Genomic DNA, 112,648 nt, shown 5'->3' on the forward strand with positions numbered 1-112,648 from the left:
AACGCGATCGCGCCACCCACGACGGCGTGCGCTCCGGCGATGCTCAGCACGACGCCGCGCGCCTGGAGTGGTTCGTAAAGACCGAGCCGGTCGGCGGTGCCCGCGGCGGTGCGCCCGACGAGCAACATCAGCAACGCGGTGGGCAGCAGCGGCAACACCCCGAGCTGTCCCGCGTCGAAGCGCAGCGGCACGTGGTGCGCGGCCAGCCACGCGGGCGCGGCGGCGCTGAGCACCCCGGACGTGGAGAAGTCGGCGTACGTGGCCGTCGCGGAGACCAGTGCGAGCACCGCGGCCACCGCCGCGTACCCGACCACCACCGACCCGGCCGCCGCGGCGACGAGCACGCGCATGCGTTCGGACCGCGAGAACTCCGGCGGACGCACGGTGGTGACCTCGCGGGTCACATCGCGTTGCAGCACGGGCACTTCTCCACTGTGTCAGGCCGGCTGAGCCGTTCGAGTGAGGCACGCCGCACACGAGAAGGGCGTCCGCAAGTACTACCAACGGCGAGTTGGCGGTACTTGCAGACGCCCTGACTACGACTTACTGCTGCGGTCCGCCGAAACCACCGGGCGGCGTGCCCGGCGCGCCGAACTGACCCGGCTGCGGCATGAAGCTGGTCTGCTGCGGCGGCTGACCCGGCTGCGCGGGCTGCTGCGGCTGCTGACCGAACTGCTGCTGGCCGAACGACGGCTGCTGCTGCGCCTGCTGCTGGGGTGCCTGCTGCGGGGGCGACTGCTGCGGGAACGCGCCGGACTGCGGGTGCTGCCCCTGCTGCGGGAACGCACCGGACTGCGGGTTCCAGCCACCGGGCTGCCCTTGACCTGGATGTCCCGCGTACGGGTTCGCCGGCTTCGGCTCGAACTTCACGATGCCCTCGGCGAGCAGGAACGCGAGCACGATCGCCGCGGTCTCCAGCAGCGCGACGATGAGCAGGACGATGTCGAGCCCCTGCACCGCCGGCGACTTGATGATGACCTGCAGCTGCAGCAGCGTCTGCACGGCCGCCAGGATCGCGGCGACCGGCACGAAGCCCCTCGGGATGCTCGGCAGCACCGAAAGCCCCGCGAGCGCGCCCGCGGCGAGCAGGTACGTGACGTTGCCGCTGCTGACGTCGTCCGCGAACGCGATGAGGTACGCGATGAGCCCGAGACCTGCCGCGACCAGCGGAAGGATCAGGCCGAGGTTGATGTTGTTGGCGCCGGGGGCGCCAGGGGCCTGATGAGGTGCCTGGTGCTGTGCCGGACCCGGCGGCTGCTGTTGGGGTGCGCCGTAAGGCACGGACATGTCAGGTCTCCTCCAACCGAGTGATGCTTCAAAAAGCTACTTGACGCACTTGCTCAGACGATGACCGGATCATGCCGGTTCCGCCACACGAGCGAGTAGCCGGACTCCGAAACTACTCCGATGCCGGAACGCACGCGGGGACCTTTCGTACTCTCAGACAGTACGAAAGGTCCCCGCGTGCCGTTCAAGCTCAGAGAGCCTGCATGATCTCGCGCATCAGAGCGGCCGTCTCGGACGGCGTCTTGCCGACCTTGACGCCGGCGGCCTCGAGGGCCTCCTTCTTCGCTGCCGCGGTACCCGCCGAGCCCGAGACGATGGCGCCGGCGTGGCCCATGGTCTTGCCCTCGGGGGCGGTGAAGCCCGCGACGTAGCCGACAACCGGCTTGGTCACGTTCTCCTTGATGTACGCGGCCGCGCGCTCCTCGGCGTCGCCGCCGATCTCACCGATCATCACGATCGCGACGGTCTCCTCGTCGGCCTCGAAGGCCTCCAGGGCGTCGATGTGCGTGGTGCCGATGATCGGGTCGCCACCGATGCCGATCGCGGTGGAGAAACCGAAGTCCCGCAGCTCGTGCATCATCTGGTAGGTCAGCGTGCCGGACTTCGACACCAGACCGATCTTGCCGCTGCCCGCGATGTTCGCGGGGATGATGCCGGCGTTCGACTTGCCGGGGCTGATGATGCCGGGGCAGTTCGGGCCGATGATGCGGGTCTTGTTGCCGGTCGCGACGGCGTGCGCCCAGAAGTAGGCGGTGTCGTGCACCGGGATGCCCTCGGTGATGACCACGGCCAGCTCGATCTCGGCGTCGATCGCCTCGACGACCGCGGCCTTGGAGAAGGCCGGGGGCACGAAGATCACGGTCACGTTCGCGCCGGTGGCCTCCATGGCCTCCTTGACGGTGCCGAAGACCGGGAGCACGGTGCCGTCGAAGTCGACCTTCTCGCCCGCCTTGCGCGGGTTCACGCCACCGACGATGTTCGTGCCGGACGCGAGCATGCGCTTGGTGTGCTTGGTGCCCTCGGCACCGGTCATGCCCTGGACGATGACCTTGCTGTTCTCGTTGAGGAAGATAGCCATCTGACTCAGACCCCCGCAGCCGCGAGCTCGGCGGCCTTGGCGGCCGCGTTGTCCATCGTGTCGACAACGGTCACCAGCGGGTGGTTGGCCTCGGCGAGAATCGCGCGGCCCTCCTCCACGTTGTTGCCGTCCAGGCGGACGACGAGCGGCTTGGTGGCCGAGTCGCCGAGGATCTCCAGCGCCTTCACGATGCCGTTGGCGACGGCGTCGCACGCGGTGATGCCACCGAAGACGTTGACGAACACCGAACGCACGGCCTCGTCGCCGAGGATGACGTCCAGGCCGTTCGCCATGACCTCGGCGGACGCGCCGCCGCCGATGTCGAGGAAGTTCGCGGGCTTCACGCCGTACTGCTCACCGGCGTACGCCACGACGTCCAGAGTGGACATCACGAGACCGGCGCCGTTGCCGATGATGCCGACCTCGCCGTCGAGCTTGACGTAGTTGAGGCCCTTCTCCTTGGCCTTCGCCTCGAGAGGGTTCTCCGCCGCCTTGTCGACCAGCTCGGCGTGCGCCGGGTGGCGGAAGTCGGCGTTCTCGTCCAGCGTGACCTTGCCGTCGAGCGCGACGATCTTGTCCTGCGGGTCGCGGACCAGCGGGTTGACCTCGACGAGCGTGGCGTCCTCCGCGACGAAGGTCTCCCACAGCTTGACGATGACGTCGACGACCTGGTCCTTGACCTCGGCCGGGAAGTTCGCCGCGTCGGCGATCTCCTTGGCCTTGGCCGCGTCGACACCCTTGATGGCGTCGATGTGGATCTTCGCGAGGGCCTCGGGCTTGGTGGCCGCGACCTCCTCGATGTCCATGCCACCCTCAACGCTCGCCATGGCGAGGAAGGTGCGGTTGGCACGGTCGAGGAGGAAGGAGAAGTAGTACTCCTCCGCGATGTCGGAGGCAGGCGTCACCAGCACGCGGTGAACGATGTGCCCCTTGATGTCCAGGCCGAGGATGGCGGTCGCCTTCTCCTCGGTCTCCTCGGCGGTGGAAGCGAGCTTCACACCACCGGCCTTGCCGCGGCCGCCGGTCTTGACCTGGGCCTTGACGACGACCGGCTGGCCGAACTTCGCGGCGATGGCCTTGGCGTCGGCGGGGTTGGTGGCCACATCGCCCGGCAGTACCGGGACGCCGTGGGCGGCGAAAAGGTCTTTCGCCTGGTACTCGTACAGGTCCACTCGGGTCTCCTGCGACGTCGGTGTCGGAACACCGCGCCTGGGTGGTCCTCAAGGGGCCAAGCGAACCCACTTGACGCGGCTGGGCCCAGACACTATCGAGCTGCGGCTACCGCTCGCACGCCACACCTGGTGAGGTCGGTCTCAACGGCGGTGAGGTCGATCACGAGTGCGCGCGTATAGAGGAGAAGGCGTGTGCACGGCCACTTTCACCGCGTTGCGCGAGCTCCCATCAAGCCGGCCGCGACCGCCAACGCCGCCACCGACGCCAGCGCGAGCCACGTGCCGGGCCCGGCCGCCGCGTTCACGACCTTGTCTCCGGTCAGCGGCAACTCCAGCGCGCGCACGCCGAGCAACAACACAGCGCCCGCGAGCACCGCGGCACCGCGTGCGGGCCGCGAGCGAACCGCGATCACCAGGCCGATGATCAGGAAGAGGAGTGAGCTGAGCAACGCCCACGAGACCGCGGGGTCGGCGTCCGGCAGCAGCGTCGGCGCCGTGTAGTTGTCGCCGCGCACGGCCGGCAACGCGAAGGCGCCCGCCGCGAACAGCCCGGCCAGCAGCACCGCGCCCAGTTCGGCGACCGGCATCTCCTGCTTCTTGCCGGCGTCGGTGTTCTCCCGCTCGACGGCACCGGCGAGACCCGCGCAGATCAACGCGAGCAGGCCGAGGGGGAACTCGACGATCATCAGCCAGAAGCCCGCGCCCGGCTGCGCGATGCCAGCCTGGCTCGCGGCCACGACCGGCTGGGTCGCCCCCGCCGCGGCGAGCTGCATCGCGAGGTAGCCGAACAGCAGCGCCGGGCGCACCGCCCCGGCGATCGACGGCACCAGCAACGCGAGTCCGAGCAGGCCGAACGCGATTCCGGCCGGCCAGAGGAGGTTCGCGGACGCCAGGTCCGGCGCCTTGCCACCGGTGGTCAGGACGAGCTGCGGAACGGACGCGCCGATGACCATGAAGGCGGCCGCGAGCACGCTGAGGACGCCTGCCGTCACGTGCATGCGGCGGATCGACGGCAGCGCGAGGTCGTGCTTCTCGTCGCGCTTGCCGCGCAGCAGCCGCCACAACCGGGCCAGCGGAGGCACGGTGGGCAGCGCGAGCGCGGCGAGCAACGCGAGGACCGGGCCCACCGAGATGGTCAGTCCCGTGACGACGGTCCCGGCCACCAGCGGCGGCAGCACCACGGCGAGCAGCGCGAGCGAGACACCGAGGACGCCGCCCTCACGGGTGTCCGGGTCGGGAGAACTGGCCGCGAGCGCCGTGGCGAGCGGCGCGGCGAGGGCGACCAGCAGACCACCGGTCAGCCCGATCACCGGCAGGTCCCACGGGCCGCGGTCGAGCTGGAACGGGTCCGACGAGCTGAACGGCTTGCCGAGCAGGCCGATCGTCGCCCACGCGGCGATGATCACGTGCAGGGCCACCAGGCCGGGAGGCTCCGACGCGTCCGCGGGCATGCCGGCGCGACCGGCGGCGAGCAGACCACCCGCGATCACCAGCACGTGCCCGGCGAGCAGCAGCCACACGCCGGCCGACGGCGTGACCGCGATCAGCGTGGACGGCCGGAACAGCTCCGGGCGCGCCACCGCCATCGCGTTGATCACGATCTGCAGGTCGCTCAGCAACCGCCCGAAGGCGAACACGCCCACCGCGGCGATCAGTCCCGCCGCCACGAACGGCCTGCCGCGCATCAGCAGCACACCCGCGACGGCCGGCGGCAGCAGAGCGAGCAGGGCGAGCAACGGCCACGACGTGAACGCGGGTTCCGCCCCGTCGACCACGCCGACCAGCGGGCCCGCGGCGAGGAGGAGGGAGCCCGCGGCGGCGAGCGCCCACGAGGTGCGCAGCCGTGCGGCGGCCGGGGTCTGGTTCTCGAGCTCGGTTCGAGTCATCGCGGGCGAACCTAGCAAGAGAGGCGTTGAGTTCCGTGTGACCGGTTGCGACCAAGTGAGACGAAATTCGTTCGCATGTGGAAAACAGGCGCCGGGTACTCCTAGCCGGTGACTTCATCACTTACCGTCGCTCATATGAGCGACAACGGCCGGTCGTGGATGACGCGTCTGACTGACGCCGTCCTCGATCGCGCCGGCTGGGGGGTGCACACCGCGCGGGACGTCGCCGAAGAGGTCAAGGTCGCGTTGCGCGCCATGGCCACGCCCGGCGGGATGCGTGGTGTCGCGATGGAAGCCGCCTGGTTGACGGCCCACGCGGTGCTCTATCCGTGGGGCGCGATCACCGAACAGCTGCGTCCGGAGAGCCAGTTCCGGCACTACCGGACGGACGGCCTGCCGCCCCGCCAGCGCGGGCTGATGGTTTCGGCTATGGACGCCGTGGGCACCCCGATCGTGTTGGTGCACGGCATCGGGGACAACCGCTCCGCCTTCGCGGTGCTGTCGGGGGCGCTGCGAAGGCGGGGCTTCGGGGTGGTGCACGCCATCAACTACAGCGTGCTGACGGCGTTGACCGGTGACGTCCGCCGCTCGGCCGCCCTGCTCGGAGCGCACATCGAGCGCATCTGCGAGCAGACCGGCGCGGACCAGGTACACGTCGTCGGCCATTCGCTCGGCGGTCTCATCGCCCGGTATTACGTGCAACGGCTGCACGGCGACTCACGCGTTCGCACGCTCGTAACCCTGGGAACGCCGCACAAGGGCACGCTCGCGGCCTATCTGCTGCCGACTCCGCTGACCAAGCAGCTCCGCCCCGGCTCCGAACTCCTGCAGGAGCTCGCCGAGCCCGGCCGGCCGTGCCGCACGCGGTTCGTCGTCGTGTGGTCGGAGATGGATCAGATCATCGTTCCTCAGCGCAACGCCCGACTGGAGCACTCGTCGTTGCTCGTCGAAGAGCACCAGATACGTGATTCAGGTCACCTTTCCCTCCCGGTTGACACGAGGACTCTTCACGTAGTTGTGACGGCCATCACCCGATCGGACGACTCCCTGGGTCACCCCATCGCCGCTGGCGGTGAGGCGTGTCGCCCGCCCGAAGTGACCGACGGTCACAGTTGACAGTTGAAACCTCCTGGTCGCCGCCCGTTAGGACGACATAACGAACTGGGGTTTGCCCTCCGAGGCTTCCCGCCGTTACTGTCCCCCGGTCCGTTGTCACGGTCTGATCACAGAAGGACACCGAGTCAGAACCCCGAATCCTGACTCACCGGGAATCCCCCGCCCGGCAGGTCCACCGATCAGGCTCCCCGAAGGCGGAAGGGCAAGCTTTGAGTCACCACCGCTCCCCCGGCGGCCATGAACGCAGTGCTGCGCTTGACGAGGCAGTCGACCGCGCCTCCACGCGCATGATCAGCTCCCACCGGCTCCCCCCGCCCCCGTCGGCGCTTCGCGGACGCATCGTCGTCGCCGCCGTCGCAGTGGGCGCGTTCGCCGCAGCAGGCGCAGGTCAGGCCATGCAGGCCGCCGCGGGCGACAGCAAGGACGTGCAGCTCGCGAACCACGCCGGTGGCGCCGCCACGTTCGACGGCATGGGTGGCGACACCGCCTCCGCCCCGCAGATCCTCGCGGTCTCGAAGACCACGTCAGAAGGCTCCGCCGAGGCCGCCAAGCTCCTGCGCAGCCAGCAGCTCACCACCCAGCGCGACGCCGCAGAGGCCGAGAAGAAGCGCCCCAAGTTCGTCCGCCCCGCCGCCGGTGAGTTCACCTCCGGCTACGGCGGCCGTTGGGGCACCATGCACCTGGGCATCGACATCGCCGGCCCGATCGGCACCCCGATCCTCGCCGCCTCCGACGGCCGCGTGATCGAGGCCGGTCCCGCTTCCGGCTTCGGCCTCTGGGTCCGTATCGAGCACGCGGACGGCACGATCACCGTGTACGGCCACATGGACTCGTTCAACGTCCGCGAAGGCCAGGTCGTCAAGGCCGGCGAGCAGATCGCCCGCATGGGCAACCGCGGCTTCTCGACCGGCTCGCACCTGCACTTCGAGGTGTGGAACCCCGGTGGCCAGAAGATCAACCCGCTCACTTGGTTGAACGCTCGCGGTGTGACCGTCTGATTCGGCTCTGATTCGGTTCTGGCTGAACTACGGCTCAGTAGCTTTCTCGCGGGTTTGTGGCGATGTACCCACCGTCCGGTGTGGGGTTGGGGCCGTTCGGCGCCTCAGGGGCCTCACAAGCCTCCAACTGCGCTCGTGTCGCGGCTATTCCGCGCTCGTGGCTGACTTGAAGGCCTCACTCGTGGCCGACTTGAGCCGCGACCGTGCCGGGTCCAGGCCGCGCTCATCGCGGCGGACGAAGTAGGCCGTGGCCACTCGCCAGACCGAGCACATGTGCTTGCGCCATCTCGGGCCGCAGGCTTTGCAGGCCCCGCTCTCGGTTGGCTCGTGCAGGCCGAGCAGGGTGCGCCAGGCTTCTGCGAGCCTCGTGGTCTCGGGGGCCGCTGTTGGGGATTCCAGCTGGTTGAGGATTGCGAACACGCGTTCGTGCAGCAGCTGGGCCAGTACGTGATCCATGCCGAGTTCTCCCGCTGGGTTGAGGACCTCATGCGGTTGATGATGCTCGGTGGGTCTGACAATTTTTGAACGTGCGGCTGCTGAGCTGGGTGAACACACCGATGCGGTGGGCGAGCACGCCGATGAACAGCCAAGACTGGGCGATTGCAGTGCGGCCGGACTGCTCTCCCGTTCAGTCCGGCCGCACCTTCGCCGCGAAGTTCTGGCCCCCGCCTTCCCTTCGCATCCCCTTCGTCTGCAGGCTGCTCCCCTTGCCGTTGGACCGCCCCGAACGTTCCGTTGGCTGTGCTGCTTGCGACACCCACATAGACGTACGTAGTTGGGTCTCGTTGCGCTGGATTTGGGACTTTTTTCGAAGTTTGTCGGGGGTGGGGGAAGTTGCAGGTCAGGAGGGGTGGGGGTGTCCGGTTCGTGTCTGGTCGTACCGGGTTGTGTACGGGTCGCTCGGGTTCCGTAAGTCTGGTCCGCACGGGCGCGAGTTTGCGGGTGGTCACCTTGCGAGGACGAGCTGCGTTTTAGGCACGCCTGTTGCTCAGGGCGGCTGCGCCTTTGCGTCGGCTGGCCTTCGGCCTCGCCTTGAAGGGCCGCTTCGCGGCGATGGTGGTGGCTTAGAGCTTGGTCATGGGGACGCTGCCGATCAGCATCAGGCGGACTGTGCCGGAGCCGCCGAAGTCGATCGTTGCGGTGGCTCGTAGGCCCGCGCCGTCCACTGCTACTACTCGGCCCAGGCCGTACTTGTCGTGGGTTACTCGGTCGCCCACGTCCAGCTTCATGGCTGGGGCGTCTTTCCAGCCTGCTTTGCCGGGGGCTGGGCGGGCTAGGCCTCGGGAGGCTATGCCGCCGCTCGAGGAGGCTGAGCGGCCCCACGTTGTGGCGGCGGCTGGGGCTGAGCGGGAGGGTTCAACTCGGCGCCAGTCCAGCAGGTCTGGGGGGATTTCGCCCAGGAAGCGGGACGCCGGGTTTGCTGAGGGCTGGCCCCAGGCTGAGCGCACCAGGGCTCGGGAGAGGTAGAGGCGGCGTTGGGCTCGGGTGATGCCCACGTAGGCCAGGCGGCGTTCTTCTGCCAGTTCGGCTGGGTCGCCCAGGGCTCGCATGTGGGGGAAGACGCCGTCTTCCCAGCCCGTGCTGAAGACGACCGGGTATTCGAGGCCCTTGGCCGTGTGGATGGTCATCAGGGTTACCACGCCGTCGGACTCGGCGTCTGGGATCGAGTCGGCGTCGGCCACCAGGGAGACCCGTTCCAGGAAGGCTGGGAGGGAGGGGACCGGGTCGGCGCCTTCTGGGAGTTCCAGTTCGGTGAACTCGCGGGCCACGGTGACCAGTTCGTTGAGGTTTTCGATCCTCGTGTGGTCCTGGGGGTCTTCGCTGGCTTCCAGTTCGGTGCGGTAGCCGGTTTTTTCCAGGACTGCTTCCAGGATGTCGGCCACGTCGTCTTCGCGCTCGACCATTTCGCCCAGTTGGTCCATCAGTTCTACGAAACCGGCGATTGCGTTGCGGGAGCGCGGGTTCAGCATGGGGACGCGGTCGTGCACGGCTTCGCGGAGGGCTGCGGCGAAGCTGATTCGCTCGCGTTCCGCGTAGGCGGACACGCAGGCTTCCGCTCGGTCGCCGATTCCTCGCTTGGGGACGTTGAGGATTCGGCGCAGCGAGACCGTGTCGTCCGGGTTGGCCAGAGTTCGCAGGTAGGCGAGGGCGTCGCGGACTTCTCGGCGCTCGTAGAAGCGGACGCCGCCGACCACTCGGTACGGGAGGCCCAGGCGGATGAAGATTTCTTCGAAGACGCGCGACTGGTTGTTGGTGCGGTAGAAGACGGCGATTTCGCTGTTGTTGACCTCGCCACCGTCTACCAGGCGGTCGATTTCGTTTGCCACGAAGGCGGCTTCGTCGTGTTCGTTGTCGGCTACGTAGCCGACGATCTTCTCGCCTTCGCCGAGGTCGCTCCAGAGCGATTTGTCGCGGCGGTTCGGGTTGCGGGAGATCACGGCGTTGGCGGCCGTCAGGATGTTCTGGGTGGAGCGGTAGTTCTGCTCCAGCAAGATCGTGGTGGCGTCCGGGTAGTCGCGCTCGAACTCCACGATGTTGCGGATGGTGGCGCCGCGGAAGGCGTAGATGGACTGGTCGGCGTCGCCCACCACGCACAGTTCTGCCGGCGGGAGTTCGCCGCCTGCTTTGCCCACCAGTTCGCGCACGAGGGTGTATTGCGCGTGGTTGGTGTCCTGGTACTCGTCGACCAGTACGTGGCGGAAGCGGCGGCGGTAGTGCTCGGCCACGTCCGGGAAGGTCTGGAGGAGTTCGACGGTCTTCATGATGAGGTCGTCGAAGTCGAGCGAGTTGGACTCACCCAGGCGCCGTTGGTAGACGGTGTAGACCTCGGCCACTCGGCGTTCCAGGTCGTTCGTGGCCTGGGCGGCGGCGGTCTCGGGGTCGATGAGCTCGTTCTTGAGGTTCGAGATGTGCACGGCGAGGGTGCGGGCCGCGTACTTCTTCGGGTCGAGGTCGAGGTCTCGGGCGACGAGGGTGATGAGGCGGCGGGAGTCGTCGCTGTCGTAGATCGAGAAGTTCGACGACATGCCCAGGGTCTTGGCGTCGCGGCGCATCACGCGGACGCACATGGAGTGGAACGTCGACACCCACATGGAACGGGCGCGGGCGCCCACCATGTCGGCCACGCGCTCCTTCATCTCCGCGGCCGCCTTGTTCGTGAACGTGATGGCCATGATCTGGCCGGGGTGCACGTCACGTTCCGCGAGCAGGTACGCGATCCGCCTGGTGAGGACGCGCGTCTTGCCGGAGCCGGCGCCCGCCACCACGAGCAGGGGCGAGCCGGCGTGCTCGACGGCACGGCGCTGCGCGGGGTTCAGGTCGTCGAGCAGGTGGCCCGCGCGGGAAACGGGGGGACTTGAGGGCAAGTCGAACAAGGCGCTCATCGTTCATCCACGGTACCGGGCGGCACCGACAAAACCCGTACCGCCCGACCACGTGTTCGAAGAGTCCGCCGGAAGACGGACCTCCAGCGTGACGTCCCACCTGGTGAGCCCTCTCACGGCGCGGACTTGGCGGCGCCGGGAGGTTCTGTGCAACACTGGATCCGTGCGCGCGACGTTCTTCGAGTTTTTCTACGGGATCCGGACTCCGGCTCCCGTGGTCGTCTAGCGCTCAACAAGCCACCACGAAGCCCCGGAGTCCTCGGACCCCGGGGCTTCGCTGCTTCCGGGGCAAGGACTCAGCAGAGTCGAGAGGTCGTCGAAACCATGGACACCACCACCGAGCCGGACATCAACGAGCTGCGCCAGGAGATCGACAACCTGGACGCGGAAATACTGCGCCTCGTGCAACGCCGCGTCGAGGTATCCAAGATCATCGGCGCGGCCCGGATGGCGGCCGGGGGTACGAAGATCGTGCACAACCGCGAGATCGACGTGCTCAACCGCTACAAGCCGCTCGGGTCCGAGGGCAAGGACCTCGCGATGATCCTGCTGAAGATGGGCCGCGGTCCGCTCGGCAGGTAGACAGGCCCTGGCCCGGCGTCACAGCACGCCGGGCCAAAAAGGCTTCAGGGCCCGCCTGACGTGCTCGAAGTCCGCGTCCACCAGCTGGGTGTCGTCCGGCACGTAGGCCAGCGGGTCCTCGAGCAACGGTTCCGGCAGCCTCAGCAGCCCCTCGACCAGCGAGTGCAGGCAGAGCGCGGAGTATCCGCGCAGGTAGCCGCCCTCCTGGGTGAGCACGACGCGCGTCCCGAACGACGCCACCCGCCGCCCGATCTCGCGGTACCCGTGAGCCGTGAGGTTGTGCCGGCCGTTGGGGTCGAACGCCGACCCGTCGAAACCGGACGCGCACACCAGCAGATCCGGTGCGAACTCGCGCAGCAGCGGGAACGCGATCTCGTCGAGCGCGCGCATGTACGCCGTGTCGCCCGCACCCAGCGACAGTTCGATGTTCACGTTCCGGCCGTTGGCGCCCACCTCCGACGGTGCGCCCGTCTGCGGGTGGTTCGTGCCCCACGAGCCGTGCCGCATGTGCATTGAAATGGTCAGCACGTCCGGACGGTCGTAGAAGACCTCCTGCGTGCCGTTGCCGTGGTGCACGTCCCAGTCCAGCACGGCGACCCGCATCCCTTGGCGCCGCGCGGTTTCCGCCACCAGCGCCGCGTTGTTCACGAAGCAGTAGCCGTCCGCCAGGTCGGGCTGTGCGTGGTGGCCCGGCGGACGCACGAGCGCGTACGCGAGCGGTGCGCCGGACTGCAGTGCGGCCAACGACGTTCCCGCCGCCGCGCACACCGCACGCCACGTTTCGGGCCCCACGACTGTGTTCACTTCCAGCGCCACACGCGTGGACACACGCAACGACTCCAAGTACTCCGCCGTGTGCACGCGCAGTAGCTCGTCAACGGACGCGTGTCGCCCCTCGTGCCACTTCAAGTGCGAAGCCACCGGGCCGTGCATCAGCGCGTGCCGGAACGTGCGCAGCCGCGCCGCGGTCTCCGGGTGCGGTTCGGCGACGTCCAGCCACGGCCAGGAACCCGGCAGCTCCCACAGGCCCTCGCCGGCGTCGTGCTCGAGGCAGTCGTCGTGCCAGAACATGTCCACCCGAATCGGATATCAGGGCGATCACGGATGGTCCATCGAAAATATCTGGAGGCACACTGGAGACATGGGCCTCATCGCCGCACTGATCGCCATCGCCGGCCTGCTCGCCGCCTTGGCGCACGACGCATACCTGGGCTTGCTCGGCTCGGCCGCGAACAAGAAGGGCCTCGCCGGAGCACCCGTCTCGCAGTTCGTCCGCAGCCGCTGGAAGACCGCGATCATCACGACCGCGGGCGCCGTGATCGGTCTGCTGATCACCAACGGCGACAGCCTGGGCGCCGACGTGATCGGCTCGCTGATCGCGGGTGGCAGCGGACTGGCCGCCCTCAACGGCGTGCAGACCACGCGCAAGCAGCTGAACAGCGGTCAAGCACAACTTCCACCCCGGTAGAAATTTCACACAAACGAGTGTCACTCGTCCTGAAACCCCCCTTTTGGTTGGTTCGACGCCTCCGAACGGCCCTACGCTGATTGCGTCGCAGAGGGGTGTCGGGATGGACGAACTGCCGGGCAAACATCGCCTCGACGACGGAGTCGCGCCGGAAGAGCCGCGCCCCGTCGTCGGTGGCGACCGCATCCCGCTGCCCCGCCGCCGCCAGATCGACCCGCTGCAGGACACCGACGGGCTGCGGAAGTTCAACATCGGCCTCGTGCCCGCCTCGGTCACGCCGCCGCGCACCTGGAAGCGCGCGGCCTGGTTCGCCGTCGTCTCGTCGGTGCTCGTGCTGGTCGGACTGAGCGTCGCCGCCGCCAAACTGGTCGGCGGAGGCGGTGGCGTCGAGAAAGTCGGGCTGCCCGGCTACCCCTCGGACGTGCCGATCATCTCCGCGCTGCCCACCGGCACCAGCCCGTCGGTCACCGGCACCAAGCCCCCGGCCGCGAACAGCCGCAGGGGTGCTCCGGTGCCCGGCACCGGCTCCAGCGGCGAGCCCGGCAGGAGCGGAACGGGTTCCGCCACGATCACCACGCCGTCCGGGACCGCGCCGCCCGTGATCACGACGGTGCCGGTCACGCAGGCACCGATCGTCGACGGTGCCGAGATCGCCCAGCGGACCGAGAACTTCTACCGGGAGATGGCGACGAACGCGGACACCGCGCTCGCCATGACCACGGACACCGTGCGCTCGAACGCCGGCGCGCTGCTGGAGGGCCGGATCGCCGACATCTCGCTGATCGAGGTGAAGGAGATCGTGGTCGACCCGAGCAAGGGCCTCACCGTCAGCCTGCTGCAGGTGACGAAGAAGGACGGCTCGGTCAGCACGGAGAAGCGCGAGCTCACCTTCACGATCGGCAACCTCCCGCTGATCAACGGTGAACGGTTGAAGCCAGTGCCGTGAAGTGGCTAAAGGTCACGACCCGAGTTACCGACCGTAGTAAGTAGCACCATCGAGCGAATCCCGAGCGCCGCTGACCGCCACGGACGGATGAAGTCCAGCAAGAAACTGGCGTCGTCACGCAAGGCCACGGTACGTCTTCTGGTGACCACGGACAGTACGGAGGACGAGACCAGTGCAGCGTCCCGCGACGACCGGGCGGAGACACACCCGTGCCGGCTCGATCAGCGTGGCTGAGCTGATCAAGCAGCAGCCGGTCCCGATGCGCATCCTGTCGAACGAGGAAGCCGCCACCGACGCTCTCGTCACATCCCTGCTCGGTCCGACCGAGAACATGATCGCGACCACGGCCGTGATCCCGGTCGCCCCCGGTCGTCGCCGCCGCACCAGGACGAGCCGTGCCGCCAGGATCGCGGGCCTGTTGACCGGCGCGATCGTGCTGGTCGCGTCCGTCGCGGGCGCGGCGACCCTCGCGGGCAAGCGGCCGCCGAACAGCGGCATCCCGGTCTCCGAACGTCCCGTCGCGCTGTCCGGCGCGAGCGCGCTGCGCCCGGACGTCCTGTCCGCCCAGCTGCCGAACGAGCACACGCCGCTGCAGACCACCGCCGACGTCCCGCTGCCGCAGCCGTCCGCGTTGCTGCTGGAGACGCCAGAACCGACCACGCCGGAGGTCTCGGTCGGCCCTCAGCCGCAGGTGGACGTGGTGAAGCGGTTCTACGAGCTGCTCACGACCAAGCCGAACTCGGCGGCCAAGCTGCTGTCACCGGAGCTCGTCGGCGCGAGCCCGAAGGAGTTCGTCGAGGCCTGGGGCATGATCAAGTCGGTGAACGTCGACCAGACGTCCGTCCGGCCGGACGGATCGGTGCTCGCGGTGGTGTCGATGCAGGAGCTCAACGGCAGCTGGCTGCGCATCGAACAGCTCTTCTGGCTCACCGACACGACCCAGCCGCGCATCGTCGGCACCGAGGTCCTTTCGGCGCAACGGAGTTAGGCCGCACCCAACCGGGATCGCCGTTCGCAGTCGAACGGTGACCGCTCGTCGCGAAAACCTAGTTCAGATCGTGAAAATTCCCCCGAAGGGGTTACATCTCGGGTCACGATTCGGTATCCATGTTCCCGCCAGTGCGCACAAGCGAACTTGGAAGGGTGAACGAGCGGTGTCGATTGAGGACCATCGTCGGCGGTTGACCGGATCGGCTGAGTCGACCGGCCAGCTGTCCGTCGCCGAGTTGATCGCCCGCCGCGAGGCGGAAACCGTGGAGATCCCGGTGATCACCGACGACATCACCCCCGAGGCGTTCGAGCCGACGATCAAGTTCAAGTCGGTCCAGGCACCCGGCGGCAAGCCGAAGAAGCAGCCCATGAAGGAGCTGCACATCACCGAGCTGCTGCGCCGTGAGGGCCGCGCCGACGACACGCAGAGTGGCGGGTTCACCGTCGGCAAGCTGGCCGTCGCCGCCAGCGGTGGCGTGATCCTCTGCGGTTCCGTGGCCTTCGCCGCCTCCTCGTGGCTGTCCTCGCCGAACGAGCGCCCCCTCGCCGAGGTGCGGTTCGACGAGCGCGCCCAGGCCCGTGGCGCGAGCGCCGGCACCGAGGGCGTCGTGAAGCTCCCCTCGAACAAGACCCCGCAGGCCGACGCGACCGAGACCAAGCAGGACCCCACCACGGAACCGGCCCCGGCACCGCGCGTCGCCCCGTACACCCAGCAGCAGCGTCCTCAGACGCAGCAGCCCCAGCAGCCGCAGACGCAGACGCCGACTCAGCAACCCACCTCCGAGACGCAGCAGCCGACCACCCCGTCGACCTCCACGGAGACCAAGCCGAGTACGCCGCCGTCGAGCGAGACGCCTCCGCCGCCGAGCTCGTCCGCCGCGGTCACCCCGCCGAGCAGCAACACCCCTCCCGCTTCGAACCCGCTGCCCACGCCGTCCAACCCGGTCGACGTGAGCGTGGACCTCGGCCTTCTCGACCCCGTGCTGAACACCGTGGGCGACACCGTCGGTGGCTTCGACTTCTTCGCCCCCGTGAACTGATGCTGTGAACTGACGTACGACAGGTAGCTCAACGGCCGCTCTCGGCAGGTACCCTGTGCGGGCATTCGGGACGGACCGCTGACTACCGCACGAGGAGCACGAGCGTGGGACCTGCTGCCGCAGCCGCAGTTCCGTCTTCGCGCGCGCTCGAGGTGGTGTCGTGACCACGTCCGACACCTCGGACGGCCGTCTGATCGCAGACCGCTACCGCTTCCTCGACCGCATCGGCTCCGGCGCGATGGGCATCGTCTGGCGTGCCCACGACGAACGCCTCGGCCGCGAGGTGGCGATCAAGCAGTTGCTGCTGGCGCCGGGCCTCGACGAGGCCGAACAGGACGAGGCCATCCAGCGCGCCATGCGCGAGGGCCGCATCGCCGCCAAGCTGCACCACCCGAACGCCATCGCCGTGTACGACGTCGTCGAGGAAGACGGCGTCCCGTGCCTGGTCATGGAGTACCTGCCGTCCTACAGCCTCGCGGACGCGCTGGCCGAGGGCGGGCCGATGGACCCGATCGAGGTCGCCAGCATCGGCACCCAGTGCGCGGCGGCGCTGGCCGCGGCCCACGCGGCGGGGATCGTGCACCGCGACGTGAAGCCCGGCAACGTGCTGATCGCCGAGAACGGCGTCGTCAAGATCACCGACTTCGGCATCTCGCGCGCCTCCGACGACATCACGGTCACCAAGACCGGCCTGATCGCCGGCACGCCCGCGTACCTCGCGCCGGAGATCGCGCGGGGCCAGGACCCCACGCCGGCCTCCGACGTCTACTCGCTCGGCTCCACGCTGTTTGCCGCGATGGAGGGCGAACCGCCCTACGGAGTGAGCGAGAACACTCTCGGTGTTCTGCACGCCGTCGCGGCCGGGCGGATCAACCCGCCGACCGTCGACCACCCGCTCGCCGACACGCTGCTCTACCTGTTGAACTTCGAGGCCGACGACCGGCCGACGATGGCCCAGGCGCGCGACATCCTCAACGCCGTAGCGCACGGCCGTTCGCCGTCGTTCAGCGGCCTGCCGGTGCCTGCCGGGCCCGAGCAGACGACTATCGTGGAACCCGACCGGACCCGCGTGGTCCGTCCGGTGGCTCGCCCCACCGCGCCGCCTCGCACGGCAGTGCCGGTGGCGCCCGCGAACAGGCAGCAGGACAACCGGCCGTTGATCATCGCCGCGGTGGTGCTGGCGTTGTTGCTGGTCATCGGTGGCCTGATGGTGGCGCTGGGCGTGTTCAACAAGGAGAAGGAGAACCCGGTGGTGCCACCGGTGTCGAACTCTTCGACCGTGCCTCCGACCACGGAGACCACGACGCCAGAGGTGACCACCACCACGCCCGAGGCAACCACAACGCAGCAAACGACGTCTGCACCAAGGACGACTACAACTACGACACCCCCGCCTACGACGACTACGGTGCCGTCCGTGCCGTCAAGCTCGCAGAAGCCATCGTCATCGGCAGCCGCGAGTTCGAGCGCTCAGCCGCCACCGGGCGGACAGGGCTAAGCGTCATTACGCCGTAGAAATCTCGTAAGGTGGGTACCCGCACCGATGGGTGATCTGAACCCAAAGGTGTGATGAGCCGTTGAACAGAGAGCAAGTGACCGCACAGCGGGGAGCAACTGTGACCGACGATGGCCGATTGGTCGCTGGTCGCTACCGATTGAGCCAGCGGATCGGCAGCGGCGCCATGGGCGTCGTCTGGACGGCACACGACGAACGCCTGCACCGCACTGTCGCGGTCAAGCAACTGCTCTTGCAGCCCGGACTCGCCGAAGCCGACACGGACGAGGCGAAGAGACGAGCCATGCGGGAGGGCCGCATCGCCGCGCGCCTGCAGCATCCGCACGCCGTCGCCGTCTACGACGTGGCCGAGGACGACAGCCAGCCGTGGCTGATCATGGAGTACCTGCCGTCCAAGAGCCTGTCGGCGGTCCTGTCCGAACGCGGCACGCTCCCGCCGCGGGACGTGGCCTCCATCGGCATGCAGGTCGCCTCCGCGCTGGCCGCCGCGCACAACGCCGGCATCGTGCACCGCGACATCAAGCCCGGCAACGTGCTGCTCGGCGACGACGGCACGGTCAAGATCACCGACTTCGGCATCTCCCGCGCGACCGGTGACGTCACGGTCACCGCGACGGGCATGCTCGCCGGCACCCCCGCCTACCTCGCACCCGAGGTGGCCAAGGGCTACGACCCGGGCTCGCCGTCCGACGTGTTCTCCTTGGGTTCCACGCTGTACGCCGCGATCGAGGGCGAGCCCCCGTTCGGCCTGAGCGAGAACACCATCGCGCTGCTGCACAAGGTCGCCTCCGGCAAGGTCAACCCGCCGCGCAACGCCGGCCCGCTGACCGCGCTGCTGATGCGCCTGCTGCGCGCGGAGCCGGAAGACCGCCCGACCATGGCCGAGGCCCGCGATGCGCTCGCCGCTGTCGCGAACGGCCAGGCCGCCCCCGCCTTCACCCCCGCCGTGGTCACCCCGACGCACCCGCCGTCGTGGCGCGGTGCCCCCGTGCAGCAGCAGCCGCAGCAACAGGCCGCCACGCGCGCCCTGGCGCCCACGCCTCCTCCGCCGCCGAACGCCACGCGCGTGGACCTGCACACGCCCCCGCGCGCCGTGCCGACCCAGCAGCACCAGCCGCCGTCGAACCACCGCCCGGCCGCCGCGCCGCAGTACTCGCAGCGCCCGAAGCCGGCGTCGTCGCTGGCCGCGTCGGCGAAGAGCAAGAAGTCGACGATCTTCACCGCACTCGCCATCGTGGCGGCGGCGGTGGTCGGCATCATGTTCGCGAGCATGCTCTCGGACAAGGGTGGCGGCGGCACGGACAACAACGCGGGTCCGAACACGTCGACCCAGCAGACGCAGGGCGGCGACCAGACCAAGCCGTCGACGCCGGCCAAGTCGTCGGCCAAGGCCGGTCAGTGGACCCAGGCACCACAGCCGCCCGACCAGGAAGCTCTGCTGCGCGACTACTTCGCCACGGCCCCCAAGTCGCCGGCGGACGCCTGGCAGATGACGAATGCGAGCTTCCAGGGCAAGCAGCCCGGTGGCTACGGCGGTTACGAGCAGTTCTGGAAGAGCATCCAGAAGGCCGAGCTGGTCAGCGCGGAGTACGACGGCAACTTCTACTGGAAGACCCAGGTCAAGTACACCAAGAAGGACGGTTCGACCTCGACCGAGTCGAAGGGCTTCTCCATCCAGTGGCAGAGCCCGAACATGCTCATCGAGACCGAGTCGTCGCTCGGCGGCTGACGCGCTGGTCAGCTGGCCCGCGCGGCCTTCTCCAGCGCTTCCGCCAACGCCAGCACAGCGGGATTCCACGCGGCATCCTCGCGGTACACGACGTGAATGTGCCGGACGGGCTCAGGATTGCGCACCTTGCGCAGAACAACGCCCGGATGCGCATATCCCAGGCCGAGCCGGGGAATGATCGTGACGCCCAGTCCGGCGGCCACGAATCCCTGCGCGGTCGCGTAGTCGTCGCTTTCCACGGCGACCTTCGGTGTGAATCCCGCGCCGGCACATGCGTTTCGCACGCGGTCCGCGCACGCGCCGGTGGAGCCGCAGTCCGCGTCGATCCACGGTTCGTCGGCCAGTTCGCCGAGGTCCAGCACGCGCTTGCGGGACAGGGCGTGACCGCGTGGCAGAACGGCGAAGAACGGGTCGGCGAGCAGGTGCCGCGCGATCACGCCTTCGGGGGCGGGCTGGTCGGGTTCCAGGACGGTGATGGCGACGTCGGCACGGCCCGCGGCGAGCTCCTCGAACGGGTCGGTGGGCTCGGTGAGCTTCAGGTCGAGCTCGACGCCCGAGCGTTCGGCGCGGAACTGTGCGACGGCGGGCGGCACCAGGGCGGCGCCGGCCGTGGCGAAGTAGCGGACGCGCAGGGTGCCGGCACAGCCGTTGCGCAACGCGCTGAGGGCGCTCTCGGCCTCGGCCAGTTGCTCGGAGAGGCGGGCAGCGTGTTCAGTCAGGAGACGGCCGGCCGCGGTGGGGCGGATGCCCCTGCCGACGCGCTCCAGCAGCGGCAGGCCCGCCTGCTTCTCCAGACCCGCGACCTGCTGCGAGATCGCGGACGGGGTGTAGCCGAGGTTCGTCGCGGCCGCGGTGATCGAACCCGTGGTCACGACTGCCCTGAGCACCTGCATGCGCCGCACGTCCAGCATGCTTCGACCTTACAGCGTTGCTTAACGGTTGTGCACAACAATTAAATTGTGTTTACGGGTTCCGCGACGCATGGTTGATGTGTGAACCAACGCGGAACGTTGATCAGGATGGGCGTGCTCGCCCTGCTGTGGGGATCCAGCTTCCTGTGGATGAAGCTCGCGCTCGGCAGCCTCGCTCCTCTGCAGATCTCGCTCGTGCGGACGTTCTTCGGCGCGGTCGTGCTGTTCGTCGTGCTCGCCACCGCGAAGATGACGCTGCCCCGCGACCGCAAGATCTGGGGCCACATGCTGTTCGTCGCGACGTTCGGCAGCGCCGTCCCGTTCACGCTCTTCGCGTTCGGCGGCCAGACCGTCGACTCCGGCGTCTCCGGGGTGCTCAACTCGACGACGCCGCTGTTCGCGCTGACCATCGGCCTGGTGCTGGGCACCGAGAAGTTCAGCAACGTCGTCCGCATGCTCGGCCTCGGGCTCGGCTTCGCGGGCGTGCTGCTGATCTTCGCGCCGTGGCAGCAGGCCAACAGCATCGCCAGCTGGGGCGCGGTGATGTGCCTCATCGGCGCCGCGAGCTACGCCGTCGGCTACACCTACGCGGGCCGCTACCTGGTCAACACCGGCGCGACCTCGACGCAGCTCGCCGCCATGCAGCTGACCACCGCCATGGGCCTGCTGCTCCTCGCGATGCCGTTCGGCGGCCTGCAGCCGCTGCACCTGCACTGGGTCGGCATCGTCGCCGTGATGATCCTGGGTGTCTTCGGCACCGGCGTCGCGTTCATCCTCAACTACCGCGTCATCGCGGACGAGGGCGCCACCACGGCGACTACGGTCGGTTACCTGTTGCCCGTCGTCTCCGTGCTCCTTGGAGCGATCTTCCTCGGAGAGCAACTCAACGCGAGGGTCGTCGCGGGCATGCTCGTGGTGCTCCTGGGCGTCGCGCTGACTCGGAAGCAGCCGGTCGCGGCAGGTCAGAACGTCTCACCAAACGAGACGCGCGACCTGGTCAAACGCTGAAGGGTGAGACGCCCGTCTCCCCCAGAAGGATGGTTCCGAGACGAATCGCGTCCTTATCGGGCTGCTTGGCCGTCTCCTGTTGGTGAGTGGACATGGAGACCAGCCTGGGAAGGACATCGACATGAACAACGACAACCTGAAGGTCACCACCCGGACGACTTTTCAGCTGTTGGCCCCCGGCGCGGCTCCCGCGCCGGTCGAGGCCGAGCTCGTCTACGACCCGGAAGACCCGTACGCGGTCGCCGTCGTGTTCCACACGGGCACCGGCCGCGTCGAGTGGATGTTCGCCCGCGACCTGCTGGCCGACGGCCTGCTGACGCCGTCCGGTGAGGGCGACATCCTGGTCCGCCCCGCGTCCGACGACCCGGAGCGCGTCCTGGTCGAGCTGAACGCGCCGACCGGGTTCGCCATCCTCAGCGCGGTCGCCGAGGACGTGGCGGCCTTCCTGGACGCCTCCTACGACGTCGTGCAGCCGGGCGAGGAGGACCTGTGGATCGACTTCGACCGGGAGCTGCAGAAGCTGGTCTCGACGATCGACTAGCCCTCGTGTCTGGCGGTGGTCTGACGGGCGCGGGACGAGGATGCCGGAAAGGCGCACGGCACCTCGTCACCGGAGATCACCGGGAGTGATCACAGCCTTCGGCGTTGTGGGCAGCTACGACGAAGGCGCTGACTACTCGGTCGCTTTGGGGTGCGCACCGGCGTAGTCGACCCACACCGTGCGCTGCTCGACGTCGAGCAGGTACCAGACGCGGTCCCCACCGGTGACTTCGATCTGCCAGCGCGGCAGGACCCGGCCACCCCGAACACCGGTCGCCAACCGACGCTTGAGCGGATGATGACGGCTGTTCTGCTCGTCTGACGTCGAGCCCGGACCGTGACGCATGGTCTCCCAGGCAGCGCGCAGATTGTTGGTCGCCCGGTTCTCCAGTTCTTGCCACCCGCCCACGACGTCAGTGGCGTAGTAGCGGACATGCCACTCCGCGCCGATCGTCGGCGGCGCGACCGGGTCGTTCTTCTTCGGGCTCACGCGGTGGTGTCTCCCCGCTCAGGAACCTCGTCGACGTCCTCATCGTCGTCGTCCAGACTCCGATCCCGAGTGAACATCTCGACAAGATGCGGATCGGCCCATACCTCGGCGGTGTGCTTCCACTCCGTGATCAGCTGGATGACCGGTGCCGGAGTGCCGAGAGAGTTCGACGCTTCGAGGATCTCCACGAGTTCGACGACGAAGTGCGCCCTGTCCTCGGGCGGCAGGAACCGCACCCACGGGAACACGGTCGGCGTCAGTTCGGCGATCGTTTCGCGCGCCTGCTCGCTGTGTTGCATCAACGCGACGAACAGCGAGGTGGTGAACGAGACGACCTCCCGCACCTCCTCTGCCCTGCGGGCCGTGGTCAGCACGAGGTCCTCCTCGTCGCCGCGGCGGTGCACGAGCAGCGTCTGGTTCGGCGCCGCCTGCAGCTTGCGCACCGAATCAGCCGGCTTGTTGGACAGCTCGCTGAAGTTGATCTCAGCTGCGATGGACATAGTTGCAAGGTAGTTTAAAAGTCGGGACGGCTCCAGCTGCTTCACCCGATGGTGGCGGATGGGGAACCGTGCATGCGCGTCCGAGTGATTGATTAGTCTCGTGGTGTGACAACCACCATCGGGGGCCGCTACACGCTGCTCGAACGCATCGGCAGCGGTGCGATGGGGGTGGTCTGGCGGGCGCGGGACGAGGTGCTGGCGCGCGAGGTCGCGGTCAAACAGCTCATCACCGGGGACCACCAGCGGGCCATGCGGGAAGCGCGCAACGCCGCGAGGCTGCACCACCCGCACGCGATCGCGGTGTTCGACGTCATCAGCGACGACGAGCTGCCGTGGATCGTCATGGAGTACCTGCCGTCGCTCAGCCTCTCGGCGCTGATCGCCGAGCGAGGGCCGCTCAAGCCGGCTCAGGCCGCGAGCATCGGCGCCAAGGTCGCCTCCGCGCTGGCCGCCGCGCACGCCGCGGGGCTGGTCCACCGCGACATCAAGCCCGGCAACGTCCTGATCGGCCACGACGGCACGGTCAAGATCACCGACTTCGGCATCTCCAAGGCCTCCGGTGACGGCACGATGACCGACACCGGCATGATCTCGGGCACCCCCGCCTACCTCGCACCCGAGGTGGCGCGCGGCGAGCAACCCGACGCGGCGTCCGACGTGTTCTCGCTCGGCGCCACGATCTACGCGGCGATCGAGGGCGAGTCGGTCTTCGGGCCCAGCGACAACAGCTTCGGGCTCATCTACCGGGCCGCGAGCGGTCAGCTGCGGGACCCCAAGAACGCGGGCGAGCTCACGCCCCTGCTGAACCGGCTGCTGGCGGTGGACCCCAAGGACCGGCCTACCGCGCAGGAAGCCGCCGACAAGCTCGCCGCAGAGCCGCAGCCCTCGCAGCCGTTGCCCATTCCCGCACCGCGCCGGCTCAAGCCGCCGAACCGCCGGATCCTGGTGATCCTGAGCGTCATCGCGGTGCTGGCGGTCGGAGGTGGCGCGGCAGCCGCCTACTGGAGCGGCACCCACACCGCGAACGCACCGACCAACCAGGGGGAGTTCCCGAGCCCCGGCAAGTACCGCGTCTTCAGCGCGGGCGAGGCGAACGAGTTCGCGAAGGCCCACTACGCCCTGCTGCCCGCCAATCCGCAGAAAGCCTGGGAGAACCTGTACGAGCGGGCCACCGAGCCGATGGAGACGTACGTCGGCCGCTGGAAGGGCTACCGCTCCGTCATCTGCACGACGGAACCCGACAACGTCCGCTCGCACGGCCCGAACTGGGTGGTCACCGTGGACCTCGTGATGACCACCGACGTCGGCGTGGAGAAGCGCGGCAAGTGGGACGTGGAGATCAAGGCGGTCCAGGACCAGATGAAGATCGTCTCGATCACAGAGATGAGCTGAGCAGCCAGAAGCTGCCGCCGCCCACGAGCACGCCCATCGCGCTCCCGGCCAGCACCTGCGCCGCCGTGTGATCACGCAGCTCGACGCGCGACCACGCCACGAGCGCGGCCGGCAGCGCGAGCAGCAGCCACCACGGCCCGAAGACGATCGTCAGCGTCACCACGGCCGCCCAGGCGACCGCGGCGTGCAGCGAGATCTTCCACTTCAGTCCGAACGTGATCGCCATGCTGACGATCAGCGAGGCGAACATGCTGCCCGCCAGCGCGAGCATGTTCGCGGGCGCGCCGCCCAGGACCATGATCACCGTGCCGGCCGCCAGCGACGCACCCGCCGTGACCAGCGGAACGAGCCTGCCCTCGCGGTTGGTCACGTGATGGCCGTCCCACTTTCCCTTGCGGGCGCCACGCACGATCACGGCCATCGGGATGACGGACGCCGTCACGGCGACCACGAACCCCCACAGCAACGTCTTCCAAATGCCTTCCGTAGCTGCAGCCACGGCAAACGGCAGCAAAATCACCCAGACCCACGGCGCCAGCACTTCGGTGGCACCGCGGGCGACCTTGTTGATCAAATCCCCCGGGAACCCTTCAGACCAGTCTGCGATCAGTGGCCCAGCGGGAGAGCTCGTACCGGTTGGAGAGCTGGGTCTTCCGCAGGACGCTCGACACGTGCGTCTCCACCGTCTTCACGCTGATGAACAGCTCGGACGCGATCTCCTTGTAAGCGTAGCCGCGGGCCAGCAGCCGCAGAACGTCACGTTCACGAGGGGTCAGCAGGTCGAGCTCGGGGTCGCTGATCGGCGCGGCACCCGGCCGGTCGGCGAACGCGTCCAGCACGAACCCGGCGAGCCGCGGCGAGAACACCGCGTCGCCCTCGGACACCCGCACGACCGCCTTGACCAGCTCCTGGCTGGAGATCGTCTTGGTGACGTAGCCGCGAGCGCCGGCGCGGATGACGTTGATGACGTCCTCGGCCGCGTCCGAGACGGACAGCGCGAGGAACGTGACCTCGGGGATCTTCGTCCGGATCTGCCGCAGCACCTCCGCGCCGCCGCCGTCGGGCATGTGCACGTCGAGCAGCACCACGTCCGGCTTGTGGTGCGCGATCCCCGCCACCGCCTCGCCGACGCTGCCCGCCTCGCCGACCACCTCCACCTCGTCGGTGATGGTGTCGAGCTCGGCCCGCACCCCCGCGCGGAACAACGCGTGGTCGTCCACCAGGAACACCCTCACGCTCACGTCCTGGCCTCCGTCTTCCTCGGCATCTCGAGCTGCACCTCGGTCCCCTCTCCCGGAGCCGTGCGCAGTCGCACCTCCCCGCCGTGCCGCGTCATTCTCCCCCGGATGCTGCCCGCGAGGCCATGTCGGTCCTCCGGCACGGTGTCCGGGTCGAAGCCCTTGCCGCGGTCGCGCACGAACACCGTCACCTTGTCGGGCTCGATCTCGGCGTAGACGCTGACCTCGCCGACACCGGCGTGCTTGGCCGCGTTGACCATCGCCTCCTTCGAAGCCTGGATCAACGCGAACATGCCGTCCTCGAGCTCGCAGTCACCGACCACCACCTGGGACACCGCGATCGCGAACCCGTCCTCCACCTCCGCGCACGTCTGGGCGATGGCGATGCTCATGGTCGTCGGCTGCTCACCCACCTCACGGCCGTAGAGCCAGCCGCGCAGCTCACGTTCCTGGCTGCGGGCCAGGCGCTTCACCTCGCGCGGCGACTCGGACTGCTTCTGGATCAGGGCAAGCGTTTGCAGCACGGAGTCGTGCAGGTGAGCGGCGATCTCGGCGCGTTCCTCGGTGCGGATGCGCGCGCGGCGTTCCGAGTCCAGGTCGCGCACCAGCCGCATCCACAGCGGCACGGTCAGGACCGCGACACCGACCAGCGTGGCGACCACGGAGAGCACGACGGTCGAGAGGTTCTGCACGGAGTCGTTGACCACGAGGAACGCGGCGACACCCGCCACGACCAGCGCGCCTCCCGCCACCGTCCGCACGATCCCCGTCTTCCCCTGCGCGAACGCCCCGTCCTTCCAGCGGCGCCGCTGTGCCTCGTCCGCCTCGCGCCACACGACCGCGGCGCCCACGAGTGCCACGGCGATCGGACCGGTGATCCAGCCGCTCCAGGTGCCGTTGAGCAGTCCGGTGAACACCGCGACGCCGATGCCGAGCGCGGCCAGGCCGACTGCCTGCTGCCACTCCTTGTGGTCCTTCTCGGTCTCCGGTTCCGCCACCGTCGACTGCGGGACGAACATCCACAGCAGCGCGTAGGCGATGATCCCGACCCCGCTGAACGCGGCGAACACGGCGAAGACCGCGCGCACCCAGAAGACGGGTGCGCCGAGGTGGTCCGCCAGTCCGCTCGCGACGCCCGCGACCACCCGGCCGGTGCGTCGACGGCGCATCGGCTCAATCCGTGCACTCACCATCCGATCGTCACACGTCCCGGGCTGATGTTCATCAGGGATGACCCCGGTTCCACGAATCAGGGCTGGTCCCTGATGTGGTTCCAGGCGTGACAGCGCAATCTTGTCATCGTGAGCGGGACTGAGAAGGCAATGCAGGGCGTGGCGGACACGCTCAGAGAGTTCTGGGCCCACCGGCCGGTGCGGCCCCGTGCAGGGCGCAAGCTCGGCGGCGTGGCCACCGGGATCGCCATGCGCTTCCAGATCGACCCGGTGATCGTGCGGATCGCGTTCGTCGCCCTCGCGTTGTCGGGCGGCGTCGGGATTCCGCTGTACCTGGCCGGCTGGCTGCTGCTGCCAGAGGAGGGCGACGAGGTCTCGCCGCTGGAGTCCCTGATCAGCAAGGGCCACAGCTCGATGTCCCAGGCGCAGACCGTGCTGCTGGGATTCCTGATGTTCCCCGCGCTCGCGTTCACGTTCGGGAGCGGCGGGTTCCAGGTCCTCGTGACGCTGGCCGCGGCGGTCGCGTGCATCTACCTGCTGCAGAAGAACCGCGGGCACCTGCAGCCGGCCTCGACGCTGGCCGACACGCCGGTCACGCCGCCGGTGCCGGGGGCGCCGGCCTGGGACCCGCTCGGGGCCGCTCCGTTCGCGTGGGACCTGCCGGAACCGTCGCCGAGGCCGCAGCCGCCCGCACCCCGGCCGCGCAAGCCCCGCGTCGGTCTGATGACGCTGGGCGTGGCGACGCTGGTGGTCGCGGGGTCGACGATCGCCGGGACCTGGGCGCCGTGGTTCACGATTCCGCACGTCATCGGCCTGCTGATCGCGGTGCTGGCGGCAGGGCTGCTGATCGGCTCGTTCACCGGCGGTGGCCGCGGCCTGATCTGGCTGCTGGTCCCGTTGTCGGTGGTGGGCTTCGCCATGACGACGATCAACTTCGACGGCCCCAACGACTTCGGCGACCGCAACGAGACGCCGAAGACCGTGGCCGAGGTGAAGGACAGGTACGAGATCAGCGTCGGCAGCGTGATGCTCGACCTGCGACAGCTGCCGGACTCCGGTTCGGTGAAGACCACGGTCGAGGCGGAACTCGGCGAACTGGTCGTGCACGTGCCGAAGAACGCCGACGTGACGTTCAACTGCGAGGCGTCCTCCATCGGAGAGCTCAACTGCCTCGGCAAGCGGGCCGAGGGCAGCACGGCGCAGGTCGACGGCACCGATCTCGGTGACAACGGCGAGGGCGGGTTGAAGATCGACCTGGACGTTCTGACGAGCGTCGGAGAGGTGAAGGTGCTCCGTGACTGATCCGACTTCCGGTCAGCAGCCGGTGATGCGCAGGCGGATCGACCCGCTGGCCCTGGTGTTCGGGATCGGCGGCGGGCTGATGGCGGCCTACGTGCTGAGCAGCGGGACGTTCTGGTTCGACCTCCGCTGGGCGCTGGGAGGAACGGCCATGGTGGTCGGAGTGGTCCTGCTGACCAACTCCCTGAAACGGAAGTCCCGCTCCTGAAAAACCATGGGGGGCACATTCATGGACCTGACGTCCATGAATGTGCCCCCCATGGTTTTACTCCCACTCGATGGTGCCCGGGGGCTTGGAGGTCACGTCCAGGACTACGCGGTTGACCTCGGCCACCTCGTTGGTGATGCGGGTGGAGATGCGTTCGAGCACCTCGTAGGGCAGGCGGGTCCAGTCGGCGGTCATCGCGTCCTCGGACGACACCGGGCGCAGCACGATCGGGTGGCCGTAGGTGCGGCCGTCGCCCTGGACGCCGACGCTGCGGACGTCCGCGAGCAGCACGACCGGGCACTGCCAGATCTGCCGGTCGAGGCCCGCCGCGGTGAGCTCCTCGCGGGCGATGGCGTCGGCCTGGCGCAGTGTGTCGAGGCGGTCCTGGGTGACCTCGCCGATGATCCGGATGCCGAGGCCGGGGCCGGGGAACGGCTGGCGCTGCACGATCGTCTCCGGCAGGCCGAGCTCGGTGCCGACGCGGCGCACCTCGTCCTTGAACAGCGCGCGCAGCGGCTCGACCAGTTCGAACTGCAGGTCGTCCGGCAGGCCGCCGACGTTGTGGTGCGACTTGATGTTCGCCGTGCCCGCGCCGCCGCCGGACTCGACGACGTCCGGGTAGAGCGTGCCCTGGACCAGGAACCGGTAGTCGCCCTCGGCCTTGAGGTCGCGCTCGGCCTGCTCGAACACGCGGATGAACTCGCGGCCGATGATCTTGCGCTTCTCCTCCGGGTCCGTGACGCCGGCGAGAGCGTTGAGGAACCGCTCACGGGCGTCGACGGTCACCAGGTTGATGCCCGTGGCGGCCACGTAGTCGCGCTCGACCTGGGCGCGCTCACCGGAACGCAGCAGGCCGTGGTCGACGAAGACGCAGGTGAGGCGGTCACCGATGGCGCGCTGGACGAGAGCGGCGGCCACGGCGGAGTCGACGCCGCCGGACAGGCCGCAGATCGCCTTGCCGTCACCGATCTGCTCGCGGATCCGGGTGACCTGCTCGTCCACGATGGACGAGGTCGTCCACTGCGGACGAATGCCCGCGATGTCGTGCAGGAACCGGCGCAGCACCTCCTGGCCGTGCGGCGAGTGGTGCACCTCGGGGTGGTACTGGACGCCGGCGAAACGGCGTTCGGTGTCCTCGAACGCGGCGACCGGCGCACCCTCGCTGGTGGCGGTGACGGTGAAGCCCTCGGGCGCCTTGGTGACGGCGTCGCCGTGGCTCATCCACACCGGGTGGGTCGCGGGGAGCTCCTGGTGCAGCGCGCCGCCCTCGGTCGGCACGCTCAGGTCCGTGCGGCCGTACTCGCGGGTGCCGGTCTGCTCCACCGCACCGCCGAGCGCGCGGGCCATCGCCTGGAAGCCGTAGCAGATGCCGAAGACCGGGACGCCGGTCTCGAACAGCTTCGGGTCGACCTGCGGGGCGTTCTCCTCGTACACGCTCGACGGGCCACCGGACAGCACGATGGCCAACGGGTTGCGGTCGAGGATCTCGCTGACCGTCGCGGTGTGCGGGACCACCTCGGAGTAGACCTGGGCCTCGCGCACGCGGCGGGCGATCAGCTGCGCGTACTGGGCGCCGAAGTCGACGACGAGAACAGGGCGGTTGCTGGTGTCGGACACGTCGCCAAGGATGTCATGCGTGGACGGGGAGCTGCTGACCGGTGGCGGGCTGAACCAGGTGTTCAGGGTGGGTGACGCGGTGCGGCGACCGGCCGGGCCGTGGGCGCCTCGGGTGCACGATTTGTTGCGGCACTTGGCACCGCTGGGGATCGCGCCGGTTCCGCTCGGGCTCGACGCGGAGCACGAACTGCTCAGCTACCTGCCCGGTGACGTTGGCCACGTGTTCCCCTCCGATGACGAGTCGTTGATCGAGTCAGCCCTGATGCTGCGCAGGCTGCACGACGCGACGGTGGGGTACGGCGAGCTCGACGGGTGGCAGTTCCCCGCCAGAGAACCCGTCGAGGTGGTGCTCCACGGCGACTTCGCGCCGTACAACACCGTCTACCGCGACGGGGTGCCGGTGGGGATCTTCGACTTCGACGCCGCCCACCCCGGTCCGCGCTGGTGGGACGTCAGCTGGGCGATCATCCAGTTCGTGTTCGGGTTGCCGCACGAGCGCGAACGCCGGGCTCGGCTGTTCTGCGAGGCCTACGGATGCGGCTATGAAGACGAGCACGTCCTCATTCGACTGGACGACGCGATTCGCACCATTCGCGAGCATCCGGCGTTCGTGCAGCAACGCGCCGAACGCCACGACGACCATTACCTGGGTCTCGTCGAGTACGTGCAGGCCAACAGGGCCTAACGTGACTCCCATGGACGCGTTCACGCCGCAACCCAGGCCGTGCTGGGTCGCCGGCCGCCCCGAGCAGGGCGAGCAGGCGTTAGAGGTCTTCCACCCGTTCGACGGCACCGAGGTCGCCTCGGTGGCCGTGCCGGGCAGAGATCAGGTGGAACGTGCGGTGGCAGCCGCCGCGGCCGTCGCGAAGCAGTTCCGGCGAACACCCGCGCACGTGCGGGCCGAGGCACTGCTGCAGGTGTCGCGGACGCTGGCCGAGCGCGCGGAGGAGATCGCCGAGACGATCACCGCCGAGAACGGCAAGCCCCTCAAGTGGGCCGAGATCGAAGTTTCCCGGGCGGTCACCACGTTCCGGTTCGCCGCGGAGGAAGCCCGCCGGTTCACCGGTGGGTTGCAGCGGCTCGACACCGAGGCCGGTGGGGTCGGACGGATGGCGATCGTCCGGCACGTGCCGCGCGGGCCGGTGCTGGCCGTGGCGCCGTTCAACTTCCCGCTGAACCTGGTGGCGCACAAGGTGGCGCCGGCACTCGCGGTGGGTGCGCCGGTGATCGTGAAGCCCGCTTCCGCGACGCCGCTGAGCGCGTTGCTGCTGGGCGAGATCCTGGCCGAGACCGATCTGCCGGAGGGCGCGTTCTCGATCCTTCCCGTGCGCGGCAAGGACATGGACGCGCTGGTGCGCGACGAACGGCTGCCGGTCATCTCGTTCACCGGCTCCACGAAGGTCGGCTGGTCGCTGATGGAAGCCGCGCCGCGCAAGCACGTCGTGATGGAGCTGGGTTCCAACGCGGCCGCGCTCATCTGTCCTGATTGGACGGACCTGGACCACGCGGCGCAGCGCATCGCGACGTTCGGCAACTACCAGGCCGGGCAGTCGTGCATCGCGGTGCAGCGGGTGATCGTGGACCGCTCGAAGGTCGACGAGTTCGTGCCGAAGCTCGTGGAAGCCGTTGGCGCGCTGAAGACCGGCGATCCGCACGACCCCGAGGTCGAGGTCGGGCCGTTGATCGACGAGGACAACGCCCGGCGCGTCGAGGAATGGGTGCACATGGCCGCCGACGCGGGCGCTCGGGTGCTGATCGGCGGCAAGCGGACCGGGACGACCGTCGAACCGACCGTGGTGGCGGACGTGCCGTTCAGCGCCAAGCTGTGGACCGAGGAGATCTTCGGGCCGGTGCTCGTGGTGTCCGTGGCGGACGGCGTGGAGGACGCGTTCGCGCAGGCCAACGACACCAAGTACGGGCTGCAGGCTGGGGTGTTCACCCGCGACGTGCAGGTGGCGTTCGAGGCGGCGGCCGAACTCGAGGTCGGTGGCGTGATCATCGGTGACGTGCCGTCCTACCGCGCCGACCAGATGCCTTACGGCGGCGTGAAGGGGTCCGGCACCGGACGTGAGGGCGTCCGGTCGGCGATGGAGGACTTCACCGAGGAACGCGTCACCGTGCTGACCGGCATTCAGCTGTAACCCAACGCCCGGCGCCTCACGTCGTCGTTGTCCTCGCCGGCGACGTGGCCGTCCGGTCTGATCAGGCGCCCGTCCGCGACCGTGAAACCCGGTCCGGCGGCGCGTGATCGGGCGATCAGCTCGCCTCCGTCGGTCGTCAACGGCGAATCGGTGTAGGCGAACGGCGTGAAGAGCTTGCCGGAGTCGATGCCTTCACCGGTTTCGAGCGCCCGTTGCCGATGTGCTCGCTCTTCGGGGGTGCCCGGCACCAGGAATCGCATGGTGTCGCCGGTGATGCGGAGGTTCTCGTCGGCGGCGGCACCGCGTTCGACGTCGTAGGACGCCAGCAGGCGCGGTCCGGCCTCGCCCCGCCGGTCGGCCGCGATCTTCCAGGCCGCGTTGTCGGCGTCGCAGATCCCGGAGTTCAGGCCGCGGGCGCCGAACGGGCTCATCACGTGGGCGGCGTCGCCGGCGAGCAGGATCCGGCCCGCTCGCAGGGTTTTCGCGCGGCGCTGGTGGAAGCGGTAGGTGGACTGCCAGACGACCTCGTACGGCTTGTCGCCGACGATCGCGCGGATGTGGTCGTCGGTCAGCTGGACGTCTTCCGCGACCTGCCAGTCGATCCGCCAGACGCCGTTCGGCTGCGGGTGCAGGAGGACCTGGCGGCCGGGATTCCAGGGCGGGTCGAAGTAGAAACGGCGTTCCGGTGTCTCGAAGTCCAGGTCGACGCGAACGTCGGCGATGATGAACCTGTCGTCGAACGAAAAGCCCTCGAACGGGATGCCCAGCAGCTGCCTGACCGCGGAGTGCACACCGTCTGCGGCGATGCAGTGGGTGGCTTTGATTCCGTCCTGGGTGGACACCCCCTCGTCGTCCTGGGTCAGGCTTTCGAGGGCGCGGCCGTAGCGGAGTTCGATCAGCGGCTCGGCGCGGACCCGTTCCTCCAGCAGCTGTTCCACGACGGTCTGCGGGGTGTTCACGAACGGCGGGAAACCCTTGGCCTCGGGGAAGGTCAGGGTCAGCACCTCGCGGTCGCGGTGGTAGGTGCGGCCGGTGTACCAGGTGACGCCGGCGTCGGCGACGGCCTGCCCGACGCCGACGCGTGCCAGGATCTCCAGGACGTCGCGTTGCACGCAGATCGAACGGCTGCCTCGTTTCGCGCGCTGTTCCTGGGCCTCCAGCACGATGCTCGGCACGCCGGCTCGCGCGAGGAACAGCGCGGCGGTAAGGCCGACCGGCCCGGCGCCGACCACCAGCACCGGGCTCATTGCAGGGCGTCCCAGACGGCGCGGTCGCGTTCGGCGGTCCAGATCTCCGGCCAGTCCTTGCCATCGCACTCGTCCCAGTAACGCTGCACGTCGAACGGCAGGCAGTGCTCGAAGATCGGCCAACGCCCGTAGCGGCCCACGAGCGTCCGGTGCGCCAGTTCGAAGGCCTGCTTGAGCGTGCCGCCCTCGGCGTGCACCCCGCCGACCGTACGACGCAGTTCGTTCAGGAAGTGCCTGCTCTGGTTGATCGCCGCCTCGACCTCGTAGCGGTCGCGGGCGACCTTGCCCCGCCCGCCGACGAGCACCTCGGCACCGAGGTCCTCGATCTCGTCCAGAGTGGACGTCGCCCACTCGTCGTGGAACGCGTCACCGGTGTAGAGCGCGGCCTGCGACTCGACCAGATCACCGGCGAAGAGGATGCGCTGCTGCGGCAGCCACGCCACGATGTCGCCCGCCGTGTGCCCGCGGCCGAGGTGCTGCAGCACGAGGTCACCGCGCTCGTCGCCGAGCGGGATGCTCATCCGGTCGGAGAACGTGAGCGTCGGCCAGGTGAGCCCGGGGATCTCCTCCGGCTGCTCGAACAGCCGCGGCATGCGGCCGAACTCGCTCGCCCAGTCCTGCTGCCCGCGTTCGGCGATCAGCACCCGCGTCATCTCGTGCGTGACGATCTCCTGGGCGTCGAACGCGCTGGCGCCGAGCGTGCGCACGGCGTGGTAGTGGCTGAGCACCAGGTACCGGACGGGTTTCTTGGTGTGCTCGCGGAGCTGGGCGAGCCATCGGCGCGCGGCCGCGGGTGTGGCACGCGCTTCGAAGCAGATCAGGAAGTCCTCGGCCTCGATCGCCCCGACGTTGGGGTCGCCCTCGGCGGTCAGGGCGTAGACGCCCTCGGCGAGCTCGACGAACACCTCGTCCTTCGGGGCGAGGTCGGCGCTGGAGGCGAAAGGCTTTTTGGCCATGCCTCCACCGTAGCCAAATGAAACCAGCTCAGGACGTCTTCACGATCGGCAACCGCAATGCGGCCGGAGCTTGATCGGGCACCGCCGGGTTCTTCGGCTTCGTCGGGTTGATCCTCTTGTACTTCTGGCCTTGCTGCGGCCGTTCGTCCTGCTCGCCCTTGTTCGGCCACAGCGAGAACGCCCGCTCGGCCTGCGCGGTGATGGTGAGGCTCGGGTTCACCCCGAGGTTCGCACTGATCGCCGCACCGTCCACAACGGACAGTCCGGGGTAGTTGAAGACGCGGTGGTAGGGGTCGATCACGCCGTCGTCCTCGCTGGCGGCGATCGCGCAACCGCCGATGAAGTGCGCGGTCAGCGGGATGTTGAACAGCTCACCCCACGTGCCACCCGCCATGCCGTCGATGTGCTTGGCGGCCAACAGGTTCGCCTCGTGGCCCGCCGGGATGAACGCCGGGTTCGGCTCGCCGTGGCCCTGCTTGCTGGTGAGCTTGCCGCGCTTGAGGTACGTGGTGATGGAGTTGTCGAGGCTCTGCATCACCAGCAGGATCACGGTCCGCTCGCTCCACCGGTGCACGCTGAGCAGCCTGAGGACGCGAAGCGGGTGCCGGACCGCCTGCTTGATGAACTGCAACCACCGCGGCGTGCTCGCCGCGCCGTCCGTGGCGAGGGTCTGCAGCATCCCCATGGCGTTGCTGCCCTTGCCGTACCGGACGGGTTCGATGTGCGTGATCTCATCGGGGTGGATGGAGCTGGTGATCGCGACGCCCTTGGTGAAGTCGTTGTCCGGGTCGACCGTGTAGCGCGCGGCCCCGATGATCGACTCGGAGTTGGTGCGGGTGAGCTCACCGAGCTTGGCCGAGATCTTCGGCAACGTGGTGACCTTGGCCTTGTGCAGCAGCTGCTGGGTGCCCCACGTGCCGGCGGCGACCACGACCTGGTCGGCGGTGAAGCTCTTCGTGGCTTTCCCGCCGGTCATCTTCGTGTCGACGGTCCACCGGCCGTCGTTCTCGTGCAGCGCGGTGACCGTGGTCAGCGGGAAGACCTGGGCGCCCAGCTTCTCCGCGAGGTAGAGGTAGTTCTTGACCAGCGTGTTCTTGGCGCCGACCCGGCACCCGGACATGCAGCCGCCGCACTCGGTGCACCCGGTGCGCTCCGGCCCCACGCCACCGAAGTAGGGGTCGGCCGCAGGCTTGCCGGGCTCGCCGAAGAACACCCCGACGGGCGTGGCGTGATAGCTGTCCTCGACGCCCATGTCCTTCGCGACCTTCTGCATGACGACGTCGCTCGGCGTCGTCGTGGGGTTCGTGACCACCCCGAGCATCCGGCTCGCCTGGTCGTAGAACGGCTCCAGCTCGTCCTGCCAGTCGGTGATGTGCGCCCACTGCCGGTCTTCGTAGAACGGCTTGAGCGGCCGGTACAGCGTGTTCGCGTACACGAGAGAGCCGCCACCAACGCCCGCACCGGCGAGCACCATGACGTTGCGCAGGGTGTGGATGCGCTGGATGCCGAAGCACTTGAGCTGCGGCGCCCACAGGTACCTGCGCAGGTCCCAGCTGGTCTTGGCGAACTCGTCGTCGGCGAACCGGCGCCCCGCCTCCAGCACGGCGACGCGGTAGCCCTTCTCAGTCAGGCGGAGCGCGGCCACGCTGCCACCGAACCCGGAGCCGACGATGACGACGTCGAAGTTACCGGCGAGTTCACCCATGAACGGGAGAGTAGGCGTTACTTCCGGTAACGCCTAGTCCCCTATCGGTTCAGACGGGCGCGGAGTACTCATGAAGGCCGCCCAAGAGTCCACGGCCTGCTCGAGGCTGAGTGCGGCCACCTGCTCCGGCGGAACCCCCGCGGTGTGCACGAGCCGCTGCGCCAGCCAGTCCGGAACCGGCTCGCGCGCTGGGACTTCCTCGACGACGACGTCACCCGCCAGGCGACCGAGCCTGGCGATCACGTCAGCCAGCCTGGCCAGCGTGGAGTCCTCGTCTGCGGCCGCAGCGACCCTCGCCGATGCCTCGGCGTAGACCTCGGCGTCTGAACGCACGCCCACGCACCAGACTTCGCAGACCTCAACAGTGCCGTCAGCGGCGATCCGATAGACGATCCGCCAGTGGTTGCGCCCCACCACCAGCTTCCGGAAACCTGTCAGCTCACCACCGAGCGGGTGCCCTGCTACCGGGTTGTCGAACAGGATCTGGATCTTCTTGAGCACCTTGGGCACGACATCTGCCCCGAGGCGACGCAGGTCGTCAACGGCTGCGTCGGTGAACAGAACGTCAGCCATCGAGCGAGTCGTCATCCCCCACCGCTGCGAGCGACTCACGGGTGTGCCCGAAGGCTGCCAGCACGTCGTCGAAGGAGGTACGTCGCCCCGAATCCTCAGCCGACCGTGCGAGCACGAGCGCCAGATCCCTCAGGTCGGCCTCCGCTTCGTCGATCTCAGCCAGGCGACTCACCGGAACAACAGCGGCAACCGGGCGACTGTGCCGGGTGACGACTACTCGGCCACACCGCTCCGCGTCGGCGACCAGGCCGGCAACGCCACGCTTGGTGGCCTCCGTGACAGTCAGCTCGTGAGGTGCAGTCATGAACAGAACTATACAGAAAAACTAGATAGTTAAGGACGAGGGTGCGCGCGCAGGCGCACCCGTCGCCTCAGAGGACCAGGCCCTCGATCACCCACACCATGAAGGCCACGGCCAGCCCGGTGATCACCAGGCCGCCGCAGATGAACAGGACCAGGACCTTCCAGCCGATGCCACCGACGCCCTCGTCGTTCTCCTCGGGCGTTTCGTCGATCTCGAACTCTTGGACCTCGGCGTCCGCGTCAATCGTGTCCACATCACTGTTGCTGCTGCCGCCGAACAAGGCATCCAATTCCACGCTCAAGAGGACGCGCGGGACCGGGTCTCGGTTGCAAGATCAGGTCTGCGACCAGGCCGCGACCGGCAGGCTCAGGTAAACGCCCACGTCAGCGAGGCCGGTGATGTCCTGCACGGCCGTGCAGAGGCTGTCGACGCGGCTTTGGCGGTTCGCGGCGCGGCTCTCGAACCACTTCGACCTGACTTCGACAACGATGTCCACGCCGCTCACGTCGAACGGGCCGCGCGGGCGGAAGCGCAGTTCCACGTCGCCGGGCTGGAGGTCGCCGTCGTAGGGCTCTTCGGGGCATTCCACGGCCACCGACACGGCGTGCGGCAGTATCGCGGCGAGTTGCTTCAGCACTGCGTGGGGGATGTGGGATGCGTAAGTGATCTCGACGAGCGGCACGTTCCCAGCAAAGCAGAAGGGCGCGTACCAGCTGGAACGCGCCCTTCTGGCTGATCAGGTTCAGCCGCGGATCGTCAGGCCGACCTTCTGGAACTCCTTGAGGTCCGAGTAGCCGGTCTTGGCCATGGCCCGCTTCAGCGCGCCGAACAGGTTCGTCACGCCGCGTGGGTCGGACGACGGGCCGAACAGCAGCTTGCGCAGGTCGAGCTCCTGGTCCACGGCCTCGGCGACCAGGCTGCGGGGCACCGACGGGTGCGCGGACGAGGCCGTCCAGTACAGGCCCTGGCCCGGTGCCTCGGTCGCGGCGGCGAGGGGCTCGCCCAGCATCACGGCGTCGGCACCGCAGGCGATGGCCTTCGCCACGTCGCCCGAGGTCGTGATGCCGCCGTCGGCGATGACGTGCACGTAGCGGCCGCCGGTCTCGTCGAGGTAGTCGCGGCGCGCGGCCGCGGCGTCGGCGATCGCGGTGGCCATCGGCACGCCGATGCCCAGCACGGAGTCGGTGGTGGTGACGCCGGGCGTGTAGCCGTAGCCGACGATCACGCCCGCCGCGCCGGTGCGCATGAGGTGCATGGCGGTGCGGTAGTCGCCGACGCCGCCGGCGATCACCGGGATGTCGAGGTCCGCGATGAACGACTTCAGGTTCAGCGGCTCACCACCGCGGGTCACGTGCTCGGCCGAGATGATCGTGCCCTGCACGACCAGGATCTCGACGCCCGCGGCCAGCAGGTCCGGGGTCAGCTCGCCGGCGCGCTGCGGGCTGACGCGGACCGCCACGGTGACGCCCGACTCGCGGACCTGCTTGATCGCCTCGGCGATCAGGTCCATCCGCAGCGGGGCGGCGTGCAGGTCCTGCAGCACCTTCACCGCGGCGGCCGGGTCGTCGCTGTCCTCGGTCGCCTGGACCAGGCGGAACAGCGCCTCGTCCACGTCGCCGTGGCGAGCCCAGAGCCCCTCGGCGTTGAGCACGCCGAGACCGCCCAGCTCGCCGACCGCGACCGCCGTGCCCGGCGACACGATCGCGTCGGTCGGGTGGGTGATCAGCGGGATGTCGAAGCGGTAGGCATCGATCTGCCACGTCGTGGAGACGTCCTTGGACGACCTCGTGCGACGCGACGGGATGATCTCGATGTCGTCCAGCTCGTAGGCCCGCCTCGCGGTCCGGCCCATGCCGATCTCGACCAGATCGCGCACCTGTGGTTCCTCTCCCAAGCTATTTCGACGAGCTCTAGCGGGTTGTGTAGTTCGGGGCTTCGACGGTCATCGTGATGTCGTGCGGGTGGCTTTCCTTCAGGCCCGCCGCGGTGATCCGCACGAGCTGCGCGTCCTGCAGCTCGGCGATCGTGCGGGAACCCGTGTAGCCCATCGCCGCCCGCAGGCCGCCGTTGAGCTGGTGCACGACCTGCGACAACGGGCCGCGGAACGGCGTGCGGCCCTCGATGCCCTCGGGGACGAGCTTGTCCTCGTTGAGGACGTCGTCCTGGAAGTAGCGGTCCTTCGAGTACGACTTGGCGTCGCCGCGGGACTGCATCGCGGCGAGCGAGCCCATGCCGCGGTAGGTCTTGAACTGCTTGCCGTTGACCAGGACCAGGTCGCCGGGCGCCTCCTGGGTGCCCGCGAGCAGCGAGCCGAGCATCACGGCGGACGCGCCGGCCGCGATGGCCTTGGCGATGTCGCCGGAGTACTGGACGCCGCCGTCACCGATCACCGGCACGCCGGCCGGGCGGCAGGCGAGTGAGGCCTCGTAGATCGCGGAGATCTGCGGAACACCGACACCGGCGACGACGCGCGTGGTGCAGATCGAGCCGGGGCCGACACCGACCTTCACGCCGTCCGCACCCGCGTCCACCAGCGCCTGGGCACCGGCCCGCGTGGCCACGTTGCCGCCGATGACGTCAACCGAGTCGCCGAGCTCCTTCTTGATGCGGGCGACCATCTCCAGCACGCTGCGCGAGTGACCGTGCGCCGTGTCGACCATCAGCACGTCCACGCCCGCGTCGGCGAGCGTCATCGCGCGCACGAACGAGTCCTCGCCCACACCCACGGCGGCGGCGCAGAGCAGGCGGCCGTCCGGGTCCTTGGTGGCGTCCGGGTACTGCTCGGTCTTCACGAAGTCCTTGACCGTGATCAGGCCCTTGAGCTTGCCGTCGCCGTCGACGATCGGCAGCTTCTCGACCTTGTGCCGGCGCAGCAGCCCCAGCGCGGCCTCGGCCGACACACCGACCTGCGCGGTGACCAGCGGGCCGTTGGTCATGACCTCGCTCACGCGCTTGCTGTGGTCGGGCTCGAACCGCATGTCGCGGTTCGTGATGATGCCCACCAGCTTGTTGTTCGCGTCCGTCACCGGCACACCGGAGATGCGGAAGCGGGCGCACAGCGCGTCGACCTCGGCGAGCGTGGCGTCCGGCGAGCAGGTGACCGGGTCGGTGACCATGCCGGCCTCCGACCGCTTCACCGTCTCTGCCTGACGCGCCTGGTCCTCGATCGAGAGGTTGCGGTGCAGCACGCCGATACCGCCCTGACGCGCCATCGAGATCGCCATCCGGCCCTCGGTGACCGTGTCCATCGCGGCGCTGACCAGCGGAATCTTGAGGGTGATGTTGCGCGAGATCCTGGTGCTCGTGTCGACGCCACTGGGAATGACGTCGGACTCGGCAGGCAGCAGGAGCACGTCGTCGAAGGTCAGTCCCAGCATGGCGAACTTGCTCGGGACTCCGTCAGCGTTGAGCTCGCTGGTCATGGCGGGTGACATGCCTTCCGTCGTGCGGTCTCCCCCACAAGCCTGCGGGTCAGGTTTCCGCAGGCGGAGGCGGTGCTGCCCATGGTATCTGGACGGCTCGGGGGGTACGGCGGGTACCGTGCGGGGTCGTGCCGCACGACGCGTTGCCACCAGACCCCTTCGAGGGCGATCCCGAGGACCCAGCGCTCACCCTGGGTGAGCCGGACCACGACCATCCGCCGATGGACGAGGACGAACGAGCGGAGCTGGTCAGCGACCTGAGCGACCTCGCCGTCTACCAGGCGCTGCTCCAACACCGCGGAGTACGCGGCATCGTCGTGGACTGCGGCGAGTGCCAGGAGCCGCACTACCACGACTGGGCACTGTTGCGAGCCTCACTCGAACAGCTCCTCGCCGACGGCCGGATGCGCCCGCACGAGCCCGCCTTCGATCCGGACCCCGGCGCGTACGTGAGCTGGGAGTACTGCCGGGGGTACGCGGACGGCGTGACGGCCACCGAGTCGGCCCGCTGACGCTCGGACCGGGTGGCGGACGTCTCGGGTGATTCGACACACCCGCCACACCGGTCACATTCCACCTGACGTGTGAACGCCCGAGCATGTGAACGGCCCCTGACCTCGAAAGATCAGGGGCCGTTCACACTGCGTCTCAGTTGGGTGTCTCAGTTGGACCCGGTGCCGCTCTGCTCACCCTGGGTCTCACCGGACGACCCGCTGCCCGGCGTCACGCCGGTACCCGGCTCGACGGGCGGTGGCGGTGGCGGCTCGGCGTTCGACGACGGGTTCGGCGGCGGAGGGGTCTCCGACGACGGCGGCGTCGAGGGCTGGGTCGTGGACGGCTCGGTCGAGGCGGACGAGGGCGGCGTCGACGGCTTGCTCGACTCGCTCGGCTTCGTCACCGGCGGCGTCGTGGTCGCCGGGGAGGTCGAGGTGTTGGTGTCGAGCTCCTTCTCGAGCTCCTTGTGCTTCTCCTCGAGCTGGGCCTTGCCGTCGGCCGTCGAGACGGACTCGAGGCTGGCCTGCACCTTGTCGAGCTTCTCGCGGGCCTCGGTCACCTTGCCCTCGCGCAGGGCGAGGCGGGCGGAGTCGAGGTCGTTGCGCACGATGGCCGCGGCTTCGATCGACTTCGCGTGCTCGGAGTAGAGCACTCGCGTCAGGCCCCAGAGAGCGTCACCCGGCTGGGCGTCGCGGGCCACCAGGCTCACGCCGGTGAAGGCGATGGCCAGGACCGCGGCGGCACTCGCCAGGGGGATCAGGAAGCGGTGCCTGCTCACCGGCTGCGGGCGGGCAGCCTGGATCGTGGCGATGGCGGTCTCGGTGTCGACCAGTTCGCCGAACGGCTCGGTCTCCACCTCGTTGCGCCATGCGAGCAGCAACGCGTTCAGCTCGTCGTCGACCAGCGAGCCGGTCGCACCCGGAGTCGCGGACCCCAGTGCGTCCAGCAGCCTGTCATCGGCCTGTACAGCCGAAAGATCGTCTGGGACGGGTTCGTGCGGGGTTCTACCGTCCTGTCCGCGCACTTCCTCGTCGTCCTTCCCGTGCTCGTCGGCCACTCAGACCACCTCCTCCGCTGCCAGCGACTTGCGGAGCCGAGCCAGCGCACGGTGTTGCGCCACCCGGACCGCACCCGGCGTCGAACCGACCGCCTCGGCAGTTTCCTCGGCGGAAAGCCCGACCACCACCCTCAACAGCAGGATCTCCCGCTGCTTCTCCGGCAGGACGCGCAGTAGTACAGCCATCCGATCGGAGAGTTCGCCCTGCATCGCCCGCTGCTCCGGACCAGCTTCGGTCTCCGGCGCGTCGGGAACTTCTGGAACGGGCTCGGAGCGGTTCCTGGCGGCAGACCGATGTGCATCGGCAACCTTGTGCGCCGCGATCCCGTATACGAACGCGAGGAAGGGCCGACCCTGATCGCGGTAGCTGGGCAATGCCGTGAGCACCGCGAGACACACCTCCTGGGCCACATCGTCCGCCGAAGCGAAGCTTCGCTCCTGCCTTCCAACTCTGGCGCGGCAGTACCGCACCACAAGAGGACGAATGGAGGCCAGCAGGCGTTCGATCGCCTGGCGGTCGCCGTCGACGGCCGCGCCCACTTCGGCGTCCAGTCCGTCCCCCAAGTTGGTCATCGCAGACAACAGCCCTGGTGTTACTTGTTGGCGTACCGACACAGAACAACACGAGTCACTCACGGCGACTCGAAGCAGCAGCCCTCACCGTACCGGTCTTCAGGCCTTCTGTTCATCAGTGGGGTATGGACACCCCGCGTGACCAGCAGACACGCCGAACGGCTCAAGCCCGGCAACATTGTCACCGGGCTGGGCTAATTACGCGATTCGAAGAACCACCCCGCGCGGAGGTGAGCCGACTCACGCCACCGGCCCCTCGTCCCCACATGCGGCATATGGGGACGAGGGGCCGGTGCGGCAAGAACGACCTACTGGACGAGGCCTCGCCGGAAGCCGTGCGCGACCGCCTGAGCGCGGTCACGGACACCGAGCTTGCGGAAGAGACGACGAGCGTGCGTCTTCACCGTGTCCTCCGACAGGTAGAGCTCGCGGCCGATCTGGCCGTTGCTCTTGCCCTGACTCATGCCGCGCAGCACCTGGAGCTCACGCTCCGTGAGCTGCACGCCTGGGTCGGAGGGCTGACGCGGAGCCGGCACCGAGGTGCTGGCGAGCGTGTGCGCGAGGGCTGCCACAAGCTCGGGACGCGACGCGTCCCACCTCAGGTAGCCACGAGCGCCGCCGGCGATCGCCGCGGCGATGCTCCCGGCGTCGTCGGGCGCGCCGAACACGATGACGTTTGCCTGCGGGTTCGCGGAGACGAGCCGACGGGTTGCTTCAACCCCGGTCGGGACGGCGCGCTGGGTTCCCACCAGGACGACGTCGACCGGCTGCCTTGAAAAGCGAGCCAACAACTCGTCACCGTGCGCTACGCAGTCGATGCGGCTAACCCCGGGGACAGCCGACATCACGCGGGTGAGACCCTCCCGCACACTGCGCCGGTCGTCGCAAATAAGGACCGTGGTCACGGGGACTCCTTTCCTGCAGCCGAGTGACGTTCCATCTCCCCTATCGGACGCTCGGGGCCCAACCTTGACACGATCCGGTGCTTAATCCGTCAAGAAGTTCGCCTGAGGGTCTGCGTTCGGGGGTTCCCCGGAACGGAGCAGCCCACTCGGCACCCACGGGGAATCAAGAGCGACCTGACGGCTGACGGGATCAGCTCTGCGTAACACGCAGCTCAGAGCCTCCGTCGCCCGGTTGATGGCGACTGCGCCCACCGTGGGGGCATGGCCCGCCAGCACAAGAGCGCTCGGCCAGATCAACGGATGAAGACCCTTCGCGGCACTGTGATTTAGCTCACACTCGACTAGTTCAACCCCTCGGTTCAGGCCGTCGGGTGTCCCCCACACGACCAACGAGGTGCCCAGAACGAGTGCCGACTTGAGCTCGTGACGCAGCGCCTTTCTGCTCGTCGCCACGCCGTACGCCCGCTCGGCGGGGGCCACGGCGGCGTGCGCCTGACCGGAGGCGAGCTCAACCTCTGCGGTTACCCACCCTCGCCGAACGTCACTCCTCCACGAGTCCGTCTCAATTCGTGCGAGCAACCTCCGGGCCTCACCCAGCCGCCCGGCACCGAGCGAATCGGCGGCGAGACCGAGCAGGGCGTCCGTTCGGGCACCCGCCGCGTCGATCCCGTCCGGATCACCGCCGGCCGCGGTCGTGAGGCGGGCGAGGGCGGCGCCGTCGAGCGGCCGGGCGAGCCGATGGGCGCCTATCTGACGCAGGTGCGAGGCGCGAGTGGAGAGAGAAAGCGAGGCGATCACGGGATCCGGGTCGTGACGGAGCGCATCCAGGACGGTGGCCGCGGCGGCGTAGTGACCCTGACCGCCCAGAACGACCGCGGCGAGCCAGCGCACCCGCGCACTGGAGGACGCCAGCGCCGGCCAGACGTCCAGCTCGGGTGAGTCACCGAACGCGGCCCGGCGCAGCTCCTCTTCCACCGGTGAAGTCTGTCAGGTGACCGCGGCCTCGACGGCGTCGACGGCGGCCGCGAGGTCCTCCACGCGCTCGGCCGGTGTCGTGACCACCCCGCGCCGCCAGCCCGGCCCGCCGACGAACAACCGCACCTGCTGCCGGGTGCGCGGCAGGGCGGAGATCACCCCCGGATCGGCGTACCGGGGCAGTTGCGCCCACAACACCACCGCGGACGGGGCGGTACGACGCACAGCGGCGGCCAGCGCGTCCATCGGCAGCGCCGCTCCCAACTGCCGGACGACCACGCCTCGACACGCCAGCTCGGCAGCCAGCGGATAGAGCGGAAGGTTGTGCCTCTCCTCCGGCATGCACGCCAGCAACACGGGCCGATGGTTGCGCCCGAGAGTGACGAGCGGTGTCGCCCGCACGAACGCGGCGAGCACGCACTCGTTCAACAGGTGCTCCACCTCCACCCCGGCGCCGGACAGCTGCCAGCGCGCCGCGACGGCCGTCAGCACCGGGCGCACGACCTCGTCCCAGGTCGCGATCACGCCGTCGGACGCGAGCGAGTCGGCGAGCATTCCCTGCACGGCGATCGAGTCCATCGCGACCGCCGCCCGGCCGAGCCCGCGCGCCAATCGAGACGCTCCGGGCATTTTCAGTCCGCGGCCGCCACCCGATGGGGCGACGGGCACCTCGCCGTGCGTCATCGACGATTTCGAGTCGAGCGCGAAACGGGCCGCCTCCGCCGAGGACGCGCCACGCAGAAGAGCGCGTTGCATCAATTCCAAACGAGCCACATCGCGGGGGCCGTATTTGCGGTGCCGCCCGATCGTGTGATCGCTCGGCCCCAGCCCGTAGCGGCGGTCCCAGGTGCGCAGGGTGGCCGGAGCCACGCCGAGTCGCCTGGCCACCGCGGCCACTGAGAGAAGGGGCTCACTCGTGTGACTACCGGACGATCTGATCTCCGGCGGTGTCATCACGAGAGCCATGTTCCGTTCACCTCATCCGGGCGGCAACTCCGGGCGGTGAGTGATCGAACACGCGTGCCGTCACCCATCAGTTGATTTGGGTCTTCAGCCTCTTGAACAAGTTTTGACGCGGTTCTACGGTGGATCATCATTAAGCCGAATGGAGCAGTCGTCACGGAGGCGGTCTCGATGGCGGACACCCGAAGGCTCCCCGGTCCCAACGCAGATCTGTGGGACTGGCAGATGCGCGGTTCGTGCCGGGGCATGGACAGCGCGTTCTTCTTCCACCCCGACGGCGAACGGGGTCCGGCGAGATCTCGCCGGGAAGCTCGAGCCAAGGCAGTCTGCCTCGCCTGCCCGGTGCTGGAGATGTGTCGCAGGCACGCGCTCGCAGTGCAGGAACCGTACGGAATTTGGGGCGGGCTCTCGGAATCGGAGCGCGACCACATCATCAAGGCACGTAAGCGCCAATTGGCGATCGTATAACCAAAAGAAACCGGGACGGCACCAAACGAATTGGTACCGCCCCGGTTTCTTTTGAGCCGAAAACTCAGTGGCCGTGCCCGTGGCCGTGGCCGTGTCCGGCCGCGGCGGGCTCGTCCGCCTTCTTCTCGACGATGGCGCTCTCGGTCGTGAGCACCATGCGCGCGATCGACGCGGCGTTCGCCACGGCGGAGCGGGTGACCTTGACCGGGTCGATGATGCCCTGCTCCAGCAGGTCGCCGTACTCGAGCTTGGCGGCGTTGATGCCGAAGCCCCAGTCGCCCTCGCGGACCTTGTTCACCACGACGGCGCCCTCGAGGCCCGAGTTCGCGGCGATCCAGAACAGCGGCGCGGACAGGGCCTTCGCGACCAGCGCGACACCCGTGGCCTCGTCACCGGTCAGGTCCAGGCCGCCGTCCAGCACCTTGGCGGCGTGGACGAGCGCGGAACCACCGCCGGGCACGATGCCCTCCTCGACCGCGGCCTTGGTAGCGGCGACCGCGTCCTCGATGCGGTGCTTGCGCTCCTTGAGCTCGGTCTCGGTGGCGGCGCCGACCTTGATCACGGCGATGCCGCCGGAGAGCTTCGCGAGGCGCTCCTGGAGCTTCTCGCGGTCCCAGTCGGAGTCCGTGGCCTCGATCTCGCGGCGCAGCTGCTCCGCGCGGCCGGCGATGTCGGCCTTGGTGCCGCCGCCGTCCACGATCGTGGTGTCGTCCTTGGTCACGACGACGCGGCGGGCGGTGCCCAGCTGGTCGAGCGTGGTCTCGGACAGCTTCAGGCCGATCTCCGAGGAGATCACCTCGCCGCCGGTGACGACCGCGAGGTCGTCCAGGAACGCCTTGCGGCGGTCACCGAAGAACGGCGCCTTCACGGCGACGACCTTCAGCGTCTTGCGCACGGCGTTGACCACCAGCGTGGACAGGGCCTCGCCCTCGACGTCCTCGGCGATGATCAGCAGCGGCTTGCCGGACTCCGCGACCTTCTCGAGGATCGGGAGGACGTCGGCCAGGGCCGAGATCTTCTCGCGGTGCAGCAGGATGCGGACGTCTTCGTAGACGGCCTCCTGCGCCTCGAGGTCGGTCGAGAAGTGCGTCGACACGTAACCCTTGTCGAACTGCACGCCCTCGGTGATGACGAGCTCGGTGGCGAGCGTCGAGGACTCCTCGACGGTGATCACGCCGTCCTCGCCGACCCGCTCGATGGCCTCGCCGAGCAGGGCGCCGATCGACTCGTCCCGCGAGGAGACGGTGCCGACCTGCGCGATGTTCTCGCGGCCCTTGACCGGGGTGGCCTTGCCCTTGAGCGCGTCCACGACGGCGTCGGAGGCGGCCTGGATGCCACGGCCGAGCGCGGTCGGGTTCGCACCCGCGGCGATGTTGCGCAGGCCTTCCTTGACCAGCGCCTGCGCCAGCACGGTGGCGGTGGTGGTGCCGTCACCCGCGACGTCGTTGGTCTTGGTGGCGACCGACTTGGCGAGCTGTGCGCCGAGGTTCTCGAACGCGTCGTCCAGCTCGATCTCACGGGCGATCGTCACACCGTCGTTGGTGACCGTCGGGCCACCGAACTTCTTGTCGAGGACGACGTGGCGCCCGCGCGGGCCAAGGGTGACCTTGACCGTGTCCGCGAGCTTGTTCACGCCGCGCTCGAGCGCCCGACGAGCGTCCTCGTCGAAGCTGATCTGCTTGGGCATTTAACTCAAAGCCTCTCTGGGTAGCGAAACGCCCCGGTAGCCCCGGATGGGGCGCCGGGGCGTCAGGCATGCAGCCTCTGTGCCAACCGATGGAACTAGTTGACGACGGCCAGCACGTCGCGAGCGGAGAGGATCAAGTACTCCTCGCCGTTGTACTTGACCTCGGTGCCGCCGTACTTCGAGTAGATGACGACGTCGCCGACAGCGACGTCCAGCGGGACGCGGTTGCCCTTGTCGTCGATGCGGCCGGGGCCCACCGCGAGGACCTTGCCCTCCTGGGGCTTCTCCTTCGCGGTGTCCGGGATCACGAGGCCGGAGGCAGTGGTCGTCTCGGCCTCGGAGGCCTGAACGACGATCTTGTCCTCGAGCGGCTTGATGTTCACGCTCACCGGGATGACCTCCACGGGTCGTTGGCAGGTTTCGTTGTTACGGCTCCTGCCACCCCGCCGTCGCGGGGGTCGGGGCGGTGCTGGTGCCGTGCAGTTGGCACTCTACCCATGAGAGTGCCAACGCTTCAACGAGACCCCCGAACCGATCACCGGTTCGGAGCCGTATTCAGGGCATGCCCACCTTGACCCGCCGCACGCTGCTGCTCGCCGGCGTGGCGGGAGTCACAGCGTTCTCGGCCTCCGCGTCCGCCAGACCCGCCGACCCTTTCACACTCGGTGTTGCCTCCGGCGACCCGACACCCGACGGAGTGGTGTTGTGGACCCGGCTGGCCCCCGAACCGCTCGCCGAGGACGGTCTGGGCGGCATGCCGTCCCGTCCGGTCGAGGTGCTCTGGCAGGTCGCCGCGGACGAGCGCTTCACCCGAATCGTCCAGCACGGCTCCATCCCCGCTCGACCGGAGGAGGGCCACACCGTCCACGTCGAACTCGCCGGCCTGGAGCCCGGCCGCGAGTACTTCTACCGCTTCAAGGCGCTGAACTACCTCTCGCCGATGGGACGCACGCGCACGGCTCCCCCTCCGAACGCGCTGCAGGTACCGCTGACGATGGCCTTCGCGTCGTGCGCGCAGTACGAGCACGGCTACTTCACGGCTTATCGCAGGCTCGCGGAGGACGAGCCCGACCTGGTGCTGCACCTCGGCGACTACACCTACGAGTACGAGAGCGGCATCCACGTCGCCCCGAGCGGCAACGTCCGGCACGTCGACGGACCGACCACCACGACGCTCGCCGACTACCGCCGTCGCCAGGCGCAGTACAAGACCGACCCGGACCTGCAGGCCGCGCACGCCGCCGCGCCGTGGTCGGTGATCTGGGACGACCACGAGATCGCCAACAACTGGGCGGGCCTGCAGCCCGACACACCGCAGGTGAACTTCGCCAAGCGCCGCGTGGCGGCGTTCCAGGCGTACTACGAGAACATGCCTTTGCGCAGGTCACCCAGGCTGTACCGGCGGATCGGCTGGGGTTCGCTGGCGACGTTCCACATGCTCGACACCCGCCAGTACCGGACCGATCAGGCGTGCGGGGACGGGTTGCAGCTGTGCCCCGAACGGCTCGCGCCGGAACGCACCATGCTCGGCGCCGCGCAGGAGGACTGGCTGCTCAACGGGTTCCGCGAGTCCAATGCGCGCTGGGACGTGCTCGGGCAGCAGGTGTTCTTCTCGCAGTACGACTACATCCCCGGCGACGTCGACAAGTTCCTGCTGGACGCGTGGGACGGCTACGTGGCGGACCGGGACCGGGTGGTGGCGGGGCTCGCGGACGTGCGCAACCCGATCGTGCTCACCGGCGACGTGCACGCGGCGTGGGGTGCGGAGGTCAAACAGCGGTGGGACGACCCGTCGTCCAGAACACTCGCGACCGAGTTGGTGACAACCTCGATCACGGCCGGTGGCGACGGGTCGGAGGAGTACGCCGAGACGTCGTCGTGGCTGCGCGAGAACCCGCACGTGAAGTACTTCAACAACCGCCGTGGGTACACGCTGACCAGGTTCACACCCGATGAACTGCGCACGGACTTCCGCGGGCTGGACTACGTGACGCGGCCAGGCTCACCCGTCCACACCAAGGCTTCTTTCGCCGTGGAGGACCGCGTCCCAGGCCTCCACCGCCTCAACTGAGCGCACGCGGGGCCCTTCCGTGCGGTCACACCGAACGAAAGCTCCCCGCGTGCACCAACCAAATTCCGCATGCCGGAAGGAACGCGGGGGCCCCGCGTTTCCCTGAGGGGAACGCGGGGCCCCCGCGTTCCGGAAAATCAGAGGATTTGGACGGTGTTGACCGGGAGGCCCGGGTTCGTCGAGATGTCCATCCGGGACGGCTTGGCGCCCGCCGCGACCAGGTGGGCGCCGAGCGCCGCGATCATCGCGCCGTTGTCGGTGCACAGCCGCGGCCTCGGCACGCGCAGTTCGATGCCGGCCTCGGCGCACCGCTCGGCGGCCAGCCCGCTCAGGCGCGAGTTCGCCGCGACACCGCCGGAGATGACCAGCGTGTCGACGTTCAGGTCCTTCGCGGCGCGGATCGCCTTGGCGGTCAGCACGTCCGCGACGGCCTCCTGGAACGACGCGGCGACGTCGGCCAGCGGGATCTCCTCGCCGGCGCGTTCGGCGCGCTCGACCCAGCGGGCCACCGAGGTCTTCAAGCCGGAGAACGAGAAGTCGTACTTCGCGTCGCGCGGACCGGTGAGGCCGCGCGGGAATGCGATCGCGCATCCGTTGCCCTGCTTGGCGAGCTTGTCGATGGGCGGGCCGCCGGGGTACGGCAGGTCGAGCAGCCGCGCGACCTTGTCGTAGGCCTCACCGGCCGCGTCGTCCACAGTGGACCCGACCTCGGTGATCGAGTTCGCCAGGCCGCCCTCGACGAGCAGCAGCTGCGAGTGGCCGCCGGACACCAGCAGCGCGAGGCAGCGCTGCGGCAACGGGCCGTGCTGCAACGTGTCCGCGGCGACGTGACCGGCCAGGTGGTTCACGCCGTAGAGCGGCTTGCCGAGCGCGGCCGCGTACGCCTTCGCGGCGGACACGCCGACCAGCAGCGCACCGGCGAGACCCGGTCCGGCCGTAACCGCGATGGAGTGGATCTGGGAGAGCTCGACCTTCGCGGTGTCGAGCGCGCGGCGCATGGTCGGGACCAGCGCCTCGAGGTGCGCACGGGAGGCGACCTCGGGCACGACGCCACCGAAGCGGGCGTGTTCCTCGACGCTGGAGGCGACCTCGTCGGCGAGCAGTTCGAGCGAGCCGTCCGGACCGAGCCGGACGATGCCGAAGCCCGTCTCGTCGCACGAGCTCTCGATGCCCAGAATCAAGCGATCAGACACTTTGAGCAGGCCTTCCCATCGTGTACGCGTCGGCACCCGACGGCTGGTAGTAGCGGCGGCGCAGGCCGAGGTGCTCGAAACCGTGCGCCAGGTACATGGCGATCGCGGGCTCGTTGTCCGTGCGGACTTCGAGGTAGACCGGCACGCCGATCTCGTCGGCGCGGGCCAGCAGGGTGCGCAGGAGCAGCTTGCCGACGCCCCGGCCCTGCCAGTGCTTGACCACCGCGATCGTGTGCACGCTGGCTTCGTGCGGGCTCGCGGCGAGCCCGGCGTAACCGACGAGCTCGTCGGCCGCGTACGCGCCGATGTAGTAGTTGCCGTTGTCGAGCTCGCTGTGGAACGCGTTCTCGCTCCACGGGTCCTCGCCGGGGAACAGCGCCAGCTCGATCTCGTGGCACTTGGGCACGTCGGCGTGCTGCAGAGGTCCGATCGTGACGGTGCCGGTGGTCATGCCCTGGTCACCCGCTTGCGCCCGGTGGGCTCGACGGCGTCCGGCCGGCGCAGGTAGAGCGGGGTGAGCGCGGCGGGACGGGCCTTGGCGAGCACCTCGGCGGCCGCGGCGGCGACCAGGCCCTCGGGCGTCGGGTGCTTGGCGTCGAGCAGTTCGAGACCGAGAACGTCCTGGTAGATCTCGGCGCCCTCACCGGTGGCGTGGTGCACGCCGAGGGTGGGCAGCTTCTCCGCGAGGTCCTGGGGACGTTCGACGTGCGGCCCGTCCGTGCGGCGACCGGCGGCGTCGTAGGCGGCCCAGTAGACCTCCTTGCGCCGGGCGTCGGTCGCGACGAGCAGCGGGTGGCCGCTGGCCGCGTCCTTGGCGATCGCGTCGGTGGTGGCCACCGGGTAGACCGGGCGGTTGAGCGCCTGACCGAGCGCGGCGGCGGTGGCGAGGCCGACCCGCAGACCGGTGAACGGCCCGGGCCCCGCGCCGACGACGATGGCGTCGAGGTCGGCGAAGGTCTTGCCGGCCTCTTCGAGGGCGTCGCTGATGTGCGGGGTGAGCAGCTCGCCGTGCGCCTTGGCGTTGAGCGTCACCCGCTTGGCGAGCAGGCGCGGCGGGGAGTCTGGCGCGAGTTCGACCACACCGGCGGTGACTGCGGGGGTGGCCGTGTCGACGGCGAGCACTAGCACGATTGTCCAGAGTAGTACGAGGTCGTGTCGGTCATCCGGTCGCCTCTTGCCGTCAACCGCCGGAGGCGATTCGGCGGCAAGCGGCGGCCGGATGACCGACTTCTCGACGACCTCGTCGCCATCTGCGGAGCAGGGGCAATCAGACACGTGTGCAGAACCACACTTCCGATGCGTCCTCAAGGCACGCGCATCAGGCTTGACCCATGTTCGCTGAACCGAGTGACCGCGAAGCTCTCCGATTTGGAGACACGTCTCTGACCTACGCCGAACTGCATCAGGCTGCGGGCACTCTGGCCGAGCGACTCAAAGGCAACACGCGTGTTGCCGTGTGGGCGACTTCGACGCTCGAAACGTGTGTGGCGGTGGTCGCCGGGCTGCTCGCGGGTGTGGCCGTCGTGCCGCTCAACCCCAAGATCGGCGAGCGCGAACTCGATCACATCCTCGGCGACAGTCAGCCTGACCTGGTGCTCCGCGACGAACCGATCGTGTTCGGCGAGCCCGGGACGTTCGACGAGCCGGGTCCGGAGACGCCCGCGCTGGTCATCTACACCTCGGGCACGACCGGACCGCCCAAGGGCGTGGTGCTGCCCCGCCGCTCGCTCACGTCGAACATCGACGCGCTGGCCAAGGCGTGGCAGTGGACGAGCGACGACGTGCTGGTGCACGGGCTGCCGCTGTTCCACGTGCACGGACTGGGCATCGGCGTCCTCGGCGCGCTGCGGCTCGGCGGCTCGGTGCGGCACGTCAGGTTCTCGCCCGAGGCGATCGGCCAGGAGCTCGCGACCGGCGCCACGATGATGTTCGGCGTCCCGACGATGTACCACCGGATCGCGGAGGCCGTGGAGAACGATCCGGCGCTCGCCGACCGGTTCCGCACCGCACGGTTGCTGGTCTCCGGAAGTGCGGCGTTGCCCGCGAGCGACCACGAGCGGATCGCCAAGGCCACCGGACAGGGCATCGTCGAGCGGTACGGGATGAGCGAGACGCTGATGAACGTCAGCGTGCGGTTCGACGGCGATCGCCGGCCCGGCGCGGTCGGGCTGCCGGTGGACGGCGTCGACGTGCGGGTGGTCGACGAGCAGGGTCACGACGTGGGCGCCGACGCCATCGGCGAGATCGAGGTGCGCGGGCCGAACCTGTTCCTGGAGTACCTGAACCGGCCGGACGCGACGGAAGCGGCGTTCCGTGACGGGTGGTTCAGGACCGGCGACATGGCGGTGCGCGATCCCGACGGGTACGTCCGCATCGTCGGGCGCCGGGCCACGGACCTCATCAAGAGCGGTGGCTACAAGATCGGCGCGGGCGAGATCGAGAACGTCCTGCTGGAGCACCCGTCGGTGGCCGAGGTGGCGGTGACGGGCGAGCCGGACGACGATCTGGGCGAGCGGATCGTGGCCTGGGTGGTTCCAGCCGGCGTTGCGCCGGAACCGTCAGTGCTCAGCGACCACGTGGCGAGGCTGTTGTCACCGCATAAGCGGCCGCGGGTGGTGCGTTATCTGGAAGCCTTGCCGCGCAACGAGATGGGCAAGGTGCTCAAGCGCGAACTGTCCTGAACAGACAGACGCCGGGGATGGCCGATGGGCTCGTTCGGCCATCCCCGGCGCAAGTCCGGCGATCAGCCAGCCGAGTTGCCGTTGCAGGCGACGTAGGACGGCGCGTGGTCGACCGTGAAGATCTCCAGCGGGCCGTTCCACTGCCACGGCAGCAGGCAGGCGTTGTTGGCAATGCTGATGTCCGAGCCACCACCGGCGTGGTTGTCGTTGCACGCGGCGTAGCCGGGGGCGTGGCCCTCGTGCAGCAGCGAGAACGGGCCGTTCCACTGCCACGGCGCGGCACAGAGGTTGTCGGCGATGCTGATGCCGCCGGAGCGGTCGTGCTCGCCGGCAGAAGCCGGAGCCGCGGCGGCCAGCATGGCGCCACCGATGACAGCAGTCGCGAGAAGCGTCTTCTTGATCATGCGATTGTCATCGGCCGGTCACGCTCTGTCCTTAATGGACATCACCCGATGTGTTAAACAACATCACACAGGCAGGGCACGCGAGCGCCACTCGCCGTGCGGGATCAGCTGAGCTGTGCGAACGTCGTCGATTCCGCGTTCGAGGCGAATGAGGAGATGATCTTCGTTCAGGCGTTCCGCGACACCTTCGCCCCACTCGACGGCCACCACGGCGTCGACCAGATCCGTGTCCAGATCAAGATCGTCCAGCTCGTCCAGGTGACCCCCGAGCCGGTACGCGTCGACGTGCACCAGCCGCACGCCCCGGCCGTCCTCGGCGGGCTCGTGGACACGGGCGACGACGAACGTCGGCGACGACACCCTGCCCTGCACGCCGAGGCCGCGTGCCAGCCCGCGCACGAACGCCGTCTTCCCGGCGCCCAGCGGCCCCGCGAGCAGCAGCAGATCGCCGGCCCGCACGACTTCACCCAGCTTGCGGCCGAACTCCTCGGTGTCCTCCACCAGGGGCAGTTCGACGGTCTTCACGCTCGCCGCCACCACTTCTTCCGACTCTCTCCGCGATCGGCCGCGCACCGTTCGATCAGCGCGACCAGGTGGTCGTTGACGAGGTCAGCCTGCTCCATCATCACCATGTGCCCGGCACCGGGGGCCCGGACGAGGGTGGCGTCCGGCATCTCCTCGGCCATCCGCTCGGCGTGCGAGAACGGCGTCAGCCGGTCCGCGTCACCGCTCAGGATCAGCACCTCGCAGTGCCGCAACCCGGCGAGCGCCTTGTAGCGGTCGTGCGTGCCGAGGGTCTCCAGGAACTCGGTGAGCACCTTCACCGTGGTCCCGTTGATCATCTTCTCCATCAGGTCCACAAGGGACGGTGCCACCTTGCGGTCACCGAACGCCAACGCGCGAATACCGCTCCACGTCAGGGTTTTCGTGCCCTTGCGGACCCACTCGACGAACCCGGGCTGGATGCCGGCGAGGCGTCCGATGCCGAGCGTCACCGGGTTGTACCGCGACAGCACGGACTTCGGCAGCCCCGCGCCGCCCACCGCACCGGCGGCCGTGCCGACCAGCGCGACACCGCGCACCCGGTCGGCGAAGAGCTCCGGCCGCTGTTCCGCCAGCGCCATGATCGTCATGCCGCCCATGGAGTGGCCGACGAGCACGAGCGGTCCGTCCGGCACGACCGAGCGGATCACCGCGTCGAGGTCGTGCGCGAGCTGGTCGATCGTGCTGCCTTCCGGCGTCGTCTTCCCGGAACGGCCGTGCCCGCGCTGGTCGTAGAGCACCTGGTGCACCCGCGGGTCGATCAGCTCTGCGAGGTCGCGGCGCTGGAAGTGCCAGCAACGGCGGTCCAGCGCGAACCCGTGCACCAGCACGACGGTGATGTCGGCCTCGCCACCGTCACCGGGGTCGACCTCCTCGACGGAGATCGGCACGCCGTCGTCCGCCGCCACCGTCGACTCGCGATCGGGCCGCAGTTGCCCCAACGGTTCGTCGGCGAGGCTGTCGGTCGCGGTCTTGCGCTCGTGCGACACCTTCGCGGTCTGCGCGACGGCAGCACCCGCGACGGCGGCACCCAGCGCGCCGCCGACCCACCCGACGACCTTCCACACCGGCTTCACGTGTAGATCCTCCGCACCCGCGGCCGGTACATCCCGCAGACGATCTCGTAGTCGATCGTCCCGGTCAGCTCCGCCCACTCCGTCGCCGTCGGCTCCCCCCGGCTCCCGTCGCCGAACAGGACAACTTCCGCACCCTCGGCGATCGGGTCGTCGCCGCAGTCCACGACGATCTGGTCCATGCAGACACGCCCGACCACCGGGCGGCGCCTCCCGGCCAGGAGCACCTCCATCCGGCCGGACAGTGCCCTCGGAACGCCGTCCGCATACCCGGCCGGCACAAGCGCCAGCGTCGTGTCCTTCTGCGCGGTCCATGTCATCCCGTAGGAGACCGACTCGCCGGCGGGGATACGTTTCGTGAGAGCCACGTGCGACCGGAAGCTCATGACCGGCCTGAGGTCGTGATCGGTCGGCACGGGGTTCAGCCCGTACATCGCGATGCCGGGCCGGACGAGGTCGAAGTGCAGGTCGGGCCTCGTCAGCAGGGCCGCGGAGTTGGCGATGTGCCGCAACGGGTCGAGCCCGTGGGCCTTGGCCACCTCGTACGCGTCGTCGAACCGCTTGGCCTGCAGGTCGACGGACGGGTCGCCGATCTCGTCCGCGGACGCGAGGTGCGACCAGATGGCCACCACCTCGTGCTTCTTCGCCTGCTCGACCAGTTCCGGCCAGTCGTGCGGCTGGCAGCCGTTGCGACTGAGGCCGGTATCGATCTTCAGGTGGAGCCGCAGCCGGGCGTCGGCCTCCTCGGCCGCCGCTTCGACGCGGCGCAGGTCGGACAGCGACGCCACGGACATGTCGACGTCGGCGGCGAGACCGGCGGCGAGGTCCTCGTCCGGGGCGTCGAGCCAGGCCAGGATCGGCGCCTGGATGCCGGCCTGCCGCAGCACCAGGGCTTCCTGCGTGGAACAGGATCCGAGCCAGGTCGCGCCGGCTTCGAGGGCCGCGCGGGCAACCTCGACCGCGCCGTGGCCGTAACCGTCCGCCTTGACGACGGCCATCGTCTCCGCGGACGGGGCGAGGCCGGCGAGCAGCGCGACGTTGTGCCGCAGCGCACCGAGGTCGACGACAACTTCTGAACGGGCCATAACCTGTTCATCGTGCCATGACAGCCGCGAACAGGGACTATGGCGCAACTCGCACACGGGCCCCGCGTTCGCCGAGCGCGAAGTGCGGACCGCGGTGGTGCGGGCCTTGCCAGGCTGACGACATGGCCCCACAACAAACTTTCGTCGCGACCGCACACGCCTTCGCCGACCTGATCGACGCGCTGCCCCTCGACCGTCTGTCCGGACCGGGCCTCGGTGACTGGACGCTGCGCGACCTGATGGGCCACTCGGTCTCGGCCGGGCTGGACGGGGTCGCCGAGGCACTCGACAAGCCGGCCACCACCGAGGACATCACCGCGCCGGAGGCCTACTACGCCCTGGCGAAGACCATCGACCCAGCCGTCTACCAGACCCTTGTCGCGCTGTCGGCCACGGATGCCGGAGAGTGGGGCGCACGCCTGGGTGACCAGCCGGCGGGCCTGGTCCGGCAGTTCGCCGATCGTGCCGTCGCCGCCGTCACCGCCGCCGATCCGGACACGCTGGTCACCACGGCGGGCGGTGGCATGCGGCTGGCCCGCTTCCTACCCACGAGGACGTTCGAGCTGGTCGTGCACGGCATGGACATCGCCACCGCGGCGGGCCTGCCGTTCGACCCGCCCGTCGACGCGATCGCCGACTCGGCCGCGCTGGCCGCACGGGTCGCGGCCGTCACCGGCGAGGGCCCGGCCGTCGTGCTGGCGTTGACCGGCAGGCGTGCGCTGACCGCGGGCTTCTCCGTGATCTAGGGAGCGCTCACGCAGGGGTCCCCTCCAGGGGGTCCCCTGATTTCATTCTCCCAGGCGGCACCGACAAGATCGGGATCGGCGACGCACGGGCAGCTCAGCAGCCTCGGACGTGCCGGATCGCGTCCGGGATCGCCTCCATCAGCCCCGACGCGGGCACCGGAGCGCCGTCCGCGCCCAACTCCGCCGCCAGCACGTGCAGGTACGCCGCGTACCCCGCCGCCACGAACGGATCCAGCCCTCCGGCCAGCAGTGCGCCGATGATCCCGGACAGCACGTCCCCGGACCCGGCCGTCGCGGGCCACGAGGACGTCGCCGAGTTCACCAGCGCCCGTCCGTCCGGCGCCGCGACCACGGTCCGGTGGCCCTTGAGCAGCACCACGGCGTTGAACCGCTGAGCGGCTTTCCGGGCAGCCGCAACGCGATCCGCGCCGACCGGACCGGCCAGCCGCTCGAACTCGCGGTCGTGCGGGGTGAGAACCAGCGCGGAGTCGGGGTCTCGGGCGTCCCACAGCGACGGGTTCGAAGCCAGCAGCGTGATGGCGTCCGCGTCGGCGATCACCGGTACCCCGGCGTCCAGCACGAACCGCAGCACCTCCGCCGACGACGAGCCGGTGCCCAGGCCCGGTCCGACGACCCAGGCCTGGACGCGGCCGGCGTCGGTGATCGAGCCGGTGCAGATCGTCTCGGGCCAGCGTGCCCGGATCGCGTCGGCGGCCGGACCGGCGTAGCGGACCATGCCGGACGTCGCGAGCACCGCGGCGCCGGTGGAAAGCACTGCGGCACCTGGATAAGTCGCGCTGCCGGCGGCCACACCCGTGACGCCCTGGGTGTACTTGTCGTCGGACGGGCCTGGGACCGGCCAGGCGATGTCCGCCCGGTCGAGCAGCACGAAGTCGGGGTCCGCCGGGCGCAGGCCGATGTCGACCAGGTGCACGTCGCCGCAGTCAGCCAGCGCGTGCACCGGTTTGAGGCAGCCGAAGGTGACGGTGGTGTGGGCTTTCACGTACGGGCCGGAGATCTCGCCGGTGTCCGGGTCGATGCCGCTGGGCAGGTCCACAGCCAGAATCGGGACTTTCACGGTGTCGACGAGAGCGGCCGCGTCCGGACGTAGCGGACCGCGGGCGGACAGCCCGACGATGCCGTCGATCACCAGGTCCGGCGACCCGACCTCGGAGACGATGCGGCCGCCCGCTTTTCGAAACGCGGCAAGGCCTTCGACGTGCGCCTTGGCCGGGTTGAGCAACACGGCGGACACCGCGACCCCGCGGCGGCGCAGGAAGTACCCGGCCCAGAGGGCGTCGCCGCCGTTGTTGCCGGCACCGACCAGCAACGTGACGCGACGACGTCCGGACAGCAGCCTGAGGGCGTGGGTGGCCACACCGAACGCGGCTTTGCGCATCAGCGAGCCCGGCGGGACCACCGCCATGAGCTCTTCTTCAGCGGACTTGACGCGTTCGGTGTGCCAGACGCCTCTCACTCACTCGACGGTAACGGACTTCGCCAGGTTGCGAGGCTTGTCCACGTCGTAGCCGCGGCTGCGCGCGATCTCGGCGGCGAGCACCTGCAGCGGCACCGTCGAGATGAGCGGCTGCAGCAGGGTCGGGACGGCCGGGATCTCGATCAGGTGGTCGGCGAACGGGCGCACGGTCTCGTCGCCCTCCTCGGCGATCACGATCGTGCGGGCGCCGCGGGCCTGGATCTCGCTGATGTTCGACACCAGCTTCGAGTGCAGGACTGCGCGGCCCTTCGGCGACGGCATGACCACGACGACCGGGAGGTTCTCCTCGATCAGCGCGATCGGGCCGTGCTTGAGCTCGCCGGCCGCGAAGCCCTCGGCGTGCATGTAGGCGAGCTCCTTGAGCTTGAGCGCGCCCTCCAACGCCACCGGGTAACCGACGTGGCGGCCGAGGAACAGCACGGCCTTCGAGTCGGCGAGTTCACGGCCCAGGGCACGAACCTGGTCGACGGTGCCGAGCACGCGCCGCACGGCCTCGGGCATGGCCTCCAGCTCGTGGAACTCGCGGGCGACCTCGTCCGGGTACTTGGTGCCGCGGGCCTGCGCCAGGGCCAGGCCCACGAGGTAGTTCGCCGCGATCTGGGCGAGGAACGCCTTCGTCGACGCGACACCGATCTCCGGACCGGCGTGCGTGTAGAGGACGGCGTCCGACTCGCGCGGGATCTGCGCGCCGTTGGTGTTGCAGACGGCCAGGACGCGGGCCTTCTGCGCACGGGCGTGGCGCACGGCCTCCAGCGTGTCCGCGGTCTCGCCGGACTGCGACACGGCGACGACGAGCGTGTCGCGGTCGAGCACCGGGTCGCGGTAGCGGAACTCGGAGGCGAGCTCGACCTCGACGGGCAGGCGGGTCCAGTGCTCGATCGCGTACTTCGCGACGAGACCGGAGTGGTAGGCGGAGCCGCAGGCGATGACGAAGACCTTGTCGACGTCACGCAGGTCCTGGTCGGAGAGGCGCTGCTCGTCGAGGACGATGCGGCCGTTCGCGAAGTGGCCGCGCAGCGTGTTCGCCAGCGCCTCCGGCTGCTCCTCGATCTCCTTGAGCATGAAGTACTCGTGGCCGCCCTTCTCGGCGGCGCTGAGGTCCCAGTTGACCGTGAACGGCTTGGCCTCGGCGGGCTCACCGGCGAAGTCGGTGACCTCGTAACCGTCGCGGGTGAGCACGACCATCTGGTCCTGGCCCAGCTCGACGGCTTCCTTGGTGTGCGCGATGAACGCGGCGACGTCGCTCGCGACGAAGTACTCGTTCTCACCGACACCCACGACCAGGGGCGAGTTGCGGCGCGCGGCGACGACGGTGTCGGGCTCGTCGGCGTGCGTGAAGACGAGCGTGAACGCACCCTCGAGGCGGTTCACGACCTTGCGCACGCTGGCGGGCAGGTCGCCCTTGGTGTCGCCCTCGCCGTAGGCGAACGCCACGAGGTGCGCGACCGTCTCGGTGTCGGTGTCGGACGCCATCTCGACGCCGAGACCTTCGAGCTCGGCCCGCAGCGCGAGGAAGTTCTCGATGATGCCGTTGTGCACCACGGCGACGCGGTTCGTCGCGTCGCGGTGCGGGTGCGAGTTGCGGTCGATCGGCGCGCCGTGCGTCGCCCACCGCGTGTGGCCCATGCCGACGGTGCCCGCGAAGTTGTCGCGGCCCACCTCGTCAAGCCTCGTCTCCAGGTTCTGCAGACGACCTGCCTTGCGTTCGACGGCGAGATCATCGCCCGCCACGACCGCGACGCCTGCCGAGTCGTAACCCCGGTACTCGAGCCGCCTCAGCCCGTCCAGCACGACGTCGAGCGCCGACTGGTGACCCACGTATCCCACGATTCCGCACACGGAAAACAGACTAGCTAGACCACGCCGCTAACCCTAATGAGTGAGGGCGCTCCTTTTGCGCAGGTCAGCGGCCCATGTGGTGTAGACCATTCTCAGGTGTGGTGCGCGCGACAGGATCGACTACGGTTCACGGCATGGCTCGCCGCGTGATCACGCTGACCGCGAAACAGGCCCTCGAGCAGCTGAGCAGGCCCGGCCCGCACCCGGTGTTGCGCGGCGACCTCGCGCTCGTCGGCCTGCCGGGCGTGATCTTCACGCCGCAGTCCGGCCTGGGCCTGCCAGCCGTCTCGTTCGGACACGGCTGGATGCAGCCCGTTCGCCGCTACCACGGGCTTTTGCGGCACCTGGCGTCGTGGGGCGTCGTCGCCGCGGCCCCCGCCGTGGAGCGCGGACCGCTGCTGTCGTCCCGGGTGCTCGCGGCGAACCTGCTGACCACATTGGACATCTGCACCGGCGTGCGCCTCGGTTCCGGGGAGATCAGCGTCGACCCGGCCCGGCTCGCACTGGCCGGCCACTCGATGGGCGGCGGTGCGGCGGTGCTGGCGGCGGCGGAGGCCGACCGCGTCCGCGCCGTTGTGACTTTGGCCGCAACGGAGACCCGTCCGTCCGCCCTGGACGCCGCGCGCGACGTCCGGGCACCTGGCCTGCACCTCGCGGCCGGCGAGGACCGGATAGCGCCGCCGGTCGGCCACGCCGAGGCGATCGCCCAGGCCTGGGGCGGGCCCGTCCAGTTCCGGTTGCTGCCCAAGGCCTCACACCTCGGGTTCACCGAGGGCCGGCACTGGAGCGAGCTCATGCTGGACGGCCGGGCCGAGCGGGGGTCGCACAAGCTCGGACGTGCTTTCGTGACGGCGTTCCTGCTCCGGGTGCTGACCGGTGAGCGCGCGTACGACGAGCTGCTGGAGAGCGATCTGAAGGCCGCGAACCTCGTCTTTCAGCGGGAAGCGCTGCGCAGCCGCTAGGTTGCTGGGCGTGATGCCGAATCAGGGCTGGCAGCAGCAACAGCCGCAGCAGCAGTGGGGTCCGCCACCACCTCCGCCGAAGGGCGACAGTTTCGCGATGGCGATCGTCGTCGCGGTGGGTGCGTTCGGGGTCGCCGTGTACTGGGCGATCCTCGGCGTCATGCGGATCATCATCAAACGTCCGCACCAGTCGGAACCGGAGGTCGTCGCGGCTCTGCTGGCGAAGACCGGGGGCAACGCCGACCTGCTCGCGCCGCTGAGCATCGCCGACATGGTGCTCAAACTGCTCGCGGCGGTGGTGCTGATCTTCGGCGCGTTGCTGATCGTCCTGCGCAAGACGCCCGGCGCGTTCCTCGTGGCCGGTGCGGTCCTGCTGGGCATTCTCGCCGCCGGTTGCCACTTCTTCTACTACAACCAGCTCGGCTGGAGCGGCACCAGCGACACGTACGTCGCGGCCGGGCTCACGCTCGTCGTCGGGCTCGTGGCGATCCTGCCGCCGGTGACGAACGCGTTGAAACCCGCCGCCCAGCCGCAGATCGGCCAGCCGCAGATCGGCCATCCGCAGGGCGGCCAGCCGCCGTTCCCGCCGCAGGGTCCGCCACCCGGCTACGGCCAGCAGCCGCCCCCTGGCTACGGCCCGCCGCAAGGTCCACCGCAGGGCCCTCCGCCGCCCGGCTACGGCCCGCCGCGCTGACCAACGAGAACGCCCCCAGGTCGTCGGACCCAGGGGCGTTCGTCGTTCAGGACAACCAGCTCTGGTTGCTGAGGTCGTCGTCATCGTCGACGACCGGGCGCTGCGGCCGCCGTGGCGGCGGCGGAGGCTGGCGGACCGGCGGCGGTGGAGGAGCCACCGGCTGCTGGACCACCGGAGGCTGACGCACCGGCTGCTGAGGAGCCGCGTTCGGCCCGCGCAGGAAGCCTTCCGACTGGGCGCGCAGCTCGCGCGCCTGCCGTTCCTTCTCGATCTGCGCGAGCTCCTCGGCGAGGTCGTCGTGCGGACCGGCGGTCTCGTCCTCCAGCCCGAACGAGAGCTCCTTGTTGCGGTCCTTGACCTCGCCGCGCTGCTTGCGGTTCATCTCGCGGAGCCGCTCGGTGAGCCGCTGCTTGCGGTCGGCGAACTTGTCGTGGCTCTCCTGCGTCGCCTTGGTCGACTCGTCGAACTTCTGCCGGACGTCGGCCATCTTCGCCGAGTGCTCCGACGCGATGCCCGAGAGCTTCGCCTTGAAAGCGGCGAGGTCGAGATCGCTCACCAGCTACCACCCCGGTTGCCTTCGTCACCGCTGAGCACGCCCTGGACGCCGCTGAGCGGGTTGTTGTTGTCGTCGTCGAACAGCGAACCGGTGGTGCGCCACTGGCTCGCGCCGCGCTCGGTGTCGCCGCCCTGCTGACCACCGGCACCGGCGCCACCCATCATGCCGCCACCGCCCATCATCCCGCCGCCGCCCATCATGCCGCCGGACGCGGGGCCGGAGGTCGGCTGGCCGTGGGCGTCCTGCATGGACGGCAGGTTCGCCGAGCCTGCCTGACCGGCCTCGGAGGCGTTCGTGAACGAACCGCCGTTGTCGCCGCTGCCCTGGGACGGGGTGCTCCAGGCGCTGTCCGCCGGCGCCGAACCGCCGAGCACGGACTCGCTGCCGCTGGAACCGCCACCGGTGAACGAGACACCGGACGTCGCGGTGGTGTCCGAGGCCGTGGCGTGAGCGAACTGCGGGCTGTCGCCGGGGATCCGCGGCTCGCCGACGTTCGGCATGATGCCGTTGTCCTCGACGTAGCTGCGGCCCACCGACTCCTGGAAGCGCTCGGCCACGGTCGGGGTCGCCTCACCGGGCGCGCTCCAGACCGGCTCACCCTGGGCGGGCATGGTCTGGAACTCACCCTGAGCCGGCGCGGGCATCGCCTGGAACTCGCCCTGGGCGGGCGCGGGCATCGTCTGGAAGTCGCCCTCGACCGGCCGCGGGAAGTCCTGCTCCGGCAGGGTCAGCGGCTCGTCGAGGCGCAGATCGCCGGTCATGCCACCGGCACCCGCCTTGTCCGTGCCGGAGCCGTTGCCGGCGGCGGGGTTCTCGTCCTCGCCGAAGCTCACGCCGATCTGGTCGGGCGTGCCGTCGCCGTTGTCCGCCGTCAGGTTGATCTCGCCGGTGTCGGCGTTGACCTCGGCGGTGAAGTTGACGCCGTCCTGCTCGATGTGGATCTTGCCGTCCGCGCCGACCTCGACGGGGATCGGGTTCGACTCCGAGCCGGGTGCGCCCATGCCCGCGCCACCGGGGACACCGCCGCCGGTCGTCGGCGTGTTGCCGACGGCGGGGGCGCCGGGGGTCTGGGCACCCGTGGCCGGGGCGCCCGTGCCGGTGAGCTGGTTGGCCATGGCCGTGATGGCCTGCGTGCCGTTCTGGCCCATCAGCGCCTTGGCGGCCTCGGGGTTCTTGCTGAAGTCCAGGTCGTAGGTCTTCGGCTCGCCCTTGGGCGTGTCGATCGTCATCTTCACGTGCCCGTTGGAGTCGGGCTCGGTGACCTTGATCGTGTTGTCGCCGGCCTTGACCGTGACGGACTCGAGCTTCTCCTCGGGCTTGGGCTGGTTGTCCGGCTTGCCGTCGCCGTCGAGGTCGTCGACCTTGCCGTCGCCGTCGGTGTCACCGGGCACGTCCGGCTTGCCGTCGCCGTTCTTGTCGAGCGGGTTCTCCGGCTTCGGGATGTCCGGCGTGCCGCCGCCCCCGCCACCGCCGCCGGGCGGGGTGCCACCACCGCCGCCGCCTCCGCCACCGGGCGGGGTGCCGCCGCCACCGCCACCGTTGTCACTGCCGCCCTTGTCACCGGGCTTCTCGGCCGGCTTCTCCTCCTTGGCGGGCTCGAACGGCTTGGTGTTGATCTTGTCCATCTCGGCGCCGAGCGCGTTCCACGCGTCGTCGACCGCCTTCTTGGTGTTCTTGCAGAGTTCCTCGAAGTTCTTGTACTTCTCGCTGACGTCCTTGTGGAACGTGGTCTGCAGCCACTCGCGGCAGCCCTTGCGGACCTCGCCCTTCCACACGTCGTCGTCGCACGCCTCGTCGTCGATCTGGATGCCGACGTGACCGGCCGCGCGCCTGAGCACGCCCTCGTCCTCGCTGTCCGCGGCCTGCACGACCTCACGGATCTGCGGCGGCGTCTTGCCGGCGATGTCGAACGGGCTGCCCACACCGTTCAGGACGGCGTTCGCCTTGTCGTTCACCAGCTGCGAGACCGTGTGGCACGCCGCCCGCGTCGCGTCGGCGATGTGGTTGATGCCGTCCGCGACCGCGGCGCCCTTCTTGGAGAAGTCGGCGACGTAGGTGCGCGAGTTGTCCGCGGCGTTGCCGTCCCAGCTCGACCACAGCTTCGACATCGACTTCTCGGAGTCCGCCTGCTGAGTGCGCAGATCCGTGGAGACCTGCCGCATCTCGACGATGTCCTGGTCGATCTTGTGGAAGTCGATGTCGCGCTGCTCTTCGTAGAGCTTCTTGACGTTGTTGTAGTCGGTGTTGACGTTCGCGCCGACACCGATGACCGACTTCGCCTCCTGGTAGACCGGGAGGAAGTTCTCGAAGTACTTGAGGCCGGGCATGCCCGCGTCGAGCAGGTAGTTGGAGTTGCCGACGCCCGCACCGCCGTCAGCCGCACGCTGCTCGGACTGGTCCAGCGTGTTCTGGCCGGACTTCTTGGCGTTGTTGTGGTCGTCGATCTTCTTCTGACCGGCGTCGCCCGACTTCTTCGCTTCGTCGTAGGCCTTGTTGAGCCGATCCTCCGAGCTGTCCGCCCAAGGCATCGTGTTCTTGAACGCCTGCCACTGGCCGTCTCCCCAGGAGACGTCGTAGTTGTCCAGGTAGGTCTCGAGCTCGTCGTTGAACGTGCCCGCCGGGTTGTCGTGGGCCTCGGTGGCGTAGTACGCCTCGAGCAGGGCCTTCTTCTGGTCCGGTGGGACTTCGGGGTTGTCGCAGAGCTTCTTGACTTCTTCCCAGCTGGGCATCCGCGACTACCTTCCCTGCTTGTTCATCTTGGCGGCGTTGGCCTCTTCTTGCCACGCGTAGCCGTTGGCCGACTCGCGCAGCTTGTCCGAGAGACCCTTCATCGCCGCCGAGTAGGCACCGATCGCCTCGGCTATCTTCGGCAGGCCGGCCTTGTACTTGGCACCACCGGCGGTGTGCTCGCGACCGAAGTCCTTCTCGGTCACGGCACTCGCGCTGATCTTGGCCTTGTAGTTCTCGATCTCGGTCGCGATGCCCTGGATGGTGGTCGCGGACGACATCATTTCGCCGGCGTTCGCCTGATAGCCAGACATGTGCTCCTGCCTCCCCTTGTCCCCGATCTGACGCAGTTCGGCTCAGCGGGGTTCCGCCATACAGTGCCAGCTCAGATCACATGCTGACCTGAGCTCCGTGATGTCGGTTGCCTTAGTAAACAGCCATTCGCCGGCGTACGCCGACGATCACCACTGATTGGGTGGCGGTGGCTGCTGACCAGGAGGTTGCTGGCCGGGGAAGGGGCCCTGGTGCGGGTAGCGGCCGGGAGGCGGGCCTTGCTGAGGCGGGTAGGGCTGCTGCGGCGGGTAGGGCTGCTGCCCCTGCTGCGGGTATCCCTGCTGTGGGGGATACGGCTGCTGGGCGGGCTTTTTCCTGGTGGTCAGCACGACCACCAGGATCACCCCGCCGACCACCAGCACCAGCAGAACGGCCAGCGTCAACCAGATCGCCACGAGTCCTCCGAGATCCTCAGTGCACTGAGGAAACCACACCCGCGAGACGCTGCGCGGCCGACTCCGCCTGTTCGTGACTGGTGGCCTCGACCATCACCCGCACGAGCTGCTCGGTGCCGGACGGGCGCAGCAGCACGCGGCCGGTGTCGCCCAGCTCGGCCTCGACGGCGGCGACGGCCTCGCTGACCGAGGAGGCCTTGGCGACCGCGGCCTTGTCGGAGACCTTCACGTTGATCAGGACCTGCGGCAGTCGGCGCATCACCGCGGCGAGGTCGGCGAGCGACTTGCCGGTCTCGGCCATGCGGGCCATCAGCCGCAACGCGGTGAGCAGGCCGTCGCCGGTGGTGGCGTGCGCGGGCAGCACGACGTGGCCGGACTGTTCGCCGCCGAGCGAGTAGCCGCCGGCCTTGAGGTCCTGCAGCACGTACCGGTCGCCGACGGCGGTGGTGCGCAGCTGGATCTTGGCTTCCCGCATGGCGATGTGCAGGCCGAGGTTGCTCATCACCGTGGCGACGAGCGTGTCCTCGTACAGCTCGCCCGCGTCGCGCATGGCGAGCGCGAGGACCGCGAGGATCTGGTCACCGTCGACGGGATTGCCCTGGGCGTCCACGGCGAGGCAGCGGTCGGCGTCACCGTCGTGCGCGATGCCGAGGTCGGCGCCGTGCTCGCGGACCGCGGCGGCGACGACATCGATGTGCGTCGAGCCGCAGCCGTCGTTGATGTTGAGACCGTCCGGGTTCGCGTTGATCGCGATCACCTCGGCCCCGGCGCGGCGGTAGGCGTCCGGTGCGGCCACCGACGCGGCACCGTTCGCGCAGTCCACCACGACCTTGAGGCCGTCCAGGCGGTGCGGGGTCACCTTCAGCAGGTGCTCGACGTACTGGGTCTCGGCGTCGGGAACGTCACGCACCCGGCCGATGGCGGCACCGGTCGGGCGGTCGAAGCCCGTGCCCATGTGCTGCTCGATCTCGTCCTCGACGTCGTCGGGCAGCTTGTGCCCGCCCGCGGCGAAGAGCTTGATCCCGTTGTCCGGCATCGCGTTGTGCGACGCGGAGATCATCACGCCGATGTCGGCACCGAGCGCGGCCACCAGGTGCGCGACGGCGGGCGTGGGCAGTGCTCCGACGCGCAGCACGTCCGCACCGGCCGAGGTGAGGCCGGCGGTGACGGCGGCGTCGAGCATCTCGCTGCTCGCCCGCGGGTCGCGGCCGACGACGGCGACGGGGCGGTGGGAGCGGTCGTGCTCGGCGAGCACCCGCGCCGCGGCGGCGGCGACGGACATCGCGAGCTCAGGTGTGAGATCGGCGTTGGCGAGACCACGCACACCGTCGGTGCCGAACAGGCGGGCCATGAAACCTCCGAAGGGGACACTGCGAGGCGGCGGGGAAAGACCCGGGAGAACCAAGAGCTCGAAAAACACTGCGGGAGCAGCAGTTCGGAGTGAACTGCTGCTCCCGCAGGTACAGCTGTGAAACTAGATCAGCGCTTGGAGTACTGAGGCGCCTTGCGGGCCTTCTTCAGACCGTACTTCTTGCGCTCCTTGACCCTCGGGTCACGGGTGAGGAAGCCGGCCTTCTTCAGCACCGGGCGGTCCTCGGAGTCGACGGCGATCAGCGCACGCGCGATGGCGAGACGCAGCGCACCGGCCTGGCCGGTGATGCCGCCGCCACGCAGGTTGGCGATCACGTCGAAGGTCTCGGGCTTCTCCGTGGTGACGAGCGGCTCACGGATGAGCTGCTGGTGCACCTTGTTCGGGAAGTACGCCTCGAGCGTCTTGCCGTTCAGCGTGAACTTGCCGGTGCCGGGCACGAGGCGGACGCGGACGACGGCCTCCTTGCGGCGGCCGACGGTCTGCGCGAGGTGCGCGGCGCCGTTCAGCGAGGGAGCGACGACCACCGGTGCGGAGGCTTCTTCCTCGACGACCTCGGCCTGGTCGGCCTCGGCCTCGGGAGCAGCCTCGACGACCTCGGCCTCGACAACCTCAGCCTCGACCGCGGGGGCCTCGACCTCAGGGGTCTCGTTCTCAGGGGTGGTCACAGGAACTTCCTCGGTGTACTCGTCGCTCACTGGGCGATCTTCTTGATCTCGAAGGCCTGCGGCTGCTGCGCCGCGTGCGGGTGGTTCGGTCCGCTGTAGACCTTGAGCTTGTTCGCGATCTGGCGGCCGAGGCGGTTCTTCGGCAGCATGCCCTTGATCGCCTTCTCCACCAGGCGGTCCGGGCGGGTGTCCAGAACCTCGCCGAAGGACTGCTTGCGCAGACCACCGGGGAAGCCGGAGTGGCGGTACTGGAACGCCTGGTCCCGCTTCGCGCCGGTCAGGGCGACCTTGTCAGCGTTGATGATGACCACGAAGTCACCGGTGTCAACGTGAGGGGCGTAGGTCGGCTTGTGCTTGCCGCGCAGCAGCGTCGCGGCCTGGGTGGCGAGCCGGCCGAGCACCACGTCCTGGGCGTCGATCACGTGCCAGGTGCGGGTCACCTCACCGGGCTTCGGGCTGTACGTGCGCACGGATCTACCTCGTCGTCACTAGCGTCTGGGGTCACTGGCGGCGGTTGCCCCAGACCGATCTTGGACGAACCAAGCGGTGGTTCCGAGACAGGCGCGGCACACACAGGCGCCAGCTACCGCACAACAACGTAAGAAGATACCGGATGGGTGGGGCGGGGACCAAAACGGCCCCTCTCCAAGGCTCCTACCTCCGGACATACGCGAGCCCCGGACCACGTGGTTCCGGGGCTCGCGAGGGTCTTGCACCACCGCGGTGGTCTTACCAGCGGTTCGTGTTCGCGTTCTCAGCGGCCTGGTACGCCTCACCGGCGTCGCGGACCGCGATACCGATGGCCGAGAGAACCGACTGGAGGTCAGCGGCGCTGGTGTCCCACTGGTTCTGCTTCTGCTGGTAGGCCGCGGCGGCCGCGCCCTCGTAGCTGCCCATGACCTTCACGACCTGCTGCTTGAGGTCCTCGAGCTGCTGCTGGACCTGCTGCGCCGAGCTGCTGATGGAGCCGGCCGCGCTCGCGAGCTCGCCGAAGCTGACCTTGACTTCGCCACCACTCATTTTAAATCTCCCCTAAAGTCTGTGTAGGTAGTACGAAAGTGAAAGCTGGAACAACTCGAACAGAATCAGCCGCCGAGGCGACCTTCGATGCCGCTGGAGAGCTGAGTGGCTTCCTCTTCCTGCTTCACGTAGGTAACCGAGGTCTCGTCCATCTGCTCGGCGATGCCGCGCAGGGCCTCCTGGAGGCGGCGAGCGTCTTCGTCGAAGCGGTCCATCAGGCGGTTGAAGGCCTCGGCTGCGCCACCACGCCAGGCGGAGCGCAGGCCGTCAACGGTGCTACGGACGTTGCGCAGGGTGCCCTGGGTGTCGTTGTCCACGTCGATGATGTGCTTCGCCAACGCGGAGAGTTCCTCGGCAGTCGCGGTGTAACCAGCCATTGGGAGATTCCCCCTTCAGAGAACTTCAGGTCGCACTTCTTGGTTCGTACGCCTCTTCCGACGGAGACCTTGCCACGACGGTTCCACCCTGTCGCGACTTCGTTGGAAGTAGTTGCGCTAGTAAACGGTTCCGAGTGAAACCGGATGTCAGTAGAGGATTCGCGACTGCGAAAAGTCCTCGTCATCGTCACTCACACGGGGAAGCTGACCACTCGGACCGGCGACGGCGGCGGAACCGAGCGTGGCCACCGGCTGCGCCTCAACGGGCGCGGGCGGCTGCGGGGCGGTCAGTTCAGCCGCGTCCGGCACCTGCTCGACCGGCAGACCGCGGTCGGTGCGGAACCCCGTGGCGGCCTCGCGCACGTCCGCGGAGGTGGCCTGAGCTCCGGGTTCGACCCTGCGCTCACGAGCCTGCCTGGCCAGGTCACGGGTGCGTTCCCGCAGCTGAGCGTTGCGTTCTCCGATCTCACCCGAGGCGCGACGGGCACGGGTGACGGCGGCGCCGACCTCGGCGCGGAACCGGGCGAGGACCTCGGTGGCGGACATGCGGGACTCCCCTGACGTTGCTACTTCGGCTTGATGTCCAGCGAGCTGACGATCTGCTCGCAGGCGGTGCGGACGCGGTCCTTCGTGGCCGAGGTCGCCTGGCAGCCCACGCTCACCTGGACCCTGCCCACGAACTGGATGTACCAGTCGACCTCGGTCGTCTCGACCACTTCGCGATAGTGAACAACGGACTTCCCCGCGAATGTGGTGCTGTCGGCGAAGTCGGCGACCTCATCACCTTTGTCTTTACGACCTTGATAGGTCTGTCGCAGTTCCGTCACCGCGCGAACTCGGTCCTGACCACTGTCGTACGTGAGAGTTTGCTCCTGCACAGCAATACGCGCGTCCGGCTGTTTGCCATTGGAATTCGCGCGGTCGGCCGGTTGCAAAAGCACTTGCCGATCACTGGCCAGGCCGCCCGTCTGCTCCCACCCGTCCGGCAAGGTGAAGCCGTAGTCGTAGACGGCAATCCGATTGACGGGCGGATTCTGCTGCTCCTGCGTTTTCTTCGAGGTCAGCCAAAAGTAACCACCGACACCGGCCGCGGCCAGCAAGACCACCACGCCGATCGTGACGAACAGCGGCGCTTTGCTCTTCTTCCTCGGCTGCGCGGCGGCGGGGAACGCCGACGGGAACTGGGCGACGGGCGGCGGCGTGATCCGGCGGGTGATCTTGCGGGTGGTGTCGTCGGACACCCGGAGGTTGTGGGTGACGTCACCCGGCCCGCCCGACGGAGGCGCCTGAAGCGATCCCTGCGGAGCGACCCCGCCCGTCCGTTCCGGGTCGAGGCTGACCGCCCGCAGCGCGCCACGGGCGACGACGGTCTCCGGCTGGTCGATGCTGATCGGCACCACTCGGGTGTGTTCGTGCACCAACCGCGCGACGAGCGGGATCCGGCTCGACCCGCCGACCAGGAACACACCGGCCAGCTGCTGGGGAGCGAGACCCGCGTCCCGGACCGCGGCACCGGCCAGCGCGGCCGCCCGGCTGAGCGGCGCGGTGATCAACTGCTCCAGGTCCGACCGGGTCACGTGCGCGTCAGGAAACGGCGGCGGCATCGGCACGTCGGTGTAGGCGTGCCGGGACAGCGTCTCCTTGGCCCCCCGGACGTCCTGCCGCAGCACCCGCCGCTTGCGCCGGTCGGCCATCTCGCGGCCCTCGACGAGCTGCCGCCACGCCTCCGGATCCTTGGCCGCGACCAGCCCGCCGACGTGTTCCAGCAACGCCTGGTCGACGTCAGCGCCGCCGAAGTTCGGATCCCCCTTGGCGGACAGCACCCGGAAACTCTTGCCCGTGCGCATCACCACACTCGCGTCGACGGTGCCGCCACCGAGGTCGAGCACGGCGAGCGCGGCACCGTCCGGAATGGAGTGGCTGGCGGAGTGGAAAACCGCGGCCGCGACGGGTTCCGGCACCAGGACCAGCTCACGGCCGAGCCCACGCCCGGCCTGAAGCAGCACGCGGGTGCGAACCGTGCCCCAGTCCGCGGGGTGAGTCAGCACGAGGAGATCAACCGGCACACCACCACCAACGCGCCGTGCTTCACCAATAGCCCGTGTCAGCACAGCGCGAACAACGTCCACAACGGGCAACACAGTGCTGCCGAGCAGCAACTCACCCTCGTCGACGCGGCGCTTCGGGTGCGGCTCGTAGCGGGCAGGGTCGACCGCGGCCTGGCGTTCGGCCTCCTGACCGACGAACAACGTCCCGTCGGCGGCGGCGAACACGGCGGACGGCACCAGCGGCTGGCCGTCGAACACGACGACCTGCGGCTCCCGGCCGTTGACCGAAACGGCGACGCAGGTGCTCGACGTGCCGAAGTCGACCGCGACGTGCAGGCTCATGCACCTTCCCCTCTTTCGCGCACATGCTTACCCGATGCGGCACGCTCGGACGACACGGATGGCCAAGGTCGCGCCCCTGGACGAGGTCGACCACGCGTCCGGCGCCCGCCCAGGCCTCCTACTCGGTCATCCAGCTGATGACCTCGTCGGCTCGTGCGTCGTCCAGCTCACGCCAAAGACGCACACTGCGTTCCCACGCGACGGCGGCCTCTTCTCGCCGATTCAGACGCTTCAGAGCAATGCCCAGTTGACCAAGCACAAAGGCTTCGGTGGGGGTGTCGCCGAACTGTCTCCACACGCCGGCCAACGTCTCGAGTTCGGGCAGCGCCTCGGCGTGCTGCCCGAGGCTGATCAGCACGGCGGCTCGGTTGCTGCGCACGCGGAGCTTGAGGTACTCGTCGCCGTGCTGCGGCGCCAGTGCCTCAGAGCGAGCCACGTGCGGAAGCGCCTCGGCAGCGCGACCGGTTGCGTGGAGTACCGAAACCAGGTTGGTCTGGGCGGCGCACTCCAGATACACGGATTCGATCTCGGCCGCGATGGTGAGGCCTCGCTGAAGGCAGGCGATCGCCTCGTCCACCCGGTCGAGCTTCCGGTAGAGGCTGGACATGTTGATCAGGCCGGCCGCCTCGGTGTACCGCTCACCTGCCTCGCGCACAAGCGGCATCGCTTCTTCGAAAGCGCGCAGCGCGTCGTCATGGCGGCGGACGTCCTCGTACACCGACGCCAACTTGAGCTTCAGGATCCCCTGCTCGCGGGGTGAGCCGAACGTCGCCACGGCTTCGAACATCTCGACAGCCTCCGCTCGGCGCGCAGGTCCCATGACGATGTACTTGAACAGGTGCAGTGGGAACAACTGAGCGTGTCGGTGCCAGCCTCTGGCGAGCGCCGCGAACATGACCGCCTTCAGGTTGGCCCACTCCTGACGACGCCACACGAGGGTGTCGAACCATGAGGAAAACTCCTGCGGCACCACACCGGAAGTCACCTCACCGGCTTGTATCAGCACCATGGTGGTCTGAAAGTTCGTGGCGTTTTCCAGAGTGTGGACGTACCACTCGGTCAAACGGAACGCCGCAGCCTCGTCGTCTCCGCACAGCTCGGCCGCATAGGCGCGCAACAGGTCGTGCAGGTCGTAGCGGCCCGGTGTCCGCGACTGCACGAGATGATCGGCGACCAGCCGCTCCACCAGCCGGCGGGCTTGGGCGACCGACACACTCGCAAGCGCAGCCGCGGCGCTCACATCGAAGTCAGGTCCAGGGTGAATCGACAGCAATCGGAACATGCGGGCCGACTCGGCGTCCAAGGCCCGGTAGGACCACGAGAACACCGAACGCACGTCGACGTCCTCGAAGTCGCTCAACGCATCGAGCCGGGTGGCCCCGAGCTCGTCGACGAACTGCCGCAACGACGTGTCCGGGAATCGCAACACCCGTTCGGCGAAAACCCGCAACGCCAACGGTAGCCCGGCACACCTCTCGGCGATCTCGCGCGCGGACTCCGGTTCGGTGTCGATTCGCGATTCGCCCAGCACCGCGACTAGCAACGACCGCGCGGCCCCGAAGTCCAGCTGCCGCAGGCTGATCGCCTTCGCGTCGTGCTGTGAAACCAGGGCGCGGAGCTGGTTGCGGCTGGTGATCACCACCCGCACCCCGGCCGCACCGGGCAACAGGGGAAGCACCTGGCGCGCCGAGGCGGCGTTGTCCAGCACCAGCAGCAACCGCCGGTCGACCAGCGTCGTGCGCAGCAACGCGAACCGCGCCTCGGCACCGGGCGGGGTCTCCTCGACACCCAGCCCGATCAGCAGCATCTCTGCCACCGCCGCCGGATCGACCGGTTGCGCCTCGGGATCGAACCCGCGCAGGTTCACGTAGAGATCACCATCGGGGAATTCGTCGCGCACCTCGCGGGCCCACCGCAGCACCAGCGCTGTCTTGCCGACGCCACCGACACCGTGCACGACCGTGACCCCGGTCGTCTTGGCCAGCAACCGGAGTTCCTCGTCGCGGCCGACGAAGTTCAGCACCGCGGACGGCAGCTGACGCGGGACCTGCCGTCCGCCGGCGGGCACGTCCGCGCGCAGAATCCGTTCGTGCAGCTCCTGCAGCGGCAGGCCGGGATCGACGCCGAGCTCGTCGGCGAGCTTCGCCCGCACCTGCCGGTAGGCGGCGAGTGCCTCGGCCTGCTGCCCCGCGCGGTACAGGGCGAGCATCAAGTGCCGCCAGAACGACTCGCGCAACGGGTGGTCGGCGACCAGCGACCGCAGCTCGACGACGATCTCGCGACCGAGGCCGCGGTCGAGGTCGGCCTCGATGCGGAGCTCCAACGCGTTGAGACGTTCTTCGGCGAGCCTCGGCACGTCGTCGCAGTGCAGTGCGTCCGACGTGACGTTGGCGAGCACCGGCCCGCGCCACAACGCCGACGCCGCACCGAAGTCACCCGAGCCGACCAGGGCCCGGAACCGCAGCAGATCCAGCTGGTCCGGGTCGACGACGGCCAGGTAGCCGCCGGGCCGCGTCCGCACGCAGTCCGCCGTCCCCAGCGCGGATCTCAGCCGTGCCACCACCATCTGCAACGTCTTGCGGGCGCGATCGGCTTTTGACGGCGCTCCGGCCCAGATGCGCTCGATCAGCTCGTCGGCAGACACGAACTGGTTGGGGCGCAACAGCAACGTCGCCAGCAGCACGTGGCATCGGCCGGCCGGGACAGCCACCGGCTCGCCGTCGAGAAGCACCTCCAACGGCCCCAGCACGCGGAACTCGGCTCGCACACGTCCCTCCAGGTCACGGGCAGCTTAGACGGTGTGTGATCGCGGTGTGAGCAAGGTGTGAGCGGGACAGGGCAGAGTTCTCCTCAGCGGTGCTGGTGGCAAAGATTCCTGGGGGGCCACCAGCACCGCTCGCCAGTTCCCGGGCACTTTCACCAGCCGCTCGGCCTGTGTGACCGAAGTGTGAGTGCCGCCGGGCAGAGTGGTGTTCAGCCGGACGACGAGAGTGACAACGAGATTTGGGGGGTGTCACGATCGTCGACCTCCAGCCGGGCCGCCCCTCCCCAGTGGGTCGGCCCGGAGGGAATCCGGTGATGGGGGGACCGGACAATCCCCTGTTGTCCGGTGCAGGGCCCGCGGCTTCGGCCGCGGGCCCATTTTTCGTTGCCGACAGCGCGCGTCATCGATGCGTGAGCGGCGCGTGAGCGGCGTCCGGCAGAGTCTGCACCGCTGGGTTTCACCAGGCCGGCTCCCCCCAGTGGGTCGGCCGGCGGAATCCGGTCTGGGGGAAATCGGAACCGGGCAGTCCCCTGCTGTTCGGTTCCCGGGGTCCGCGGCTTCGGCCGCGGGCCCTTTTTTCTTCGTTCGGCAACCCGTTCTGTCGTCCTGCGGCAGCGAGTGTCATCGATACGTGAGCGGCGCGTGAGGGGCGTGCGGCAGAGTCTTGCTCAGCCGGTTCGACGGAGGCAGGCAACACCTGGGGGAACCTCCGAAGAACACCCGGCCGGTGCGGTCGCCTCCCTCTTGGCCACACCGGACCGGGACCGGCGAATGGGGGGAAGCAGGTAGAACCCCTGCTACCTGAATGGGCCCGCGGCTTCGGCTGCGGGCCTTTTCAATTTGCGCCGAAACGAACGCGGGGAGCTTTCGTGCACCAGAAGTGCACGAAAGCTCCCCGCGTGGGCAGAGATACCGGTTGTTATTCCGGCGGAATCCAGGCGAACTGCATGCGCTGCTGACCGAACTTGCGGGTCACCAGCGTGCCCCGGCCGGGAGGCTGCGGCGACGGCTTCAGGTTGCCGACGATGTTGCCCTCCTCCTTCGAACCGGAACCGACGAAGATCGGCGCCGCGATCTCCTTCAGCTTGCCGATGATCGGGTCGTACATCGCGCGGGACGCGCCACCCATGCGGCGGACGACGACCACGTGCAGACCGACGTCCTTCGCCTGCGGGATGAACTCGGCCAGCGGCTGCATCGGGTTCGCGCCACCCTGTGGAGCGACCAGGTCGTAGTCGTCGACGACGACGAACACCTCGGGACCCGTCCACCAGGAGCGGTTCTTGAGCTGTTCCTGCGTGACGTCCGGGCCGGGCATGCGCTTGGCGAGCGAGGCGCGCACCTCCTGGACGTTCTGCGTGAACTGGGTGCCCGACACCGCGTAGGTGAGCAGGTGGTCGGTGTCGATGAAACCGAGCATCGTGCGGCGGTAGTCCGCGAGCAGGATCAACGCCTCGGACGAGGTGTAGCTCTGCATGATGCCGCGGACGATCGTGCGCAGGATGTTCGTCTTGCCCGACTCGCCGTCGGCCAGCGCGACGAAGTGCGGGTCCGCGTCGAAGTCCAGGTAGACCGGCGCGAGCTCGTCCTCGTTGACACCGACCGGGACCAGGTGGCCGCGGTTGGGGTTGATCTGCTGGACGTGCGCCATGAACTGCGCGTGGTCGAGCAGGTCGGGCAGCATCCGGACCTGCGGGGCCCGCGGGCCCTGCCACGCCTGGGTGAGCTTGGCGCTGAGGTCCTGGACACCCGCCGAGATCGTGGTCGGGTCCTGCGAGGTGTCGATGCGCGGCAGGCCGGTGAGGAAGTGCAGCTTGTCACCGGTCAGACCGCGGCCGGGACGACCGGGCGGCACGTTGATCGCGACCTTGCGGTCGATCTCGGACTCGCTCGGGTCACCGAGGCGCAGCTCGAAGCGGGTGCCGAGGAGGTCCTTCATGGCGGGCCGGATCTCCGCCCACCGGTTGGCGGCGACGATCACGTGCACGCCGTAGGACAGACCCTGCGCCGCCAGCGCCTGGACCTGCGGCTCGACCATCTCGAACTCCTGGCGGAAGTTCATCCAGCCGTCCACGATCAGGAACGCGTCGCCGAAGGCGTCGTCGTTGATCTCACCGCGGCGCTTGCGGTTGCGGAACTCGACCATCGAGTCGATCCGCTGGTCGCGCCAGCGGAGCTCGCGTTCGGTGATCAGGGTCTGCAACTCGGCCACCATGCGGCGGACCTTGTCGACGTCGAGACGACCGGCGAACCCACCGACGTGCGGCATGTCCTCCATCGACGCGAGCGTGCCACCACCGAGGTCGATGCAGTAGAACTGCGCCTCCTGCGGCGTGTGCGTCAGCGACATCGACGCGATGATCGTCCTGAGCAGGGTCGACTTGCCCGACTGCGGACCACCGACGACCGCGCCGTGGCCGGCGGCACCGGAGAAGTCCGCCCACAGCAGGTCGCGGCGCTGCTCGAACGGCTTGTCGACCACACCGACCGGGATCTGCAGCACGCCGTTCGCCCCGTAACCGGGCGAGGTGAGTCCGCGGTCCGGCGTCACGTCGAGCGGCGGCAGGATCGTGTCCATCGTCGGCGGCTCGTTCAGCGGCGGCAGCCACACCTCGTGCGCGGGCGGGCCCTGGCCGACGAGGCGGTCGACGATCAGCTCGAGCTGGGTCGGCTCGTTGCCCTCTTCCTTCTTCGGCTCCGCGGCCTTGACCGGCTCGACGGGCCGTTCCGGCTCCTTCGGGATCTCGATGAAGTCCGGCACGAAGAACCGCGGGCGCTTGTCGCTGCGGACCGCCACCGACTCACCGGCGGACTGCATGCCCGACGGCCGGTAGGTGCCAGAGACGTAGAGCGCCTTGAACCTGGTCAGCGGCATGCCCTGCACGCTCAGGTAACCCGAGCCGGGGATCGGCGGCAGCTCGTAGGCGTCCGGCACACCGATCGCCGCGCGCGACTCGGCCGCGTTGAACGTCTTCAGGCCGATCCGGTACGAGAGGAACGTGTCCAGACCGCGCAGCTTGCCCTCCTCGAGTCGCTGCGACGCGAGGAGCATGTGCATCTGCAGCGACCGGCCGACACGACCGATCTGGAGGAAGATGTCGATGAAGTCCGGCTTCGCCGTCAGCATCTCGGAGAACTCGTCGATGCAGATGAACAGCGCGGGCAGCGGGTCGAGCTGGGCGCCGTTCTCGCGGGCCTTCTCGTAGTCCCAGACGTTCTTGTAGTTGCCCTTCGCCAGGACCTCCTGGCGACGCGACACCTCACCGGCGATGGCGTCCTTCATGCGGTCGACCAGGGTGAGGTCGCCGGCCAGGTTGGTGATCGTCGCGGCGACGTGCGGTGCCTTGTCCAGACCGAGGAACGTCGCACCACCCTTGAAGTCGACGAGGATCATGTTGAGCGCCGTCGACGAGTGCGAGGCCAGCAGGCCCAGCACCAGGGTCCGGAGGAACTCCGACTTACCGGAACCGGTCGCGCCGATGCACAGGCCGTGCGGGCCCATGCCGTCCTCGGCCGCTTCCTTGATGTCGAGCTCGACCTGCTGGCCGTGCTCACCGATGCCGAACGGGATCCGGTAGCGGTCGCGCTTGGGCCGCGGGCGCCAGGCCTGCTGCACGTCGAACGTGATCGGGTCGCCGGGAATGCCCATGAACTCGAGGATCGGCGGGTTGTTGCTCATCGCCAACGGGTCCTCGCCGCTGTCGCCACCGGCTTCACCGGCCGCGCCCATGCGGTACGGCGAGAGCCTGCGGGCGAGCGCCTCGGCCTCCACGATGGACAGCCGGTCCGGCGCGCCGAACCACTCGACACCGCTCGCGGAACGGGCACCGAGCTGGTTGTTCTCGACGACCAGGCGCAGACCGCGCCGGGCCGTGAGGTTGCCGAGGCACTCGTTGAGGTCCAGCAGCGTGACGCCGACCAGACCCTCCTCGAGGATGATCATCTCTTCGCGGCTGATGTCGCCGTCGTCGATGACGATCACGATGTGCGGCTGGTCGGGCGGCGGCGGGGCGTTGCGGGTGAACCGCTGCCGGTCGCGCAGGTTCTCGTCCAGCATCGCCTCGATCTCGGCGAGCGAGTTCGCCATCATGCGGCGCTGGCCGATGCCGTCGATGTCGGTGGGGTGCTGCGCGTGCGGCAGCCACTTCACCCACTCCCACAGCTGCTTCGTGCGGCCCGCGCTGACGACCGCGATCAGCAGGTCGTCCGGGGCGTGGAAGGTGACGAGCTGGGCGAGCAGGGCGCGCGCGAGGTCACGGCGGTCCTCGATGTCACCGAGCAGGCCGACCGCGGCGAAACCGCGCAGTGCGATGGAGATCGGCAGATCGGGCACGAGCGAGTGGGCGCGCACGAACCGGCGCAGCGCCAGCGTCGCGATCGGTTCGAGCTCCTCGACCGGGCCGGTCTGCGGCGGCACCAGGCGGGTGGCGAGGCGCTGCGAGCCCCGTCCGGCGCGCAGGTGGCAGAAGTCGGGATCGTTCTGGCGGCGTTCCCACATGCGGCGCGTGGTGGCGAGCGACCACAGCATCTGCGGGTCCGGGTGGACCCACTCGCGCTCGGCGCGCTGCTCGTCGGCGGCCTCGCGGGCGCGGTCCCGCATCTGGCCGAGGTACCGCAGGTAGTCCTTGCGGTCCTCGTTCATCTCGGCGTTCTTCTGGCCCTTGCCGGTGCCCATGCCGCCCGCCATCATGCCGATGGTCGAGATCATCATCATGCCCGGCATGATCATCGCCGCGGGCTGCCTGTTCGAGTACACGAACATCATGCCCATCATGCCCACGGACGCGATGATCATGACGACGGGCATCGCCTTCATCATGATGTTGCCGGGGATGATCCGGGGGACCTCGGGTGGCGGTTCGAGGTGGACCTCACCGCCCGGAGGCCGGGGAGCAGCAAGGCGTGCCGTTCGCTTGAACTGCAGCGTGCTCAACTGACAGGCACCTCTTCGACTCTCGTTACGCCACCAGTAGCAACCGACACTATTGCGCATCTGCGCGCGCCACGAAGGTGGGTCTGGAAAAAACCCAGTCGAACGTGTTCTGCGAACCACACGTGCAAAGACGGTCGGTGCGGCCATACTAGGGCCGCCCGGCGAGCGTCCGAGTGGACCAATAGGGTCGGGCCGTTGATTTGTAAGTGCTGATCTGACTTAGGGGGCCCTGGTGGCGACCGGTACGACGGTGTTCAGCCGTGTCACGGTGGTGGCACCTCGAACGCGTATCGACGTCGCGCTGCCTGCCGACGTGGCGGTGGCCGATCTCCTGCCGATGCTGCTGGACATGGCCAGAGAGGCCACTCCGGACGGTGGTGTCCGGCACGGCGGCTGGTGCCTCGCGAAGCTCGGCGACAGCCCGCTCGACCCCGCGCGCACGCTGGCATCACTCGGCGTCGTCGACGGCGAGCTGCTGCAGTTGCGGCGCCGCAACGAGAATCCGCCGCCGCCGTTGTACGACGACGTCGTCGACGCGATCGCCGAGTCCGACCCCGACTCGTTCCGGCCGTGGACCAAGGAGACCGCGCAGCGGTTCGGTCACCTCGCCGGCGCGCTCGCGCTGATCGCCGCCGCGGTGGCGCTGTTCCTGTCCGGCCCGGTGACGCAGGACGGTTCCGGCAGCGGACTCGCCGCCGCCATCGCCGGTGGTGTCGCCGCGATCGCCGCACTGGCCGCGGGCGCGACCATCTCGCGGGCGTACGAAGCGGCGTCGACCGGTGTGCTGATCGCCGCGTGCGGTTCGCTGCCGATGGCGTTCGTCGCGGGCTTCCACGCGGTGCCCGGTGTCGGGTTCAACCCGAAGATGCTGCTGGCCTCGGCCCTGCTGATGATCTTCGCGTGGGGCGGCATCCTGCTGATCGGGCAGGGCATCACGGTGTTCATCGCCGCGGCGACCGGCGGCACCCTGGTGGCGCTCGCGTTCCTCGTCGCGACGTTCGTCGACCACCCGCTGGCCGGCGTGGCAGCCGCGACCGGCGCGGTCGCGCTCGCCGCGCTGTCCATGCTGCCCCGGCTCACGCTGCAGCTGGCCAAGATCCCGCCGCCCGTCGTGCCGACGAACGCCGAGGACCTCAAGGAGGACAGCGGCTTCCCGGAGTACGCGGTGATCGAGCGCCGCACCGCCGTGGCGCACCAGTACCTCACCGGCATGATCATCGGCACCGGCGCCATCGCGGCGCTGGCGGCCATCGTCGCCGCGGGCTCCGGCACGGTCTGGGGCCCGATCTACGGCGTCGTCGTCGCGATCGTGCTGATGATGCGCGGTCGTGCGTACGCGAACGGCGCGCAGGCCGTGGCGTTGCTGTCGACCGGCATGTTCGCCAGCGCGGGCATCCTGCTGGGCTGGCTGATCTCGGCGTCGTCGTTCAGCCGCATCGCGTTCGTGTTCGGCACGCTGCTGATCCTCGGAGCCGCGGCACTCGTGCTCGGGGTGATCTTCCCCGGCCAGAAGTTCTCGCCGCCGCTGCGCCGCACCGTCGACATCATCGAGGCGATCCTCATCGCGTCGGTGGTGCCGCTGGCGCTCGCCGTGATGGAGATGTACTCGGTGTTCCGGGGCCTGATCTCGCTATGAGGTCCGGCATCAGGCGCACCACGGCGGCCGCGACCGCCGGACTGCTGCTGCTGACGGGGGCGCTTCCGCAGGCCTCCGCTCAGCCGTCGTCGACCCCGGCGGCCGCGAAGCCGAACTCGGTCCCGCCGGACCTGCCGCCCGGCACGCCGCCGCCGGTCGACAAGGGACAGCCGGACGTCAAGTACGAGCGCACCTCCAAGGGGTGCGTCGAGTCGGACACCAAGAGCGAACTCATCGAGTACAAGCCCTGGGGCCAGGTCAACCTGAACCTCGACCAGGCGCATAAGTTCGCGACCGGCAAGAACATCAGGATCGCGATCATCGACACCGGTGTCGACCCGCGCAATCCGCGTTTCGGCAACCGGGTGAAGCCCGGTGGCGAGTACGTCGACAACAGCAAGAACGCGAACGGTCTCGACGACTGCGACGGCCACGGCACCGAGGTGGCGGGTGTCGCCGCGGCGGCCAGGACCGAGGGCGACTTCATCGGCGCCGCACCGGAAGCGGAGATCCTCGCGATCCGCCAGACCAGCGACCGCTACGAGTTCAAGGGCGACGCGACCAACCCGGACAAGCGCGCGTCCGCGGGCAAGGTCAGCACCCTGGCGATGGCGATCGTCCGCGCGGCGAACCAGAACGCCAAGGTCATCAACATCTCGCTGACGAACTGCAGCAGCCCCAAGGGTTTCAGCGCGGACGACCAGAGCCTGCAGGCCGCCATCCGGTACGCGGTGGACGTCAAGGACGTGGTGATCGTCACGGCCGCCGGCAACCTCAGCCCGCAGGCCGGCTGCGCCAAGCAGAACGACAACCTGGACCCGAACAACGTCAACTCGATCTCGTCGCCGGCGTGGTTCGCCGACGACGTGCTGTCCGTGGGTTCCATCGCCCGCTCGGGCGCGGTCTCCAACTTCAGCGTCTGGGGCCCGTGGGTCAGCATCGCCGCACCGGGTGAGGAGATCATCTCCGTCGACCCCAAGGGCACCGGCCTGACGAACGCCAACGTCCTCGCGCAGGAGACGACGGACATCAAGGGCACGAGCTTCGCCTCGCCGTACGTCGCCGGCATCACGGCGCTGGTGCGCGAGCGGTTCCCGAACCTCAAGGCGCGCCAGGTGATGGACCGTCTCAAGGCCACGGCCCTGCACCCCGGCAACGTGTCGGGCAAGGACAACAAGATCGGCTTCGGCATGGTCAACCCGGTGGCCGCGCTGACCGCGGTGCTGCCCGCCGAGTCGGCCGGGTTCCAGCCGCCGCAGCCGAAGGAGATGGAGACGTCCGTCACCCCGCCGCCGGGGCTCGACTGGCCGCCGATCATCGTGGCGCTGAGCGGAATCGGCGTCGGTGGCGCGCTGCTGATGCTGACGGTGTTCGTGCGCAACTCGCTCAACCGGAAGCGGACCCGTCAGGTCTAGCTTCAGACACGACGAGAACGGCCCCGCCGGTGAATTTCCAGCGGGGCCGTTCTTCGTCTTGTCTGAAGCCGAACCTTCAGTCGTCGTCGCCGATCGTCTTCGGCGCGGCCTTCTTCGGTTTGCCGAGCAGGTCGTCGATCGAGCCGGTGAGCCGCTGCTTCGGCTTGTGCTCCTTGTCGCCGCCCTGCTGACCGCCGGCGCCACCCATCGGCATGCCGCCCATCATCCCGCCGCCCATCATCCCGGCGGCAGGGGCCCCAGAACGCCCAGCAGCGGCCGCGGCGGCCTGACCGGCCCCGGCACCCTTCTCCGGGGGCGGAGGCTGCTCAGCGACGCCCGTGGAGCCCCCGAACTGCATCGGCTGCTGCGTCGCGGCAGCCGCCGGAGCGCCGACCGAACCGACACCACCACCGACACCACCACCGACCCCACCGCCAACGCCACCACCGACACCGCCGCCGGTGCCACCACCGGGCGAACCGGCGGCGGCCGTGACGGAGGCCAAGGCCTGCTCCGGCGCCTTGGTCTCGGGCTTGGCGGGGGCCGTGTACGTCCAGTCCTTCTCGGGGTACTTGTGCTCCATCCGCACGGCGTCGAAGCCGTCGGCCTCACCGGACACCCCGTCGCACAGCTTGAGGAACGCCTCCAGCACCTGCCGCGCGGACTCGTGCAGTTCGCGGACCGGCTCCTTGAGCTCCTCGATGTGCTTGATCGCGCGCTGGTCGCCTTCCAGGGGCAACGCCGCGGTGCCGGACACCGAGTCGGCGGCGTCGGCGAGCACGTGCGCCATGTCCTGCACGATGTCGCGAACCCCGTCCGCGGTCTCCTCCAGCGCGTCCGCCATCGCGTTCATCGCGTCGGACATGTCACCGCCCGCGAGCCCTACCTTGCGCATGTGGTCGAGGAACGCGTCGGCGTCCTTGCCCTCCCACCGCGCGTCGACGCCGCCCAGCGGTGCCGCCACGTGCTTGTTGACCGCCTCGGTCACCTTCGCGGCCTTGCGCCAGCGTTCGGATTCCTCGCGCAGGTCGTTCCAGTCGCCCACCAGCGGGTCGAAGAAGTCGTGCACGAGGTCCACGACTCCGAGCTTGCGACTCACCCGCGAGAGGTAGTCGAGCTCGGGACCGACCTCGGCCGCGATCTGCTTGCCGTCCTTGGCCACAGCTCCCCCTTACCGCCGATCGGCCTTCTTGATCAGCTGCACCGCGTCCTCGTCGCCGCGCCCGTGCTGCTTCGCCACGGCGTGCAACCCCTTCGCGGCGGCGTCGAGCGTGTCGCAGGCGCGGGCGAGCTGCGAGTTGAGCAGCTCGGCCGCACGTGCGTAGGCCTGGGCGGTGCCGACCGTTCTGCCGATCTCGCCGAACGACTGCGGGCGCAGCGGGGACACCTTCATGGCGTCCCGAACCCGCCTCAGATCGTCCGTCGTGCCGTCGATCCGGTCGGCGTACTGCTCCAACCACTGCGGATCAACGGATATGCGACCGGCCACGACTGTCCCCTAACGACACTTCCGAGTGCTTTGCGTGCATTCGACGGTGATGCACCCGGCTTGGTTCCGCTACTTCTGCGCTGCCTGCTGCGGATCCTTGATCTTGCCGTTAGGTGCCGGGATCGAGTCGTAGCTGCGGTTCGCCTCGTTCTTGTTGAGCTGCGGCCCCATCGGCAACAGGCTCAGGATCTGGTTCGGCGCCGGCGGGAAGTTCCCCTGCAGGCCCAGTGCCGCCGCGGTGCCGGCGTCCGGGACGCCGTAGCGGACCCCTCGGCCGGTGACGATCTGCACCGGACCCGTGCCGTAGTCGTTGAGGCCCTGGCTGGCCCGCACGACCGCCTGCTTGCCGGGCAGCATCATGAACTCGTCGACGATCTCGCCGCCCGCACCCGGTGCGTTCAGCTCGACCGGGGACATCTCCGCCGGGCCCGGCACCTTGGAGCCGACCGTCACCGAGACGTGCTCGGCCTTGTTGTCCGCGGTGTAGTTCTCGGCCTTCCAGCCCAGGCACAGCACCGTGTTGTTGGCGTTCGCCTCGAGCGTGGTCGGGATCTTCGTCGGGTAGGAGGTGAGGTCGAGCGGGTCCTTCGGGTCCTTGTGGTCCGCGATCGCGTTCGGCGAGAGCGGAATCGCCTTCTGGGCGTTCGAGTACGCGTAGCGCAGCAGGTCGCCGACGGTCTCGTCGACGGTCTGGAAGCCGTCCTCGAGCGCGACCATGAACTCCTGCGTGCCGGTTCGCTCGACCGTCACGACCTCGCCGATCTTGACCCTCGCCTCGGTGACGTAGGTCGCCTGCTGGCCCTGCTTGGGGATGACCGGCGCCTTCAGCGCCGAGACCTCGGGGATGGCGCTGAGCAGCGCGGAGCTGATCGCGCGCGGCTGCTTGCCCTTCAGCTTCAGGGCGTTCATCACCTTGTCGTTCTTCAGGTCCACCTCGGCGCGGACCGTCGACGACGAGATGTCCTTCAGCTGCTGGGGCCTCTTGTAGATCAGGAAGGCCTTCTTGTCGCCGGTGCGCTGCTGCACCAGCACCGCCTCGTCACCCAGCTCCGGGTTGCCACCGCTGACACCGGCGATCACGGAGGTCTTGATCAGGTTCTCCGCGGCCTGGTTCTCGCGGAACCGGTCCAGCCGGAGGGTGTCGCAGACCGACCACTGCGCGTCGATGCGGATCTTCTCGCCGGGCAGCACGTCCGGCGCGTCCGGGAGACCGGTGAGCCGGCCGCGCGGCAGGCTCGCCAGCGCCGCCTCGCTCACCAGCTTCGGGTTGCCGCCGGCCGCCTCCTGCTGCGTGCCCGCGGTGCCGCCCGGTGCGTCACCGCCGCCGGCCTGCTGGTCCGGGTTGTTGCGCGAGTACCAGAGCAGCCGGGCCGACGCGAGGTTCGTCATCGGGATCAACCGCCGGGGCGAGTTGTCCACGACGTAGACCTGGCCGGTCTCCTTGCTGATGGCGATCTGCGTCTCGTTGTCCAGCTTCGGTGCCGGGCTGAAGAGGCCGTACACCAGGAAGCCGAGCAGACCGACGACGCCCAGCACCACGCCGACCGTTGTCGCGCGCGAGTGATTGCGCATGGGGTCATGCAGCATCACGGCGTCTCTGCGGACCAGGGCGGACTGCATCCGCCGCAGGACGAATTGGTAGGCCTGGACCTGTGACTTGGTGGTGGGTGTTGATGCCATTCTCGGCTCGCTGCTCTCCCAGTCGCGGTACGGTTCGGCAGGATAGCCGGACGCAGGTTGCTCCGTGGGCCGGTTCGCCAAGCCCACCGACCATCGAGGGGAAAGAGACCACAACGGATGTCCGTGACCACTCCACATCCGCCCCGGCCGAACCCAGGGATGGCACGGCCGCAGGGACCTTCGGGTCCTGGCCAGCAGGCACCTGCGCCTCCGCGTCCTGTCGGGCGTGTCCGGCGCAGAGGCGCCGGGGTCAGCCTCGGTTCTTTGCCCGTCTCGAACGTAGTCACGATCGAGATCGGTCTCGCCATCGCACTCCTCGTGCTGACGCTCATGGGCGTGAAGAACAGCGCCGGCGCGCTGAACGTCGTCTCCGTCTCGATCGCCGGCGGTGTGCTTCTCATCGCACTGATCCTCGCGTTCACCCGATCGCGTGGTCGCTGGCTCACCCAGTGGATCGGTGTCCGGCTGCGCTACAACTTCCGGTCGCACAGCCGCACGGCGAACCGCTCGGAGCCGCAGGAGTCCAAGCCCGGTGACGACGAGATGCAGGTGCTCGGTCCGGAGGACCCGCGCGTGGCGTTGCTGCGGCTGGCGGTCCCGGACCTGGTGATCGCGAAGGGCGTGGACCACGAACGCCGCCCGCTCGCGCTGTCGTGGCACGACGGCGTGTGGACCGCGGTGCTGCTGGTCGACCCGACCCCGCCGCTGATCTCCGCGGTCGGCTCGGCACCGTCGCTCCCGCTCGGCGCGCTGGCGCCGTGCCTGGAGGACCGCGGTGTCGTCCTGGACGCGATCACCGTGATCTGGCACTGCTACCCCGGCAGCGCGGCGCTTCCGCCGAACTCGCCCGCGGTCAGCTCGTACATGGAGGTGCTCGGCCCGCTGCCCGCGGCGGCCCGGCGCACGACGTGGATCACCGTCCGGCTCGACCCGCGCCGTTGTGGCGAGGCGATCCGGGAGCGCGGCGGCGGCGTCGTCGGTGCGCACCGCGCGTTGATCGGCGCGTTGTCCCGCGTCCGCAACGCTTTGGAGTCCGCGGGCGTCACCATCCGCCCGCTCGACTCGGACGAGCTGCTGCGCGCGGCGATCTCGTCGGCCGAGCTGACCGCCGCCGTCGGCAACACGAACCCCGTGTCGCTGCGGGAGAAGTGGTCGGGCGTCACGGCGGGTGGCGTCGGTCACGCGAGCTACGCGATCACCGGCTGGCCGTCGAAGGGCCTCAAGGGCAACCTGAACTCGCTGACCGGTGTGCGCGCTCTCTCGTCGACGCTCGCGATGTCGATCTCACCGTCGCGTGAGGACGGTCAGGTCTCGCTGCGCGGCCTGGTGCGGGTGAGCGCCCGCACGCCGAGCGAGCTGGACCGCGCCGAGGACCAGTTGTCGAAGCTGAGCGGCAAGCTCGACATCACGCTGACCCCGTTGCGGGGCATGCAGCTCGCCGGCCTGGCCGCGACGCTGCCGCTGGGAGGTGTGGCATGAGCTCGTCCCGTCTGCTCGACTCGCGCGGCCGCGGCGCGGTGGCACCGGAGTTCCTGGTCTCGCCGAACATGCTCGACGTGGTCAGCCCGAGCGGCGACCGCGGCGGCATGATGCTCGGCCAGGGCACCAAGGGCGAACCGCTCGCGGTGTCCGTGCTGCGCCCCACGCCGACCCGCATGGTGGTCGTCGGCGGCCTCTACCTGGCCCGCCAGATCGCGTTGCGGGCCATGGCGACCGGCGCGTGGATCATCATCGCGACGGGCCGTCCCCAGGCCTGGCAGCCGGTCGTGCGCGCCGCGGGCCAGGGCCCGGACGGCCGCCCGTCCCAGCTGGTGCAGCTGCGTCGCCTGTCCCCGGCGGACCTCCCGCGCCCGACCGAGGACATGCCGTTGCTGGTGATCCACGACGGCGGCCACGTCCCGCAGGAGCTCTTCCCGCCGCGCGCCCCGTGGCAGACCACGATGTACGTGCTGCCGTACCTGCACCCGCAGGCCTCGTCGACGGCGAACAACGCGGACCTCGTGCTGCTGCAGCGCCTCCCGATGGGCCAGGCCCAGCTCGCCGGTCAGATGTGGCGGCTGCGCCCGCAGATGTTCCAGCAGCTGACCCAGCTCAAGGACGACCAGGTCATCGCGATGGGTCAGGACATGTGGGCACACCTGCGCCTGTACACGACCCCCGCGGAACAGCAGATCCTGGGAGCCGTCCGCCGCGGCGATTGAGACGATCGACGAAATAGGCGAACTTGCGCCCCGAACGGACAACCGTTCGGGGCGCAATTGTTTTGTAAATAGATCAGCCGCACCAACTAATTCACAGGATCCACCAAAACTGTTGATTCAGCATTCGAAGGTTGTTTCGTGGACCTTCTTGTGCGAAATCCGTCTACGCCACTAAGAAAAATCTCACCTGCACGACCCTGCGACGAGGGAGCACGCTGCTATGGGTGAATCGTGGCTCAGACGAGCGGCTGGAATCGGACTGGTGGCGGGCACCGCGCTCGCATTGACGTCCGTCTCCGCCTCCGCTGCGCCCGAGGGGGAGATTCGGAACCTCGGTGCGCCGAACGCGGTCAAGGACAACTACATCGTCGTGTTGAAGGACGCGAGCACGGCCAGTGCGGAGAACCTCAGCACTAAGTACGGCGCGAAGGTCAAGCACTCTTACAAGTCCGCTTTGCGCGGTTTCTCAGCGCAGATGTCCGAAGCCCAGGCCAAGCGCCTGGCCGCCGATCCAGCCGTCGCCCACGTGGAGCAGGACGGCGAAGTCCGCCTCTCCGACACCCAGACCCCGACCCCGTCCTGGGGCCTCGACCGCCTCGACCAGCGCACGCTCCCGCTGGACAACAGCTACACCTACCCGAACCGCGGCGCGGGCGTCACCGCCTACATCATCGACACCGGCATCCGCCTGACCCACGCGGACTTCGGCGGCCGCGCCGTCTCCGGCCGCGACACCGTCGACAACGACAACGATGCCACCGACTGCAACGGCCACGGCACCCACGTCGCGGGCACCGTGGGCGGCACGAAGTACGGCGTGGCCAAGGACGTGAAACTGGTAGCCGTCCGAGTCCTGAACTGCGGGGGCTCCGGCACCTTCGCGGGCGTGATCGCCGGCATCGACTGGGTCACCGAACAGGTCAACGCCAGCCCCGCCAACAAGCCCGCGGTGGCCAACATGTCCCTGGGTGGCGGCGCCAACGACACAGTCGACGCAGCCGTGAAACGCTCCATCGCCGCAGGCGTCACCTACGGCCTGGCCGCAGGCAACGACAACGGCAGCAACGCCTGCAACACCTCACCGGCCCGCACCGCGGAAGCCATCACCGTCGGCTCCACCGACCGAACCGACGCCCGCTCGTCCTTCTCGAACGTCGGCACCTGTCTCGACATCTTCGCCCCGGGCCGCGACATCACCAGCGCCTGGCTGACCGACGACAACGCCACCAACACCATCAGCGGCACCTCGATGGCCACGCCTCACGTAGTAGGCGCGGCAGCGGTGTACCTGGGCTCGTCCCCCACGGCCACCCCGGAACAGGTCCGCAACGCCCTGGTGGAAAACGCCACCAGCGACCTGGTCACCACCCCAGGAGCAGGCTCCCCGAACAAGCTCCTGCACATCACCGGCACGGCCCCCGGCTACCCGCCCGGCCAGTGCCCCAACGCCACCAACGACACCGACACGGCCATCCCGGACGCCTCGGTAGTCACCAGCTCCATCACCATCGCCGACTGCAACGGCAAGGCGAGCGCCACCGCCTCCGTGAAGGTAGCCATCAAGCACACCTACCGAGGCGACCTGGAACTGGCCCTGATCGCCCCCTCAGGCGCCGTGAAGCTGCTGAAGGTGTCAAGCGGCAACGACAGCGCAGACGACATCAACGCGACCTACGCGGTGAACGTGGGCACGGAAAACGCCAACGGCACGTGGCAACTACGAGTCCGCGACCTGTACCGCCAGGACACTGGCCACATCGACTCGTGGACGCTGGACATCTAGCAGCCCCACACATCTCCGCCCCTCGGAGCTCCCGGTCCCCCGCCGGGAGCTCCTCCCTTTCACGAGCAGTTGGGTGTGGTCAGCGACGGCTTGATCATGAGTTGGTAGTACTCGCAGACGCCAAACCCGCGAAGGCGCAGCCGAGCACCGTCAGGAAGACAACGTCCGAACCTTCCGGGTGGCCTCAGCCCGAGCCCCCAACTCCCCGTCCTCCGGAAAGTCCACCCGAACCAAGCTCAACCCGTGCGCAGGAGCCACCGTGACCCCGCTGGCCCGCCCGTGCAGCGACAAGAGCGACCCAGGCCACTCAACGCCCTTCCGCCCCTCCCCCACGGCCAGCAACGCCCCGATGAGCGACCGAACCATCGAGTGGCAGAACGCATCAGCAGACACGAACGCCGTGATCACTCCATCCGCCTCGGACCGCACCAGCTCAAGCCGCTGCAGCTCACGAATGGTCGTGGCACCCTCACGGCGCTTGCAGAACGCGCAGAAGTCGTGCTCCCCCAACAACAACGCGGCAGCCGCATTCATCGCGGAAACGTCCAGCGGACGCGGCCAGGCCAGCGTGTCCAACCGCCGCAACGGATGCGCCCCGAAAGGAGCGTCCGTGACGCGGTACTCGTAGTGCCGCCGCATCGCGGAGAACCGAGCGTCAAACGCTCCAGGTACCACCCGCGCGGCAAAAACCCGAACATCCGACGGCAACGCACGCGCGAGCCGTTTCGGAAGGGCGTCCACATCCGCAGTGGACGGCAGATCAGCGTGCGCGACCTGACCGGACGCGTGCACCCCGGCATCGGTCCGCCCCGCCACCGTCAGCACGACGTCCTCGCGCAACACCATCGACAAGGTGTCCTCGAGAACGCCGCACACCGTCCGGCGGGAAGGCTGCCGAGCCCAGCCGGAGAACTCGGTCCCGTCGTACCCCAGGTCGAAGCGCACACGAACGAGCCCGCCGTCCCCAGAAGCGGGAACGACGGGCTCGTCAGCAGGAGAACTGCTCAGGACTCGTCCTTCTTGTCCTTGGCCTCTTCTGCCTCGACGTCCTCGGCCGACGGCTCGCCGTCAACCTCGACAGCGCCCTCAGCGGGCTCGTCGGCGGCGTCCTTGGTCGCGGACTCGGGCGTCTCGGCGTCCTGGTCGACGACCTCAGCCGCAGCCGGCTTCTCGTCCTTGGCGAACTTGGTCTTGCGCGCAGCCTCGGCCTCGGTGGAGACGAGCTTCTGCTGCACCAGCTCGATGATGGCCATGGGGGCGTTGTCGCCCTTGCGCGCCAGCGTCTTGGTGATGCGGGTGTAGCCACCGGAACGGTCGCTGAAGAACGGACCGATCTCGGCGATCAGCTTGTGCACGACGTCCTTGTCGCGGATCACCTTCATGATCTCGCGACGGTTGTGCAGGTCGCCGGCCTTCGCCTTCGAGATGATCTTCTCGGCGTACGGACGCAGCCGCTTCGCCTTGGCCTCAGTGGTCTTGATCCGGCCGTGCTGGAACAGCGCCGTCGCCAGGTTGGCGAGCAGCAGCCGCTCGTGCGCCGGAGACCCACCGAGCCGGGGGCCCTTGGTAGGGGTGGGCATCGCTTGCTCCTGTAGTTACTAAAAGAGATCCTCTAGCTCTGAATCAGAGCGTCAGAGCTGCTCGGTCTCCGCGTAGTCCTGACCGTCGTCGTGGGGGTCCAGACCGCTGCCGGCACCCCAGCCGGTGTCACCGGCGTGGTAGTCGGCCGCGGCGGCGGACGGGTCGAACCCAGGAGGCGAGTCCTTCAGCGCGAGGCCGAGGCCGACGAGCTTCATCTTGACCTCGTCGATCGACTTCGCACCGAAGTTGCGGATGTCCAGCAGGTCCGCCTCGCTGCGCGACACGAGCTCGCCGACGGTGTGGATGCCTTCCCGCTTCAAGCAGTTGTAGGAACGGACCGTGAGGTCCAGATCCTCGATAGGCATCGCGAACGCGGCGATGGTGTCAGCCTCGGCCGGCGACGGGCCGATCTCGATGCCCTCGGCGTCGATGTTCAGCTCGCGAGCGAGGCCGAACAGCTCAACCAGGGTCTTACCCGCGGAGGCAACCGCGTCCCTCGGAGTGATCGAGGGCTTGGTCTCCACGTCGAGGATCAGCTTGTCGAAGTCCGTGCGCTGCTCGACACGCGTGGCCTCGACCTTGTACGTCACCTTGAGAACCGGCGAGTAGATCGAGTCAACGGGGATGCGGCCGATCTCGGCGCCCGCCTGCTTGTTCTGCACCGCCGGGACGTAGCCGCGACCGCGCTCGACGACGAGCTCGATCTCCAGCTTGCCCTTGCCGTTCAGCGTGGCGATGTGCAGGTCGGGGTTGTGCACGGTGACACCGGCCGGAGGCACGATGTCGCCCGCGGTCACCACACCGGGGCCCTGCTTGCGCAGGTACATGGTCACCGGCTCGTCCTCTTCGGACGAGACGACGAGCTCCTTCAGGTTCAGGATGACGTCGGTGACGTCCTCCTTCACCCCGGGAACCGTGGTGAACTCGTGCAGCACGCCGTCGATGCGGATGCTCGTGACAGCAGCACCGGGGATCGACGAGAGCAGCGTGCGGCGGATCGAGTTGCCGAGCGTGTAACCGAAGCCCGGCTCCAGCGGTTCGATGACGAACCGGGAACGGGTCTCGGAGACCGCTTCCTCGCCGAGCGAGGGGCGCTGGGAAATCAGCACTGGGTTCAACCTTTCTACAACGACGCCCGCTATTTGACGCCGTCACGACGCCGGTCGCGGAGACCGGCAAACGCACTCGGCACACCCTTCGCGCCGATGCGGGACCCGACCGGTGGGACGGCGAACCGTCCCACCGAGAGGATCACTTCGAGTAGAGCTCGACGATGAGCTGCTCGGTGACAGGCGTGTCGATCTGCGCGCGCTCGGGCAGCTGGTGCACGAGGATGCGCAGGTTCGAGGGAACGACCTGCAGCCAAGCCGGGATCGGGCGGTCACCGAAGGACGCGCGAGCAGCCTCGAAGGGCAGCGTCGGCATGGACTTCGGCTTCACGTCGATGATGTCGAACTTCGACACCTGGTAGCTCGGGATGTTCACCTTGTGGCCGTTGACCAGGAAGTGACCGTGAGCAACCAGCTGACGAGCCTGGCGACGCGTGCGGGCGAGGCCCGCGCGGTACACCACGTTGTCGAGGCGAGCCTCGAGGATCTGGAGCAGGTTCTCACCGGTCTTGCCCGGGCGACGAACCGCTTCCTTGTAGTAGCGGACGAACTGCTTCTCGAGGACGCCGTAGGTGTAGCGAGCCTTCTGCTTCTCCTGGAGCTGCAGCAGGTACTCGGACTCCTTGACCCGGCCGCGGCCGTGCTGGCCGGGCGGGTACGGACGGCGCTCGAACGCCTGGTCCCCACCGACGAGGTCGACCTTCAGGCGGCGCGAGATACGCGTCGCAGGTCCCGTGTAACGAGCCATTGGTTCTTACTCCTCCCCGTGCCTCAGACCCGGCGCCGCTTGGGCGGGCGGCAGCCGTTGTGGGGCTGCGGGGTCACGTCCTGGATGGTGCCGACCTCGAGACCGGCGGCCTGCAGCGAACGGATCGCGGTCTCACGGCCGGAGCCGGGACCCTTCACGAACACGTCCACCTTGCGCATGCCGTGCTCGGCGGCCTTGCGGGCGGCGTTCTCGGCAGCCATCTGCGCCGCGAACGGCGTGGACTTGCGCGAGCCCTTGAAACCCACGTGGCCGGCGGACGCCCAGCTGATCACGTTGCCCATCGGGTCCGTGATGGACACGATGGTGTTGTTGAACGTGCTCTTGATGTGCGCCTGGCCGTGCGAGACGTTCTTCTTTTCCTTGCGCCGGATCTTCTTGACCCCGGCGCCCTGGCGGGACTTCGGTGGCAAAACGAGCTCCTAAGTTGAGGGCAGTAGACGCGAGGTCTTACTTCTTGCCGGCCTTCTTCTTGCCGGCCACGGTCTTCTTCGGACCCTTGCGGGTACGGGCGTTCGTCTTGGTGCGCTGTCCGCGAACGGGCAGGCCGCGACGGTGCCGAAGACCCTCGTAGCAACCGATCTCCATCTTGCGACGGATGTCGGCCGCGACCTCACGGCGAAGGTCACCCTCGACCTTGTAGTTCGTCTCGATGTGGTCCCGCAGCTTGGCGAGGTCGTCGTCCGTCAGATCCTTGACCCGGAGGTCAGGAGAGATCTGGGTGGCGGCGAGCAGCTCCTTGGAGCGCGTACGACCGATGCCGAAGATGTAGGTGAGCGCGATCTCCATCCGCTTCTCGCGGGGGAGGTCGACGCCAGCGAGTCGTGCCATGTGGCGGTTAACTCCTGTCGATTACTTCCAGGTCTGCTCCTCGTCCAGTTCCGGAGACTGACTCGCTGTGTGTCGTTCCGGCTGCTCTCACAGCCGGTGTCCCGGCCCCGGCCTGGAATCCGGGGGTGTCCGCACGCTTGAAGCCCTGCGTGCGGCAGGTACGAGGAGGCTTCTCGTTACTGCGTCATCGAAGATCTCGACGAGCGCGAGGTGGAACTGCTCAGCCCTGGCGCTGCTTGTGGCGCAGGTTCTCGCAGATCACCATGACCCGGCCGTGACGGCGGATCACCTTGCACTTGTCGCAGATCTTCTTGACGCTCGGCTGAACCTTCACGCCTGAGATCTCCTGCTACTGGAGGTCACTTGTAGCGGTAGACGATGCGCCCGCGGGACAGGTCGTAGGGCGAGAGCTCCACGACAACCCGGTCCTCAGGGAGGATGCGGATGTAGTGCTGTCGCATCTTGCCGCTGATGTGCGCGAGTACCTTGTGACCGTTCTCCAACTCGACCCTGAACATCGCGTTGGGGAGCGGCTCGACTACGCGGCCCTCGACCTCAATGGCCCCGTCCTTCTTGCCCATGTCCTCCGCGTTTCGTGACGGTGATAATAACCTTTGGACGCGCGTCAACCCGGTTCGATCTCACCTGCGAGGGCATGACTGAACCGGCGCGACGGATGCGCCACCTGACCAGTGTACGCAGTTCACTCCGGCAACCCAAATCGGGTCCGGTCAGGGCCGTCGTGAGGCTGCGTGGCGCGTTCCAGCACCGGCCGGAGCTTCTTGATGCTGTCGATCTCGGACTCGTGCCTGCCCAGCACCGATCGGAGCGTGCGCAGGCGTTGAGCCGCGATCCTGACGCCGTACCCGCTCTCGTCAGAGCACCTCTGAGCTGCGTTGTTGAGCGCGAGGTCGCCCGCTCCGATGCCGTAGCTCTCCAGACTCGGGTCCCCCGGCCCGCGCTGGATGAAGCCGGCTCGGTCGAGGCAGTGCAGCAGCGTCGCGCCGATCGCTCGCGTCTCCGCGGCCTCCGGCCCCGACTGGAGGCGGACCTCCCACTCGCGGACGACCGTGTCGTGCAGCGCCGTGATGCGAGTCACGGCGTCGATGTACTCCCAAGGCGCGGCGGACCGGGCCGCGCCCCCGCAGCCACCGTTGACCGGAGGCGGCGGGCTGACGAAGTTCGGACGTTGGACGTGCACGTCGGAGAACGGTGGATCGCACCGCTCGACGGCCGCGATGGTGTCGGCCAGGAAGATCTGGTCGGCGATCCGGTCCGGCGGCACGTCCTGGTAGGTGAAGTCGGTGGCCGGCTTAGAGGCAGCACAGCCTGAAACGAAAATCAGAGAGGCGGACAGGACGAAACGGGTTACCCCCACAATGCCCCCAAGCATTGGACTCGTTCGTCAACCTCGACCGTATCGTCCTTGACAAACGAAATAGCCCCGTTCACCGGCGGGCGAACGGGGCTACGTCCGAAAAACGTTGGGGCGCTTAGTCTTCCTCGGGCGCGGTGAGCACCCAGGGACCGTCCTCGGTGATCGCGACGCTGTGCTCCCAGTGCGCCGCCCGAGTCCCGTCGAGCGTGATGACGGTCCAGCCGTCCTCGAGCTCCTGGGAGTCGTCGGTGCCGAGCGTCAGCATCGGCTCGATCGCGATGGCCATGCCAACCTTGAGCCTCGGCCCCTTGCCCGGCTTGCCGTAGTTCGGCAGGAACGGGTCCATGTGCATCTTGGAACCGATGCCGTGGCCGCCGTAGTCCGCGACGATCCCGTACTCGATGCCGTCGCGCTCACCCGACTCGATGGCCGAGGACTCGATGGCGAACGAGATGTCCGTGAGTCGCCCGCCCGGCACCGCGGCCGCGATGCCCGCGAGCATCGACAGCCGGGTCGCCTCGGACAGCTTGTGGTCGGCCGGCGACAGCTGACCGACGCCGACGGTGACCGCCGAGTCGCCGTGCCAGTCGTCGAGGATCGCACCGCAGTCGATGGAGATCAGATCGCCCTCGGCCAGCACCTGCTTCTTGCTGGGGATGCCGTGGACGATCTGCTCGTTCACCGACGCGCAGATGCTCGCCGGGAAGCCCTGGTAGCCCTTGAACGACGGAATGGCGCCGGCGTCCCGGATGGTCTGCTCGGCGATCTCGTCGAGCTCCCAGGTGGACACGCCGGGCTTGACCGCGTCCACCACGTTCCTGAGGGCCCGCGCCACGACCAGGCCGGAGGCGCGCATGGCCTCCAGCTGGCCGGGGGTCTTGATCTCGATCTTGCTCATGCTTTCGCTGCCACCCGTGATGACAGTGCGGAGCCGGTCAAGCAGTCCACCTGTCACTAGTCACTTCTCGTCGCGCAGCGAGTGCAACGCCGCCAGGGCGCGCTCGCTGATCTCGTCGATCTCACCGACGGCGTCGATGGAGATGACCTTCTCCGCGTAGTAGCTCAGCAGCGGCGCGGTCTCGTTGCGGTACACCTGCTGACGGTGCCGGATGACGTCTTCCTTGTCGTCCGTGCGACCACGCGCGAGCAACCGCTCCACCACGACGTCCTCGTCGACCCGGAACTCCAGCACCGCGTCGAGCGAGTGGCCACCGACCGCCAGGAACTCGCCCAGCTTGTCGGCCTGGGCGACGTTGCGCGGGAACCCGTCGAGCAGGAACCCGTCCGTGGCGTCGGACTCCGCCAAGCGCTTGCGCACCATCTCGTTCGTGATGGAGTCAGGCACCAGCGCGCCCTCGTCGAGGATGCTCTGCACCTCGAGCCCGAGCTCGGTCTGGTTGCTGATGTGTGACCGGAAGAGGTCGCCCGTCGAGATGTGCGGCACGCCGAGCTTGCGGCTCAACACTTCAGCCTGGGTGCCCTTGCCCGCACCGGGCGGGCCAACGAGAACGAGTCGCATCTAGCGGAGGAACCCTTCGTAATTGCGCTGCATGAGCTGGCTCTCGATCTGCTTCACGGTGTCGAGACCGACACCGACCATGATCAGAACCGCGGTGCCGCCGAACGGGAAGTTCTGGTTCTGGCCGTCACCGGTCAGATCCAGGAACAGGTTCGGCAGGATCGCCACGATGCCGAGGTAGAGCGAGCCGGGGAGCGTGATGCGACCCAGCACGAACTTGAGGTACTCGGCGGTCGGGCGACCAGGACGGATGCCGGGGATGAAGCCACCGAACTTCTTCATCTCGTCAGCACGCTCGTCCGGGTTGAACGTGATGCCGACGTAGAAGTACGTGAAGAAGACGATCAGGAGGAAGTACGCGCTGATGTGCACCCAGCTCGACTGCTTGACCAGGTACGTCTGGACGAACGTCGAGAACCAGTTCGGCTCGGTGGAGGAACCCTGGGTGAGGCGGACGACCAGATCCGGCAGGTAGAGCAGCGACGAGGCGAAGATGACCGGGATGACGCCGGCCTGGTTCACCTTGAGAGGAAGGTACGTCGACGTGCCGCCGTACATACGACGGCCGATCATGCGCTTGGCGTACTGCACCGGAATGCGACGCTGGGCCTGCTCGACGTAGATGACGCTCGCAATGATCACAAGAGCGGCCACGACCACCAGAGCGAAGGTGATGCCGCTCTTGTCGAGGATGTTCTTGCCCTCGGCCGGGATGCGGGCGGCGATACCGGTGAAGATCAGCAGCGACATGCCGTTGCCGATGCCCTTCTCGGTGATCAGCTCACCCAGCCACATGATGACCGAGGTACCGGCGGTCATGGTGATGACCAGCACGATGAGGGTGAAGATGCTGTCCTTGCCAGGAATGACGTCCTGGTCGCACTCGCCGAACAGCTGCCCGCGCACCGCCAGGGCCACCAGACCGGTCGACTGCAGGATCGCCAGCCCGATGGTCAGGTAGCGCGTGTACTGCGTCAGCTTGCCCTGACCGGCCTGCCCTTCCTTCTTCAACTGCTCGAACCGCGGAATGACCACGGTCAGCAGCTGAATGATGATGCTCGCGGTGATGTAGGGCATGATGCCCAGCGCGAACACCGACAGGTTGAGCAGCGCACCACCGCTGAACAGGTTGATCAGCGAGTAGATGTTCTGGCCTTCGAGCTGTTCAGCACACGCCCGCACGTTCTTGAAGGACACGCCCGGCGCGGGCATGGTCGCTCCAAGCCGGTACACAATGATGATCCCGAGCGTGAAGAGGATCTTCTTGCGTAGATCCGGCGTCGCGAGAGCCGAGCGGAATGCGCCGAGCACGCGAACCTCCTGAGCGTTGCCGACCCCCAGGGACCGGCACATGCGGTAGTTGGCAGGCCGCAGCAGGCAGCCACGACCAAGCGACCCGGAGGACATCCGGGTTCAGCCCGCGACTCTAACAGTCCTCAACGACCAGGCCGTACCCAGTGGCCAATCACAGGTTAGAACCGGTTGATCTCTCCCCGAACCACTGCGCCATCCGGGGTAGTCACAACCCGGAATCCGTGCTACGAGCAGGACTTTTCGTCAACCGCGAACGTTCGCGCCCACGCCAAAGTTCCCACAGAAATCCCCGCAAAGCGAACCCCGCGAAGGCGCAGCCGAGCCGTCCACCCCCGCCCTGAGCAAGCGAGCCCGGCGGTGGGCCCCCGATCAGATTGCCGGGGGTCCGGGGGCAGAGCCCCCAGGGGAAGCACGCAACGCAAGCTGGCCGCCCGCATGGTGACCACCCGCACGGCCGCGCCCCACAGGCCCGAGAAACGCTGAAGGGCCCTGAGGCAAAGCCTCAGGGCCCTTCAGACAGCTACCAGGCGTCAGGACGCCACAGTGGAAGACCCACCAGCAGCAGCCAACTTCTCCACAGCGGACTTGGAGAACTTGTCAGCCGTGACATCCAGCTTGACGGAGACGTCCCCGTCACCCAGCACCTTGACGAGCTTGCCCTTGCGGACCAGCCCGGCCAGCACCAGCGCGGGAACGTCCACCGTGCCGCCCTCCGGGAAGGAGGCAGCGATGGCGGAGACGTTCACGACCTGGTACTCGGTGCGGAACGGGTTCTTGAAGCCCTTGAGCTTCGGCAGCCGCATGTGCAGCGGCATCTGGCCACCTTCGAAGCGCGGCGAGACGTTCTTGCGAGCGCCCGTGCCCTTCGTACCGCGGCCGGCGGTCTTGCCCTTGGAGCCTTCACCACGACCGACGCGGGTCTTGGCGGTCTTGGCTCCGGGGGCGGGACGCAGGTCGTGAATCTTGATGGTCACGACTGGACCTCCTCAACACTCACCAGGTGACGCACGGCGTGGATCAGGCCGAGCACCTGGGGGGTGTCCTCACGCACGACCGACTGACGGATCTTGCGCAGCCCGAGGGTGCGCATCGACTCGCGGTGGTTGTGCTTGGTACCGATGGTGCTGCGGACCTGGGTGATCTTGAGCTGAGCCATGATCACACCCCCTGGCCCGCGCGAGCGCGGATCATGCCGGCGGGAGCCACGTCCTCGAGGGGCAGGCCACGACGGGCCGCGACCTCTTCCGGACGCTGCAGACCCTTGAGGGCCGCCACGGTCGCGTGCACGATGTTGATCGCGTTGTCGGAGCCGAGCGACTTCGACAGCACGTCGTGCACGCCGGCGCACTCGAGGACGGCGCGGACAGCGCCACCCGCGATGACACCGGTACCGGCCGAGGCCGGACGCAGCAGGACCACACCAGCGGCCTTCTCACCCTGGACCGGGTGGGGGATGGTGCCGGCGATGCGGGGAACGCGGAAGAAGTTCTTCTTCGCCTCCTCGACGCCCTTGGCGATGGCCGCGGGAACTTCCTTGGCCTTGCCGTAGCCGACGCCGACCATGCCGTCGCCGTCACCGACCACCACGAGGGCGGTGAAGCTGAAGCGACGACCACCCTTGACCACCTTGGAGACGCGGTTGATCGCAACCACGCGCTCGAGGTGCGGGGTCTTCTCCTGGGCCGCGCCGCCGCGGCCGCCGTCACGACGGTCGCGGCGCTCTCCGCGCTCGCCCCCGCCGCCTTCGCGACGCGTACGTCCTGGCATCAGGCGTCCCTCTCAATTCCAGTCATCATCATTGTCAGAACTCCAGCCCCGCCTCGCGAGCGGCATCCGCCAGAGCAGCGATCCGGCCGTGGTACGCGTTGCCACCGCGGTCGAACACGACCGCCGTGATACCGGCGTCCTTGGCACGAGCCGCGGCCAGCTGGCCGACCTTGGCCGCGCGGGCCTTCTTGTCGCCGTCCATGCCACGGACGTCGGCTTCCATGGAGGAAGCGGACGCGACCGTGTGGCCCTTCAGGTCGTCGATGATCTGCACGGTGATGTGCTTCGACGACCGGTGCACGACCAGGCGCGGGCGCTCGGCGGTGCCGCTGACCTTCTTGCGGAGGCGGAAGTGGCGACGGGCCTTGGCAACACGACGCCTGGTGGAGATGTCCTTGCCCACCGGCTTGCGCTTCGTAACAGTCGACTCGCTCATGTCACTTACCCGTCTTTCCGACCTTGCGACGGATCTTCTCGCCCGAGTAGCGGACGCCCTTGCCCTTGTACGGGTCGGGCTTGCGCAGCTTGCGGATGTTGGCGGCAACCTCACCGACCAGCTGCTTGTCGATACCCGAGACGGAGAAGCGGGTCGGGGTCTCCACCGCGAAGGTGATGCCCGCGGGGGCCTCGACCTTGACGGGGTGGGAGTAACCGAGCGCGAACTCGAGCTCAGAGCCCTTGAGCGCGACGCGGTAACCGACGCCGTGGATTTCCATCTTCTTTTCGTAACCCTGGGTCACACCGACGACCATGTTGTGCACGAGCGTGCGCGACAGGCCGTGGAGCGCGCGGTTGCGGCGCTCGTCGTTCGGGCGCTTGACCTCGAGCGTGCCGTCCTCAGCCTTCTCCAGGCTGATCGGCTCAGCGATCGTCAGCGTCAGGGTGCCCTTCGGGCCCTTCACGCTCACGTCCTGGCCGGCGATGTTCACGTCGACCCCGGAGGGGACAATGATCGGCTGCTTACCGATGCGCGACATGTCTACTCCCCCTTACCAAACGTAGGCGAGGACTTCTCCGCCCACGCCTGCCTTGTTGGCCTGGCGGTCGGTCATGAGACCGCCAGAGGTCGAAATGATCGCCACGCCGAGGCCGCCGAGAACTCGGGGCAGGCCGGTGGACTTCGCGTACACGCGCAGGCCCGGCTTCGACACGCGGCGGAGGCCGGCGATGCTGCGCTCGCGGTTCGGGCCGTACTTCAGCTCGACGACGAGGTTCTTCGCGACCTCGCCCTCCTCGTCGCGGTACGAGGCGATGTAGCCCTCGCGCTTGAGGATCTCGGCGATGTTGGCCTTCAGCTTCGAGTGCGGCATCACGACCTTGTCGTGGTAAGCCGAATTCGCGTTGCGCAGACGAGTGAGCATGTCTGCGATCGGGTCGGTCATCGTCATGGTGACCTGGTCAACCTTTCTCGCTGCGGTTCACCGCTCAGGGTCCAGACCTGGCCTCCCCGGAAGGGGAGGCGCAGGACGGTCGTGTGCGGGCCTACAGCGAAGTAATGGAGCTTTGAATTACCAGCTGGACTTGCTCACGCCAGGCAGCTCACCGCGGTGAGCCATCTCGCGCAGGCAGATCCGGCAGAGGCCGAACTTGCGGAACACCGCGTGGGGGCGGCCGCAACGCTGGCACCGGGTGTAACCCCGGACCTTGAACTTCGGCTTCTTCGCGGCCTTGTTGATCAACGCCTTCTTGGCCATCGACTCAGTTCTCCTTGAACGGGAAGCCCAGGAGCTTCAGCAGCGCCCGGCCCTCCTCGTCGTTCGTGGCGGTGGTGACGACGGTGATGTCCATGCCGCGAGGCCGGTCGATCGCGTCCGGGTCGATCTCGTGGAACATCGACTGCTCGTTCAGGCCGAACGTGTAGTTGCCGTTGCCGTCGAACTGCTTGCCCGAGAGGCCGCGGAAGTCGCGGATACGGGGCAGCGCGATCGTCAGCAGACGGTCGAGGAACTCCCACATGCGGTCGCCGCGCAGCGTGACGCGCGCACCGATCGGCATGCCCTCGCGCAGCTTGAACTGCGCGATGGACTTGCGGGCCTTGCGAACCTCGGGACGCTGGCCGGTGATGATCGAGAGGTCCTTGACGGCGCCCTCGATCAGCTTGCCGTCACGGGCGGCGTCGCCGACACCCATGTTGACGACGACCTTGACGACGCGCGGGATCTGCATCACGTTGTCGAAGTTGAACTGCTTCTGCAGTTCCCCGGTGATCTCGGCGCGGTAGCGCGTCTTGAGCCTCGGGATGATCTTCTCTGCGGTAGTCATGCTCAGATGTCCTTCCCGTTACGACGGGAAATGCGGACCCGCTTGCCCTCGTCGTTCGTCCGGTAACCAACACGGGTCGGCTTGCCGTCCGAGTCGACCACCATCACGTTGGAGACGTTGATCGGGGCTTCCTGGGTCACGATGCCACCGGACTGCGCGCCCCGCTGGGTCTGCGTGATCTTGGTGTGCTTCTTGATCCGGTTGACGCCCTCGACCAGGACCTTGCCGGTCTCCGGGTAGGCCTGGATGACCTTGCCCTTCGCGCCCTTGTCCTTGCCGGCGATGACGACGACCGTGTCGCCCTTCTTCACCTTCATGGTCAGAGCACCTCCGGAGCCAGCGAGATGATCTTCATGAACTTCTTGTCGCGCAGCTCGCGCCCGACCGGGCCGAAGATGCGGGTACCGCGGGGCTCGTTGTCGTTCTTGATGAGCACAGCGGCGTTCTCGTCGAAACGGATGTACGAGCCATCCGCGCGACGGCGCTCCTTGACGGTGCGGACGATGACGGCCTTGACGACGTCACCCTTCTTCACGCCGGCACCGGGGATCGCGTCCTTGACGGTCGCGACGATGATGTCGCCGATGCCCGCGTAGCGGCGGCCCGAACCACCGAGAACACGGATGCAAAGGATTTCCTTCGCACCAGTGTTGTCGGCGACACGAAGCCGCGACTCCTGCTGAATCACTTACTTGCTCCTGACCATTCCTGGCCCGCCGGATTTCCGACCCGACGGGCTCGGTCTGTCTAGAAAGGACTTACTTGGCCTTCTCGAGGATCTCGACGAGCCGCCAGCGCTTGGTCGCCGACAGAGGCCGGGTCTCCATGAGCAGGACGCGGTCGCCGACGCCCGCCGCGTTCTCCTCGTCGTGCACCTTCACCTTGGTGGTGGAGCGCATGATCTTGGAGTAACGCGGGTGCTTCTTGCGGTCCTCGAGCGCCACGACGATCGTCTTGTCCATCTTGTCGGACACGACGAGGCCCTCGCGGACCTTGCGGTCGTTGCGCTTCTCGGTCTGGACTTCGTTGCTTTCGGTCATGCCGCACCCTCACCAGTGGATTCCGGCGAAGCGGAGAGCCCGAGCTCCCGCTCCCGCATCACGGTGTAGATCCGGGCAATCTCGTGCCGGACCGTGCGCAACCGCCGGTTGTTGTCGAGCTGGCCCGTGGCCATCTGGAAGCGAAGGTTGAAGAGCTCTTCCTTCGATTCCTTCAGACGCAGCACGAGCTCTTCCTCGGTGAGCTCACGCAGCTCGGAAGCGGTGGTACCCGCTGCCATCAGAACTCACCACCCTCACGCGTAACGATGCGGCACTTCATCGGGAGCTTGTGGATCGCGCGGCGAAGAGCCTCGCGGGCCACCTGCTCGTTCGGGAAGGCCATCTCGAAGAGGACGCGACCCGGCTTGACGTTGGCCACCCACCACTCCGGCGAACCCTTACCGGAACCCATGCGGGTCTCGGCCGGCTTCTTCGTGAGCGGACGGTCCGGGAAGATGTTGATCCAGACCTTGCCGCCACGGCGGATGTGGCGAGTGATGGCGATACGAGCGGACTCGATCTGCCGGTTCGTCACGTAGGCCGGCTCCAGAGCCTGGATGCCGTACTCACCGAAGGTGACCTTCGTGCCGCCCTTGGCAGCACCCGACCGCTTCGGGTGGTGCTGCTTGCGGTGCTTGACCCTACGAGGGATGAGCATGGCTCAGCTCTCCGTCTTCTCTGCAGAAGCCGGGGCCTCGGCCGACGCGGAAGCGTCAGCTGCGGCACGGCCGGCCTCGGTGCTCGTCGCGGTGGTGCCGCTGGCACCGGAGCGACGGGCCCGGTTCGGACGCTCGCCACGGTCGCGGCGCGGGGCGCGGTCGGCCTGCGAAGGGGCCGCGTCACGCTCACGCTTGGCGGAGATGCCACCGACGATGTCGCCCTTGTAGATCCACACCTTCACGCCGATACGGCCGAACGTGGTGCGGGCCTCGAAGAAGCCATAGTCGATGTCGGCGCGGAGCGTGTGCAGCGGCACGCGGCCGTCGCGGTAGTGCTCCGAGCGGGACATCTCGGCGCCGCCCAGACGACCGCCGCACTGCACGCGGATGCCCTTCACCTGCGACGAACGCATGGCCGACTGAATGGCCTTGCGCATCGCGCGGCGGAAAGCAACGCGGTTGGACAGCTGCTCGGCGACACCCTGTGCCACGAGCTGCGCGTCCGACTCGGGGTTCTTGACCTCGAGGATGTTCAGCTGGACCTGCTTCTTGGTGAGCTTCTCCAGCTCACCGCGGATGCGGTCCGCCTCGGCACCGCGACGGCCGATGACGATGCCCGGCCGGGCGGTGTGGATGTCGACGCGCACCCGGTCACGGGTCCGCTCGATCTCCACCTTGGAGATGCCGGCACGCTCCATGCCCTTGCTGAGCAGCTTGCGGATCTTGACATCTTCCGCGACGTACTCGGCGTACTGCTTGTCGGCGTACCAGCGGGACTTCCAGTCGGTGGTGATCCCCAGCCGGAAGCCGTGCGGGTTGATCTTCTGGCCCACTACCGGGTTCCCTTCGCGCTGGTCTTCTTCGGACGCGACTCCACCTCGATGGTGATGTGCGACGTCCGCTTGCGGATCCGGTACGCGCGGCCCTGGGCACGCGGGCGGAAACGCTTGAGGGTCGGACCCTCGTCCACGTAGGCCACCGAAACCCAGAGGGTGTCGGGGTCCAGGGACAGGTTGTTCTCGGCGTTGGCCATGGCGCTGGCGAGCACCTTCGCGACCGGCTCACTTGCTGCCTGCGGCGCGAACTGGAGCACGGCCAGGGCCTCGCGGGCGTTACGTCCCTTGATGAGCTCGACGACGCGGCGCACCTTCATCGGCGTGTCGCGGACGTAGCGAGCCCGAGCCACGGCGCGCGGAAACTCCTGCGCCTCAGCATCGTTACGGGCGTTCATCGCTGCTTCCCCTTGCTCTTCCTAGTTCCGCGCCTTAGCGGCGGCGAGACTTCCGGTCGTCCTTGATGTGGCCCTTGAAGGTCCGGGTCGGGGCGAACTCGCCGAGCTTGTGCCCGACCATCGCCTCCGTCACGAACACCGGGACGTGCTTGCGGCCGTCGTGCACCGCGAGGGTGTGACCCAGCATGTCCGGGATGATCGTGGACCGGCGGGACCACGTCTTGATGACCGTCTTCTTGCCCGACTCGTTGAGAACGTCCACCTTCTTGAGCAGGTGGTCGTCAACGAAGGGGCCCTTCTTAAGGCTGCGAGGCATCCTTCACTCCCTTCCTGCTCAGCGCTTCTTACCGGTGCGACGACGCCGGACGATGAGCTTGTCGCTTGGCTTACGGCGGCGGGTACGGCCTTCGGGCTTACCAGCCGGGTTCACCGGGTGGCGACCACCGGAGGTCTTACCCTCACCACCACCATGCGGGTGGTCAACGGGGTTCATGGCGACACCACGCACGGTGGGCTTCTTGCCCTTCCACCGCATGCGGCCGGCCTTGCCCCAGTTGATGTTCTGGTGCTCCTTGTTGCCGACCTCGCCGAGCGTGGCGCGGCAGCGCACGTCCACGTTGCGGATCTCGCCCGAAGGCATCCGCAGCTGGGCGTACGGGCCGTCCTTCGCCACGAGCTGCACCGAGGCACCGGCGGAGCGGGCGATCTTCGCGCCGCCACCGGGGCGGAGCTCGATCGCGTGGATCACGGAACCGACCGGGATGTTGCGCAGCGGCAGGTTGTTGCCCGGCTTGATGTCGGCCTTGGGGCCGTTCTCAACCGTGTCACCCTGCTTGAGCTTCTCCGGGGCGATGATGTAGCGCTTCTCGCCGTCCGCGTAGTGCAGCAGCGCGATGCGCGCGGTCCGGTTGGGGTCGTACTCGATGTGAGCGACCTTGGCCGGCACGCCGTCCTTGTCGTGGCGACGGAAGTCGATCAGGCGGTAAGCCCGCTTGTGACCGCCACCCTTGTGCCGAGTGGTGATCTTGCCCGACGCGTTGCGGCCACCCAGCTTGTGCAGCGGGCGGATCAGCGACTTCTCCGGCGTCGACCGAGTGATCTCGGCGAAGTCGGAGACGCTCGCACCGCGACGACCGGGGGTCGTCGGCTTGTACTTGCGAATGCCCATCTCTACGCAGTCCTCGTCATCAGGCGGCAGGGCCGCCGAAGATCTCGATCGCCTTGCTGTCAGCCGACAGCGTCACGATCGCGCGCTTCGTGTCCTTGCGCTTGCCGAACCCGGTGCGGGTGCGCTTGCGCTTGCCCTGCCGGTTGATGGTGTTGACGCTGACGACCTTCACGCCGAAGACCTTCTCCACGGCGATCTTGATCTGGGTCTTGTTCGAACCCGGCGCCACCAAGAAGGTGTACTTGTTCTCCTCGAGGAGCCCGTAGGACTTCTCGGAGATCACGGGTGCGAGCAAGATGTCCCTGTGGTCGGGGATCACTTGGAACCCTCCTCGTCCACGACAGCCGCCGTGGCCTCGGCCGAGCCGCGACCCTGCTGGGCCTTGCTGGCGAGGAACACGTCGAGCGAGTCCTTGGTGAACACCACGTCGTCGTTGACGAGCACGTCGTAGGTGTTGAGCTGATCGGGCGCGATCACGTGCACGTGCGGGAGGTTCCGCACGCTGACCCACGCGACCTCGTCGGTGCGGTTGAGCACCACGAGAACGCGACGGGCCTGGGTGACCGACTCCAGGACCTTGCGCGCGGTCTTGGTCGACGGGGTGTCCCCGTCCACCAGGCCGGACACGACGTGCACCTGGTTGGCGCGAGCCCGGTCGGAGAGGGCGCCACGCAGAGCGGCGGCCTTCATCTTCTTGGGCGTCCGCTGGGTGTAGTCACGCGGCTGCGGGCCGTGGACGACGCCACCGCCGGCGAACTGCGGCGCACGCGTCGAACCCTGGCGGGCGCGACCGGTGCCCTTCTGGCGGTACGGCTTCTTGCCACCACCGGACACCTCGCCGCGGGTCTTCGTGGCGTGCGTGCCCTGGCGCGCGGCGGCCTGCTGGCCGACGACCACCTGGTGCAGCAGCGCGACGTTCGCCTGCGCGTCGAAGACAGCCGGGGGGAGCTCGACCGTGCCGGCGGACTTGCCGTCCGGGGTGCGGATCTCAACCGTCGACATCAGGCACCACCCTTCGCGGCAGTCCGGACGAACACCAGACCACCCTTGGGGCCGGGAACAGCGCCCTTGATGAGCAGCAGGCCGTTCTCGGCGTCGATCTTGTGCACCTTCAGGTTCTGGGTCGTCACGCGCTCGTGGCCCATGCGGCCGGCCATGCGCAGACCCTTGAAGACGCGACCCGGGGTGGCGCAGCCACCGATGGAACCCGGCGAGCGGTGCTTGCGCTGGGTGCCGTGGCTGGAGCCGAGGCCCCGGAAGTTGTGGCGCTTCATGACACCTGCGGTGCCCTTGCCCTTGCTGGTGCCGGTGATGTCGACAACAGCGCCGGCCTCGAACACCTCAGCGGTGATCTCCTGGCCGACCGTGTACTCGCCGGCGTCCGTCGTGCGCAGCTCCACCAGGTGGCGACGGGGCGTGACCCCGGCCTTGGCGAAGTGGCCCGCGACGGGCTTGTTGACCTTGCGCGGGTCGATCGCGCCGGCCGCCAGCTGGACGGCGGTGTAGCCGTCCTTCTCCTGGGTGCGAACCTGGGTGACGACATTGGGCTCAGCCTTGACGACGGTCACCGGGACAACCCGGTTGTTCTCGTCGAAGACCTGAGTCATGCCGAGCTTGGTGCCCAGGATGCCCTTCATCTGCCTGTCAGACATTGGTCCGTTACTCTCCGCGCCCAACGCTTACTGGATGTTGACGTCGACGCTGGCCGGCAGGTCGATGCGCATGAGCGCGTCAACCGTCTTCGGCGTCGGGTCGAGGATGTCGATCAGCCGCTTGTGCGTGCGCATCTCGAAGTGCTCGCGCGAGTCCTTGTACTTGTGCGGCGAGCGGATGACGCAGTACACGTTCTTCTCAGTGGGCAGCGGCACTGGCCCGACAACCCGAGCGCCGGTGCGCGTCACGGTCTCCACGATCTTGCGCGCAGACGCGTCGATCGCTTCGTGGTCGTAGGCCTTGAGCCGGATGCGGATCTTTTGTCCCGCCATGATGGCTTGCCGTTCCTCTGCTTCTCGTAACCGCTGCGGTGCGGTGCCTCGGATGAGGCCTGTTACAGCCTCTTGGCGCGCTCCGCCCCTGTTGAAGTGTCATGGTGCCCGGTCCACGCGGTCGGGCGTGTCGCGCCCGGTACGCATACCGGTCCCACGCAAGGTCTCCCCGGTGGGATTGGGCCTACCACAGCCCATGCACCCTGATGCCCATCTCCGCAAGGAGGCGTTCACTAACAGGGCGCGGACGCTCGGTCGAAGAGCTCGGGCACACACGAACTGAACCCGGCCTTCGTCGAGCAACCCGTAAAGGATGCCACACGGTCGCGAGGCGATCCAAATCGGGGTGGGTGAGTTAGAGGCAGATCACGTTGGGATCAAGGTCGGCGAACCCGCGAGGACCCGTCCGACTCCGTTGCGTTCTACCTCACACCCGTTGCGCCGCAAGGACAACAAAGACAAAGGCCGGGCCAACGAAGTCGTTGGCCCGGCCTTGCCGAACTAACTGCGGCTAGCCGCGGTCAGAGCCAGATCACTTGATGATCTTGGTGACCGAGCCGGCGCCGACGGTGCGGCCACCCTCGCGGATCGCGAAGCGGAGGCCCTCGTCCATGGCGATCGGCTGGATCAGCTTGACGTCCATACCGGTGGTGTCACCCGGCATGACCATCTCGGTGCCCTCGGGCAGCGTCACAACGCCGGTCACGTCCGTCGTCCGGAAGTAGAACTGGGGACGGTAGTTGTTGAAGAACGGCGTGTGGCGGCCACCCTCGTCCTTGGACAGGATGTAGACCTGCGCCGTGAACTCGGTGTGCGGGGTCGTGGTGCCCGGCTTGACGATGACCATGCCGCGCTCCACCTCCTCGCGCTTGATGCCACGGAGCAGCAGCGCGGCGTTGTCGCCCGCGCGGCCCTCGTCCAGGAACTTCTTGAACATCTCGATCGAGGTGACCGTCGTCTTCTTCGACGTCTCCTTGATACCGACGATCTCGATCTCGGAGTTCACGTTGATGATGCCGCGCTCGATACGACCGGTCACCACGGTGCCGCGACCGGTGATCGTGAAGACGTCCTCGACGGGCATGAGGAACGGCTTCTCGGTGTCGCGCTCCGGCTCCGGGATCGCCGTGTCAACGGCGGCCATGAGCTCGAGAACGGACTTGCCCCACTGCTCGTCGCCCTCGAGCGCCTTCAGCGCCGAGACGCGCACGACCGGCAGGTCGTCGCCCGGGAACTCGTACTCGGAGAGCAGCTCGCGGACCTCGAGCTCGACGAGCTCCAGGATCTCCTCGTCGTCCACCATGTCGGCCTTGTTCAGGGCGACAACGATGTAGGGAACGCCGACCTGGCGGGCCAGGAGGACGTGCTCCTTCGTCTGCGGCATGGGACCGTCGGTCGCCGCGACCACGAGGATGGCGCCGTCCATCTGCGCCGCACCGGTGATCATGTTCTTGATGTAGTCGGCGTGCCCGGGGCAGTCGACGTGCGCGTAGTGACGGTTCTCCGTCTGGTACTCGATGTGCGCGATCGAGATCGTGATGCCGCGCTGCTTCTCTTCCGGCGCCTTGTCGATCTGGTCGAACGCGAACGAGGCGTTCACATCGGGGTACGCGTCGTGCAGAACCTTGGAGATCGCCGCGGTCAGCGTGGTCTTGCCATGGTCGATGTGACCGATGGTGCCGATGTTGACGTGCGGCTTCGTCCGCTCGAACTTCGCCTTGGCCACTGGATTGTCCTCCTGGACTTCTTTTTGCTGGTCCGGCGGGCATCTGTGGCCACCCGCCGGACTTACACGTCAGGGTCTGAAAGTAGCGGACCCCAGGGATTCACCCCCGGAGAGCCCGCGGTGGAACTGCGGTGCTCCGGTTGGGGAATTACTCCCCGGTCGCCTTCGCGATGATCTCCTTCGAGACGTTCGCGGGAACCTCTGCGTAGGAGTCGAACACCATCGAGTAGTTGGCACGACCCTGGGTCTTGGACCGCAGGTCACCCACGTACCCGAACATTTCCGACAGCGGAACCAGTGCCTTCACGACACGGACGCCGCTGCGCTCCTCCATGGCCTGGATCTGGCCACGGCGGGAGTTCAGGTCGCCGATCACGTCACCCATGTACTCCTCGGGCGTCGTGACCTCGACGGCCATCAGAGGCTCGAGGATCGCGGGAGACGCCTGACGGGCGGCTTCCTTGAGGGCCATCGAACCAGCGATCTTGAACGCCATTTCCGAGGAGTCGACCTCGTGGTAGGCGCCGTCGAGCAGAGTCACCTTCACGCCGACCAGCGGGTAACCCGCCAGCACGCCGTACTGCAGCGCGTCCTGCGCACCCGCGTCGACCGACGGGATGTACTCACGCGGGATGCGACCACCGGTGACGGCGTTGACGAACTCGTAGAGCGCGCCGTCTTCCTTCTTCTCCAGCGGCTCGACGGTGACGAGCACCTTCGCGAACTGGCCGGAGCCACCGGTCTGCTTCTTGTGGGTGTAGGAGTACTTCTCCACCGCCTTGCGGATGGTCTCCCGGTACGCCACCTGAGGCTTGCCGATGTTGGCCTCGACCTTGAACTCGCGGCGCATGCGGTCCACCAGGATGTCCAGGTGGAGCTCGCCCATGCCGGCGATGATGGTCTGGCCGGTCTCCTGGTCGAGGTTGACCCGGAACGTCGGGTCCTCCTCGGCCAGCTTCTGGATCGCGGTGCCGAGCTTCTCCTGGTCCGCCTTCGTCTTGGGCTCGATGGCCACCTGGATGACGGGCTCGGGGAAGGTCATCGACTCGAGGACGATCGGGTGAGCCGGGTCGCACAAGGTCTCACCGGTCGTGGTGTCCTTCAGACCGATCACGGCGTAGATGTGGCCCGCGATGGCCTCGGTGACCGGGTTCTCCTTGTTGGCGTGCATCTGGAAGATCTTCCCGATGCGCTCCTTGCGGTCCTTGGTCGCGTTGATGACCTGGGTGCCGGAGGCGACCTTGCCCGAGTAGACCCGGATGTAGGTCAGCTTGCCGAAGAACGGGTGCACGGCGATCTTGAACGCCAGCGCCGAGAACGGCTCGTCGGACGAGGCCTTGCGCGACACGACGGTCTCGCCGTCCTGCAGCGTGCCCTCGACCGGCGGGAGGTCCAGCGGCGACGGCAGGAAGTCGATGACCGCGTCGAGCATGGGCTGGACGCCCTTGTTCTTGAACGCCGAACCGCACAGGATCGGGTACGCGGTGCCCTCGGCGACGATCTTGCGGAGGCCCGCCTTGATCTCCGCGACGGACAGGTCGCCCTGCTCGAAGTACTTCTCGGTCAGCTCGTCGTCGGTCTCGGCGACGGCCTCGAGAAGCTGCTCGCGGAACTCCTGCGCACGCTCGACGAGATCCGCGGGGATCTCCTCGATCGCGTAGTCCTCACCCTTCTGGACTTCGCCACGCCACGTGAGGGCACGCATCTCGATCAGGTCGACGACGCCGATGAAGTCGCTCTCGGCACCGATCGGGATCTGGATCGGCAGCGGCTTCGCCGCGAGACGGTCCTGAATGGTCTTGATGGTGAAGTAGAAGTCCGCGCCCAGCTTGTCCATCTTGTTGACGAAGCAGATGCGCGGGACGTCGTACTTGGTCGCCTGCCGCCAGACCTGCTCGGACTGCGGCTCGACGCCTTCCTTGCCGTCGAAGACGGCAACGGCGCCGTCGAGGACGCGTAGGTTGCGCTCGACCTCGACGGTGAAGTCGACGTGGCCGGGCGTGTCGATCAGGTTGATCTGGTGGTCTTTCCAGTAGCAGGTCGTCGCGGCCGACGTGATCGTGATGCCGCGCTCCTGCTCCTGCTCCATCCAGTCCATCACGGCAGCGCCGTCGTGCACCTCGCCGATCTTGTAGCTGATCCCCGTGTAGAAGAGGATCCGCTCAGTCGTCGTGGTCTTGCCCGCGTCGATGTGGGCCATGATCCCGATGTTGCGGACCTTGGCAAGATCAGTGAGCACGTCCTGTGCCACGGGTCTTTCCCCTGTCTTGAGCTTGTGAGCTCACTAGGGCTGGGAGAGCCCGGCCTGGAGCAGGCCGGGCGTCAGATCACCAGCGGTAGTGGGCGAAGGCCTTGTTGGACTCGGCCATCTTGTGCGTGTCCTCACGGCGCTTGACGCTCGCACCGAGACCGTTGCTCGCATCGAGCAGCTCGTTCATCAGACGCTCGACCATGGTCTTCTCACGACGCTGCCGGGAGAAGGTGATCAGCCAGCGCAGCGCCAGCGTGGTGGAGCGACCGGGCTTGACCTCGATCGGCACCTGGTAGGTCGCACCACCGACGCGGCGGCTCTTGACCTCCAGCGACGGCTTCACGTTGTCCAGGGCGCGCTTCAGCGTGACAACCGGGTCGGTGCCGGTCTTCTCGCGAGCACCTTCGAGGGCTTCGTAGACGATCTTCTCCGCCACGGAGCGCTTGCCGTCCACCAGCACCTTGTTGATGAGCTGGGTCACGAGCGGCGAGCTGTAGAC

The 112,648-nt window shown here is 68.4% G+C and carries 120 protein-coding genes (2 of these 120 only partly in view); 28 read left to right on the forward strand and 92 right to left on the reverse strand.

The features are described from left to right. The 5 genes from G7043_RS06410 to G7043_RS06430 all read right to left on the reverse strand — a co-directional run. On the reverse strand, positions 1-425 hold the 5' end (the start) of the coding sequence (locus G7043_RS06410) for a cell division protein PerM (RefSeq protein ID WP_166044582.1). 1,132 nt of this gene lie to the left of the window's left edge; 425 of the gene's 1,557 nt are visible here — the first part of the coding sequence; the start codon lies at positions 423-425; its stop codon lies off the left edge, out of view. A 118-nt stretch (positions 426-543) separates the two neighbouring features. Further along, positions 544-1,287 (reverse strand): DUF5336 domain-containing protein, encoded by a 744-nt coding sequence (locus G7043_RS06415; RefSeq protein WP_166044583.1) that lies wholly within the window; start codon positions 1,285-1,287, stop codon positions 544-546. Between the two features lie 190 nt (positions 1,288-1,477). Then, the gene (sucD, locus tag G7043_RS06420) at positions 1,478-2,365 is read right to left on the reverse strand and encodes a succinate--CoA ligase subunit alpha (RefSeq protein ID WP_166044584.1); all 888 of its coding nucleotides are present in this window, start codon (positions 2,363-2,365) and stop codon (positions 1,478-1,480) included. Between the two features lie 5 nt (positions 2,366-2,370). After that, complete coding sequence (gene sucC, locus G7043_RS06425; protein WP_166044585.1) at positions 2,371-3,537, reverse strand: ADP-forming succinate--CoA ligase subunit beta; 1,167 nt, start codon at positions 3,535-3,537, stop codon at positions 2,371-2,373. Between the two features lie 206 nt (positions 3,538-3,743). Next, complete coding sequence (locus G7043_RS06430) at positions 3,744-5,423, reverse strand: hypothetical protein (RefSeq protein WP_166044586.1); 1,680 nt, start codon at positions 5,421-5,423, stop codon at positions 3,744-3,746. 135 nt (positions 5,424-5,558) lie between these two features. On the opposite strand from G7043_RS06430, the gene G7043_RS06435 reads away from it, so the two are divergent. Both G7043_RS06435 and G7043_RS06440 read left to right on the forward strand, forming a co-directional pair. Next, the gene (locus G7043_RS06435; protein ID WP_242641842.1) at positions 5,559-6,539 is read left to right on the forward strand and encodes an esterase/lipase family protein; all 981 of its coding nucleotides are present in this window, start codon (positions 5,559-5,561) and stop codon (positions 6,537-6,539) included. A 287-nt stretch (positions 6,540-6,826) separates the two neighbouring features. Beyond that, positions 6,827-7,537 (forward strand): M23 family metallopeptidase, encoded by a 711-nt coding sequence (locus G7043_RS06440; protein ID WP_166044587.1) that lies wholly within the window; start codon positions 6,827-6,829, stop codon positions 7,535-7,537. A gap of 144 nt (positions 7,538-7,681) precedes the next feature. Here the strand turns inward: G7043_RS06440 and G7043_RS06445 are convergent, their stop codons facing one another. Together G7043_RS06445 and pcrA are read right to left on the reverse strand one after the other, a co-directional pair. Next, the gene (locus G7043_RS06445; protein WP_166044588.1) at positions 7,682-7,993 is read right to left on the reverse strand and encodes a hypothetical protein; all 312 of its coding nucleotides are present in this window, start codon (positions 7,991-7,993) and stop codon (positions 7,682-7,684) included. Positions 7,994-8,601: 608 nt separating this feature from the next. Further along, a complete protein-coding gene (pcrA, locus tag G7043_RS06450; protein WP_166044589.1) occupies positions 8,602-10,920 on the reverse strand; it encodes a DNA helicase PcrA in 2,319 nt (772 codons plus the stop codon). Positions 10,921-11,067: 147 nt separating this feature from the next. Here pcrA and G7043_RS49260 point away from each other — a divergent pair, with 147 nt between their 5' ends. After that, complete coding sequence (locus G7043_RS49260; protein ID WP_313887722.1) at positions 11,068-11,502, forward strand: chorismate mutase; 435 nt, start codon at positions 11,068-11,070, stop codon at positions 11,500-11,502. 18 nt (positions 11,503-11,520) lie between these two features. Here the strand turns inward: G7043_RS49260 and G7043_RS06460 are convergent, their stop codons facing one another. Next, positions 11,521-12,573 carry a histone deacetylase gene (locus G7043_RS06460; RefSeq protein ID WP_166044965.1) on the reverse strand — a complete coding sequence of 351 codons (1,053 nt, stop codon included), beginning with the start codon at positions 12,571-12,573 and terminating at the stop codon, positions 11,521-11,523. A 70-nt stretch (positions 12,574-12,643) separates the two neighbouring features. Here G7043_RS06460 and G7043_RS06465 point away from each other — a divergent pair, with 70 nt between their 5' ends. The 6 genes from G7043_RS06465 (at position 12,644) to G7043_RS06490 (ending at position 19,191) form a co-directional block, all read left to right on the forward strand. Then, on the forward strand, positions 12,644-12,970 hold the full coding sequence (locus G7043_RS06465) for a hypothetical protein (protein ID WP_166044591.1): 327 nt from the start codon (positions 12,644-12,646) through the stop codon (positions 12,968-12,970). A gap of 103 nt (positions 12,971-13,073) precedes the next feature. Beyond that, entirely contained in the window at positions 13,074-13,916 is an 843-nt protein-coding gene (locus tag G7043_RS06470) for a hypothetical protein (protein WP_166044592.1), read from the forward strand. A gap of 172 nt (positions 13,917-14,088) precedes the next feature. Continuing rightward, positions 14,089-14,904, forward strand: coding sequence for a hypothetical protein (locus G7043_RS06475; RefSeq protein WP_166044593.1), 816 nt, complete (start codon positions 14,089-14,091; stop codon positions 14,902-14,904). 193 nt (positions 14,905-15,097) lie between these two features. Then, complete coding sequence (locus tag G7043_RS06480; RefSeq protein WP_166044594.1) at positions 15,098-15,946, forward strand: hypothetical protein; 849 nt, start codon at positions 15,098-15,100, stop codon at positions 15,944-15,946. 160 nt (positions 15,947-16,106) lie between these two features. Further along, positions 16,107-17,444, forward strand: a complete 1,338-nt coding sequence (locus G7043_RS06485) for a serine/threonine-protein kinase (protein ID WP_313887723.1) — start codon at positions 16,107-16,109, stop codon at positions 17,442-17,444. A 118-nt stretch (positions 17,445-17,562) separates the two neighbouring features. Then, positions 17,563-19,191, forward strand: a complete 1,629-nt coding sequence (locus G7043_RS06490; protein WP_166044595.1) for a serine/threonine-protein kinase — start codon at positions 17,563-17,565, stop codon at positions 19,189-19,191. A gap of 8 nt (positions 19,192-19,199) precedes the next feature. On the opposite strand, the gene G7043_RS06495 is transcribed toward G7043_RS06490, so the two are convergent. Then, positions 19,200-20,102 carry a LysR family transcriptional regulator gene (locus tag G7043_RS06495; RefSeq protein ID WP_166044596.1) on the reverse strand — a complete coding sequence of 301 codons (903 nt, stop codon included), beginning with the start codon at positions 20,100-20,102 and terminating at the stop codon, positions 19,200-19,202. 81 nt (positions 20,103-20,183) lie between these two features. On the opposite strand from G7043_RS06495, the gene G7043_RS06500 reads away from it, so the two are divergent. Both G7043_RS06500 and G7043_RS06505 read left to right on the forward strand, forming a co-directional pair. Beyond that, complete coding sequence (locus G7043_RS06500) at positions 20,184-21,110, forward strand: DMT family transporter (RefSeq protein WP_313887724.1); 927 nt, start codon at positions 20,184-20,186, stop codon at positions 21,108-21,110. A 121-nt stretch (positions 21,111-21,231) separates the two neighbouring features. Next, positions 21,232-21,651, forward strand: coding sequence for an SsgA family sporulation/cell division regulator (locus G7043_RS06505; RefSeq protein WP_166044597.1), 420 nt, complete (start codon positions 21,232-21,234; stop codon positions 21,649-21,651). 132 nt (positions 21,652-21,783) lie between these two features. Here G7043_RS06505 and G7043_RS48085 read toward each other — a convergent pair whose 3' ends face one another. Next, positions 21,784-22,140 carry a hypothetical protein gene (locus tag G7043_RS48085; RefSeq protein WP_166044598.1) on the reverse strand — a complete coding sequence of 119 codons (357 nt, stop codon included), beginning with the start codon at positions 22,138-22,140 and terminating at the stop codon, positions 21,784-21,786. Continuing rightward, positions 22,137-22,640 (reverse strand): hypothetical protein, encoded by a 504-nt coding sequence (locus G7043_RS06515; RefSeq protein ID WP_207310578.1) that lies wholly within the window; start codon positions 22,638-22,640, stop codon positions 22,137-22,139. The genes G7043_RS48085 and G7043_RS06515 overlap by 4 nt, the downstream gene beginning before the upstream one ends. A 105-nt stretch (positions 22,641-22,745) precedes the next feature. On the opposite strand from G7043_RS06515, the gene G7043_RS06520 reads away from it, so the two are divergent. Beyond that, positions 22,746-24,032, forward strand: coding sequence for a serine/threonine-protein kinase (locus tag G7043_RS06520; RefSeq protein ID WP_313887725.1), 1,287 nt, complete (start codon positions 22,746-22,748; stop codon positions 24,030-24,032). On the opposite strand, the gene G7043_RS06525 is transcribed toward G7043_RS06520, so the two are convergent. The 3 genes from G7043_RS06525 to G7043_RS06535 all read right to left on the reverse strand — a co-directional run bounded on the left by G7043_RS06525 (position 24,016) and on the right by G7043_RS06535 (position 26,439). Further along, positions 24,016-24,531: a hypothetical protein gene (locus G7043_RS06525; protein WP_313887726.1), complete on the reverse strand. Its 516-nt coding sequence runs from the start codon at positions 24,529-24,531 to the stop codon at positions 24,016-24,018. The genes G7043_RS06520 and G7043_RS06525 overlap by 17 nt on opposite strands. 91 nt (positions 24,532-24,622) lie before the next feature. After that, positions 24,623-25,273: a response regulator gene (locus G7043_RS06530; RefSeq protein WP_112262282.1), complete on the reverse strand. Its 651-nt coding sequence runs from the start codon at positions 25,271-25,273 to the stop codon at positions 24,623-24,625. After that, entirely contained in the window at positions 25,270-26,439 is a 1,170-nt protein-coding gene (locus G7043_RS06535) for an ATP-binding protein (protein ID WP_390827097.1), read from the reverse strand. Before G7043_RS06535 ends, G7043_RS06530 begins: the two co-directional genes overlap by 4 nt. 132 nt (positions 26,440-26,571) lie before the next feature. Between G7043_RS06535 and G7043_RS06540 the strand changes: the two genes are divergently transcribed. Beyond that, positions 26,572-27,744 (forward strand): PspC domain-containing protein, encoded by a 1,173-nt coding sequence (locus tag G7043_RS06540; protein ID WP_166044600.1) that lies wholly within the window; start codon positions 26,572-26,574, stop codon positions 27,742-27,744. Further along, positions 27,737-27,949 carry a hypothetical protein gene (locus G7043_RS06545; protein WP_166044601.1) on the forward strand — a complete coding sequence of 71 codons (213 nt, stop codon included), beginning with the start codon at positions 27,737-27,739 and terminating at the stop codon, positions 27,947-27,949. The genes G7043_RS06540 and G7043_RS06545 overlap by 8 nt, the downstream gene beginning before the upstream one ends. Positions 27,950-28,006: 57 nt before the next feature. On the opposite strand, the gene guaA is transcribed toward G7043_RS06545, so the two are convergent. Beyond that, complete coding sequence (gene guaA / locus G7043_RS06550; protein ID WP_166044602.1) at positions 28,007-29,566, reverse strand: glutamine-hydrolyzing GMP synthase; 1,560 nt, start codon at positions 29,564-29,566, stop codon at positions 28,007-28,009. A 19-nt stretch (positions 29,567-29,585) separates the two neighbouring features. On the opposite strand from guaA, the gene G7043_RS49795 reads away from it, so the two are divergent. Continuing rightward, a complete protein-coding gene (locus tag G7043_RS49795; protein ID WP_166044603.1) occupies positions 29,586-30,251 on the forward strand; it encodes an aminoglycoside phosphotransferase family protein in 666 nt (221 codons plus the stop codon). A 10-nt stretch (positions 30,252-30,261) separates the two neighbouring features. Then, positions 30,262-31,707, forward strand: coding sequence for an aldehyde dehydrogenase family protein (locus G7043_RS06560; protein ID WP_166044604.1), 1,446 nt, complete (start codon positions 30,262-30,264; stop codon positions 31,705-31,707). Here the strand turns inward: G7043_RS06560 and G7043_RS06565 are convergent. From G7043_RS06565 to guaB, 9 genes are all read right to left on the reverse strand, one after another. Further along, the gene (locus tag G7043_RS06565; protein ID WP_166044605.1) at positions 31,698-32,954 is read right to left on the reverse strand and encodes an FAD-dependent monooxygenase; all 1,257 of its coding nucleotides are present in this window, start codon (positions 32,952-32,954) and stop codon (positions 31,698-31,700) included. The genes G7043_RS06560 and G7043_RS06565 overlap by 10 nt on opposite strands. Continuing rightward, positions 32,951-33,910: an MBL fold metallo-hydrolase gene (locus tag G7043_RS06570; RefSeq protein ID WP_166044606.1), complete on the reverse strand. Its 960-nt coding sequence runs from the start codon at positions 33,908-33,910 to the stop codon at positions 32,951-32,953. Before G7043_RS06570 ends, G7043_RS06565 begins: the two co-directional genes overlap by 4 nt. A gap of 28 nt (positions 33,911-33,938) precedes the next feature. Next, entirely contained in the window at positions 33,939-35,615 is a 1,677-nt protein-coding gene (locus G7043_RS06575; protein ID WP_166044607.1) for an FAD-dependent oxidoreductase, read from the reverse strand. Between the two features lie 33 nt (positions 35,616-35,648). Then, on the reverse strand, positions 35,649-36,188 hold the full coding sequence (locus tag G7043_RS06580) for a type II toxin-antitoxin system RelE family toxin (RefSeq protein WP_166044608.1): 540 nt from the start codon (positions 36,186-36,188) through the stop codon (positions 35,649-35,651). Next, positions 36,181-36,492, reverse strand: a complete 312-nt coding sequence (locus G7043_RS06585) for a type II toxin-antitoxin system Phd/YefM family antitoxin (protein ID WP_166044609.1) — start codon at positions 36,490-36,492, stop codon at positions 36,181-36,183. Before G7043_RS06585 ends, G7043_RS06580 begins: the two co-directional genes overlap by 8 nt. A gap of 67 nt (positions 36,493-36,559) precedes the next feature. Further along, a complete protein-coding gene (locus tag G7043_RS06590; protein ID WP_166044610.1) occupies positions 36,560-36,787 on the reverse strand; it encodes a hypothetical protein in 228 nt (75 codons plus the stop codon). A gap of 39 nt (positions 36,788-36,826) precedes the next feature. Then, the gene (locus G7043_RS06595; RefSeq protein ID WP_166044611.1) at positions 36,827-37,174 is read right to left on the reverse strand and encodes a hypothetical protein; all 348 of its coding nucleotides are present in this window, start codon (positions 37,172-37,174) and stop codon (positions 36,827-36,829) included. Between the two features lie 60 nt (positions 37,175-37,234). Beyond that, entirely contained in the window at positions 37,235-38,368 is a 1,134-nt protein-coding gene (locus tag G7043_RS06600; RefSeq protein WP_166044612.1) for a GuaB3 family IMP dehydrogenase-related protein, read from the reverse strand. 34 nt (positions 38,369-38,402) lie between these two features. Beyond that, complete coding sequence (gene guaB / locus G7043_RS06605; RefSeq protein WP_166044970.1) at positions 38,403-39,914, reverse strand: IMP dehydrogenase; 1,512 nt, start codon at positions 39,912-39,914, stop codon at positions 38,403-38,405. A gap of 128 nt (positions 39,915-40,042) precedes the next feature. Between guaB and G7043_RS06610 the strand changes: the two genes are divergently transcribed. After that, positions 40,043-40,426, forward strand: a complete 384-nt coding sequence (locus tag G7043_RS06610) for a DUF5319 domain-containing protein (protein WP_166044613.1) — start codon at positions 40,043-40,045, stop codon at positions 40,424-40,426. Positions 40,427-40,575: 149 nt separating this feature from the next. Here the strand turns inward: G7043_RS06610 and G7043_RS49265 are convergent, their stop codons facing one another. From G7043_RS49265 to G7043_RS06635, 5 genes are all read right to left on the reverse strand, one after another. Then, the gene (locus G7043_RS49265; protein ID WP_166044614.1) at positions 40,576-41,466 is read right to left on the reverse strand and encodes an anti-sigma-D factor RsdA; all 891 of its coding nucleotides are present in this window, start codon (positions 41,464-41,466) and stop codon (positions 40,576-40,578) included. Then, positions 41,467-42,039, reverse strand: coding sequence for a sigma-70 family RNA polymerase sigma factor (locus G7043_RS06620; RefSeq protein ID WP_030471987.1), 573 nt, complete (start codon positions 42,037-42,039; stop codon positions 41,467-41,469). Between the two features lie 308 nt (positions 42,040-42,347). After that, positions 42,348-42,944 carry a response regulator transcription factor gene (locus G7043_RS06625; protein ID WP_030471988.1) on the reverse strand — a complete coding sequence of 199 codons (597 nt, stop codon included), beginning with the start codon at positions 42,942-42,944 and terminating at the stop codon, positions 42,348-42,350. An 81-nt stretch (positions 42,945-43,025) separates the two neighbouring features. After that, a complete protein-coding gene (locus tag G7043_RS06630) occupies positions 43,026-43,919 on the reverse strand; it encodes a hypothetical protein (protein WP_166044615.1) in 894 nt (297 codons plus the stop codon). Positions 43,920-43,931: 12 nt separating this feature from the next. Beyond that, positions 43,932-44,873 (reverse strand): MerR family transcriptional regulator, encoded by a 942-nt coding sequence (locus G7043_RS06635; RefSeq protein WP_166044971.1) that lies wholly within the window; start codon positions 44,871-44,873, stop codon positions 43,932-43,934. A 180-nt stretch (positions 44,874-45,053) separates the two neighbouring features. Between G7043_RS06635 and G7043_RS06640 the strand changes: the two genes are divergently transcribed. Then, positions 45,054-45,350: a WhiB family transcriptional regulator gene (locus G7043_RS06640; protein WP_086663892.1), complete on the forward strand. Its 297-nt coding sequence runs from the start codon at positions 45,054-45,056 to the stop codon at positions 45,348-45,350. A 64-nt stretch (positions 45,351-45,414) separates the two neighbouring features. Here the strand turns inward: G7043_RS06640 and groL are convergent, their stop codons facing one another. After that, positions 45,415-47,037: a chaperonin GroEL gene (groL, locus tag G7043_RS06645; RefSeq protein WP_166044616.1), complete on the reverse strand. Its 1,623-nt coding sequence runs from the start codon at positions 47,035-47,037 to the stop codon at positions 45,415-45,417. Between the two features lie 95 nt (positions 47,038-47,132). Continuing rightward, entirely contained in the window at positions 47,133-47,426 is a 294-nt protein-coding gene (gene groES, locus G7043_RS06650) for a co-chaperone GroES (RefSeq protein ID WP_030478362.1), read from the reverse strand. Positions 47,427-47,599: 173 nt separating this feature from the next. Here groES and G7043_RS06655 point away from each other — a divergent pair, with 173 nt between their 5' ends. Further along, positions 47,600-49,108, forward strand: a complete 1,509-nt coding sequence (locus G7043_RS06655; protein WP_166044617.1) for an alkaline phosphatase D family protein — start codon at positions 47,600-47,602, stop codon at positions 49,106-49,108. A gap of 137 nt (positions 49,109-49,245) precedes the next feature. Here G7043_RS06655 and tsaD read toward each other — a convergent pair whose 3' ends face one another. From tsaD to tsaB, 3 genes are read right to left on the reverse strand one after another with little or no spacing between them, the layout of a single operon-like run. Further along, positions 49,246-50,301: a tRNA (adenosine(37)-N6)-threonylcarbamoyltransferase complex transferase subunit TsaD gene (gene tsaD, locus G7043_RS06660; protein WP_166044618.1), complete on the reverse strand. Its 1,056-nt coding sequence runs from the start codon at positions 50,299-50,301 to the stop codon at positions 49,246-49,248. Next, on the reverse strand, positions 50,294-50,752 hold the full coding sequence (gene rimI, locus G7043_RS06665) for a ribosomal protein S18-alanine N-acetyltransferase (RefSeq protein WP_166044619.1): 459 nt from the start codon (positions 50,750-50,752) through the stop codon (positions 50,294-50,296). Before rimI ends, tsaD begins: the two co-directional genes overlap by 8 nt. Next, positions 50,749-51,429 (reverse strand): tRNA (adenosine(37)-N6)-threonylcarbamoyltransferase complex dimerization subunit type 1 TsaB, encoded by a 681-nt coding sequence (tsaB, locus tag G7043_RS06670; RefSeq protein WP_166044620.1) that lies wholly within the window; start codon positions 51,427-51,429, stop codon positions 50,749-50,751. The genes rimI and tsaB overlap by 4 nt, the downstream gene beginning before the upstream one ends. Positions 51,430-51,632: 203 nt before the next feature. Here tsaB and G7043_RS06675 point away from each other — a divergent pair, with 203 nt between their 5' ends. Continuing rightward, positions 51,633-52,982, forward strand: a complete 1,350-nt coding sequence (locus G7043_RS06675) for an acyl-CoA synthetase (RefSeq protein WP_166044621.1) — start codon at positions 51,633-51,635, stop codon at positions 52,980-52,982. A gap of 62 nt (positions 52,983-53,044) precedes the next feature. On the opposite strand, the gene G7043_RS06680 is transcribed toward G7043_RS06675, so the two are convergent. From G7043_RS06680 to alr, 4 genes are all read right to left on the reverse strand, one after another. Beyond that, positions 53,045-53,386 carry a hypothetical protein gene (locus G7043_RS06680; RefSeq protein WP_166044622.1) on the reverse strand — a complete coding sequence of 114 codons (342 nt, stop codon included), beginning with the start codon at positions 53,384-53,386 and terminating at the stop codon, positions 53,045-53,047. Between the two features lie 63 nt (positions 53,387-53,449). After that, complete coding sequence (gene tsaE, locus G7043_RS06685; protein ID WP_245848330.1) at positions 53,450-53,911, reverse strand: tRNA (adenosine(37)-N6)-threonylcarbamoyltransferase complex ATPase subunit type 1 TsaE; 462 nt, start codon at positions 53,909-53,911, stop codon at positions 53,450-53,452. Continuing rightward, positions 53,908-55,005: an alpha/beta fold hydrolase gene (locus tag G7043_RS06690; protein WP_166044623.1), complete on the reverse strand. Its 1,098-nt coding sequence runs from the start codon at positions 55,003-55,005 to the stop codon at positions 53,908-53,910. The genes tsaE and G7043_RS06690 overlap by 4 nt, the downstream gene beginning before the upstream one ends. After that, positions 55,002-56,087: an alanine racemase gene (gene alr, locus G7043_RS48100; RefSeq protein ID WP_166044624.1), complete on the reverse strand. Its 1,086-nt coding sequence runs from the start codon at positions 56,085-56,087 to the stop codon at positions 55,002-55,004. Before alr ends, G7043_RS06690 begins: the two co-directional genes overlap by 4 nt. A 122-nt stretch (positions 56,088-56,209) precedes the next feature. Here alr and G7043_RS06700 point away from each other — a divergent pair, with 122 nt between their 5' ends. Then, positions 56,210-56,833, forward strand: a complete 624-nt coding sequence (locus G7043_RS06700; protein WP_166044625.1) for a maleylpyruvate isomerase N-terminal domain-containing protein — start codon at positions 56,210-56,212, stop codon at positions 56,831-56,833. Between the two features lie 94 nt (positions 56,834-56,927). Here the strand turns inward: G7043_RS06700 and G7043_RS06705 are convergent, their stop codons facing one another. Together G7043_RS06705 and glmS are read right to left on the reverse strand one after the other, a co-directional pair. Next, positions 56,928-58,310, reverse strand: a complete 1,383-nt coding sequence (locus G7043_RS06705) for an NAD(P)H-hydrate dehydratase (protein WP_166044626.1) — start codon at positions 58,308-58,310, stop codon at positions 56,928-56,930. Next, on the reverse strand, positions 58,311-60,170 hold the full coding sequence (glmS, locus tag G7043_RS06710) for a glutamine--fructose-6-phosphate transaminase (isomerizing) (protein WP_166044627.1): 1,860 nt from the start codon (positions 60,168-60,170) through the stop codon (positions 58,311-58,313). 134 nt (positions 60,171-60,304) lie between these two features. Between glmS and G7043_RS06715 the strand changes: the two genes are divergently transcribed. Beyond that, on the forward strand, positions 60,305-61,132 hold the full coding sequence (locus G7043_RS06715) for a dienelactone hydrolase family protein (protein WP_166044628.1): 828 nt from the start codon (positions 60,305-60,307) through the stop codon (positions 61,130-61,132). Positions 61,133-61,142: 10 nt separating this feature from the next. Next, positions 61,143-61,826: a hypothetical protein gene (locus G7043_RS06720; protein WP_166042684.1), complete on the forward strand. Its 684-nt coding sequence runs from the start codon at positions 61,143-61,145 to the stop codon at positions 61,824-61,826. A gap of 46 nt (positions 61,827-61,872) precedes the next feature. On the opposite strand, the gene G7043_RS06725 is transcribed toward G7043_RS06720, so the two are convergent. From G7043_RS06725 to eccCa, 13 genes are all read right to left on the reverse strand, one after another. After that, entirely contained in the window at positions 61,873-62,382 is a 510-nt protein-coding gene (locus G7043_RS06725) for a hypothetical protein (RefSeq protein ID WP_166044629.1), read from the reverse strand. Next, positions 62,379-65,111, reverse strand: a complete 2,733-nt coding sequence (locus G7043_RS47520) for a WXG100 family type VII secretion target (protein ID WP_207310892.1) — start codon at positions 65,109-65,111, stop codon at positions 62,379-62,381. Before G7043_RS47520 ends, G7043_RS06725 begins: the two co-directional genes overlap by 4 nt. 6 nt (positions 65,112-65,117) lie before the next feature. Continuing rightward, positions 65,118-65,423 (reverse strand): type VII secretion target, encoded by a 306-nt coding sequence (locus G7043_RS06735; RefSeq protein ID WP_086663910.1) that lies wholly within the window; start codon positions 65,421-65,423, stop codon positions 65,118-65,120. Positions 65,424-65,570: 147 nt separating this feature from the next. Further along, a complete protein-coding gene (locus tag G7043_RS06740) occupies positions 65,571-65,837 on the reverse strand; it encodes a hypothetical protein (protein WP_207310582.1) in 267 nt (88 codons plus the stop codon). 16 nt (positions 65,838-65,853) lie between these two features. Then, positions 65,854-67,188 (reverse strand): phosphoglucosamine mutase, encoded by a 1,335-nt coding sequence (glmM, locus tag G7043_RS06745; RefSeq protein WP_166044631.1) that lies wholly within the window; start codon positions 67,186-67,188, stop codon positions 65,854-65,856. A 128-nt stretch (positions 67,189-67,316) separates the two neighbouring features. Next, positions 67,317-67,874, reverse strand: coding sequence for a 30S ribosomal protein S9 (gene rpsI / locus G7043_RS06750; RefSeq protein WP_166044632.1), 558 nt, complete (start codon positions 67,872-67,874; stop codon positions 67,317-67,319). Positions 67,875-67,900: 26 nt separating this feature from the next. Continuing rightward, positions 67,901-68,344 (reverse strand): 50S ribosomal protein L13, encoded by a 444-nt coding sequence (rplM, locus tag G7043_RS06755; protein ID WP_166044633.1) that lies wholly within the window; start codon positions 68,342-68,344, stop codon positions 67,901-67,903. 259 nt (positions 68,345-68,603) lie between these two features. Beyond that, positions 68,604-68,894: a WXG100 family type VII secretion target gene (locus tag G7043_RS06760; protein ID WP_166044634.1), complete on the reverse strand. Its 291-nt coding sequence runs from the start codon at positions 68,892-68,894 to the stop codon at positions 68,604-68,606. Between the two features lie 65 nt (positions 68,895-68,959). Then, entirely contained in the window at positions 68,960-69,271 is a 312-nt protein-coding gene (locus tag G7043_RS06765) for a WXG100 family type VII secretion target (protein WP_166044635.1), read from the reverse strand. Positions 69,272-69,418: 147 nt separating this feature from the next. Next, positions 69,419-69,817, reverse strand: a complete 399-nt coding sequence (locus tag G7043_RS06770; RefSeq protein WP_166044636.1) for a hypothetical protein — start codon at positions 69,815-69,817, stop codon at positions 69,419-69,421. A 20-nt stretch (positions 69,818-69,837) separates the two neighbouring features. After that, on the reverse strand, positions 69,838-71,661 hold the full coding sequence (locus tag G7043_RS06775; RefSeq protein ID WP_166044637.1) for a type VII secretion-associated protein: 1,824 nt from the start codon (positions 71,659-71,661) through the stop codon (positions 69,838-69,840). 118 nt (positions 71,662-71,779) lie between these two features. Beyond that, positions 71,780-74,428, reverse strand: coding sequence for an AfsR/SARP family transcriptional regulator (locus tag G7043_RS06780; RefSeq protein ID WP_166044638.1), 2,649 nt, complete (start codon positions 74,426-74,428; stop codon positions 71,780-71,782). A 916-nt stretch (positions 74,429-75,344) separates the two neighbouring features. Further along, positions 75,345-79,358: a type VII secretion protein EccCa gene (gene eccCa / locus G7043_RS06785; protein ID WP_166044639.1), complete on the reverse strand. Its 4,014-nt coding sequence runs from the start codon at positions 79,356-79,358 to the stop codon at positions 75,345-75,347. A 232-nt stretch (positions 79,359-79,590) separates the two neighbouring features. On the opposite strand from eccCa, the gene eccD reads away from it, so the two are divergent. Together eccD and mycP are read left to right on the forward strand one after the other, a co-directional pair. Further along, a complete protein-coding gene (gene eccD, locus G7043_RS06790) occupies positions 79,591-80,994 on the forward strand; it encodes a type VII secretion integral membrane protein EccD (RefSeq protein WP_166044640.1) in 1,404 nt (467 codons plus the stop codon). Further along, a complete protein-coding gene (mycP, locus tag G7043_RS06795) occupies positions 80,991-82,409 on the forward strand; it encodes a type VII secretion-associated serine protease mycosin (RefSeq protein ID WP_166044641.1) in 1,419 nt (472 codons plus the stop codon). Before eccD ends, mycP begins: the two co-directional genes overlap by 4 nt. A gap of 76 nt (positions 82,410-82,485) precedes the next feature. Here the strand turns inward: mycP and G7043_RS06800 are convergent, their stop codons facing one another. From G7043_RS06800 to eccB, 3 genes are all read right to left on the reverse strand, one after another. Continuing rightward, entirely contained in the window at positions 82,486-83,571 is a 1,086-nt protein-coding gene (locus tag G7043_RS06800) for a WXG100 family type VII secretion target (protein WP_166044642.1), read from the reverse strand. A gap of 9 nt (positions 83,572-83,580) precedes the next feature. After that, entirely contained in the window at positions 83,581-83,898 is a 318-nt protein-coding gene (locus G7043_RS06805) for a type VII secretion target (RefSeq protein WP_166044643.1), read from the reverse strand. Positions 83,899-83,967: 69 nt separating this feature from the next. Next, positions 83,968-85,578, reverse strand: a complete 1,611-nt coding sequence (gene eccB / locus G7043_RS06810; protein WP_166044644.1) for a type VII secretion protein EccB — start codon at positions 85,576-85,578, stop codon at positions 83,968-83,970. A 159-nt stretch (positions 85,579-85,737) separates the two neighbouring features. On the opposite strand from eccB, the gene eccE reads away from it, so the two are divergent. The 3 genes from eccE (at position 85,738) to G7043_RS06825 (ending at position 89,562) form a co-directional block, all read left to right on the forward strand. Further along, complete coding sequence (eccE, locus tag G7043_RS06815; RefSeq protein ID WP_390827105.1) at positions 85,738-87,057, forward strand: type VII secretion protein EccE; 1,320 nt, start codon at positions 85,738-85,740, stop codon at positions 87,055-87,057. Then, complete coding sequence (locus tag G7043_RS06820) at positions 87,054-87,779, forward strand: hypothetical protein (RefSeq protein ID WP_086663925.1); 726 nt, start codon at positions 87,054-87,056, stop codon at positions 87,777-87,779. The genes eccE and G7043_RS06820 overlap by 4 nt, the downstream gene beginning before the upstream one ends. Before the next feature lie 220 nt (positions 87,780-87,999). After that, a complete protein-coding gene (locus tag G7043_RS06825) occupies positions 88,000-89,562 on the forward strand; it encodes a S8 family peptidase (RefSeq protein WP_166044646.1) in 1,563 nt (520 codons plus the stop codon). Positions 89,563-89,712: 150 nt separating this feature from the next. Here G7043_RS06825 and truA read toward each other — a convergent pair whose 3' ends face one another. The 36 genes from truA to rpsG form a co-directional block, all read right to left on the reverse strand. After that, a complete protein-coding gene (truA, locus tag G7043_RS06830) occupies positions 89,713-90,507 on the reverse strand; it encodes a tRNA pseudouridine(38-40) synthase TruA (protein WP_313887728.1) in 795 nt (264 codons plus the stop codon). Positions 90,508-90,566: 59 nt separating this feature from the next. Further along, entirely contained in the window at positions 90,567-91,142 is a 576-nt protein-coding gene (rplQ, locus tag G7043_RS06835; protein WP_166044647.1) for a 50S ribosomal protein L17, read from the reverse strand. 51 nt (positions 91,143-91,193) lie between these two features. After that, positions 91,194-92,252 (reverse strand): DNA-directed RNA polymerase subunit alpha, encoded by a 1,059-nt coding sequence (locus tag G7043_RS06840; protein ID WP_166044648.1) that lies wholly within the window; start codon positions 92,250-92,252, stop codon positions 91,194-91,196. Positions 92,253-92,394: 142 nt separating this feature from the next. Further along, positions 92,395-93,000, reverse strand: coding sequence for a 30S ribosomal protein S4 (gene rpsD / locus G7043_RS06845; protein ID WP_089949065.1), 606 nt, complete (start codon positions 92,998-93,000; stop codon positions 92,395-92,397). Between the two features lie 23 nt (positions 93,001-93,023). Further along, positions 93,024-93,431, reverse strand: a complete 408-nt coding sequence (gene rpsK, locus G7043_RS06850) for a 30S ribosomal protein S11 (RefSeq protein ID WP_030472036.1) — start codon at positions 93,429-93,431, stop codon at positions 93,024-93,026. Between the two features lie 37 nt (positions 93,432-93,468). Further along, the gene (rpsM, locus tag G7043_RS06855) at positions 93,469-93,849 is read right to left on the reverse strand and encodes a 30S ribosomal protein S13 (protein WP_086669041.1); all 381 of its coding nucleotides are present in this window, start codon (positions 93,847-93,849) and stop codon (positions 93,469-93,471) included. A gap of 220 nt (positions 93,850-94,069) precedes the next feature. After that, complete coding sequence (gene rpmJ, locus G7043_RS06860; protein WP_010148647.1) at positions 94,070-94,183, reverse strand: 50S ribosomal protein L36; 114 nt, start codon at positions 94,181-94,183, stop codon at positions 94,070-94,072. A gap of 25 nt (positions 94,184-94,208) precedes the next feature. Beyond that, complete coding sequence (gene infA, locus G7043_RS06865) at positions 94,209-94,430, reverse strand: translation initiation factor IF-1 (RefSeq protein ID WP_005166804.1); 222 nt, start codon at positions 94,428-94,430, stop codon at positions 94,209-94,211. A 122-nt stretch (positions 94,431-94,552) separates the two neighbouring features. After that, positions 94,553-95,134, reverse strand: a complete 582-nt coding sequence (locus G7043_RS06870; protein ID WP_166044649.1) for a hypothetical protein — start codon at positions 95,132-95,134, stop codon at positions 94,553-94,555. A gap of 208 nt (positions 95,135-95,342) precedes the next feature. Then, positions 95,343-96,125 (reverse strand): type I methionyl aminopeptidase, encoded by a 783-nt coding sequence (map, locus tag G7043_RS06875; RefSeq protein WP_166044650.1) that lies wholly within the window; start codon positions 96,123-96,125, stop codon positions 95,343-95,345. A gap of 60 nt (positions 96,126-96,185) precedes the next feature. Next, entirely contained in the window at positions 96,186-96,746 is a 561-nt protein-coding gene (locus G7043_RS06880; RefSeq protein WP_166044651.1) for an adenylate kinase, read from the reverse strand. After that, a complete protein-coding gene (gene secY / locus G7043_RS06885; protein ID WP_166044652.1) occupies positions 96,747-98,057 on the reverse strand; it encodes a preprotein translocase subunit SecY in 1,311 nt (436 codons plus the stop codon). 533 nt (positions 98,058-98,590) lie between these two features. Continuing rightward, positions 98,591-99,034: a 50S ribosomal protein L15 gene (gene rplO, locus G7043_RS06890; protein ID WP_166044653.1), complete on the reverse strand. Its 444-nt coding sequence runs from the start codon at positions 99,032-99,034 to the stop codon at positions 98,591-98,593. Further along, positions 99,031-99,216, reverse strand: coding sequence for a 50S ribosomal protein L30 (gene rpmD / locus G7043_RS06895; protein ID WP_053733139.1), 186 nt, complete (start codon positions 99,214-99,216; stop codon positions 99,031-99,033). Before rpmD ends, rplO begins: the two co-directional genes overlap by 4 nt. Positions 99,217-99,218: 2 nt before the next feature. After that, positions 99,219-99,827 carry a 30S ribosomal protein S5 gene (gene rpsE / locus G7043_RS06900; protein WP_030473451.1) on the reverse strand — a complete coding sequence of 203 codons (609 nt, stop codon included), beginning with the start codon at positions 99,825-99,827 and terminating at the stop codon, positions 99,219-99,221. 34 nt (positions 99,828-99,861) lie between these two features. Next, a complete protein-coding gene (gene rplR / locus G7043_RS06905; protein ID WP_166044654.1) occupies positions 99,862-100,263 on the reverse strand; it encodes a 50S ribosomal protein L18 in 402 nt (133 codons plus the stop codon). Between the two features lies 1 nt (position 100,264). Then, a complete protein-coding gene (gene rplF, locus G7043_RS06910; protein ID WP_166044655.1) occupies positions 100,265-100,804 on the reverse strand; it encodes a 50S ribosomal protein L6 in 540 nt (179 codons plus the stop codon). 12 nt (positions 100,805-100,816) lie between these two features. Continuing rightward, entirely contained in the window at positions 100,817-101,215 is a 399-nt protein-coding gene (gene rpsH / locus G7043_RS06915) for a 30S ribosomal protein S8 (RefSeq protein ID WP_030473454.1), read from the reverse strand. 120 nt (positions 101,216-101,335) lie between these two features. After that, on the reverse strand, positions 101,336-101,521 hold the full coding sequence (locus G7043_RS06920; RefSeq protein ID WP_030473455.1) for a type Z 30S ribosomal protein S14: 186 nt from the start codon (positions 101,519-101,521) through the stop codon (positions 101,336-101,338). Positions 101,522-101,525: 4 nt separating this feature from the next. Then, positions 101,526-102,089, reverse strand: coding sequence for a 50S ribosomal protein L5 (gene rplE / locus G7043_RS06925; RefSeq protein ID WP_166044656.1), 564 nt, complete (start codon positions 102,087-102,089; stop codon positions 101,526-101,528). Positions 102,090-102,091: 2 nt separating this feature from the next. After that, positions 102,092-102,406, reverse strand: a complete 315-nt coding sequence (gene rplX, locus G7043_RS06930; protein ID WP_045309812.1) for a 50S ribosomal protein L24 — start codon at positions 102,404-102,406, stop codon at positions 102,092-102,094. A 2-nt stretch (positions 102,407-102,408) separates the two neighbouring features. Further along, positions 102,409-102,777, reverse strand: coding sequence for a 50S ribosomal protein L14 (gene rplN / locus G7043_RS06935; protein ID WP_030473458.1), 369 nt, complete (start codon positions 102,775-102,777; stop codon positions 102,409-102,411). A 70-nt stretch (positions 102,778-102,847) separates the two neighbouring features. Next, positions 102,848-103,129 carry a 30S ribosomal protein S17 gene (gene rpsQ / locus G7043_RS06940; protein WP_089949051.1) on the reverse strand — a complete coding sequence of 94 codons (282 nt, stop codon included), beginning with the start codon at positions 103,127-103,129 and terminating at the stop codon, positions 102,848-102,850. Then, complete coding sequence (rpmC, locus tag G7043_RS06945) at positions 103,126-103,368, reverse strand: 50S ribosomal protein L29 (RefSeq protein WP_086669033.1); 243 nt, start codon at positions 103,366-103,368, stop codon at positions 103,126-103,128. Before rpmC ends, rpsQ begins: the two co-directional genes overlap by 4 nt. Beyond that, on the reverse strand, positions 103,368-103,787 hold the full coding sequence (rplP, locus tag G7043_RS06950; protein ID WP_030473461.1) for a 50S ribosomal protein L16: 420 nt from the start codon (positions 103,785-103,787) through the stop codon (positions 103,368-103,370). The genes rpmC and rplP overlap by 1 nt, the downstream gene beginning before the upstream one ends. Before the next feature lie 3 nt (positions 103,788-103,790). Next, positions 103,791-104,621, reverse strand: a complete 831-nt coding sequence (gene rpsC / locus G7043_RS06955; RefSeq protein WP_166044657.1) for a 30S ribosomal protein S3 — start codon at positions 104,619-104,621, stop codon at positions 103,791-103,793. Then, positions 104,621-105,019 (reverse strand): 50S ribosomal protein L22, encoded by a 399-nt coding sequence (rplV, locus tag G7043_RS06960; protein WP_166044658.1) that lies wholly within the window; start codon positions 105,017-105,019, stop codon positions 104,621-104,623. Before rplV ends, rpsC begins: the two co-directional genes overlap by 1 nt. Before the next feature lie 34 nt (positions 105,020-105,053). Further along, a complete protein-coding gene (rpsS, locus tag G7043_RS06965) occupies positions 105,054-105,335 on the reverse strand; it encodes a 30S ribosomal protein S19 (protein WP_086669030.1) in 282 nt (93 codons plus the stop codon). A gap of 18 nt (positions 105,336-105,353) precedes the next feature. Beyond that, positions 105,354-106,187: a 50S ribosomal protein L2 gene (rplB, locus tag G7043_RS06970; RefSeq protein WP_030473464.1), complete on the reverse strand. Its 834-nt coding sequence runs from the start codon at positions 106,185-106,187 to the stop codon at positions 105,354-105,356. 19 nt (positions 106,188-106,206) lie between these two features. Next, on the reverse strand, positions 106,207-106,506 hold the full coding sequence (gene rplW, locus G7043_RS06975; RefSeq protein WP_065915972.1) for a 50S ribosomal protein L23: 300 nt from the start codon (positions 106,504-106,506) through the stop codon (positions 106,207-106,209). Next, positions 106,503-107,189, reverse strand: a complete 687-nt coding sequence (gene rplD / locus G7043_RS06980) for a 50S ribosomal protein L4 (RefSeq protein ID WP_166044659.1) — start codon at positions 107,187-107,189, stop codon at positions 106,503-106,505. Before rplD ends, rplW begins: the two co-directional genes overlap by 4 nt. Beyond that, the gene (gene rplC, locus G7043_RS06985) at positions 107,189-107,839 is read right to left on the reverse strand and encodes a 50S ribosomal protein L3 (RefSeq protein WP_166044660.1); all 651 of its coding nucleotides are present in this window, start codon (positions 107,837-107,839) and stop codon (positions 107,189-107,191) included. The genes rplD and rplC overlap by 1 nt, the downstream gene beginning before the upstream one ends. A gap of 27 nt (positions 107,840-107,866) precedes the next feature. Further along, the gene (gene rpsJ, locus G7043_RS06990; RefSeq protein WP_003938093.1) at positions 107,867-108,172 is read right to left on the reverse strand and encodes a 30S ribosomal protein S10; all 306 of its coding nucleotides are present in this window, start codon (positions 108,170-108,172) and stop codon (positions 107,867-107,869) included. 532 nt (positions 108,173-108,704) lie between these two features. Then, positions 108,705-109,898 carry an elongation factor Tu gene (gene tuf, locus G7043_RS06995; RefSeq protein ID WP_086669027.1) on the reverse strand — a complete coding sequence of 398 codons (1,194 nt, stop codon included), beginning with the start codon at positions 109,896-109,898 and terminating at the stop codon, positions 108,705-108,707. Between the two features lie 148 nt (positions 109,899-110,046). Further along, complete coding sequence (gene fusA / locus G7043_RS07000; RefSeq protein WP_166044661.1) at positions 110,047-112,149, reverse strand: elongation factor G; 2,103 nt, start codon at positions 112,147-112,149, stop codon at positions 110,047-110,049. Positions 112,150-112,225: 76 nt separating this feature from the next. Next, a protein-coding gene (gene rpsG, locus G7043_RS07005) for a 30S ribosomal protein S7 (RefSeq protein WP_030478293.1) crosses the window boundary here: on the reverse strand, positions 112,226-112,648 show its 3' portion. The gene runs 48 nt beyond the window's last position; the window shows 423 of its 471 coding nt (coding positions 49-471); its start codon lies beyond the right edge, outside the window; the stop codon is at positions 112,226-112,228.

Origin of the sequence: Lentzea alba, assembly GCF_011067745.1 — a bacterium.
GTDB lineage: Bacteria > Actinomycetota > Actinomycetes > Mycobacteriales > Pseudonocardiaceae > Lentzea > Lentzea alba.

Bases quoted from the DNA above. Each gene is read 5' to 3' on its own strand.
- G7043_RS06415 (WP_166044583.1), bottom strand. From the start codon at position 1,287: ATGTCCGTGCCTTACGGCGCACCCCAACAGCAGCCGCCGGGTCCGGCA.
- sucD (WP_166044584.1), bottom strand. From the start codon at position 2,365: ATGGCTATCTTCCTCAACGAGAACAGCAAGGTCATCGTCCAGGGCATG.
- G7043_RS06430 (WP_166044586.1), bottom strand. From the start codon at position 5,423: ATGACTCGAACCGAGCTCGAGAACCAGACCCCGGCCGCCGCACGGCTG.
- G7043_RS06435 (WP_242641842.1), top strand. From the start codon at position 5,559: ATGAGCGACAACGGCCGGTCGTGGATGACGCGTCTGACTGACGCCGTC.
- G7043_RS06440 (WP_166044587.1), top strand. From the start codon at position 6,827: ATGATCAGCTCCCACCGGCTCCCCCCGCCCCCGTCGGCGCTTCGCGGA.
- G7043_RS06445 (WP_166044588.1), bottom strand. From the start codon at position 7,993: ATGGATCACGTACTGGCCCAGCTGCTGCACGAACGCGTGTTCGCAATC.
- pcrA (WP_166044589.1), bottom strand. From the start codon at position 10,920: ATGAGCGCCTTGTTCGACTTGCCCTCAAGTCCCCCCGTTTCCCGCGCG.
- G7043_RS06460 (WP_166044965.1), bottom strand. From the start codon at position 12,573: ATGTTCTGGCACGACGACTGCCTCGAGCACGACGCCGGCGAGGGCCTG.
- G7043_RS06465 (WP_166044591.1), top strand. From the start codon at position 12,644: ATGGGCCTCATCGCCGCACTGATCGCCATCGCCGGCCTGCTCGCCGCC.
- G7043_RS06470 (WP_166044592.1), top strand. From the start codon at position 13,074: ATGGACGAACTGCCGGGCAAACATCGCCTCGACGACGGAGTCGCGCCG.
- G7043_RS06495 (WP_166044596.1), bottom strand. From the start codon at position 20,102: ATGCTGGACGTGCGGCGCATGCAGGTGCTCAGGGCAGTCGTGACCACG.
- G7043_RS06505 (WP_166044597.1), top strand. From the start codon at position 21,232: ATGAACAACGACAACCTGAAGGTCACCACCCGGACGACTTTTCAGCTG.
- G7043_RS06515 (WP_207310578.1), bottom strand. From the start codon at position 22,640: ATGTCCATCGCAGCTGAGATCAACTTCAGCGAGCTGTCCAACAAGCCG.
- G7043_RS06535 (WP_390827097.1), bottom strand. From the start codon at position 26,439: ATGCGCCGTCGACGCACCGGCCGGGTGGTCGCGGGCGTCGCGAGCGGA.
- G7043_RS06560 (WP_166044604.1), top strand. From the start codon at position 30,262: ATGGACGCGTTCACGCCGCAACCCAGGCCGTGCTGGGTCGCCGGCCGC.
- G7043_RS06565 (WP_166044605.1), bottom strand. From the start codon at position 32,954: ATGAGCCCGGTGCTGGTGGTCGGCGCCGGGCCGGTCGGCCTTACCGCC.
- G7043_RS06570 (WP_166044606.1), bottom strand. From the start codon at position 33,910: ATGGCCAAAAAGCCTTTCGCCTCCAGCGCCGACCTCGCCCCGAAGGAC.
- G7043_RS06575 (WP_166044607.1), bottom strand. From the start codon at position 35,615: ATGGGTGAACTCGCCGGTAACTTCGACGTCGTCATCGTCGGCTCCGGG.
- G7043_RS06580 (WP_166044608.1), bottom strand. From the start codon at position 36,188: ATGGCTGACGTTCTGTTCACCGACGCAGCCGTTGACGACCTGCGTCGC.
- G7043_RS06585 (WP_166044609.1), bottom strand. From the start codon at position 36,492: ATGACTGCACCTCACGAGCTGACTGTCACGGAGGCCACCAAGCGTGGC.
- guaB (WP_166044970.1), bottom strand. From the start codon at position 39,914: ATGACCAGCGAGCTCAACGCTGACGGAGTCCCGAGCAAGTTCGCCATG.
- G7043_RS06620 (WP_030471987.1), bottom strand. From the start codon at position 42,039: ATGACCAACTTGGGGGACGGACTGGACGCCGAAGTGGGCGCGGCCGTC.
- G7043_RS06635 (WP_166044971.1), bottom strand. From the start codon at position 44,873: ATGACACCGCCGGAGATCAGATCGTCCGGTAGTCACACGAGTGAGCCC.
- G7043_RS06640 (WP_086663892.1), top strand. From the start codon at position 45,054: ATGGCGGACACCCGAAGGCTCCCCGGTCCCAACGCAGATCTGTGGGAC.
- groL (WP_166044616.1), bottom strand. From the start codon at position 47,037: ATGCCCAAGCAGATCAGCTTCGACGAGGACGCTCGTCGGGCGCTCGAG.
- G7043_RS06655 (WP_166044617.1), top strand. From the start codon at position 47,600: ATGCCCACCTTGACCCGCCGCACGCTGCTGCTCGCCGGCGTGGCGGGA.
- rimI (WP_166044619.1), bottom strand. From the start codon at position 50,752: ATGACCACCGGCACCGTCACGATCGGACCTCTGCAGCACGCCGACGTG.
- G7043_RS06675 (WP_166044621.1), top strand. From the start codon at position 51,633: ATGTTCGCTGAACCGAGTGACCGCGAAGCTCTCCGATTTGGAGACACG.
- G7043_RS06680 (WP_166044622.1), bottom strand. From the start codon at position 53,386: ATGATCAAGAAGACGCTTCTCGCGACTGCTGTCATCGGTGGCGCCATG.
- alr (WP_166044624.1), bottom strand. From the start codon at position 56,087: ATGGCCCGTTCAGAAGTTGTCGTCGACCTCGGTGCGCTGCGGCACAAC.
- G7043_RS06700 (WP_166044625.1), top strand. From the start codon at position 56,210: ATGGCCCCACAACAAACTTTCGTCGCGACCGCACACGCCTTCGCCGAC.
- G7043_RS06715 (WP_166044628.1), top strand. From the start codon at position 60,305: ATGGCTCGCCGCGTGATCACGCTGACCGCGAAACAGGCCCTCGAGCAG.
- G7043_RS47520 (WP_207310892.1), bottom strand. From the start codon at position 65,111: ATGCCCAGCTGGGAAGAAGTCAAGAAGCTCTGCGACAACCCCGAAGTC.
- G7043_RS06735 (WP_086663910.1), bottom strand. From the start codon at position 65,423: ATGTCTGGCTATCAGGCGAACGCCGGCGAAATGATGTCGTCCGCGACC.
- glmM (WP_166044631.1), bottom strand. From the start codon at position 67,188: ATGGCCCGCCTGTTCGGCACCGACGGTGTGCGTGGTCTCGCCAACGCC.
- G7043_RS06760 (WP_166044634.1), bottom strand. From the start codon at position 68,894: ATGAGTGGTGGCGAAGTCAAGGTCAGCTTCGGCGAGCTCGCGAGCGCG.
- G7043_RS06765 (WP_166044635.1), bottom strand. From the start codon at position 69,271: ATGGCTGGTTACACCGCGACTGCCGAGGAACTCTCCGCGTTGGCGAAG.
- G7043_RS06770 (WP_166044636.1), bottom strand. From the start codon at position 69,817: ATGTCCGCCACCGAGGTCCTCGCCCGGTTCCGCGCCGAGGTCGGCGCC.
- G7043_RS06775 (WP_166044637.1), bottom strand. From the start codon at position 71,661: ATGAGCCTGCACGTCGCGGTCGACTTCGGCACGTCGAGCACCTGCGTC.
- mycP (WP_166044641.1), top strand. From the start codon at position 80,991: ATGAGGTCCGGCATCAGGCGCACCACGGCGGCCGCGACCGCCGGACTG.
- eccB (WP_166044644.1), bottom strand. From the start codon at position 85,578: ATGGCATCAACACCCACCACCAAGTCACAGGTCCAGGCCTACCAATTC.
- eccE (WP_390827105.1), top strand. From the start codon at position 85,738: ATGGCACGGCCGCAGGGACCTTCGGGTCCTGGCCAGCAGGCACCTGCG.
- G7043_RS06820 (WP_086663925.1), top strand. From the start codon at position 87,054: ATGAGCTCGTCCCGTCTGCTCGACTCGCGCGGCCGCGGCGCGGTGGCA.
- G7043_RS06825 (WP_166044646.1), top strand. From the start codon at position 88,000: ATGGGTGAATCGTGGCTCAGACGAGCGGCTGGAATCGGACTGGTGGCG.
- rplQ (WP_166044647.1), bottom strand. From the start codon at position 91,142: ATGCCCACCCCTACCAAGGGCCCCCGGCTCGGTGGGTCTCCGGCGCAC.
- rpsD (WP_089949065.1), bottom strand. From the start codon at position 93,000: ATGGCTCGTTACACGGGACCTGCGACGCGTATCTCGCGCCGCCTGAAG.
- rpsM (WP_086669041.1), bottom strand. From the start codon at position 93,849: ATGGCACGACTCGCTGGCGTCGACCTCCCCCGCGAGAAGCGGATGGAG.
- infA (WP_005166804.1), bottom strand. From the start codon at position 94,430: ATGGGCAAGAAGGACGGGGCCATTGAGGTCGAGGGCCGCGTAGTCGAG.
- map (WP_166044650.1), bottom strand. From the start codon at position 96,125: ATGAGCAAGATCGAGATCAAGACCCCCGGCCAGCTGGAGGCCATGCGC.
- G7043_RS06880 (WP_166044651.1), bottom strand. From the start codon at position 96,746: ATGCGACTCGTTCTCGTTGGCCCGCCCGGTGCGGGCAAGGGCACCCAG.
- rpmD (WP_053733139.1), bottom strand. From the start codon at position 99,216: ATGGCTCAGCTCAAGATCACCCAGGTCCGCAGCACCATCGGTACCAAG.
- rpsE (WP_030473451.1), bottom strand. From the start codon at position 99,827: ATGCCAGGACGTACGCGTCGCGAAGGCGGCGGGGGCGAGCGCGGAGAG.
- rplR (WP_166044654.1), bottom strand. From the start codon at position 100,263: ATGAGCGAGTCGACTGTTACGAAGCGCAAGCCGGTGGGCAAGGACATC.
- rplF (WP_166044655.1), bottom strand. From the start codon at position 100,804: ATGTCGCGCATCGGTAAGCAGCCGATCATTGTCCCCTCCGGGGTCGAC.
- rpsH (WP_030473454.1), bottom strand. From the start codon at position 101,215: ATGACGATGACCGACCCGATCGCAGACATGCTCACTCGTCTGCGCAAC.
- G7043_RS06920 (WP_030473455.1), bottom strand. From the start codon at position 101,521: ATGGCCAAGAAGGCGTTGATCAACAAGGCCGCGAAGAAGCCGAAGTTC.
- rplE (WP_166044656.1), bottom strand. From the start codon at position 102,089: ATGACTACCGCAGAGAAGATCATCCCGAGGCTCAAGACGCGCTACCGC.
- rplX (WP_045309812.1), bottom strand. From the start codon at position 102,406: ATGAAGGTGAAGAAGGGCGACACGGTCGTCGTCATCGCCGGCAAGGAC.
- rpsQ (WP_089949051.1), bottom strand. From the start codon at position 103,129: ATGACCGAAAGCAACGAAGTCCAGACCGAGAAGCGCAACGACCGCAAG.
- rpmC (WP_086669033.1), bottom strand. From the start codon at position 103,368: ATGGCAGCGGGTACCACCGCTTCCGAGCTGCGTGAGCTCACCGAGGAA.
- rplP (WP_030473461.1), bottom strand. From the start codon at position 103,787: ATGCTCATCCCTCGTAGGGTCAAGCACCGCAAGCAGCACCACCCGAAG.
- rplV (WP_166044658.1), bottom strand. From the start codon at position 105,019: ATGAACGCCCGTAACGATGCTGAGGCGCAGGAGTTTCCGCGCGCCGTG.
- rpsS (WP_086669030.1), bottom strand. From the start codon at position 105,335: ATGCCTCGCAGCCTTAAGAAGGGCCCCTTCGTTGACGACCACCTGCTC.
- rplB (WP_030473464.1), bottom strand. From the start codon at position 106,187: ATGGGCATTCGCAAGTACAAGCCGACGACCCCCGGTCGTCGCGGTGCG.
- rplD (WP_166044659.1), bottom strand. From the start codon at position 107,189: ATGTCGACGGTTGAGATCCGCACCCCGGACGGCAAGTCCGCCGGCACG.
- rplC (WP_166044660.1), bottom strand. From the start codon at position 107,839: ATGTCTGACAGGCAGATGAAGGGCATCCTGGGCACCAAGCTCGGCATG.
- rpsJ (WP_003938093.1), bottom strand. From the start codon at position 108,172: ATGGCGGGACAAAAGATCCGCATCCGGCTCAAGGCCTACGACCACGAA.